The organism is Williamsia serinedens (assembly GCF_024171725.1).
GTDB lineage: Bacteria > Actinomycetota > Actinomycetes > Mycobacteriales > Mycobacteriaceae > Williamsia_A > Williamsia_A serinedens.
Map to the genome: position 1 here is coordinate 514681 of NZ_JAMTCG010000003.1, position 115343 is coordinate 630023.

At 67.4% G+C, this 115343-nt stretch carries 115 protein-coding genes (2 of these 115 only partly in view); 58 read left to right on the top strand and 57 right to left on the bottom strand.

The window, feature by feature from the left end; all coding sequences use genetic code 11:
• Nucleotides 1–753, bottom strand: partial view of an ATP-binding cassette domain-containing protein gene (locus LX12_RS09775; protein WP_253654332.1) — the 5' portion only. 2754 nt of this gene lie to the left of the window's left edge; 753 of the gene's 3507 nt are visible here — the first part of the coding sequence; it begins with the start codon at nt 751–753; its stop codon lies off the left edge, out of view.
• A gap of 203 nt (nt 754–956) precedes the next feature.
• Between LX12_RS09775 and LX12_RS09780 the strand changes: the two genes are divergently transcribed.
• The 3 genes from LX12_RS09780 to LX12_RS09790 all read left to right on the top strand — a co-directional run bounded on the left by LX12_RS09780 (nt 957) and on the right by LX12_RS09790 (nt 4200).
• Nucleotides 957–2135 (top strand): NADH:flavin oxidoreductase/NADH oxidase, encoded by a 1179-nt coding sequence (locus tag LX12_RS09780; RefSeq protein WP_253654333.1) that lies wholly within the window; start codon nt 957–959, stop codon nt 2133–2135.
• Between the two features lie 144 nt (nt 2136–2279).
• Nucleotides 2280–2585 carry a hypothetical protein gene (locus tag LX12_RS09785; RefSeq protein WP_253654334.1) on the top strand — a complete coding sequence of 102 codons (306 nt, stop codon included), beginning with the start codon at nt 2280–2282 and terminating at the stop codon, nt 2583–2585.
• Nucleotides 2586–2607: 22 nt separating this feature from the next.
• Entirely contained in the window at nt 2608–4200 is a 1593-nt protein-coding gene (locus LX12_RS09790; protein WP_253654335.1) for an FMN-binding glutamate synthase family protein, read from the top strand.
• Here LX12_RS09790 and LX12_RS09795 read toward each other — a convergent pair.
• From LX12_RS09795 to LX12_RS09815, 5 genes are all read right to left on the bottom strand, one after another.
• The gene (locus tag LX12_RS09795; protein WP_253654336.1) at nt 4178–4963 is read right to left on the bottom strand and encodes a M23 family metallopeptidase; all 786 of its coding nucleotides are present in this window, start codon (nt 4961–4963) and stop codon (nt 4178–4180) included. The two genes, LX12_RS09790 and LX12_RS09795, sit on opposite strands and share 23 nt — an antisense overlap.
• A 141-nt stretch (nt 4964–5104) precedes the next feature.
• A complete protein-coding gene (locus LX12_RS09800) occupies nt 5105–5848 on the bottom strand; it encodes an SIR2 family NAD-dependent protein deacylase (RefSeq protein WP_253654337.1) in 744 nt (247 codons plus the stop codon).
• Nucleotides 5849–5869: 21 nt separating this feature from the next.
• Nucleotides 5870–6397, bottom strand: coding sequence for a hypothetical protein (locus LX12_RS09805; RefSeq protein WP_253654338.1), 528 nt, complete (start codon nt 6395–6397; stop codon nt 5870–5872).
• Nucleotides 6394–7161 (bottom strand): hypothetical protein, encoded by a 768-nt coding sequence (locus LX12_RS09810; RefSeq protein ID WP_253654339.1) that lies wholly within the window; start codon nt 7159–7161, stop codon nt 6394–6396. Before LX12_RS09810 ends, LX12_RS09805 begins: the two co-directional genes overlap by 4 nt.
• On the bottom strand, nt 7161–8081 hold the full coding sequence (locus LX12_RS09815; protein ID WP_253654340.1) for an Rv0964c family protein: 921 nt from the start codon (nt 8079–8081) through the stop codon (nt 7161–7163). The genes LX12_RS09810 and LX12_RS09815 overlap by 1 nt, the downstream gene beginning before the upstream one ends.
• 39 nt (nt 8082–8120) lie before the next feature.
• Here LX12_RS09815 and LX12_RS09820 point away from each other — a divergent pair, with 39 nt between their 5' ends.
• Nucleotides 8121–8525 carry a WXG100 family type VII secretion target gene (locus LX12_RS09820; protein WP_253654341.1) on the top strand — a complete coding sequence of 135 codons (405 nt, stop codon included), beginning with the start codon at nt 8121–8123 and terminating at the stop codon, nt 8523–8525.
• A gap of 596 nt (nt 8526–9121) precedes the next feature.
• On the opposite strand, the gene LX12_RS09825 is transcribed toward LX12_RS09820, so the two are convergent.
• Together LX12_RS09825 and LX12_RS09830 are read right to left on the bottom strand one after the other, a co-directional pair.
• The gene (locus LX12_RS09825) at nt 9122–9460 is read right to left on the bottom strand and encodes a DUF1801 domain-containing protein (protein WP_253654342.1); all 339 of its coding nucleotides are present in this window, start codon (nt 9458–9460) and stop codon (nt 9122–9124) included.
• A 9-nt stretch (nt 9461–9469) separates the two neighbouring features.
• Complete coding sequence (locus LX12_RS09830) at nt 9470–10840, bottom strand: hypothetical protein (RefSeq protein WP_253654343.1); 1371 nt, start codon at nt 10838–10840, stop codon at nt 9470–9472.
• A gap of 192 nt (nt 10841–11032) precedes the next feature.
• On the opposite strand from LX12_RS09830, the gene LX12_RS09835 reads away from it, so the two are divergent.
• The 5 genes from LX12_RS09835 (at nt 11033) to LX12_RS09855 (ending at nt 14968) form a co-directional block, all read left to right on the top strand.
• On the top strand, nt 11033–11353 hold the full coding sequence (locus LX12_RS09835; protein WP_253654344.1) for a WXG100 family type VII secretion target: 321 nt from the start codon (nt 11033–11035) through the stop codon (nt 11351–11353).
• A gap of 3 nt (nt 11354–11356) precedes the next feature.
• Nucleotides 11357–11647, top strand: coding sequence for a WXG100 family type VII secretion target (locus LX12_RS09840; protein ID WP_253654345.1), 291 nt, complete (start codon nt 11357–11359; stop codon nt 11645–11647).
• On the top strand, nt 11647–13098 hold the full coding sequence (locus tag LX12_RS09845) for a WXG100-like domain-containing protein (RefSeq protein WP_253654346.1): 1452 nt from the start codon (nt 11647–11649) through the stop codon (nt 13096–13098). The genes LX12_RS09840 and LX12_RS09845 overlap by 1 nt, the downstream gene beginning before the upstream one ends.
• Nucleotides 13099–13198: 100 nt before the next feature.
• On the top strand, nt 13199–13801 hold the full coding sequence (locus LX12_RS09850; protein ID WP_253654347.1) for a hypothetical protein: 603 nt from the start codon (nt 13199–13201) through the stop codon (nt 13799–13801).
• Between the two features lie 72 nt (nt 13802–13873).
• The gene (locus LX12_RS09855; protein ID WP_253654348.1) at nt 13874–14968 is read left to right on the top strand and encodes an alkene reductase; all 1095 of its coding nucleotides are present in this window, start codon (nt 13874–13876) and stop codon (nt 14966–14968) included.
• Between the two features lie 82 nt (nt 14969–15050).
• On the opposite strand, the gene LX12_RS09860 is transcribed toward LX12_RS09855, so the two are convergent.
• From LX12_RS09860 to LX12_RS09880, 5 genes are all read right to left on the bottom strand, one after another.
• Entirely contained in the window at nt 15051–15575 is a 525-nt protein-coding gene (locus tag LX12_RS09860) for a hypothetical protein (protein ID WP_253654349.1), read from the bottom strand.
• Between the two features lie 126 nt (nt 15576–15701).
• On the bottom strand, nt 15702–17471 hold the full coding sequence (locus LX12_RS09865) for a hypothetical protein (RefSeq protein ID WP_253654350.1): 1770 nt from the start codon (nt 17469–17471) through the stop codon (nt 15702–15704).
• Between the two features lie 910 nt (nt 17472–18381).
• Complete coding sequence (gene msrA, locus LX12_RS09870) at nt 18382–18930, bottom strand: peptide-methionine (S)-S-oxide reductase MsrA (RefSeq protein ID WP_253654351.1); 549 nt, start codon at nt 18928–18930, stop codon at nt 18382–18384.
• Nucleotides 18927–19397, bottom strand: coding sequence for a peptide-methionine (R)-S-oxide reductase MsrB (gene msrB, locus LX12_RS09875; RefSeq protein WP_253654352.1), 471 nt, complete (start codon nt 19395–19397; stop codon nt 18927–18929). The genes msrA and msrB overlap by 4 nt, the downstream gene beginning before the upstream one ends.
• A gap of 82 nt (nt 19398–19479) precedes the next feature.
• Nucleotides 19480–19947, bottom strand: coding sequence for an HD domain-containing protein (locus LX12_RS09880; protein WP_253654353.1), 468 nt, complete (start codon nt 19945–19947; stop codon nt 19480–19482).
• Between the two features lie 78 nt (nt 19948–20025).
• Between LX12_RS09880 and LX12_RS09885 the strand changes: the two genes are divergently transcribed.
• Together LX12_RS09885 and LX12_RS09890 are read left to right on the top strand one after the other, a co-directional pair.
• Nucleotides 20026–20352: a WXG100 family type VII secretion target gene (locus tag LX12_RS09885; RefSeq protein ID WP_253654600.1), complete on the top strand. Its 327-nt coding sequence runs from the start codon at nt 20026–20028 to the stop codon at nt 20350–20352.
• Nucleotide 20353: 1 nt separating this feature from the next.
• Nucleotides 20354–21763: an Rv0964c family protein gene (locus LX12_RS09890; protein WP_253654354.1), complete on the top strand. Its 1410-nt coding sequence runs from the start codon at nt 20354–20356 to the stop codon at nt 21761–21763.
• A gap of 47 nt (nt 21764–21810) precedes the next feature.
• Here the strand turns inward: LX12_RS09890 and LX12_RS09895 are convergent, their stop codons facing one another.
• Nucleotides 21811–22056 carry a hypothetical protein gene (locus LX12_RS09895; protein WP_253654355.1) on the bottom strand — a complete coding sequence of 82 codons (246 nt, stop codon included), beginning with the start codon at nt 22054–22056 and terminating at the stop codon, nt 21811–21813.
• 69 nt (nt 22057–22125) lie between these two features.
• On the opposite strand from LX12_RS09895, the gene LX12_RS09900 reads away from it, so the two are divergent.
• Nucleotides 22126–23202: an HNH endonuclease gene (locus tag LX12_RS09900; RefSeq protein WP_253654356.1), complete on the top strand. Its 1077-nt coding sequence runs from the start codon at nt 22126–22128 to the stop codon at nt 23200–23202.
• Between the two features lie 64 nt (nt 23203–23266).
• On the opposite strand, the gene LX12_RS09905 is transcribed toward LX12_RS09900, so the two are convergent.
• The 3 genes from LX12_RS09905 to LX12_RS09915 all read right to left on the bottom strand — a co-directional run bounded on the left by LX12_RS09905 (nt 23267) and on the right by LX12_RS09915 (nt 26808).
• Nucleotides 23267–24919, bottom strand: a complete 1653-nt coding sequence (locus LX12_RS09905) for a nuclease-related domain-containing DEAD/DEAH box helicase (RefSeq protein ID WP_253654357.1) — start codon at nt 24917–24919, stop codon at nt 23267–23269.
• Nucleotides 24920–24949: 30 nt separating this feature from the next.
• Nucleotides 24950–25720 carry a hypothetical protein gene (locus LX12_RS09910; protein WP_253654358.1) on the bottom strand — a complete coding sequence of 257 codons (771 nt, stop codon included), beginning with the start codon at nt 25718–25720 and terminating at the stop codon, nt 24950–24952.
• Nucleotides 25721–26376: 656 nt separating this feature from the next.
• Nucleotides 26377–26808: a very short patch repair endonuclease gene (locus LX12_RS09915; protein ID WP_308213993.1), complete on the bottom strand. Its 432-nt coding sequence runs from the start codon at nt 26806–26808 to the stop codon at nt 26377–26379.
• 68 nt (nt 26809–26876) lie between these two features.
• Here LX12_RS09915 and LX12_RS09920 point away from each other — a divergent pair, with 68 nt between their 5' ends.
• Complete coding sequence (locus LX12_RS09920; RefSeq protein ID WP_253654360.1) at nt 26877–28820, top strand: DNA cytosine methyltransferase; 1944 nt, start codon at nt 26877–26879, stop codon at nt 28818–28820.
• A 1-nt stretch (nt 28821) separates the two neighbouring features.
• Here the strand turns inward: LX12_RS09920 and LX12_RS09925 are convergent, their stop codons facing one another.
• The 9 genes from LX12_RS09925 to LX12_RS09965 form a co-directional block, all read right to left on the bottom strand.
• Nucleotides 28822–30102, bottom strand: coding sequence for an ATP-binding protein (locus LX12_RS09925; protein ID WP_253654361.1), 1281 nt, complete (start codon nt 30100–30102; stop codon nt 28822–28824).
• Nucleotides 30103–30231: 129 nt separating this feature from the next.
• A complete protein-coding gene (locus tag LX12_RS09930; RefSeq protein WP_253654362.1) occupies nt 30232–30984 on the bottom strand; it encodes a DUF6339 family protein in 753 nt (250 codons plus the stop codon).
• Nucleotides 30981–31808, bottom strand: coding sequence for a hypothetical protein (locus LX12_RS09935; protein ID WP_253654363.1), 828 nt, complete (start codon nt 31806–31808; stop codon nt 30981–30983). Before LX12_RS09935 ends, LX12_RS09930 begins: the two co-directional genes overlap by 4 nt.
• 64 nt (nt 31809–31872) lie before the next feature.
• On the bottom strand, nt 31873–33666 hold the full coding sequence (locus tag LX12_RS09940; protein WP_253654364.1) for a hypothetical protein: 1794 nt from the start codon (nt 33664–33666) through the stop codon (nt 31873–31875).
• Nucleotides 33667–33746: 80 nt separating this feature from the next.
• Complete coding sequence (locus LX12_RS09945; protein WP_253654365.1) at nt 33747–34736, bottom strand: PD-(D/E)XK motif protein; 990 nt, start codon at nt 34734–34736, stop codon at nt 33747–33749.
• A complete protein-coding gene (locus LX12_RS09950; protein ID WP_253654366.1) occupies nt 34736–37342 on the bottom strand; it encodes a Z1 domain-containing protein in 2607 nt (868 codons plus the stop codon). The genes LX12_RS09945 and LX12_RS09950 overlap by 1 nt, the downstream gene beginning before the upstream one ends.
• Before the next feature lie 1092 nt (nt 37343–38434).
• The gene (locus LX12_RS22215; protein WP_308213994.1) at nt 38435–38914 is read right to left on the bottom strand and encodes a hypothetical protein; all 480 of its coding nucleotides are present in this window, start codon (nt 38912–38914) and stop codon (nt 38435–38437) included.
• Nucleotides 38915–39817: 903 nt separating this feature from the next.
• Nucleotides 39818–40255 (bottom strand): hypothetical protein, encoded by a 438-nt coding sequence (locus tag LX12_RS09960; RefSeq protein WP_253654367.1) that lies wholly within the window; start codon nt 40253–40255, stop codon nt 39818–39820.
• Nucleotides 40256–40334: 79 nt separating this feature from the next.
• Nucleotides 40335–40952: an SOUL family heme-binding protein gene (locus LX12_RS09965; protein ID WP_253654368.1), complete on the bottom strand. Its 618-nt coding sequence runs from the start codon at nt 40950–40952 to the stop codon at nt 40335–40337.
• A gap of 245 nt (nt 40953–41197) precedes the next feature.
• Between LX12_RS09965 and LX12_RS09970 the strand changes: the two genes are divergently transcribed.
• Nucleotides 41198–42400 (top strand): TY-Chap domain-containing protein, encoded by a 1203-nt coding sequence (locus tag LX12_RS09970; protein ID WP_253654369.1) that lies wholly within the window; start codon nt 41198–41200, stop codon nt 42398–42400.
• A 21-nt stretch (nt 42401–42421) separates the two neighbouring features.
• Here the strand turns inward: LX12_RS09970 and LX12_RS09975 are convergent, their stop codons facing one another.
• The gene (locus tag LX12_RS09975) at nt 42422–42769 is read right to left on the bottom strand and encodes a HepT-like ribonuclease domain-containing protein (RefSeq protein WP_253654370.1); all 348 of its coding nucleotides are present in this window, start codon (nt 42767–42769) and stop codon (nt 42422–42424) included.
• Entirely contained in the window at nt 42766–43209 is a 444-nt protein-coding gene (locus LX12_RS09980) for a helix-turn-helix domain-containing protein (RefSeq protein WP_253654371.1), read from the bottom strand. Before LX12_RS09980 ends, LX12_RS09975 begins: the two co-directional genes overlap by 4 nt.
• Nucleotides 43210–43452: 243 nt before the next feature.
• Between LX12_RS09980 and LX12_RS09985 the strand changes: the two genes are divergently transcribed.
• The 8 genes from LX12_RS09985 (at nt 43453) to LX12_RS10020 (ending at nt 48867) form a co-directional block, all read left to right on the top strand.
• The gene (locus tag LX12_RS09985) at nt 43453–43827 is read left to right on the top strand and encodes an SseB family protein (protein WP_253654372.1); all 375 of its coding nucleotides are present in this window, start codon (nt 43453–43455) and stop codon (nt 43825–43827) included.
• On the top strand, nt 43824–44129 hold the full coding sequence (locus LX12_RS09990) for a DUF6317 family protein (RefSeq protein WP_253654373.1): 306 nt from the start codon (nt 43824–43826) through the stop codon (nt 44127–44129). Before LX12_RS09985 ends, LX12_RS09990 begins: the two co-directional genes overlap by 4 nt.
• The gene (locus LX12_RS09995; protein WP_253654374.1) at nt 44126–45427 is read left to right on the top strand and encodes a hypothetical protein; all 1302 of its coding nucleotides are present in this window, start codon (nt 44126–44128) and stop codon (nt 45425–45427) included. Before LX12_RS09990 ends, LX12_RS09995 begins: the two co-directional genes overlap by 4 nt.
• Before the next feature lie 140 nt (nt 45428–45567).
• On the top strand, nt 45568–45972 hold the full coding sequence (locus LX12_RS10000; protein WP_253654375.1) for a hypothetical protein: 405 nt from the start codon (nt 45568–45570) through the stop codon (nt 45970–45972).
• Nucleotides 45969–46523 carry a hypothetical protein gene (locus LX12_RS10005; protein ID WP_253654376.1) on the top strand — a complete coding sequence of 185 codons (555 nt, stop codon included), beginning with the start codon at nt 45969–45971 and terminating at the stop codon, nt 46521–46523. The genes LX12_RS10000 and LX12_RS10005 overlap by 4 nt, the downstream gene beginning before the upstream one ends.
• Nucleotides 46524–46781: 258 nt before the next feature.
• On the top strand, nt 46782–47483 hold the full coding sequence (locus LX12_RS10010; RefSeq protein WP_253654377.1) for a hypothetical protein: 702 nt from the start codon (nt 46782–46784) through the stop codon (nt 47481–47483).
• 46 nt (nt 47484–47529) lie between these two features.
• On the top strand, nt 47530–48489 hold the full coding sequence (locus tag LX12_RS10015) for a hypothetical protein (RefSeq protein ID WP_253654378.1): 960 nt from the start codon (nt 47530–47532) through the stop codon (nt 48487–48489).
• A gap of 69 nt (nt 48490–48558) precedes the next feature.
• Entirely contained in the window at nt 48559–48867 is a 309-nt protein-coding gene (locus LX12_RS10020) for a hypothetical protein (RefSeq protein ID WP_253654379.1), read from the top strand.
• Here LX12_RS10020 and LX12_RS10025 read toward each other — a convergent pair.
• Nucleotides 48857–49573 carry a hypothetical protein gene (locus LX12_RS10025; protein ID WP_253654380.1) on the bottom strand — a complete coding sequence of 239 codons (717 nt, stop codon included), beginning with the start codon at nt 49571–49573 and terminating at the stop codon, nt 48857–48859. The two genes, LX12_RS10020 and LX12_RS10025, sit on opposite strands and share 11 nt — an antisense overlap.
• A gap of 45 nt (nt 49574–49618) precedes the next feature.
• Nucleotides 49619–50002: a VOC family protein gene (locus LX12_RS10030; protein ID WP_253654381.1), complete on the bottom strand. Its 384-nt coding sequence runs from the start codon at nt 50000–50002 to the stop codon at nt 49619–49621.
• A gap of 68 nt (nt 50003–50070) precedes the next feature.
• Between LX12_RS10030 and LX12_RS10035 the strand changes: the two genes are divergently transcribed.
• A complete protein-coding gene (locus LX12_RS10035) occupies nt 50071–50625 on the top strand; it encodes a hypothetical protein (protein WP_253654382.1) in 555 nt (184 codons plus the stop codon).
• Here the strand turns inward: LX12_RS10035 and LX12_RS10040 are convergent.
• The gene (locus LX12_RS10040) at nt 50616–51188 is read right to left on the bottom strand and encodes a GNAT family N-acetyltransferase (RefSeq protein WP_253654383.1); all 573 of its coding nucleotides are present in this window, start codon (nt 51186–51188) and stop codon (nt 50616–50618) included. The genes LX12_RS10035 and LX12_RS10040 overlap by 10 nt on opposite strands.
• A 212-nt stretch (nt 51189–51400) precedes the next feature.
• Between LX12_RS10040 and LX12_RS22220 the strand changes: the two genes are divergently transcribed.
• Both LX12_RS22220 and LX12_RS10050 read left to right on the top strand, forming a co-directional pair.
• The gene (locus LX12_RS22220) at nt 51401–54337 is read left to right on the top strand and encodes a DEAD/DEAH box helicase (RefSeq protein ID WP_253654384.1); all 2937 of its coding nucleotides are present in this window, start codon (nt 51401–51403) and stop codon (nt 54335–54337) included.
• A 36-nt stretch (nt 54338–54373) separates the two neighbouring features.
• Nucleotides 54374–55078 (top strand): alpha/beta hydrolase, encoded by a 705-nt coding sequence (locus tag LX12_RS10050; RefSeq protein ID WP_253654385.1) that lies wholly within the window; start codon nt 54374–54376, stop codon nt 55076–55078.
• Between the two features lie 10 nt (nt 55079–55088).
• Here LX12_RS10050 and LX12_RS10055 read toward each other — a convergent pair whose 3' ends face one another.
• Nucleotides 55089–56294 carry a kynureninase gene (locus LX12_RS10055; protein WP_253654386.1) on the bottom strand — a complete coding sequence of 402 codons (1206 nt, stop codon included), beginning with the start codon at nt 56292–56294 and terminating at the stop codon, nt 55089–55091.
• Between the two features lie 172 nt (nt 56295–56466).
• On the bottom strand, nt 56467–57426 hold the full coding sequence (locus LX12_RS10060; protein WP_253654387.1) for a LysR family transcriptional regulator: 960 nt from the start codon (nt 57424–57426) through the stop codon (nt 56467–56469).
• Between the two features lie 154 nt (nt 57427–57580).
• Between LX12_RS10060 and LX12_RS10065 the strand changes: the two genes are divergently transcribed.
• On the top strand, nt 57581–58990 hold the full coding sequence (locus LX12_RS10065; protein WP_253654388.1) for an SLC13 family permease: 1410 nt from the start codon (nt 57581–57583) through the stop codon (nt 58988–58990).
• 156 nt (nt 58991–59146) lie between these two features.
• The gene (locus tag LX12_RS10070) at nt 59147–60280 is read left to right on the top strand and encodes a PrpF domain-containing protein (RefSeq protein WP_253654389.1); all 1134 of its coding nucleotides are present in this window, start codon (nt 59147–59149) and stop codon (nt 60278–60280) included.
• Between the two features lie 133 nt (nt 60281–60413).
• Here LX12_RS10070 and LX12_RS22225 read toward each other — a convergent pair whose 3' ends face one another.
• Together LX12_RS22225 and LX12_RS10080 are read right to left on the bottom strand one after the other, a co-directional pair.
• Nucleotides 60414–61667 carry an FAD-binding domain-containing protein gene (locus LX12_RS22225; protein WP_253654390.1) on the bottom strand — a complete coding sequence of 418 codons (1254 nt, stop codon included), beginning with the start codon at nt 61665–61667 and terminating at the stop codon, nt 60414–60416.
• Between the two features lie 19 nt (nt 61668–61686).
• Nucleotides 61687–62691 carry an aldo/keto reductase family protein gene (locus tag LX12_RS10080; protein ID WP_253654391.1) on the bottom strand — a complete coding sequence of 335 codons (1005 nt, stop codon included), beginning with the start codon at nt 62689–62691 and terminating at the stop codon, nt 61687–61689.
• A gap of 373 nt (nt 62692–63064) precedes the next feature.
• Here LX12_RS10080 and LX12_RS10085 point away from each other — a divergent pair, with 373 nt between their 5' ends.
• Nucleotides 63065–63802 (top strand): hypothetical protein, encoded by a 738-nt coding sequence (locus tag LX12_RS10085; RefSeq protein WP_253654392.1) that lies wholly within the window; start codon nt 63065–63067, stop codon nt 63800–63802.
• Here the strand turns inward: LX12_RS10085 and LX12_RS10090 are convergent.
• Nucleotides 63790–64479, bottom strand: coding sequence for an HAD-IA family hydrolase (locus LX12_RS10090; protein WP_253654393.1), 690 nt, complete (start codon nt 64477–64479; stop codon nt 63790–63792). The genes LX12_RS10085 and LX12_RS10090 overlap by 13 nt on opposite strands.
• A 99-nt stretch (nt 64480–64578) precedes the next feature.
• On the opposite strand from LX12_RS10090, the gene LX12_RS10095 reads away from it, so the two are divergent.
• Nucleotides 64579–65559: an isopenicillin N synthase family dioxygenase gene (locus tag LX12_RS10095; RefSeq protein ID WP_253654394.1), complete on the top strand. Its 981-nt coding sequence runs from the start codon at nt 64579–64581 to the stop codon at nt 65557–65559.
• Nucleotides 65560–65578: 19 nt separating this feature from the next.
• Here LX12_RS10095 and LX12_RS10100 read toward each other — a convergent pair whose 3' ends face one another.
• The 3 genes from LX12_RS10100 to LX12_RS10110 form a co-directional block, all read right to left on the bottom strand.
• Nucleotides 65579–66892: an esterase/lipase family protein gene (locus tag LX12_RS10100; RefSeq protein WP_253654395.1), complete on the bottom strand. Its 1314-nt coding sequence runs from the start codon at nt 66890–66892 to the stop codon at nt 65579–65581.
• Between the two features lie 40 nt (nt 66893–66932).
• Nucleotides 66933–67382 (bottom strand): DoxX family protein, encoded by a 450-nt coding sequence (locus tag LX12_RS10105; RefSeq protein WP_253654396.1) that lies wholly within the window; start codon nt 67380–67382, stop codon nt 66933–66935.
• Nucleotides 67383–67501: 119 nt separating this feature from the next.
• Nucleotides 67502–68443, bottom strand: coding sequence for a dienelactone hydrolase family protein (locus LX12_RS10110; protein ID WP_253654397.1), 942 nt, complete (start codon nt 68441–68443; stop codon nt 67502–67504).
• A 296-nt stretch (nt 68444–68739) separates the two neighbouring features.
• Between LX12_RS10110 and LX12_RS10115 the strand changes: the two genes are divergently transcribed.
• The gene (locus LX12_RS10115; RefSeq protein WP_253654398.1) at nt 68740–69015 is read left to right on the top strand and encodes a GlsB/YeaQ/YmgE family stress response membrane protein; all 276 of its coding nucleotides are present in this window, start codon (nt 68740–68742) and stop codon (nt 69013–69015) included.
• 44 nt (nt 69016–69059) lie between these two features.
• Nucleotides 69060–70289 carry a TY-Chap domain-containing protein gene (locus LX12_RS10120; protein WP_253654399.1) on the top strand — a complete coding sequence of 410 codons (1230 nt, stop codon included), beginning with the start codon at nt 69060–69062 and terminating at the stop codon, nt 70287–70289.
• Nucleotides 70290–70301: 12 nt separating this feature from the next.
• On the opposite strand, the gene LX12_RS10125 is transcribed toward LX12_RS10120, so the two are convergent.
• The gene (locus LX12_RS10125; RefSeq protein WP_253654400.1) at nt 70302–70754 is read right to left on the bottom strand and encodes a MarR family winged helix-turn-helix transcriptional regulator; all 453 of its coding nucleotides are present in this window, start codon (nt 70752–70754) and stop codon (nt 70302–70304) included.
• A 94-nt stretch (nt 70755–70848) separates the two neighbouring features.
• On the opposite strand from LX12_RS10125, the gene LX12_RS10130 reads away from it, so the two are divergent.
• The 4 genes from LX12_RS10130 (at nt 70849) to LX12_RS10145 (ending at nt 74691) form a co-directional block, all read left to right on the top strand.
• Nucleotides 70849–72159 (top strand): MFS transporter, encoded by a 1311-nt coding sequence (locus LX12_RS10130; protein WP_253654401.1) that lies wholly within the window; start codon nt 70849–70851, stop codon nt 72157–72159.
• A gap of 151 nt (nt 72160–72310) precedes the next feature.
• A complete protein-coding gene (locus LX12_RS10135; protein ID WP_253654402.1) occupies nt 72311–72853 on the top strand; it encodes a hypothetical protein in 543 nt (180 codons plus the stop codon).
• Between the two features lie 11 nt (nt 72854–72864).
• The gene (locus LX12_RS10140) at nt 72865–73302 is read left to right on the top strand and encodes a hypothetical protein (protein WP_253654403.1); all 438 of its coding nucleotides are present in this window, start codon (nt 72865–72867) and stop codon (nt 73300–73302) included.
• Between the two features lie 75 nt (nt 73303–73377).
• Nucleotides 73378–74691, top strand: a complete 1314-nt coding sequence (locus LX12_RS10145; protein ID WP_253654404.1) for a TY-Chap domain-containing protein — start codon at nt 73378–73380, stop codon at nt 74689–74691.
• Here the strand turns inward: LX12_RS10145 and LX12_RS22230 are convergent.
• Nucleotides 74666–76171, bottom strand: coding sequence for an alpha/beta hydrolase (locus LX12_RS22230; protein ID WP_253654405.1), 1506 nt, complete (start codon nt 76169–76171; stop codon nt 74666–74668). The two genes, LX12_RS10145 and LX12_RS22230, sit on opposite strands and share 26 nt — an antisense overlap.
• Complete coding sequence (locus tag LX12_RS10155) at nt 76168–76464, bottom strand: hypothetical protein (RefSeq protein ID WP_253654406.1); 297 nt, start codon at nt 76462–76464, stop codon at nt 76168–76170. Before LX12_RS10155 ends, LX12_RS22230 begins: the two co-directional genes overlap by 4 nt.
• Before the next feature lie 419 nt (nt 76465–76883).
• Here LX12_RS10155 and LX12_RS10160 point away from each other — a divergent pair, with 419 nt between their 5' ends.
• From LX12_RS10160 to LX12_RS10170, 3 genes are read left to right on the top strand one after another with little or no spacing between them, the layout of a single operon-like run.
• Nucleotides 76884–77882 carry a sulfate ABC transporter substrate-binding protein gene (locus LX12_RS10160; protein ID WP_253654601.1) on the top strand — a complete coding sequence of 333 codons (999 nt, stop codon included), beginning with the start codon at nt 76884–76886 and terminating at the stop codon, nt 77880–77882.
• Nucleotides 77882–78742 carry a sulfate ABC transporter permease subunit CysT gene (gene cysT / locus LX12_RS10165; protein ID WP_253654407.1) on the top strand — a complete coding sequence of 287 codons (861 nt, stop codon included), beginning with the start codon at nt 77882–77884 and terminating at the stop codon, nt 78740–78742. Before LX12_RS10160 ends, cysT begins: the two co-directional genes overlap by 1 nt.
• Nucleotides 78729–79532 (top strand): sulfate ABC transporter permease, encoded by an 804-nt coding sequence (locus LX12_RS10170; protein ID WP_253654408.1) that lies wholly within the window; start codon nt 78729–78731, stop codon nt 79530–79532. The genes cysT and LX12_RS10170 overlap by 14 nt, the downstream gene beginning before the upstream one ends.
• A gap of 6 nt (nt 79533–79538) precedes the next feature.
• Here the strand turns inward: LX12_RS10170 and LX12_RS10175 are convergent, their stop codons facing one another.
• Both LX12_RS10175 and LX12_RS10180 read right to left on the bottom strand, forming a co-directional pair.
• Nucleotides 79539–80366, bottom strand: a complete 828-nt coding sequence (locus tag LX12_RS10175; RefSeq protein ID WP_253654409.1) for an acyl-CoA thioesterase domain-containing protein — start codon at nt 80364–80366, stop codon at nt 79539–79541.
• The gene (locus LX12_RS10180; protein ID WP_253654602.1) at nt 80363–81643 is read right to left on the bottom strand and encodes a uracil-xanthine permease family protein; all 1281 of its coding nucleotides are present in this window, start codon (nt 81641–81643) and stop codon (nt 80363–80365) included. The genes LX12_RS10175 and LX12_RS10180 overlap by 4 nt, the downstream gene beginning before the upstream one ends.
• Nucleotides 81644–81797: 154 nt before the next feature.
• On the opposite strand from LX12_RS10180, the gene LX12_RS10185 reads away from it, so the two are divergent.
• Nucleotides 81798–82214: a nitroreductase/quinone reductase family protein gene (locus tag LX12_RS10185; protein WP_253654410.1), complete on the top strand. Its 417-nt coding sequence runs from the start codon at nt 81798–81800 to the stop codon at nt 82212–82214.
• Nucleotides 82215–82220: 6 nt separating this feature from the next.
• Here LX12_RS10185 and LX12_RS10190 read toward each other — a convergent pair whose 3' ends face one another.
• Together LX12_RS10190 and LX12_RS10195 are read right to left on the bottom strand one after the other, a co-directional pair.
• The gene (locus tag LX12_RS10190) at nt 82221–83204 is read right to left on the bottom strand and encodes an NAD-dependent epimerase/dehydratase family protein (protein ID WP_253654411.1); all 984 of its coding nucleotides are present in this window, start codon (nt 83202–83204) and stop codon (nt 82221–82223) included.
• 206 nt (nt 83205–83410) lie between these two features.
• On the bottom strand, nt 83411–84286 hold the full coding sequence (locus tag LX12_RS10195; protein WP_253654412.1) for a ParA family protein: 876 nt from the start codon (nt 84284–84286) through the stop codon (nt 83411–83413).
• 228 nt (nt 84287–84514) lie between these two features.
• On the opposite strand from LX12_RS10195, the gene LX12_RS10200 reads away from it, so the two are divergent.
• Nucleotides 84515–86080 carry a YncE family protein gene (locus tag LX12_RS10200; RefSeq protein WP_253654413.1) on the top strand — a complete coding sequence of 522 codons (1566 nt, stop codon included), beginning with the start codon at nt 84515–84517 and terminating at the stop codon, nt 86078–86080.
• Between the two features lie 7 nt (nt 86081–86087).
• On the opposite strand, the gene LX12_RS10205 is transcribed toward LX12_RS10200, so the two are convergent.
• Nucleotides 86088–88031, bottom strand: a complete 1944-nt coding sequence (locus LX12_RS10205; RefSeq protein ID WP_253654414.1) for an ABC transporter ATP-binding protein — start codon at nt 88029–88031, stop codon at nt 86088–86090.
• A 25-nt stretch (nt 88032–88056) separates the two neighbouring features.
• Nucleotides 88057–89790: an ABC transporter ATP-binding protein gene (locus LX12_RS10210; protein WP_253654415.1), complete on the bottom strand. Its 1734-nt coding sequence runs from the start codon at nt 89788–89790 to the stop codon at nt 88057–88059.
• Nucleotides 89791–89947: 157 nt separating this feature from the next.
• On the opposite strand from LX12_RS10210, the gene LX12_RS10215 reads away from it, so the two are divergent.
• The gene (locus tag LX12_RS10215; RefSeq protein WP_253654416.1) at nt 89948–90529 is read left to right on the top strand and encodes an LGFP repeat-containing protein; all 582 of its coding nucleotides are present in this window, start codon (nt 89948–89950) and stop codon (nt 90527–90529) included.
• Between the two features lie 156 nt (nt 90530–90685).
• Here LX12_RS10215 and LX12_RS10220 read toward each other — a convergent pair whose 3' ends face one another.
• Together LX12_RS10220 and LX12_RS10225 are read right to left on the bottom strand one after the other, a co-directional pair.
• Nucleotides 90686–92158, bottom strand: coding sequence for a carboxyl transferase domain-containing protein (locus LX12_RS10220; RefSeq protein WP_253654417.1), 1473 nt, complete (start codon nt 92156–92158; stop codon nt 90686–90688).
• Nucleotides 92159–92179: 21 nt separating this feature from the next.
• Complete coding sequence (locus tag LX12_RS10225; protein WP_253654418.1) at nt 92180–93862, bottom strand: purine-cytosine permease family protein; 1683 nt, start codon at nt 93860–93862, stop codon at nt 92180–92182.
• A 208-nt stretch (nt 93863–94070) separates the two neighbouring features.
• Between LX12_RS10225 and LX12_RS10230 the strand changes: the two genes are divergently transcribed.
• Complete coding sequence (locus tag LX12_RS10230; protein WP_253654419.1) at nt 94071–94475, top strand: (2Fe-2S) ferredoxin domain-containing protein; 405 nt, start codon at nt 94071–94073, stop codon at nt 94473–94475.
• A 6-nt stretch (nt 94476–94481) separates the two neighbouring features.
• Here LX12_RS10230 and LX12_RS10235 read toward each other — a convergent pair whose 3' ends face one another.
• Together LX12_RS10235 and LX12_RS10240 are read right to left on the bottom strand one after the other, a co-directional pair.
• A complete protein-coding gene (locus LX12_RS10235; protein ID WP_253654420.1) occupies nt 94482–95213 on the bottom strand; it encodes an enoyl-CoA hydratase in 732 nt (243 codons plus the stop codon).
• Nucleotides 95214–95248: 35 nt separating this feature from the next.
• Nucleotides 95249–95713, bottom strand: coding sequence for a GNAT family N-acetyltransferase (locus LX12_RS10240; protein ID WP_253654421.1), 465 nt, complete (start codon nt 95711–95713; stop codon nt 95249–95251).
• Between the two features lie 105 nt (nt 95714–95818).
• Here LX12_RS10240 and LX12_RS10245 point away from each other — a divergent pair, with 105 nt between their 5' ends.
• Together LX12_RS10245 and LX12_RS10250 are read left to right on the top strand one after the other, a co-directional pair.
• Nucleotides 95819–97309 carry an HNH endonuclease signature motif containing protein gene (locus tag LX12_RS10245; protein WP_253654422.1) on the top strand — a complete coding sequence of 497 codons (1491 nt, stop codon included), beginning with the start codon at nt 95819–95821 and terminating at the stop codon, nt 97307–97309.
• Nucleotides 97310–97318: 9 nt separating this feature from the next.
• The gene (locus LX12_RS10250) at nt 97319–98422 is read left to right on the top strand and encodes an NAD(P)-binding domain-containing protein (RefSeq protein WP_253654423.1); all 1104 of its coding nucleotides are present in this window, start codon (nt 97319–97321) and stop codon (nt 98420–98422) included.
• Between the two features lie 10 nt (nt 98423–98432).
• Here LX12_RS10250 and LX12_RS10255 read toward each other — a convergent pair whose 3' ends face one another.
• Together LX12_RS10255 and LX12_RS10260 are read right to left on the bottom strand one after the other, a co-directional pair.
• A complete protein-coding gene (locus LX12_RS10255) occupies nt 98433–99605 on the bottom strand; it encodes an acetyl-CoA C-acyltransferase (RefSeq protein ID WP_253654424.1) in 1173 nt (390 codons plus the stop codon).
• Nucleotides 99606–99729: 124 nt separating this feature from the next.
• On the bottom strand, nt 99730–100209 hold the full coding sequence (locus LX12_RS10260) for a winged helix-turn-helix transcriptional regulator (protein WP_301284467.1): 480 nt from the start codon (nt 100207–100209) through the stop codon (nt 99730–99732).
• Between the two features lie 159 nt (nt 100210–100368).
• On the opposite strand from LX12_RS10260, the gene LX12_RS10265 reads away from it, so the two are divergent.
• From LX12_RS10265 to LX12_RS10300, 8 genes are read left to right on the top strand one after another with little or no spacing between them, the layout of a single operon-like run.
• Nucleotides 100369–100647 carry a helix-turn-helix transcriptional regulator gene (locus LX12_RS10265; RefSeq protein WP_253654426.1) on the top strand — a complete coding sequence of 93 codons (279 nt, stop codon included), beginning with the start codon at nt 100369–100371 and terminating at the stop codon, nt 100645–100647.
• Nucleotides 100644–101345: a hypothetical protein gene (locus LX12_RS10270; protein ID WP_253654427.1), complete on the top strand. Its 702-nt coding sequence runs from the start codon at nt 100644–100646 to the stop codon at nt 101343–101345. Before LX12_RS10265 ends, LX12_RS10270 begins: the two co-directional genes overlap by 4 nt.
• A 34-nt stretch (nt 101346–101379) precedes the next feature.
• Entirely contained in the window at nt 101380–102279 is a 900-nt protein-coding gene (locus LX12_RS10275; protein ID WP_253654428.1) for an ABC transporter ATP-binding protein, read from the top strand.
• Complete coding sequence (locus LX12_RS10280) at nt 102276–103574, top strand: ABC transporter permease (RefSeq protein ID WP_253654429.1); 1299 nt, start codon at nt 102276–102278, stop codon at nt 103572–103574. The genes LX12_RS10275 and LX12_RS10280 overlap by 4 nt, the downstream gene beginning before the upstream one ends.
• 47 nt (nt 103575–103621) lie before the next feature.
• Nucleotides 103622–104470, top strand: coding sequence for an ABC transporter ATP-binding protein (locus tag LX12_RS10285; protein ID WP_253654430.1), 849 nt, complete (start codon nt 103622–103624; stop codon nt 104468–104470).
• Nucleotides 104467–105312: an ABC transporter permease gene (locus LX12_RS10290; protein ID WP_253654431.1), complete on the top strand. Its 846-nt coding sequence runs from the start codon at nt 104467–104469 to the stop codon at nt 105310–105312. The genes LX12_RS10285 and LX12_RS10290 overlap by 4 nt, the downstream gene beginning before the upstream one ends.
• On the top strand, nt 105306–106127 hold the full coding sequence (locus tag LX12_RS10295; protein WP_253654432.1) for an ABC transporter permease: 822 nt from the start codon (nt 105306–105308) through the stop codon (nt 106125–106127). The genes LX12_RS10290 and LX12_RS10295 overlap by 7 nt, the downstream gene beginning before the upstream one ends.
• A gap of 59 nt (nt 106128–106186) precedes the next feature.
• Complete coding sequence (locus LX12_RS10300) at nt 106187–107248, top strand: ABC transporter substrate-binding protein (RefSeq protein ID WP_253654433.1); 1062 nt, start codon at nt 106187–106189, stop codon at nt 107246–107248.
• Nucleotides 107249–107260: 12 nt separating this feature from the next.
• Here the strand turns inward: LX12_RS10300 and LX12_RS10305 are convergent, their stop codons facing one another.
• Both LX12_RS10305 and LX12_RS10310 read right to left on the bottom strand, forming a co-directional pair.
• Complete coding sequence (locus LX12_RS10305) at nt 107261–108529, bottom strand: Nramp family divalent metal transporter (RefSeq protein WP_253654434.1); 1269 nt, start codon at nt 108527–108529, stop codon at nt 107261–107263.
• 78 nt (nt 108530–108607) lie between these two features.
• Entirely contained in the window at nt 108608–110005 is a 1398-nt protein-coding gene (locus LX12_RS10310) for a cryptochrome/photolyase family protein (RefSeq protein WP_253654435.1), read from the bottom strand.
• A 66-nt stretch (nt 110006–110071) separates the two neighbouring features.
• Here LX12_RS10310 and LX12_RS10315 point away from each other — a divergent pair, with 66 nt between their 5' ends.
• From LX12_RS10315 to LX12_RS10325, 3 genes are all read left to right on the top strand, one after another.
• Nucleotides 110072–110806, top strand: coding sequence for a response regulator transcription factor (locus tag LX12_RS10315; RefSeq protein WP_253654436.1), 735 nt, complete (start codon nt 110072–110074; stop codon nt 110804–110806).
• Nucleotides 110803–112173 carry a sensor histidine kinase gene (locus LX12_RS22235; RefSeq protein WP_253654437.1) on the top strand — a complete coding sequence of 457 codons (1371 nt, stop codon included), beginning with the start codon at nt 110803–110805 and terminating at the stop codon, nt 112171–112173. The genes LX12_RS10315 and LX12_RS22235 overlap by 4 nt, the downstream gene beginning before the upstream one ends.
• 102 nt (nt 112174–112275) lie before the next feature.
• Nucleotides 112276–112656, top strand: a complete 381-nt coding sequence (locus LX12_RS10325) for a hemophore-related protein (protein ID WP_253654438.1) — start codon at nt 112276–112278, stop codon at nt 112654–112656.
• A 16-nt stretch (nt 112657–112672) separates the two neighbouring features.
• Here LX12_RS10325 and LX12_RS10330 read toward each other — a convergent pair whose 3' ends face one another.
• A complete protein-coding gene (locus tag LX12_RS10330) occupies nt 112673–113626 on the bottom strand; it encodes an ROK family protein (protein WP_253654439.1) in 954 nt (317 codons plus the stop codon).
• 82 nt (nt 113627–113708) lie between these two features.
• On the opposite strand from LX12_RS10330, the gene LX12_RS10335 reads away from it, so the two are divergent.
• The 3 genes from LX12_RS10335 to LX12_RS10345 form a co-directional block, all read left to right on the top strand.
• Nucleotides 113709–114209 (top strand): CinA family protein, encoded by a 501-nt coding sequence (locus tag LX12_RS10335; RefSeq protein ID WP_253654440.1) that lies wholly within the window; start codon nt 113709–113711, stop codon nt 114207–114209.
• A 257-nt stretch (nt 114210–114466) separates the two neighbouring features.
• Nucleotides 114467–114949 carry a DUF6328 family protein gene (locus LX12_RS10340; protein ID WP_253654441.1) on the top strand — a complete coding sequence of 161 codons (483 nt, stop codon included), beginning with the start codon at nt 114467–114469 and terminating at the stop codon, nt 114947–114949.
• Between the two features lie 107 nt (nt 114950–115056).
• On the top strand, nt 115057–115343 hold the start of the coding sequence (locus LX12_RS10345) for a GAF domain-containing protein (protein ID WP_253654442.1). The gene runs 433 nt beyond the window's last position; only the first 287 of its 720 coding nucleotides appear in the window; the start codon lies at nt 115057–115059; the stop codon falls past the right edge of the window.

Consider the following 115343-nt stretch of genomic DNA (forward strand, 5'->3'; position numbering starts at 1 on the left):
CCGCGCCTGGATCCGCACCACCGTGAGGAAGGCGCGGTGCACTGCCGCGGCCAGCTCGCCGTTGCGTCGCAGGACGAACGCCTGACCGAGGCTGGTCCGCAAGTCGTCGCGGGCGGCGATGCCCTCCTCCAGCGCGGCGGCGTGGTCGGTCCACGCCATCTCCTCGACGACCTTGCGATCGGTGAGGACACCGAGCAGCGGCCGGATCGACAGCAGCACGGCCGACGCGACGATCGGGAACAGCAGCCAGGCGGGCCACCATGTGAGGCCCGCGACGATCCACATCGGGACGACCAGGACGACGGTCCGCAGCGCGTCCCACAGCTGCAGACGCACCAGCGTCCCGACCTCGTGGGTGTCGTCGTCGACGCGGTCGAGGATCTCGCCGACCGCCGTCTCCGACAACACCGCCAACGGCTGCCCGAGCGCGGCCGTCAGGAGGTCCTCCCGCAGCGCACCCTCGGCGCGGTCGGAGACGGTCGCCCACACCGTGCGCCCGAGCGCGTCGAGCACAGCGGACCCGATGAGCGTCACGCCGAGAACGAGGACGAGTGACAGCGTCGGACCGTCGGCCACGCGCCCGACGACGACGGTGCCCACCGCTTCCGACACCGACGCGACGACGAGCAGCACGAGCGCGATCGCCGTCGCCCGGGAGCGCATCCGACGCCAGTCGACGGTGGCCCGGGGATCGTCGGCATGCGCCACCGACGCACGGCTCAGCGTGCGTTCCGGGGCGGGTGCGAGGGACATCGCCACCGACAGTACGCAGGGGCAACGACATCGGGCGACCGGTTTTCCGGGCGCCCTCACCCGACGGTCGGCGGCCCTGTGAGACACCCGTTACGGGGAGCGCCGCCCCACGTAATCGGACTGTCGCGCATGCATGCGGAAATGGGTGCTCGCAGGTGCAGCGGCGCGCCTGGCGACGCACCCCACTGCCCCAGGAGCCTCCCGTGCCCGACCTGTTCTCCCCGTTCACCCTCAAGGGCGTCACGCTGCGCAACCGCATCGCGATGTCGCCGATGACCATGTATCGCTCCACCGACGGGACGATGGACGACTTCCACGTCAGCTACCTCGGCGCCCGCGCCGCCGGGGGATTCGGTCTCGTCTTCCCCGAGCAGATCGCCATCACGCCCGACGGTCGCACGTCGACGTCGTGCGCCGGCATCTGGGACGACAGCCAGATCGAGGGCCACAAGCGCGTCACCGACATCATCAAGAGCTTCGGCGGCGTGCCCGCCATCCAGCTCGGCCACACCGGCCGCAAGGGCAGCGAGGTGCCGAAGTACAAGACGATCGACGGGTACCCCGGTGGTGCCCAATTGCCGCCGGATCACCCGCAGGGGTGGACCTGTCGCGCACCGTCGGCCATCCCGTACGGCGGTGATCACTCGTTCGAGGTGCACGAGCTGACCGTCGAGGAGATCGCCGACCTGATGCAGAGCTACGCCGACGCCGCGCGTCGAGCCGCGGAGGCCGGCTATCAGTGGCTCGAGATGCACTACGCCCACGGCTATCTCGGCGCAAGTTTCTTCTCGCCGTTGGCCAACCAGCGCACCGACCAGTACGGCGGCAGCCTCGAGAACCGTGCGCGGTTCCACCTCGAGGCACTCGACGCGGTCCGCGAGGTGTGGCCGGAGGAGTTCCCGCTGACGATGCGCCTGGGCGCCGACGACCTCCACCCCGACGGCACGCAGTTCGACGACTCCGTCACCGCGATCGGCTGGATGGCCGAGCACGGCCTCGATCTCGCCGACATCTCGCTCGGGTTCAACACCGACGACATGCGCGAGAACGTCATGGACAAGCCCGGTTTCATGCTGTCGCGGGCGACGCGTGTGAAGCGGGAGATCGGCATCCCCGTCGCCACCAGCTGGAACCTCGGCGTGCCGGGGATGGCCGACAAGGTCATCCGCGACGAACTCATCGACCTCGTCCTGCTCGGTCGGCCCGCGCTCGCGAACCCGCACTGGCCCGTCTGGGCCGCCCGCGAACTCGGACACGAGACGCCGTTCGAGCTCGTCTGCGACGACTGGCGCTGGTGGCTGGAGAACTTCCGCGGCCACGACGACAGCATCGGTCTGCCGCCCGCCAAGGTTGTCGCCGACCGTGAGGAGAACGCTGCCTGACACCACCAATGCGGCGAAACAGACACGGCGACAACCGTTCCTGAGCGGTGGACGTGGCCCGCGTCGCGTCGCGCGCGTACCGTTGTCGGTGATGCAGATGACGCGATGACGCCCGCCACGGCGGGTCCGACGAAAGGTTCCGCTGTGAGCACACCCCAGAAGTCGATGTCCGCCCCCACCGTCTGGTTCGGGTACATCTGCATGGTCGTCGGGTTGGCCGCCTTCGGCCTCACCGTCTGGCGGTTCGCCCGCGGCGACGACGTGACCGCGATCGTCTGGCTGGTGGTGATGGTGGCCGGGTTCGCGACGTCGGCGGTCATCCTGCGACGGGCGGTTCTCACCAACGGTTCCATTGCCCCCGCCGCCCGGCCGAACGCCGAGCAGCTCGCCGAGTACGACGCGCGGTGGCACCATCCCGACAGTGCCCCCGCATCCGGCGACGTCCGCTGACGGTCCGCGGTAGCGTCCGACGGTGATCCGTATCGCGCTCGTCGGAGGCCTTGTTCTGCTGGCGGTCGCCGCCGTGGTGGGGGCTGTCCTCGGACCGTGGGGGCTCATCGTCGTGGCAGTGGTGCTCGTCGTCATCGCGGCCGTCGCCGTCCACGACGTCGTCCAGACCCGACATTCCGTGCTGCGGAACTATCCGGTCCTCGGCCACCTGCGCTACCTTCTCGAGGCGCTGCGGCCCGAGCTGCAGCAGTACTTCATCGAGCGGAACTTTGACGGACGCCCCTTCGACCGAGACGTGCGGTCCCTGATCTACGAACGAGCAAAGGGCACCAACGCCGAACAGTCCTTCGGCACCGAACGCGACCTCGACGCCGACGGCTACGAGTACCTCGTCCACTCGGTCGCGCCGGTGGAGCCGCCCTCCACCCCGGCCCGTGTCCGCGTCGGTGGTCCCGACTGCACGCGCCCGTACGAGATGTCGTTGCTGAACGTCTCGTCGATGAGCTTCGGGGCGCTGTCGGGAAATGCATTGAGCGCGTTGAACGCCGGGGCTGCACGCGGTGGGTTCGCGCACGACACCGGCGAGGGTGGGCTGACGCCGTACCACCTCGGCGGAGCCGATGTGATCTGGGAGATCGGGTCCGGCTACTTCGGCTGCCGCACGTCCGACGGTCGCTTCGACCCCGACCAGTTCGCCGAGAAGGCCGCGGACGACGCGGTGAAGTGTGTGTCGCTCAAGCTGAGTCAGGGCGCCAAGCCCGGCATCGGCGGGGTGCTGCCGGCGGCGAAGGTCACCGCCGAGATCGCCCGGTACCGCGGCGTGCCGCAGGGCGAGAAGTGCGTGAGCCCGGCCGGCCACTCGGCGTTCAGCACCCCGCGCGGACTCATCCGGTTCGTCGCGCAGATGCGTGACCTCGCCGGCGGCAAGCCCGTCGGGTTCAAGCTGTGCGTTGGCTCGCGCGTCGAGCTGCTCGCCATCTGCAAAGCCATGCTGGACGAGCAGGTGACACCCGACTTCATCATCGTCGACGGGTCCGAAGGTGGCACCGCCGCAGCGCCGTTGGAGTACGAGGACCACGTCGGGCTCCCGCTGACCGACGGGCTGATGACCGTGCACAACGCCCTCGTCGGCGTCGGATTACGCGACCGGATCCGCGTCGGCGCGAGCGGCAAGGTCGCGACAGGAACCGACATCGTGAAGCGCCTGATCCAGGGTGCCGACTACACCAACTCCGCGCGGGCGATGATGATGGCGATCGGGTGCATCCAGTCGCAGCGGTGCCACACCAACCACTGTCCCGTCGGCGTCGCGACGCAGGATCCGGCACGGGCGCGGGCACTGGACGTCACCGACAAGAGCGCCCGCGTGCAGCGCTACCAGGAGGCGACCGTCGACGAGGCGATGCGCATCATGGCGTCGATGGGCGTCACCGACCCCGCCGACCTCCGGCCGTGGATGCTCCGGAAACGCCTGGGCCCGGTCTCGCAGCAGTCGTACGCGGAGATCTACGAGTGGCTCGAACCCGGCGAGCTCGTCGCCGACACCCCCGCGAGCTGGGCCGAGGACTGGCTCCTCGCCGACCCCGACAGCTTCACCCCCGGCGTCCGCCTCTGACACCCACCACCGCACCCTTGCCGACAGGTCCGCGAATGTCGCTGAATCGCAGTCGTAGTGGCCGGCCATCGCGTTGGGCGTGGATGTGCAGATGCGGCTCAGTGGAATTCCCGCTGTCGCCGACCTCTCCGATCGGGTCGCCCGGCGACACCGTCGTTCCTTCCCTGACGGCGACACTGCCCTGCCGCAGGTGTGCGAGCACCACACGTTCGGCGCCGGTGTCGATCACGACAAGGTTGCCTGCAGGCCGTCGGGTGTCCGGAACCCCGTCCGGCAGGCCGTCGACGGCCCGGACCACCGTCCCTCCGCAGGGTGCGACGACGGGCGACCCGAACGCGTAGAAGGCAACGCCTCTGCGTCGAAACCCCCTTCGCGATCTCGCAATCGAGCCGAGGCGGACCAGATCCCACGCGCCACGCTGGGCGGCGACGGGCCAGTGGTGGTTGAACAATTGGCCGTTACCCTCGACGGCCAGCCATCGACCCTCTCGGAGGGGGAACAGCATGGGTTCGGCTACCGACTCCCGCACCCCGGTGAACGGAGCTGACAGGACCAGTAGGACCGCACCGATGGCGAGCCCCACCCCGATCCACGACGTCGGCGAACGGATCCCGTCGATCACTGTTCCGTCGATCCAGGAGCGGCGGGCGCCGACCACACCCATTGCCAGGATTGCCAACGGAACGGCCGGAGCGGGGGCGAACGCCAGACCCGGAACCAGGAACCGCGCCGCCATCACGGCGAAGGAGAACAGCGTGGCCATCGCCGAGAGCCACGCCCCCGGGCTCGTCGAGGTCACCCCCGTGACAGTGATCGACCCGACGATCACCGACCAAGCGACCGCCCACGACGCGTCTTGTCTCACCCTATGATTATCACCGCTAACGATACGGCTGGAGCGGTTTCAGCGCAGCGCGGACACGATCTCTGGCAGCGCAGTCGCTGCGGTCGCCCGCACTGTGATGTCGCAGGCGTCGGAAAGGTCGGTCTCCTGCGGGTTGATCTCGATGATCGTGGCGCCGGCACCCCGTGCGATGTGCGGCAGGCCCGCCGCGGGATAGACGACACCGGAGGTACCGACGAGGAGGAACACGTCACACGCCTCGGCTCGCGCCGTCGCCTCAGCGAACGCGTTCTGCGGCAACATCTCCCCGAACCACACGACGCCGGGCCGCACGCGCCCGCCGCATTCGCAGGCCGGCGGGTCGACGCGTTCGCCGTCGGGCTCGCGTGCCTCGACCTCGTGGTGCCGCCCGCACGTGTCGCAGCGACAGGCGAACAGGCTGCCGTGGACATTCACCACGTCGGTGCTACCGGCGCGCTCGTGGAGATCGTCGACGTTCTGGGTGACGACGCGGACGTCTGCCGTCGACGCCCACTCTGCGACAGCGCGGTGGCCGTCGTTCGGCTCGACGGCCTGCAGCATTGCGCGGCGCCGCTGGTACCACGCCCAGACGAGCGCGGGGTCGTCCTCCCACGCCTCCGGGGTCGCGAGAGTCATCGGGTCGTACTTGGCCCACAGCCCGGTCTGCACGTCGCGGAAGGTGGGGACGCCGCTCTCCGCCGACATGCCCGCGCCGGTGAGCACCGTGATCGTGGTCGCCGACCGGATCGCCTCGACGGCCTGGGAGATCGCTGCGTTGCTCATGAACCCATGGTCTCGCGACGGTCAGACAGGGCGCAGCCGGACCGCGTCGAGGGTGTCCCCGTGGTGCGGCAGGGCCGTGACCGCGAGTTGCGCCAGGACGTACGAGCCGTCGGGCTGTGTCTGGATCACGGCGTGCGAGTTCGAGACGAGCTGCCCGAACGGCGAGTCGAGCGTTCCGAGGAGCGTCGAGCCGCACGCGTTCACAACGTCCTCGTCGTTTCCCCGCAGCTGCCACCCCGTCACGCCAGAGGTCATAGCCTTCGCGAACTCGAGCAGGTGCTCCGCGGGCACCGGGAGATCAGCCAGACGCCATGCCGTCGCGAGCGCGTTCGACACGAACCGCTCCTCCGGGTCGAGGGCCGCCTGCTGTTCGGCCTCGGCGACGTCGAGCCACAGATCCGACACCGTCACGATCTCTGCGTCCCGCCGCACCTTGCGCCACCCGTCAGGCAGCCCGTCGACGACGAGACCCGTTGTGGCGAAGTCGTCGACGAGCGTCACCGTGGCCATCGGGTGACCGAGAGCGCTCGGATCGATCGGCGCGGTCACGCTGTGCTGGCCTGCGGTTGGGCGACGATCCGCACCTCGATGCTCTCTCCCACCTCGACCTCGCGGTCGGGCGTGAACAGCAACATCTCCCGGATTAGCTCGGGGCTGTAGTTCCGACGCGTCTCCTCGTCGGTCTCCGCCAGGTGCCGGAGGGTCGAGTAAAGCGAGTTTGCCTCGAGGCCATAGTACTTCGTCGGGAAGAACAGCAGCTTGGGCCCGCTCTCAAGCATGACTTCAAGGTGAGGAAACGAGCTTTTCTTCTCCTGGACGAGCGTGAAGTCTGCCCCGGAGTACGGCGACATGCATCGACCAGGAATACCGAACTCGGTCGTCGAAAGACGCAGAGCGCCTCGATAGCGGATCGTCGTGCCTGCCGTGACGAGTACTGCGAGCCAGAACAACACGGTCACGAAAGGCAACCGGACGTCGCCGCCCGTTGGTTCGGTCACCACCCACTGCATGGTGATGAGTACCGCCGCAATAAGGGTGACAGTCGGAAAAACGTAGTGCGTGTTGAGAAGAGCAGCACGCGGACGTGCTACAACGGCATCTTTGGCAACAGTGACGCGACCTCGGGCAGGAGCGATGACGGGTCCGCTCACCAGAGTCATGACTGCCATCGCGGCGGCCAGGAAGAGGTACCCCGTCACTGCGCAGAGAATTGCGATGGCGGTGAACACGACCACCAGGCTCAATCCGAGGCGGACGTCCCGCGTCCGTGCGTCCGCAGTCTTGCGCCACACAAAGGTGGTGTTGTCGATCATCACTCGAGTAACGCCCCGATTCCCTTGGTTGCAGCGATGCTCAGCGCACCGCCGACAGCCGTACCGATGAGCGCTCCGCCTGCAGTTCCGATCCCCGGCACGACGCCGGTGCCGAGAACCCCGCCGATCCAAGCGCCGGCGGTCACCCCGATCGCCGTTCCGCCGACCTCTTTCGTCACCGCCTTCCACGGTTCCTCGCCGCCGCCGACGTCGCTGATGATCGCCGGGATGAGCATGGCGACATTGCCGGCGATACCGATCCTGCTCAGTTTCAGGTTTCCGATGTCCGTCATCCAGGGCAGCAATCGACTGCTCGTGCCGTTGAGCGCAGCCTTGCCCAGATCACCCACCAGGTCGACCTGCATGCCCGTCAGGTAGCCGAAGACATAGGAGTTGATGTCCTTGCTGTCGACTGACCAGACAGACCTTTTCCCGTCTTCAGACACCTTGGCGAGTGCCCGCGCTAGTTCGTCGTCAACTCGATTGGCCTCGTCGACGAGCTTGTCGACGCGCGCTTGCAATTCCCTCTGGTCCGCCTTCAGTTGGGCGAAGTCTTCGTCCGACCAGTGCGCCGTCGAGATGGCGATCTCGACGGTGTTGGCGGCGTCGTTGATCCGCAGCCCGTGCACCGAGGCTGCCATCCGGATGTCGATCAGAGCTCGGACCAAGCCTTCGACCAGACCTTCGGCAGCCGTCGCGGCACCACCGAGCATCTTAGCCGCGCCGACCAGCCGGTCGGCTTTGGTAGCGCTGTCCTTCATGGACCATCGAGCACTACTGGCTCCGTCGCCTGTCCATATCGCGAATACAGGCAAGTTGCGTAACGGGCCGGCTGCGTCGTCGACTGACACGGCCAAGTTCCGCGCCGCACGCGCAACGTCCCCGATCGCCGCGGGATCCCAACGCGCGATGTCGGCCACGCTGAGACCACCCACGATCCACAACCTCCCAACAGCACGATGTCCGTATCGGCGGATGACGCTACCGTACTGACGTACACCCCCAACCTGACCGGAGGCTGCCCTGTGGATGGCGACGGCAAGCTCACCGTGCGATCGTCCGACCTCTTCCATGCGGCGCATCAGGTGACGCAGGCCAGTGAGGCGATCGGTCGTGCAGCGTCGTCCGCCTACGGCGAATGTCGGGCCGACGCCGGACGCTGGGTCGGCGCCTCCAAGAAAGCCCTGGAGCGGGCAGTCGAGCAACTCGAGAAGCATTCGACTGACATGACAAAAGAGCTCACCAACCGCGCGGAGCGAATCAGTTACTCCGGCCGGGAATATGCCGACACCGAGCGACGTAATGCCGAGCGTCAGCGGAAGTCCGGGCAGTCGTCGAACCCCACCCTGAACATGGACCACTGAAGAACCGAACGAATAACGAATTTGGACTCAGGTTGTCGTAACGACCGGCCACACTCCTGCCGTGATTATCGAACTGACGCGGCGGAAAAGCTTTGCTTACGACGTTATGAAGTCTGCCGAGAGCAGCCTCTTTGGGGTGTTCGTCGCGTGGGTCGTGGCATCGATGCTCGTGCCTGTGAACGACCTGACTCAGGCAGTCGTCGTCACGCTGCTCGTCGCGTCGGTAAGTACGCGTCTGGTGTTCGCGCTGGTTGTCGGCTTGCGATCGTTCAATCCGACGTGGCCTGCGACAGGTATTGATGGCGGCCGATCCCAGGACGAGTGCGGAGTCTGGCAGGCATGCGGAAGGGACCTGTCGTGGCAACTTGCCCGGCTGATCGTTGTCTTCATATACGCCCTTGTCGCGACGTCGATGCCGGCCGATGCGCCGCGGCCGGCCGCTGCAGCCTCTACGGGCGCAGTTCTCGCGTTCGTCTCGGCTTTCGGCGAGCGAAGGTTCGGGTTGTCGGTCCGGGAACAGCAGATTGCGCGGGCCGTACCCATGAGTCTGTATCGGTGGCCGCGGCGGCGCACTTTCGCTCCGCAGGGAAAGCGGATCAGCTCCGATTCAGCGCGACCGCGGCCTCGACCAACGCCGCGAAGGCGTTGGGGTTGAGGGTGTCGGTCTGCTTGATGTCGACGGCGCGGCGGGTGCCGGCGTCGAGGCTCGCGTTGAAGACGTTGGTGGGGTCCGGCAGGGATGCCCCTTTGGCGAACGTGACCTTCACCTTGTCCTTGTAGGTCTCGAGCGTGCAGATCAGACCGTCGCACGAGAAGGTGGGCACGCCATCGGGATTCGACGGCTTCTTCCACTTCCGTTCCTCGACGATGCCGTCGTCGACACCCAGGATCAGGCTGCGGATGCTGTCGACGGTGTCCTCACGCCAGTCGCTCATGGGAGAACACTAGCGAGGCGACGAGCTCGGCCGATAGTCCTCTGCGAAGCACAGTGACCTCAGCACGTTGTTGTAGGTCGTGATGCCGTAGGTGTTGGGTGCGTTGATGAGACCCCAGGGCGAGGGCACCAAGTTCCAGACATTCAGCCCGCCCGTCGCCGGTGAGAGAGCAGCACCGATGCCGCTTCCGACGTTGCCGGTGACGAACTTGAGCATCTGGGTCGTCACCGCGTAGCCGTACCCGATGCCCGTCAGCGCATCCGCCACCGGGAGGTCCGCCAGAGGCACCACGTTTCGCCGATCGGCCGGCTCGGCCGCCTTGGCGCCCAGTCCGACAATCGCGTTCGTGATGGGCCCGCCCACACTGGGCACGAACGACAGGATCGTCGACAGAACGGTCTCCACCGTCGTGAACTCGGCCTGGTCGGTCGGGATGATCGCGCGGTTGATTCGCGTGGTGCGCAGCGCCGACTGGATGCGACGCTCGGCGTCTGTGACCCTTGCGGCCGATCGCGGATCCGACCGTCGGAGATTGTCCGAGGTGCGGGCGACGATGCGCGACAACGGCTGGACGCCGATCGACGGGCACTTCTGCTTGTCGGCCAGGCGCACCTGCGCGGCCAGCCCGTCGAGCATCGACGGCACCTGCCTGGTGAACCGCAGGTCGGCGTCCTGGTCGGAATGGACTTCGTCGATCTGACGCTGTGTTTTCCGCGCCAGGCAGGCATTCGCGAGACCGTTGCTGAGGGAACCGAGAACCAGACCCATCCCGGTCGATCCCAGCGACAACGGCAGGCTGATGAGCGTGCCCAGTCCGATCCCGTTCACCGGGAACAGCGGTGGCACCGTCTGCGAGATGATCGACGCCGGGACGATGAAGGTCACGTAGATGTAGAAGTAGGCGGTCTCGACTGCCTGCGACAACGTCATGTGATCGAGGCGAATCCCCCCTGCGGCCTTGCCTTCTCGCGTCCGGATCAGCTGCGTGACGATGAACGTGCTGAGCGGGTTGCGGTACTGCAACATCGGCGAGTCGGCTGTCGCGCCGATTCCGTAGGGGTGGTCGGAGATCGTCGTCGAGGCCACGCCGATCTGGGTGAGCCGCTTCAGCACATCTCGCCGGCTGTCGAGCATCGGCGTGCGCGCGGCGGGCGGCAACGACGGTGCCAGCGACTCGACGATCGCGTCGTACGTCTCCGGCAGGGTCACATCGCTGGAACCGACGCACTTCACACCGGCGTCGCGCGGCGGGGGCGCGGCCTCACCCGTGATCGGGCGGACGAACACCACGACGGACGCGGCGAGGAGAAGGATGGTCAGCACGCGCCCGGCAGGGCTCAGCCGACGGCGCACTGGCCGCGCCGGCCCGTTCGAGGTCACCGCGCAAGTTTGAAGTGGGTAGACCCTGTGAGCAACAGCTAGCAGGTCTCCGACGTGCAACGGTTCGGCACACCGCGACGTCACAGTCGCGATTGTCCGCTTTTGCGCAGGTCAGCAGCCCTCGTTCGCACTGCGTACCGTATCGTCTGATCCGAACTGCACACCTGCCCAGCACGCGGGAAGGGGACGCCGATGCCCGAGCTCCATGTCACGCCGGCCGAGGTCACGTCGGCCTCGCAGGGCATCCGTTCCGCCGCGGACACCCTCGACGACCGTGTGCGTGCTCTGACGTCCCGCGTCGAGGACCTTCTCGGCGGCGGGTGGAAGGGCCAGGCCGCCGACGCGTTCCGTCGCGACTGGGAGCAGTGGCTGCAGGGGGCCAAGGATGTCGTCGGTGGGCTCGACTCGATGGCTGCACTCTTGGCCTCGACCGCACAGACCTACTCCGCGCAGGAGTCCGCCAACGCATCTGCCGTCGGCCAGTCGGGTTCTGGTCTGAACATGGCGGTCTGAGCGGTGGCCCAGAAGTTCACGGTGAACACCGAGCTGTTGGCCGACATCGTCGCCGACATGGCAAAGTTCGACGCCGATGCGGAGTCGGTCTGTCGCGACGCCGAGCAGACGGTCGAGCGGCTGCACGGGTCGTGGACAGGTGAGGCCGCGGAGTCGCAGCGGGCCGCGCACGAGCGGTGGACGAAGGGTGCAGCCGAGATGCGTTCGGCCGTCGCGGATCTGCAGAGGGCCGGCGACACCGCGCACGCGAACTACACCGCCGCAGTGCAGGCCAACCAGGAGATGTGGGGCTGATGCCGACGCTCGTCGTCGACCCCGCGCAGTACGCGCACGCCGCCGCCGGCATGACGTCGGTGGCGAACTCTGCCCACTCCGCGGTCAGCTCGTTGGCCGGCGAGCTCGGCGCGTCGTCGGGGATGGCCGGGTCCGACAACGCCGGGACCACCTGGGCCGACGGTTACGACCAGGGCGCGCGAGCCGCCCTCAGCGCCGCGGCATCGGCGGTCGGGGCCGTCGGCAACATCGCGACGCGACTGCACGCCACCGGCGAGAACCACGCTCAGGCCGACGCGTCGTCGGTGATCGGGGGCGGTGGCGACTCGTCGATCGGGGCGGCCCCCACTGCCCCGACGATGTCGGCGCCGTCTGTTCCGTCGTCGGCCGGTGGCAGCGGTGGCGGTCCGCCAGGGTGGTCGATGGTGGAGGGCCTCGTCGGCTACGTCTGGCCCGACGGCCACCAGGACCGACTTCACGCGGCCGACGCCGCGTGGAAAGCCGCTGCAGCACAATTGCAGGACGCGGCCGGGCCGACGAGCGCTGCCGCGTCGGCCGTCTCCGCGCAACAGAGCCCAGAGGCCGCAGCCGCCGCCCAGGCGTGCACCGACGCCGGGGCGCATCTGCGCGAGTTGTCGTCGGTGTTCACCGAACTCGGCTCGTCGTGCTCGGAGTACGCCGCCCACCTCGACCAGGCGCACCACGAGATCATCCACGAACTCGAAGTGCTCCTGGCCCAGACGGTCGCCATCGAGAGCCTTGGAGCGATCGCCGGCTTCTTCACCGCCGGGATCGGCGAACTCGCGGGCCAGGCTGTCGAGACGGCGCGACTCTCCGCTGCTGCCAACCGCATCCGGGAGATCATCGAGGCGTTGCTCGCGGCCGCGCGCGTGGTTGCGTCCAAGGTGGGCGAGGTCGCCGCCAAGGCCGTGCGCGTCTCAGTTGACGCAGCGAAGGCCGCTCAGTCGCCCGTCACCAGGGCTGCGACGGCAGTGGCGAAGGCTGCTCCGAAGAACTTCGCTGTCGGCTCTGGACTCGAAGCGGCGAAGGAGGGTGTCCTGACCGTCGAGACCGGCCACAACCACTTCGACCCGACGCGGATCGCAGCGCAGGGCGCATCGAGTGTCGTGACAAGTCCGGCAGCGCAGAAGATCGCGAGCTCAGGCCGACTGGGTGCGAAGATCGCCGACATCCCAGGGGGCCAATTCGCCGCGCGCACAGCCGTGAACAGCCAGCTGAGCAATCTGCAACAAGACGCGCAAGCCGCGATCAGCCCAGAGCTGTCGGAGAAGACCGAGTCCACCGGATGGACAGACGTCGCGAAGGCGTTGCCGGGCTCGCTGCCTCCCACTCAGCACTACTCTCCCGACACAGCAGGTCACTCACCTGCGCAGGATGCCCCGGAGACTGGGGCTGCATCCCCACCCGCTTCCGACGCGCCTGGCAAACAGAGTTCCGCAGGAGGCGGATAGATCGTCGTGCGCCGCGCTTACTAACGTTCTCGACGATCAACCGACATGACCTGAACGGATCGGAAGGCGGTCGCCAATGCTCCTGTCCTACGGGGTATCTGTGGATCCGAAAGCCACGACGAATCTGGTGGCCGTGGTTCGCTCCGATGCGAGCGGTGAGGTCGCAGATCTGCGGGTCGCATTCCCGAAAGATCCTGGTCGCGAAGCGGTGCACGTCGTGAATCCGGCTGACAGTGATTCGCCGCTCGCGTCGATATCCGGTCCGCGAGCGAGGCGTGAGATTCGCGGCGGCACCGGCGAGCTGATCGCGCAGGTCTCTGCACAACGCGCGCAGAGCATCCTCCGGACACTGTGGGTCGTGACCGACCCTGGAGGCGACGAGATCTTCCGGATGGTCGAACGGCTGGGGGACGGACTCTGGCGCAGACTGGTTCGCCCGTTTCCAAGGGCATTGAGCGAGGGCGCCACAGACCTGTTCGGAGCCATCCTCCTCGCCCCGCTTCTCATCTTCCTGCGGGCGAAACCCTCCTGTCGTATGACGATCCGCGACACCGATGGACAGGCCGTCGGGTCTGTGGTCTTCGCGTCCAACGCCAGAAGGCCGCGCGAGGATTTTTCGGTTGAGCTCCCCATCGGCGACTCGACGATCGGTGGGGTCGATGCATTCACTGCGGCGCTCGCAGCTGTGACAGTGATGCGGTAGCACGACCGCTGCTGATGCGTGACCTGCATCTCACCCGGGACTGCGGTCCGGTTGTGAAGCGTTGTCTCTCGCATGACCTACCGCCTGGAATCTGATTCACCCCTGCTCCAGCCGTTCACCTCCGGCGTCATCAAGACCCCGCACCGCATCTTCATGGCGCCGCTGACGCGGCTGCGTGCGGAGTCGGACGGGACCCCGACCGACCTGCAGACCGAGTACTACCGGCAGCGCGCCGGTGCCGGTCTGATCATCACGGAGGCCACGCAGTCGAGCGCGAGCGCCGGCGGCGCGTACATGAACACCCCGGGCATCCACAATGACGCCCAGCAGGCCAAGTGGTCGGAGATCGCTGACGCCGTGCACGGCGAGAACGGTCAGATCTTCGTGCAGATCTGGCACGTCGGCCGCGTCGCACACCCCGACCTGCCCGGCGGTGACCCCGTCGCCCCGTCGGCCATCGCCGCCGACGGCAAGGCCCACGGACCCAACGGCAGCGTGCCGCTGGTGACGCCACGCGCGCTCGAGACCGACGAGATCCCCGGCATCGTCGACGCGTTCCGCAGCTCTGCCCGTCGCGCTGTCGACGCCGGCCTCGACGGCGTGGAGATCCACGCCGCCAACGGCTATCTGCTGCACCAGTTCCTGGGCGACGACACCAACCAGCGCACCGACCAGTACGGCGGCTCGCCGGAGAACCGGGCGCGCATCGTCGTGGAGATCGTCAAGGCCGTCGTCGACGAGATCGGCGCCGACCGCACCGGCATCCGCCTCTCGCCCGGCCACAAGGCAAACGGCATGTACGAGGCCGACACCATCCCGGTGCACCAGGCACTGCTGCGGGCCATCGCCGACATCAACCTGGCCTACGTGCACTTCCTCGTCGAGCCGCAGTCGTCCGCACTGGCCGCGCTGCGCCCGGAGATCACGGTGCCGTTCCTGCTCAACACCGGCTTCGCGATCGAGTCCGACTTCGCGCAGCTCGAGAAGCTCGTCGCCGACGGAACCGCCGATGCGGTCGTCGTGGGTCGCTGGTACATCTCCAACCCCGACCTCGTCGAGCGCCTGCAGCAGGGCGCCGAGCTGGCCGAGCCGAACCAGGCGACGTTCTACGCGCCCGGCCCCGAGGGCTACATCGACTACCCGACGCTGGCCACGCAGAACGCCTGACCCTCTCCGACACCGAAGCCGGTGCCGCGCAGCGATGCACGTCGCTGCCGGGCACCGGCTTCGGTGCGTTCGCCGTCAGGCGTCAGATCGCGCTCCACGGCGCGTACGCCCAGCCGACGAAGTTCCAGTTCCCCAGGTTGGGGGCGGGCAGGATCTGGATGTCGGTACCGTCGCCCCACCCCGGCGCGAAGCCCTGGACCCCGCCGCTCTCGTACTGCCCGTTGCCGATCGAGATGTCGACGTGGTCGCCGTCCTCGCCCTGTGAGAACACCAGCGCCCCGGGTGGGGCCGGCAGCGAGGTGTGTCTCTGGCCATTCGCCTCGAGCTGGCGGTAGAACGCAAGTGCGCCGTCGTGCGGGATACCGGTTGCGGTGGTCTTGCCGTAGGCGGCGTCGACGAAGTCTTCGCAGCCGTATTCACCGAAGTCGTTGCTGTGCAGCATGGTCGCGCCACGCGCGAGAGCGATGCCGCCGTTGGCGATCGCCGGGATGTCACTCAGCGACGGAGCAGCCTGCGCCGACGGGACCGTCGCGCACACGACCGCGATCGCCGATCCGACCGTCACCGAGAGCGCCGCAACTCTTTTCGACCACGTGGCAGAAGGCATACGTGCACAGTCCCACCACTTCCGAACCAGAGCACCGCTGAGACGCACACCGACAGACAACTGCCATGGGGCGATCAGGAATCTGGTGCGTCTGCGCGCATTGTCCGTTCGACGGTCGCGGTGACTCTAGGTGCGGTCGGCTGGTTTCGATGACGCGCCGGTGTCGTCGGTGGTGTCGAGGTTCAGCCCACCGAGGACAGAGGGCGCGGTGTCCGGCAGGTCGCCGGCGATCTCCTCACCGTTCTCGACGTGCTTGAGGTACTTGGCGGCGCGGTGCTCCTTGTCGTCCTCGCCCTTCGCACCCGCGCCTCGAGCGCCCATCGGGCCACCCGCAGCCGGCGACGCAGCACGAGAAGCCGTCGCACCCTGCTGACCCGCCAACGCCTTCTCCGCCGCCGACAGCGACGAGCTGTTGCGCGACAACGCACTCTCCGCCGCAGCCGCACCACCCAGACCACCGGCGCCACCGAGATTCCCGGTACCGCCACCCCCGCCGCCGGCACCTTTCATCCCACCGGCCGCAGCCTTCGCGGCGTTCCTCTCCGCCTCGCTCAACGAACCTAGACCGGCAGGACGCGTCATCGACCCAGCGCCCGACCGCGAACCGCCCAAGCTCTTGGCACTGTCCCCGGCCTTCGACACAGCCTGTTGCGCAGCCGCCGCCGGATTCTGACCCGCCTGCGACGACGCATTCTTCGCCGCGTTGCTCACCGGATCACCGGTCCCCTGACGCGCCAGCTGACCCGCTGCGTCGGTGCCGTTTCTGGCTGCCGTCGAACCGCCGCCGCCTCCGCCACCGCCGCCGGAGGTCCTACCGCCCCCACCGCCGCCAGCTGAGGCGGCCGACGTGCCGGCGCCGCTACCCGCTCCCGCGGATCCGCCTGAGCCACTCATGCCAGCAAGCACGAGGGGAACGCCGGTCTGGTTTGCGGACGGATCACTGAGGTTCGACAGACTTGAGGAGATCGCCGTCACGCCGGGGTTGTAGGTGCTCGCCATTTTCAACCGGGCCATCGTGTCGATCTCGTTCTGCACCGTCGCCCGCGACTCCGGCGGCGCAGCCGCCATCGCCGGGCCCTTCGACGCTGCGAGCGAGTCGATATAGCTCTTGGTGTCTCCGAGCGCGCCCGCCCACCCGACAATGGCCGCACCATTCGCATTGGCCTGCGCCGCGATCTCGACCGAGGTGTTCACCAACTTGTGCGCGGCGTCGCCCACGGCCTTGCCCGACGAACCTGTCCACCCGCCAGCTGCCATCTTCGACTGAACGATGTTGTGGAATACCGTGATCGAGCTGGTCAGGTCCGCGCCGAGTTGCTGCCACTGTTGCGCAAGCATTTGGAGCCTTGAGGCCTCGGCGGGGCCTAGGTGCGCAACACAGCTATCTAGAGTCAATCCGCCAATCGCTTCTGGCGAGGCCGCGCATTCGGCCCTGCCTGCCGCGAATGGTTGCCCCGAAGGAAGTGGAGGAAGTCCAGACTGAAGCGAGGAACCAATGATGTCCCCAACGTCCGGACCCGCGGGGATTGCAGTGGGCGCGGGCGTGCCTGAAAGCATTCCGCCCAAAATTCCAGAAGACGAGGCGGTGGAGCCGGCTGCCGCGATGCGGTCCTTATTTTCCGCTTCTTGAGCTGGAATAAGGCGACCTGCTTGAATCACTGATTTGAGATACTCCTCGACCGCCGTTTTCAGTCGATCGGCAAGTTCATTGGCCGCTTCGCCCAAATCGCTCAATATCTGGTCGATAAGGATGCCCGACGGAAATCGACCACTCCCGTTAGCTGCGCGAAGTGAGCCCGCGAGGTCAGCCAGACCCGCGATTCCCCCAACCAAACCTTTACTCGCCCCCGCAACCGCTGCGGCGGTTTCCGGATCGAAGCTGAAGGCCCCCGTCATTCTGCCGCTCGCATCTGAGACGGACTCTTCGGTGCGCTGGAAACGAAGAGTTTGGCGGCCGCCACGGCTTCATTGCAGGAGTCCCTCGGGGGCTCCGCAAAGTAGCGAAAGGAGACAGAAATCGCACCAAAAAATGTTCCCCACGACGCTGAACACGTTTGGAGGGCCGTTAAATCTTCCGAGCTGGCTGGGATCAACCGATTGAGCGTGGCCGATACCGAGGGCGATAATGTCACGTCTCGCCTGAGGATACTTACTCGATCGGTCCGCAAAACTTCGCTTATGTTATTGGTATAAAACCCAATAGTCGCCGAGTAGTCCGGCAATCCGTCCGCTCCCTGATGTTGCAAATTGCAAGCCTGGGCGACGAGCTGGGTGCCTCGAAATCCCCGCCTTTTACCTTCGAATCCGAAGCGGTCCATCAGTGTCTGCGGCACGAAATTGCAGACATCCGGTAAGTGGGCAGCATAGGGGCTCTGCCCGAACGGGACTGTCGTAACAACGCCAGTCATGTCCTTCGTCGAGTTCAAATCGAACACCGAGTCCTTCTGAACCCCCGGCGGCAGCGACTCAACCGGGAACGCAGGCGAGGCAGAAGCGCTCGACGAAGCAGTCTCGACTCCCGCGGTCGAACCCGAACCACAGGCCGATGCTGCGAGGCCCACGCAGACAGCGATCGCCCCGACAGAGAGAACGGCCCGAATCCGAGTCCCCACGAAATGTGCTCCTTGGCGGTCAGAACGACTTGTCCGGGGCGAGGGTATTCGACGTCGACTCCCCCATCACACCCCGTCGTGTCCAAATGTGGAATCTACATCGGTTCGCCGCACAAACGCACAGCAGGCCGCATGCCACGCACACAGCACAACGCCCCCGTTCCGGTCGGAACGGGGGCGCTGCGTCGAACGACTTACTTGGCCGTCGCCTCGTCACGCTTGGGCAGAACCCAGTTCGGACGGACGTAGTGGCAGGTGTAGCCGCCGGGGTTGCGGATCAGGTAGTCCTGGTGCTCCGGCTCGGCCTCCCAGAACGGGCCCGCGGGCTCGATCGTGGTGACCGCCGGCCCGGGCCACAGCCCCGACGCGTTCACGTCGCCGATGGTGTCGCGCGCGACCTTCTCCTGCTCCTCGTTCTGCGGGAAGATCGCCGACCGGTAGCTCGACCCCACGTCGTTGCCCTGACGGTCCTTCGTCGTAGGGTCATGCGCCTGGAAGAAGAACGCCAGGATGTCGCGGTAGGTGGTCTGCGTCGGGTCGAACACGATCTCCACCGCCTCCGCGTGGCCGGGGTGGCGACGGTAGGTGGCGTGGTCGTTGCTGCCGCCGGTGTAGCCGACGCGCGTCGAGATGACGCCGGGCTGGCGACGGATCAGGTCCTCCATGCCCCAGAAGCAGCCGCCCGCGAGGACGGCGGTCTCGGTGCCGGGGCGGGTGGTGACCTGGCCGGTGTCGGTGCTCATCGTGCGTTCTCCTCGGTGGTCGTGGTGGTGAACAGGGCGCGGTACTCGCCGTAGCCCTGTTTCTCGAGCTGGTCGACGGGGACGAACCGCAGCGCAGCACTGTTCATGCAGTATCGCTGCCCGCCCGCCGAGCGGGGGCCGTCGCCGAAGACGTGGCCCAGGTGGCTGTCGGCCGACGCCGAGCGCACCTCGGTCCGCTTCATCAGCAGCTTGCGGTCGGACTTGGTGGTCACCGCGTCATCCTCGATGGGGCGGGTGAAGCTGGGCCAGCCGGTCCCGCTGTCGTACTTGTCGGTCGAGGAGAACAGCGGCTCGCCGGACACCACGTCGACGTAGATGCCGGGCTCGTGGTTGTCCCAGTACTCGTTGTGAAACGCAGGCTCGGTGCCGTCCTTCTGCGTGACCCGGTACTGGTCGGGTGTCAACGCCTTCACGGCCTCGTCGGTCTTGCGGTAGCGCGTGGTCAACAGAACCTCCTCCGACGACGCTGGCTGCGTCGTCCTCCCTCTCAACGAACGAGGGTCCGGTTTTGGTCCCGCACGTACCGAGCTATCGGGCGGCCAGCTCGTCGGCGAGGTCGTCGCGACCCAGCGCCCGGAACGCCTTCGTGTACTTGGTGCGCAGCTTCGCCTGGGTCTCCGCCGGCAGCTGCCCCATCCGGCGGCGGTCGGTGTTCTCGCCGAGGTCGGCGAGCTTCACTGCTTTCGCGTCGGGGTCGCGGCTGATCTCGGCGTAGTAGTCGTCGGGCGACTGATCGCCGCGGCGCGTCACCTTGTGCACGACGTCGATCACCGACTGCGGGATCCCCCGGTCGAGCAGGTCGGCCGCGGTGAACTCCGAGTCCTCGATCACGTCGTGGAGAAGCGCCGCAGCCACGAGATCCGGGCGTTCGGAATCGACCCGACGCGACACAGCTCGGGGGTGCTCGATGTAGTCGACGCCGAGCTTGTCCGTCTGCCCTCGGTGCGCCTCGACGGCAACCGCGTCGGCGAGCTGCACAAGATCAGAGTTCTCCACAGGCGCTCCTATCGGCCGAGCGTTTCGTCGTGTCTGCCCGATAGGATGCCGCACGAACGACCGAGGAGGAAGGTGGCCATGCCCGACGACCTGCACGTCGAACCCGCATCACTTCGCCACGTCGGACGCCAGCTGAACCAGGGCGCCGAAGAAGGCCGCGAAGCGTTCACCAGACAACATGGTCAGCTCACCGCGGCGGCCGCAGGATTGTTCGACCGGTCGCGCTCGGCGCTGGAGTCGAAGGCCGACGCCTGGCGGACCCGCGCCGCCGAGCTGACCGACCGCGTCGACGAGCACGGCACTCATCTGCACACCAGCGCCGCGCTGTACGAGTCGACCGACGGGGAGAATCGCACCGCGATCCATCACGTCGGCGACGCACCGTCGCTGAACCTGAAGGCGTGACGTGGTCGCGTTCGGCGAGATCCTGAAGTTCGACCCCAGCCAGATCCAGGAGATCTTCGGCGCCTGCTCGGGTCAACAACAGACATGCTCTGCCATCGAAGGTCATCTGAAGAACCTGTCCGATCTGCACACCTGGCAGGGCGACGCCTCGCAGGCCGCCAAGGACGGCGCCGGCAAGACCCGCAAGGATCTCGACGCCCATGGCAACGAGGTGTGGAAGGTTGCTGCTGCCGCGCGGGATTGCTTCAACGAGGCCGTCGAGCTGAAGGCGTCGGCTCAGCGCGTGCAGGCCGACGCCGACGCCAAGGGCTGCGTGATCGATCCCAGGACGGGCACCGTCACCCCACCGGCGATGCAGGGCTGGGCCGACGTAGACAAGGCCGCCTACTACGCCGAGGTCGACGCGCTGCAGGCTCGGGTCAACGACGTCATCGCAGCAGCGGAACGCTTCGACGACGACCTCGCCGCAGCCATCAACGCGGCCGACGGGTCGATCCCCCTCACTCCGAAAGGGGAGGGTGCGAACGTCAATCTCGCTGATCGACGCGCGAATCAAGTGGCGGCGTATCGGAAGACGTACGGCAAGGACCCCGCCACAGCCAACGACTGGCGAATGGCGGAAGCTCTGGATCCCCATACCTACGACCCGAAATACCAAGGTGCGCTGTCGAACGTCTCGGTCGCAAGAATCGAACCCAAGCCCGGAGCGGGCGTTGTGCGAACCAACCTCTACATCCCCAGCAAGCAGGTGCAGAACGTCTCTGGCAACCCGCTGGACTGGGTAGCGAAGCAGCAGTTCCCCAACAACTTGGGCGACGATCGTGGGCCCGACGTGAATGCCAGCGCGGAGCATTCGCGCGTGTCGGTATACGTCGACTACGAGCGGGGGATGGTGGTCGCGCGACAGAACCCGACGGTCGTCAAGGGTCCACCCGCGGACCTGGGGACTGATCATTCGCCGCGGGCAGGGGTGCCGGAGGTGTCTGCACTGCAGAGCGCGGATGGCACGGTTCGGATCAAGTATTTCGGTTCCGATGCTTTTCAGCCCGAAGTTGCCACGGCAGGCAAGATCGGCGTCGCGGGCGACCTGACTGTGCGGCCTTCAACTACAGGGTCCGCAGCCATCGACGGAACCGTGACGCCCTATCCCGCAATCGAGTCGTACAACTACAAGGACGACGGAACCGTCCATACGCTGGTGCAACGCGGGGCGACAAACAGCGAACTCGGGCCCGGGCTCGGCCTCCTTCGGGGCCCCAACACTCATATCGGCACTGATCTCCCCGACATCGGTCCGACAACACACGCCTCACCCCAAATGGGTTATCCCGGGACACAGCAAACGTCTGCAGACGATCCCGGGATACCGCTGGGAAGTGCAGATCACCCACCAAAGGTTCCTGTCGAATGAGTGACGATCAACCGATTCACAGAAGCGATCGCGGGATCTACTTCACGTCAGTTCTGTGGGCCATACCGCTCTGCTTTGTTCTCACGCTCCTTGCCACCGCCACGGCTTTGCTCGTAGCGCAGATTGGCGAACCAGATTTCGACGCTCCCGGCGCCGTTTTCTCCGGGATATTCTTCGGCGTCATCATCTTTTTTCCGACGTGTTTCGTGTCGATCCCGGTTGTCGGCCTCGTCATTGCCAGCATCCGGCTCTTCGCGAGGTCGAGGAAGCAACGGTCTGGTCGGTGAAGACACGGCCGAACACGACGCTGCGCTGGCCGGACTCCGCGCACCGTTTCAATGGAACGGCCCTAGTGTCGAGGAATGACGGTCTCGGGTTCTGACCCCCTCGCACTGGGCCAGAAGCTGGTCAGCGTCCTGGACGACGGACTGCGCACGGCAACCTACAAACTCGCGACCTTGATAGCTCTGCTCGACTTTGCCGTCGAGAACGTTCCGCGGAACGCCGACGCGGCAGTCGACGTCGATCTCGACGACCTCGCCGAACGTGTCATCGCGATCTACTGGCGCCCCGTCCGCGACCTCGACGGTCACTATCTGAGGCAGTCGTCGAACCGCGTCGCGCGCATCCCCGATGCCGTGCGCGAACTGAAGTCCCTCGCGACGACCCGGACCGGATCGGACCCGACGCTCGAGTTCGTTCGACGATTCCATCCAGACCCCTATCGCGCCGCTGTCGTCGCGGTCCGCGAGACCCTTGTCACGCAGCCGCTGTACCGACTCCAGCGTGTCCGCGGCGAGCGCAGCCATGAGTGCTTTCTCTACGACGACACCTGGCTGAGTGACAAGGTGTCGGGCAAGCAGCTCGCCGCCCACGACAACAAGATCTCGCTGTTCCCCGGCGTCTGCACCACGCTCGCTCGCCTGTCGTCGTTGCTCCGCCCCGCACTGCAGATCGCCTGGCTCGACGACGTCCGGCGCCACAACCCGTTCCTCCAGCGTGACGTCCCAGACCTCGCGTCACACCACTTCGGCGCCGACCGGATCTCCCTGGAGCGCGCACGCGGGGCACTCGCCGACAACTTCGGGCAGCGGTGCTTCTACTGCGGCGCGGCGACGACGCACCACGTCGACCACGTGCTCCCGTGGTCGCGCGTGGGGCTCGACGGCCTGACCAACCTCGTCTTGTCCTGCAGTGCTTGCAATCTCAACAAGTCTCAGCTCCTCCCCGACCCGCGCATTGTTCTGCGCGCACTCGACCGTGGACAAGAGAGGCTCACCGAGATCGCCGACTCGATCTCCTGGCCGAGCCAATACGAGCGCGTCGAGTCAGCAGCCCGCGGTCTCTACTCGACCCAGCCCGCAGGGACGCCGCTTTGGATCGGCCGGCAGTCCGTCGACGTCATCCGCGCGGACTTCGCGTGGCCAGGCGCAGGCTGATGACCACCGCTGGCCAGGCCTGAACAGGTCGGACGCAGACACCGAAGGCCGGTCCCTCCAGTGGTCAGTTGAGTCCGAGGCGGCGCGCCAACTCCGGCCCACCGACCTCGAGAACGAAAGCAGGATCACCGCAGACGACGAGTTGTTCTCGTGCGCGGGACAAGCCGACGTACAGCCGCTCTTTGGAGCGATCATGTGCCGCAGTCTGATTCATGGCCAGCACGACGACGTTACGCTCGAGACCCTTGAAACCCAGGACGTGCCCGAAAAAGATGTCGTCCCCGTCCCAGAACGTGTCCCAGTAGGCCACGTTGCCCTCGGCCTGCCTCTCGGCCTGAACGGGATGTCGACTGCCCGTGGTGAGGAGCGCGATGTCCTCGTAGCGCCATCCCTCGTCGATCAACAGCTCGACTTGGCCATCGGCTGCCTCGACCGCATCGTGCGGACTGCAAGAGATGAAGCGGACCGCCGGGCCATCACCACCGTGCATGCGCATCCGCTGGCCGACCAGCGGTGTGAACGCCTTCGCGATCTGACGCGTGTTGCGGATGTTCGCGTCGAGGATCAACGGCACCAGCGGAACCGGCGGCGATCCCTGCCGGTCGAAGACGCGCTGGCCCTCATCGCTGAACACGTACACACCGCCATTCTCGGGATCACGCAGGCACGCCAACAACGGGGTCCACCAGTCGTCGGCGAAGTCCTGTGCCTCGTCGACGACGATCGCGTCGAAACGCTTCCCTGGCGGGAGCTCCTCGGCGAGGCCTGCCATGACCGCCGGCAACTCGTGCTCCCAGAACCGAACTGTGCCGGCGTTGCGAACACCCTCGTCCGGTCCGGCCGGCGCACCCCATTGTTTGCCGAGCTCATGAAACTCCCCCACGTACGCGGGTTGCTCACGGCGAGACCAGCGGTCGGTCGTCCGACGCAGGAACGACGCGAGGCCGTGCGAGTAGCAGACCAGCGCGACGCGTTTGCCGTCGCGACCCATCCGCCGCGCCTTCTCCATCGCCAAGAACGTCTTGCCACTACCCGCACCACCGCGGACCTCGACGCGCGGCAGAAGGGACGCGGCATGCAAGATCATGACCTGCTGCTCCGAGAGGATGTCGGCACTGTCCTCGTTCTCCTGCGCACGCGCGACGACGTCGTGTTGCGGGAGGCCACGACCGCCCAGCGCGAGCTGCAGTTCCTCGATCCCCTTCGAGCCGATGAACAGCTCATTGGAGCCGCGATCGATGAGCGCAGCACGCAGCAGCGAGAAGAACTGGTCGAGCTGATCTCGGTCGATCACCTTCCACCGCGGGCAATCGGGCAAAGCGAAGTCCGCCGCGATCGACGTGTGCGGGAAGACCACCATGTGGGTCCAGCGCACACGGCCTTGCGTCCATCGCGGGTCGGCCTCGACGAAACTCCGCAGCGCGTAGCACGCACCGAGAACCTGTGCCACGGGGTCGATCCGATGCCGGCCGTCGTCCCTCCCCTGCCACCAATCGGCACCGTCGTGGGTGATCTCGCCGGCCTTCACCTCGAGACACACGATCCCGACGCCGTCGATTGCGACGACGAAGTCGATCTCGTGATCCTTGTCGTGATCGGTGACCCGCTGCCCGACGACGATCAGGTCATCGCCGACGAACTGGTCGACCAGGCACTGGTAGACCTTCTTCTCTGCGGAGTTCGCAAAACGCGGCTCGGCGGGGATCGTCTGCGCCATCCCACCACCCTGGCACGGCCGTACGGTTTGTCAGGCCACTTCGTCGAGGATTCGACCGGCTGCGATTCGGTCGACGACTCGGTCGTCGGCGAGTTCGTCGCGGAATTCCGGATGCGTCAGATAAAAGTGGATGAGCCAGAACGCTGCGCGGTTGCCCATCGGCCAGTTGATGGACAGCGAAAGGGGTCGCTTGCCTACACCAGAACGAATCAGCCACAAACGGTCCGGAAAGTAGACCTGTTGCCGCTTTTTCCGTTGCTGCGGTGTAAGAGTGAGTTCGTCGATGTCATCCCACGGAATCCGGTGACGAGTCAGACCCAGCTCCATGGAGTCGATACCTGCTGGACTGAGCGCGAGCCATCCGCTCGTACCGCGAACCAGGATCGCAACGACCATCGACACCGCGATCAGGCCGATCACCACGGTCACTGCGGGGATCGCGTGACCCCGCCGACCCGACAGATCGAATACGAGAGTGTCCGTCCAGACCCCGACGGAGAATGCCCAACATCCCACGGTCAACAGCAACAAGAAACCGACTGTCCGGAGCGTGGATCGGAGGTCGCGCTGGATCCGGATCTGCCCACCTCCACGCTCGGCGACGAATTCTCGGAGCGCGCTGCAGTCCCTCTCTCCTCGAGTGAACTGCGCAATTGCGGGAATTGCGAACACAACCGCGCCTGGGACGTACACCAGCAGGTATGGCCAGCGACCTTCCACCACGGCGCGGGCACTCAACAAGGCGAAGAAGATGCCGCAGGCAGCACCCACCGCGAGGGCGGTGATGAGCAACGGCGTCATGGGAGTACGCGCCCCCGCGTATCCGATTGGCTCGGGTAGCCGTTCGCTCACCGGCACAGGACGTCCCCCAGCTTCTCACCCAGTTCGGAGCCGGTCCATCCAAGGACCAAGCTGCCGACCGCCGCACCACCACCCGTCCCCCAAGGGCCGCCTGCTGAACCAGCTAGTGCCCCTAGCTAGCCCCCGCTGCGCCGGCCGCAAGACCAGACACTCCCGCAACCCCCTCGACGCACTTGTCTTCCAAGGTGGGCGCGCAAGTAGACGTCGTCGAGCGCCGTTTGCGATGTCCACGGCGGGACCCGCGTACCCGCGCACCCACCTCGACCCCGCTCGCCGTCGCGGCGGAGACCTTGGGGATGTCGTCCGCCTCGCCTAGACCTTTCTCCAAGCGCTGCTCATGCGATTCGTCTGGGACAGCACCTTCCGAGCGTTCGTCTGCGGCCGTCTGCAGGATACGGTGGCAAAGTCAATCCCGATAACGACGTCGAATCACTCGCAAAGAGGGCCATTTCGAGCATTTCGACCCCCACCGAACTAACCGACGCAGTCTTGATAAACGTCCCGTCGATAGGTCCGAACGGTTGGCCCGATTCAAACCAGTTCGCAAAAGCGATAGATTCCCGATCTCGATTAGTAATCTAGTGGGTCGACGCTTCCTAAGATGAACCTTCCCTGCGCAGATACGGCACGATGGCTCCTACAATTTCATCCGCCGACTCGTGCTCCCAGAAGCGCAACACCGTCCACCCACGCTCCGCAAGGAGCGAATCGACTTTCCGATCCCGCTCTCGATTGGCGTCGAATTTCCTACGCCACCAATCAGAGTTTCGCTTGGGCAAGTTGCCGTGAGACGGACAGCCGTGCCAGAAACAACCGTCCAAGAAGACGACGAGGCGGCGCCCTCGCCAAGACAAATCGCCTCTAAAACGGTGGTCCGACAGCAGCTTCTGGTCGACTCGAAACCGGAAGCCCATCGCGTGTAAGCGCCGCCTAACCTCGACCTCAATCGATGTTCCGGACGTCTTCTGGGAACTCATCTGACGCCGCACCACATCGGTTGGCGGCACAAGTGGCTCGTTAGCACGCATTGATCACCTCTGCACTTCCGGGCGCGCCGGGCGCGGCCATGTCAGACCTCTATCCTAGGCTTGTAAACATGGCTCGCACGGAGACGCCCAACAGCGAACCGCACTACGGCGTGAAGCAGGTCAGAGGCCCTTTTGTCGTCCTGCCGCCGAATTCGATCGCCACCGAGGACGACGCATCCCTCAGCAAGCTTTGCCGGTCGTTGAGGTCCCGGGATACCCCACTCGCCGCCGATCTGTTCGCCGGCGCCGGCGGAATCAGTCTCGGCCTAGAGCGCGTCGGCTACAAGGTCGTGCTCGGCGTAGACCACTACAACTTCGCCGTCGAGACCCATCATCACCACTTCGCGGGTCGGTCCCTTGAGTGGGACCTAGCGGACCCTGACGTGATCGAAGACGTCGCTGCGACAATCCGAAAGAACAAGATCGAGCTGCTTGCGGGCGGCCCACCATGCCAGCCGTTCTCGAAAGCTGGTAGATCGATGATTCGTCACCGCGTCCAGTCTGGTGTTCGCGATCCACATGACGAGCGACGGGACCTGTGGCGCTCATTTCTCGAGGTAGTGCAGCTCTCTAAACCGCCCGCCGTTATCATGGAGAATGTTCCCGATATGGCGCTGGACCGTGAAATGTTCATCTTCAGAAGTATCGTGGAAGAGCTCGAGCAAGAGGGTTACTCGGTAAGCGCCCAAGTCGTGGAGACGTGGCGTTATGGAGTACCTCAGATGCGTCAGCGGCTTATCATCGTCGCCCTCCGCGGAAACAAGCAGTTCAATTGGCCATCTGAATCGCCCCAGCGCGTGACGTTGTGGAATGCGATTGGAGATCTGCCTCCCGTAGAAGGTGGCTGGAGACCGCCGGGCGGCGCAGCTGGATGGACTGAGTACAACGGACCGAGCACTCAATACCAGAGTATGATGCGATGCGGAGTAGATGCCGGCGACTCAGGTAAAGTATTCGATCACATAACGCGCCCCGTGCGGGAAGATGACCGAGCTGCATTCGAGTCAATGACGCATAAGACAAAGTACACGGATCTGGCGCCTGAGCATCAGCGCTACCGCAGGGATATTTTTGACGACAAGTACAAGCGTCTAGACGAGAACGATCTGTGCCGGACGATTACAGCACACATAGCCAAGGACGGCTATTGGTACATTCACCCGCGGCAGCCGCGCACACTAACCGTACGTGAGGCCGCAAGAGTTCAGTCTTTCCCAGACGAGTTCAGGTTCGCAGGGCCCCCATCCGCCGCGTTCAAGCAGATCGGAAACGCGGTACCGCCGATCATTGGAGAGGTTTTCGGGCGCGCTATTCGCTCAGCACTGGCTGACGGCCGCAAAGCAAAACTTTCTACTCGTCTGACTGCAGCGTCGCTAGCCAAGTGGGCTGGTGTTCCACCCACCGAAACTTTGGTGCCGTGGATAGCATGTGGGGACCGATGGAAAATCACGGTTGCGGAGCTTCTCTTAGATCGAGCACCGTCTACGGTCATTAGATCAGTGTGGCCAGTCGTCGAGATGCAACCTACTATCAACAGAGGTGGCTTGCCTACAGATGCAGACACTGCCCTGTTGGTGGATCTGATGTCCGGCGTTGGTCGAACAGCCAGAACAGAGATTCTGAAGAATTTGATCGATCAAATGAAAAAGCATCCAGAAGCCCTCTGGCAGCCAACCATTGATCGCACCGTACTGCCCGCAGTGTCGATAGCTTTAGCCGACTTCTTAGAGCTGGCAGCGCCGACTGCGGAGCGGGACACAAAGAGTGAAGAACCAGTTTTGGTCACAAAAGGCGTCCTTCGCGTCGCGAGTCGCTTCCAGGGAAATGATGTTGACAAGCGAAACCGGCAAACGGACGGGCGATTAGCGGTCGCTAGGATGATCGGCCTCGGACCCGATTCGCGAATAGCGCATCTCAAGCTTGTCCAGTTAGCCGCAGACATCTGCACGGTCGAGACTCCCAGCTGTTCGCGCTGTCCGCTCAGGGCGCGATGTGCGGCCGCTGCCAGTTAAGCTACATAAATCCCAATCCAGCAGCCATTTCTGGGTTTTGCTCACGCATTACTTCGACGATTTTCTTCAGCGTCTCGTAGTGACCGCTCTGGATAGCCGCAGACTTTAGTGCCAACCCAACTTCAGCGTTAGAACTGCTACCGCCCTTCGACTCACTGCGATCTTCGGACGGGTCGTCGTTATGGTCCTGCCGACGATATGTGCGATCGGCAAGTATGCAGAGCTCACTTATAGGTCGCTCCAACATCTGCTTGAGCTGACCAGGAATAGCTACCCGCATTTTAGCTACATTGATATTGAAAATCTCGTCAAGATCGTTATCAAAGTCAATACTGGCACGTGCGAGTTTAGTATGTTCGTCGATACCCCGAGTTCCACCCCAGCTGCCCCACTGCACTAGACGATTTTCCCGATAAATGTACAGGCCCTGCTGGCGATTCCAATTCAACGGCCCCGCGGCATCGTCAAATGCATCCGGACTACTGAAGGTGCGCTTCCCAGGAAGAATGTAACGACCTAGTTGGACCTTCGAAACGCCTGTGTGATGCGAAAGCTCGAACTCTAAGGGATCCAGCTGCTGTGTTGCCGGCTCGTCGCGTACGTAAGGATCCCATGGCATAAGCTTCTCGCCGTTGACCGAGATCGACACTCGGGGCGCGAGATTTTCTCCTGAAAGGAAGCGGTGGAACACCATCGCAAGGTGCTGCCGTGTCTTTACGATAAGAGTTTCGAATCGGCGCTTTGCCCACCCGCCATCCGCACCTGACGCCGGCAGAACGCGATCCAATTTCTGCCAAATTACGACGGTGCCTGCGTCGCCACCGAGCATAGATTCGGCCCGCTCTGAGTGGCGGTCTCGTGGATTCTCCACGATAACCCAGTCGTCCCACCGTCCGATTAGGTCGAGGTCCAACGTCCTTCGTACAACACGCCTACGCTCTGACGACCGCGACACGAGGGTGAGGCACCTGCCCTGCGACAGGGAAGCAGTCTTGAGTCCCAACCCGTACCGGCCCAGATCACCAAGGGCATAGCTCCGCCGAGTCCCAAACCTCAGCGCCTCAGTAGCCTCGACGGCGGTGAGACCACAGCCGTTGTCGACTACGTAGACAGCAGAATCAGTTCCCGCGAACTCGATCTCAACGCTCACCTCGGTCGATGACGCTGCAATGCTGTTATCGATAAGGTCGGCAACCGCGCCAACAAAGTCGTACCCGATGTCGCGCAACGACTGTGTGAGACGTGCTGCTGAAGGCGTGGCGCTGATAATGTTCTGCGGCACTGTTGAGTCCAATCGTCTTCGAATCTGCCTGCGACCAAGTTAAGCACCCCACACCGACAGTCGCCGTGAGCCACACGCCGACCCCCTCGCCGCGCGAACCGCTACCTCCACCACGGTGAAGTTAGGGTCTCAGCCCCCACGGAGGGCGGCGACGCCGGTGGCGACGAGATGGTCGAGCAGTAGGTCCAGTTCGGCGCCATCAAGCACATCGAGTGCCAGATGCGAGCGTTGACCGCGCACGCGTCTTGCCAGCTGCCGCATCAGTTCTGATCGTGCCACGTCTAGACCGTTCAATTCCGCACGCCACAACGCATTCTGAATCGCACGCGCGGTGCGGATATTCCCACCCAAGGTCGTCCGCTCCATAATCTGGACGAACTCGTCTTCACCCAGCGGCGCACATCCATCTGGGGCTGCGTCTAGATCTGGGCCTAAGGCCCAAGCACGCCACCACAAACGCCGAAGCACATTCCTCGGCTTTCCAAGCATTCGGGATTCCGGCGCACCAGGAAAGCGCCAAGACCCGATTTCTGGAACCACTACTAGCGTCAGAAACGACCAGACCCCAACGCTCGCCGCGTCGGCAGGAACAATATTCATTATTCGAAGTAATTCGCTGCCACAAGGGCGGTCAAAAGTTTGCGCCTGTCCCCGAGCGAGCGGCCTCGGGTAACCCGCGTTCTCCGCCGCCTCGCGGATCGCATCTCTGACGCTTGCGAGTTTCCGTTCGGGCACCACTTGGCCGCCGGTTGCGGAAGGAGATGCGCGATTGTGTTTCAATTCCGAAAGCGCAAAAAGCTGGGACGATTCAAGAGGCGCACGCTCGATTAGCAATGCCCGGGCGGCCGCAGGATCAAGCCGCGGGTAGACAAACGAGCTCACTCGCGGCCTACCTTGTAGTGGCTCTGTAACCGGGACTCAATGCGCCCCTTATCCTGAGTTCTCCACCGACGTAGCGATGACATGCTCTCCAATGGCCAGATCGCACCTATTATGTTTCGTAAAACTCCTGCAAGCGAATCGGCAGTACCATCAACGTCTAATGCCTCAACTTCCGCGCTCAGAAGACCAATGTCTACGAGTTGCCTAGATACGTCCCAATCTATCAGCCGAAGCAGCTGCTGCGAACTTGAATCACCTGAACCCGAAATCATTTTCTTTATTGCTGGACTACCCGTGTTCAAAAAAAGTCGGACCGAAGACATGAACGGTGCGTCGAAGTCCGAAGCGTCCACCTCAAGAAGCCACCCAGCATCGGCCACCGAACCTGACAAATTGGCAAAATCCAGCGCTTCAGTCGGAAACTGACTTCCAATTCCCTCCAATAAGTGCTGCGACTTCGAGCGCCAAATTACAGATCCCTTTGCCACCGGAGCAACAGCGCTGGTTGATTTCGCATCCAGAATTGCAATTACGGTCTCCAGCGTTAATCGGCCGCCAATCTCGTCACCACTTAAACGAAACTCAAACTTCTCGTCGCGATGTCCTTCGCTGAGCACTGTCCGAGCAACCACTCTCTCCGTCTTTGTCTGACTGGACTGCGCCAGGACAATCGCAGCGAGGGTCGCGCCTCGGTCGAGTCCACAGTCGCGGGTTAGAGCGTCCTTCTCTAACGAAATAGTGGAACTCAACTTTAGGCTGGTCTGGTAGTCCCAGTGCTCAACATCGGGGGGAAATATTGAATAGCCACTTGCATCCTCGCGCAACCACGGTCCGTGCGCGACTGAACTCGGAGCGAGGGTAAGGAAAGGCGGAACGGAAACCCTCACCTCATAACTCCTGTACCCCGAGATCGAACATCACCGTTGTGTCGTCGGAGCGCGCTACGACCAACTCTATCTCACTAACACCAGATGCTAACTCAACCTCGTACTTCGACCGGTCTAATCGATGCGGTTCTCCTGCAGAATCCGACCGAAATTCGAGTAGCTCGAGAGCCGGATCCAGATCACTATCAATCTCCTTACCGTCGAGGGCGGACCCGATATTCACGGAAAGCAATACCCCTTGGCTTGAACTTGCTGTCGAGACACGCACTCGTGCGGCTGTACCTGCCCGCTCTTCACCGGCCTCGCCTAGCACGATCGGACGAGCCCAAACGATGTCTACACGCGAGCCAGAATGGCCTGACGCGCCACCGCGGGATCCAGCCGATTCCGCTTGCCCCTTTCCGGCAGCCGCCACTGATGAAACTAAATGTCCCAATTCGTCGGCCACTCGCGCGACACCGTCTGTACTTCTTCGCTCGTCAACAGGCGCGCCTCTCCACAACGCGTCGACGATTCTATAGACCTCGCGCAACGACACATTCACCGTGGTCTTGCCTGGGCCCTTCTCGAGCAGTCCTACGTTCCACGCATCATGCGTTGGAGGCTCGGAGTTTGCGAACAGGTGATCATACTTGTCGTTAACCTGAAACACACCACCCCACTCAGTACCTCCTTCGACCGGCGCCGGACCCTCCATGTAGCAAACGACGAGTCGCGGAGAGCGAAGGAGCGCTATGTGGTGGGCCGCCCGCGGAAAGGGTGATGCCGGCAACATGCCATCCGTGTCGGCCGAGTCAGCCCCATCAGACACATCTGCGCGAGGTCGCCACACCGTAGGAACGACAGCGAGATGGCCCACTTCGGCTTTTGGCCGTTTGCAGCGGATCAATTCAACCGTCGCGCCTAGGGGTGGGGTAAATCCCTCTGGGTCGTTTACCGCTCTATAAGCGTCGACGAATGCTTGTAGCGGTGGCCGTTCAGAAGGGCTTGGTATTGCAATATTTAATCCATTGTAGGATACTGAAATTGCCATTCCGCAAGAGTCATTGGGTAACGCCACCATTTTCGGCCATAGATGCCAAAGCGCTGATTCCGCGATAAATTGCATTGCCTCTGAATCAGTCCTACCATCGAAATTTGGGGCGAGTATGAGAATCGACGTGCCGTACTCCTCATAACCAAATTGACGCATCCCGATTCGCGCCGCGAGGCGGTCGGCTTCTCGACCCATCACTGGATGGGGGCTTCCGGCGCTATTCGCGACCTTGTCCCCCCACCAATGACGGCCGGTGTAAAGGTGCCGCGAGTAACTGAACTCGTCGCCGACAGCGCTGGCGATCAAACGCGAAACTGGCCGCCCATTAAACCGCGTCCGTGTGTACACGACGATTGCGTTGACCGACGAAACCAGATATGAAATGGTCTTTCCGAATCCGTAAGTACCCCCAGATAAAGACTGAGTGCTTGAGCGGGCCTTGCCCACGTTCAAAAGAAAATTTACCCAGTCGTAGCAATCGTCAGGTGACTCGGTATCCGCCTCCAAAGGACCGCCTAGCCCTCGTGTACCGCGATCCGTGATATAGATTCCAAAAACTTCGTGGCGACTCAGCAGCTGGTCGATCGAAAGGCCCGATGCCTTGCTGTATTTTGTAAAGACATCTGATCGAAGCGCCGCAATCTCGCCCGCTTCTAGGTCCCAACCTTCGATATCGAATTGCACTTCTCCAACTCCGGGCAGCCGAGCATCCCAACTATTCTGTGCCGTCTCTCTTACCAGCACGGTTAGCGGATCCATCGATGGGCGTCCAAGTAGCTTACGGAATCCTGATCCAGCAAGCGCGCCGGCACTCGGATATCGTTCAGGTACCCATTCCATCATGAATCCTTCGCAAACTCATCGAAGACAGCAGAAATCGAGTTCGCGCTAAGAGCAGTTGGAGGCTCGGTGGCGAGCTCGATATCATAAGACATTCGTACAATCCCGGCCGGTAGTCTTCCTGACTTGAAACTTGACCGGACGATGCGTGGAAAGTTTTGGTCAACCAAGTACAAGTTAGACTCGAGCAACTTGAACCGGTCCTTGTCGTAAATATTGATTTTAGTGCCGTCTAGTCCGAGATTGGACAATTTCCGAGTGAGCGACGCCGTGTCTGCACCTGCGTTCAGAACGCGCTCTAGGTGCTGAGCAAGATTTTCACCTGCGGGGTCCCGCGACATCCTGTGGAAGTTTAGCCACAGGGAAACTTGATCGTCGGAGTCGAGTTGGTCGATGCTTGATATTTGAACACGTCGACCGCTCCGAGACAACGATGCCTTCACTTCTATCGCAAAAAGTTTAGTGCGGAAGTCGTGCTGACTCCCAACGGGCCCAGTCCAATAATCAATTGATCGATGGCCTCCGGCGTTCAAAATTTTCTCAAGAGTCAGTAATTCGCCAATGAGGCCGGCTAGCGCGCCGTCAGAAAGCGGCACACGGCTCATCGCTTCCAAGAACATCGACTTCCATTTGAGAAACACTCGATAAGCGGCACTCGCCGGAGATGTCGACTGCTCGATAGATTCGACAACATCTTGCGAAAATTGCGAAAAGATCGGTCTTAGATTTTCGTCTAAGCAAGCAATCGATAAGTATTCGGCCCCATCGACTTTTATTCTTGAAACTTCCAGTGCCTCACCACGTTCACTTGCAGGACAAGACTCGCCCGGCGCTAAGGGTATGAGCAGATGCCTCGCTCCCGCCGAGTCTAAACCAAGGAGAATAGTCCCCGCGCGGACGCGAAAGCCACTGTCATTCACCGACAAGCCCAAACCAGCAGAGTCGGTCTCTTGGACTTTCCAGATGGATTCGAACGGATCAGACCCCACTACTCGACCCCCAGATCGATGTCATCGCGACTTCCTTCGTTATCGGTGTAGTCCTCGACGAAATCCTCAGTTTCAGTGTCGATCTCGGTGAGATCCACATGCACTGAAGGCTGGTCCTCTGTGGACGGATCAGCCTCTGGAAACGAGAACGCGACTCCCATTAGGTCACGCTTTGCGTCCAACGCGACTCGAAGGCCGGCGTCTGCCTTCGGCTGCGAGTCCTTATCTATGGGGTATATGATCAGCGATGCGCGTTGACTCGCGTTTCTGGCCTTTAGCAGACCACTGTCGCTAATCTCGTCTCTTACCTGCTCTGTCGTCATGATGTCTATTACTCGGTCGGGCCTAGACATCAACGTGCCGATATTCGCGACGCCAGCCTCGCTCCTTTTTAATTTTGACCGAGTCATTAACGGCACTTTTTTGCCGATTCCTAAATCTATTGATCGTTTGGCGCTTTTCCTTCCCATTATCACCACATTCCAAACTAAGAGCGAATTGGCTTTATTTTGTTTTTTGATGTAAGTTGTCAGCTTTTCGGAATTCATCTCACTGGAGGAATGGAAACTATAATGTTCGATAAAACTCAAGATTTGATGATTCGAAACTCCCTCAAATATTGTCAGACTGTCGTTATCAGAGCGCGATATGTCCTGAGCGATTTTGTCCATTATGCTGATAATAAGGTGCTTAACTGCGTTGAGGTTTTGCGACAGGATTGTTTCATCGAGATGCGAAAAGTAAGTAGTCTGGGGGTGTTGCCCACTAAATGAGGTATCACCCGTCACCGCAAACTGCATCTTGACTTTTGCAGTAACATGCATCTTCGGATGGAGCAATATTCTCACGGGAAGATTGGCCGGCGTAGATCCGTCAGTGAGACGGTACCGACTAATTTCAGTTCGTAACCCATCCTCGACGTCAGCTAGGAACTCGAAGTCTTCCGCAAGTTGCGCTGTAGTCCAGATCCGTGGTAAATCGCTGTAGCCGGGTCGATATCCAAACCATCGCCCCATTTGCAGTAGGGAATCGTATGTGTTCGACGACCTCAAAAAGTAGGACGACACTAGACCCTCAAGAGTAAGTCCACGAGACAAGGTGTTTCCCCCGACTGCTATAACAGTCGCGGGGTCATCACCGTAGATAAGACGGTCGGTAGACGCACTATTATCTGCAACGACCTTTACGTTGTTCAGCACGATCGCGAGTTCAGGCTCCAACGCAGTAAAATCGATTGCCGTCAAATTGTGCTTAGACGGAGGTTCCTTGACCATCTCGTGGTCCCAAAGGGTCTTGAGAGCGCCGCGGACTTGCTCGCGCTTTAGGTCTAGAGATCTGATAAATTCTTTAATTGGCGACAGATAGCTTTGTTGAAATTGAACACGCATAGTTGTGTGCACCAACATGCTCGAATGCTTGCTGGTTTGCCCCCTCACACGCCGCGCGGCGGAGGCAAGCACGAACCACCTTATAGCGTCAGCCAATCCGCTCGTGACGACTGCACCTTGCTGTTGCAGTTGTTTAGGTGAATGTTGGGCGGCTTCCTCCGAAGATATGATCCGAATCATATCGTGGGGCGCTTGCTCTGAAGTTTGCTCATCTTCACTTACCAGAGCACCAAAGAGTTCTCGAGCGCCGAAGTAGGTGTCCGGTTTTCTCAAAGAGTAGATGAAAGAACGGGGGTAGATGTCCCCGGCATCATTGGGATTGACGAGCACGTTCGCAAATGGTGTTGCGGTGTATCCCAAGTAGGCGACTCGCGGAAGCCTCAGAAGGTCGACTAGCAATTGGTTAATCCTAGTGCGATCTAGCTCGGCATTCTTGGCCGTATTTATGCTGGCTTGATCTGATTCGTCGTCTATGATTAGAACTGGGCACGTATCCAGGCCGCCATGCTTGTTGGCCTCGTTCAACCAATCCCGCAGCCGCGTCATACGGGAAACATTCTTTTTCACGACGGCGATGAGTCGTAGATCCGTCCCCGCAACCAGCGGAAGCGCCCGGACAGGATTACCGAAGTCTCTGTATTCGTCCGTAAGTTGCAGCCACTGCGTAGGGTGTTGCGCGCTTAGCTGCTGCTCTAACCGAAGCTGCGTCTGTCTCCTCAGAGCATTGTGGACGCCTGAAAGCACTATGAACAGGCGATAGCCGGCATCTGCGGCCTTCGCGATGGTGGCAGTGAAATTCGCAGTTTTTCCCGACTGAACAAACCCAAGCACGAGGCCGCGTGTCTTGATCTGTTCACTGTGGGGATCGGCGAGAAGGCCAACGATATCAGTTGACGCCTCATCTAGATCGGGGACGGCGTTTTTCCAGCTCGAATCCGCGAGCAGCGCAGTCTTCAGCTTTGGCCAGAAAACATCTTCTGCCGATGGTCCAGTGTACCAAGGGTCAGCTCCGTCTTCTGGGTCATACAGGGCCGTGCCCTGAGCAACAACGCGCGTGTGGTCTGAGATCTCTTTCCGTAAGGCGATCACTCCATCGATCAGTGCGTGGTCACCCGCCAAGGTCTTCAACTTGCGGCCCGCTTCGTCGACAGTGTCACCCCTACGAACGAGCAGTTCGAGTTGGTTGAGGATTAGCGCTTGTCGCTCCGAAATATTCAAGTCTCTCCTTGCCCGAAGGTGTTCGCTGCTTTCGCTCGTTATCGTGTCGGTGATTGCCGATCCTAGACTGGGTTCGGTTGTATAGATCGGATCTAAATGCTGGGGCCGACCTTAACTGGCGTGCAGACACGACCGCACGTGTTCGAGCGGCGGTCGGAACAGAATTTGCGGCGCTGATCCCACAAAACGGATTAGGCCTTCCGGTTGCAGTGGGGGCCGACGGACGTCGTTGAGAACAAACACCAGCGGACATGTCCCCACCGCACAAATATTCTCGTGCTGCCATGGGCACACCTAACTGACTAAGCAGCGGACCACCGCCGATTTCGCGGCGATCGGCGACCTGGACTCATTGGTGGGGCGACTCCCCGACCAGATTTTGCACCAACGCGGGTACAAACCGGCGTGGGATGAGCAGCACTCGTGCGGTGCTCGCTCCCCGTTTTGGCCGCCGACCTGCGCGATGCGGGACTCGGCGACGTCGAGACACTTGTTGAGATCCACCCAGCACTGACGTCGCAGTGAGTCGCCGTAGGTCTCGCTGGGATCCACCCGACCGCCGGCGAGGCCCTCCTATGTGGTCGTTGAGTTGGACCAGTGCTCGGAAAGAACCTCATTGGAGAGAAGCCCAGCGCTAGTGTCGGTCCCAGAATGGCTGGTGGTCCCGAACTGCATCCTGCGCTTCCGGTTCGTGGCTACTGCAACTATATGGCCGACTTCGCGCGAGCTCTCAAGGTCAGCCCGACTCGCTCGTAGGCATGGTCCACCTTCACAACGCCACAGACTCCGCTGTAGTCGCTGGCCTGACAGCAGACTCGGTGTCGACGACCGGACGGTTCTTCACTGGGATCACGCGCGGTGCGGTGATCGACTTCCTGCGAACACGTCTGTCACCCCGCCCTGGCCGAGCGGGCACAGACATCTCCCTCAACTCCCCTGTCGCACCTTCGCAGCGGTTGCTGAAGCTCGCTGCCGACGAGGTACGCGGTCGCGAATAGTTTCACCTGCTCGGCAACCAGCAACTCGCAGTCGACCTCGTTATGCACTTCGTCGAACAGGCACGGCGTGCGAATTCGAAGCGCATCGTCGTGGTCACGGGTGCGCTCGGCAGCGGAAAAGCCTGGCCGCCTGTCGCTGCTCGGTGAGCTGTCCCGGCAGGGTCGAACCGTGCTGTACGCCAAGAGCCCCCGCTCGCTCACGCACATCCTGCGCAAAGTTGCGGGCCATCGCGACACGCGAGTGCACTCCATGATCAAGTACTTCGACCAGTTCGTAGACGCCGGCACCGGCGACCTCGACGTCCTGATTCTCGACGAAGCCCACCGCAATCGAGATACTTGGGTGGACCGCTCTACCGAACGGCGCTGCGTACCGGTAGTCGGCAAGTAGACGAGGTGATCTCCGTGGCGCGTCCCAGTCTCCCAGCTTGACCAGCGCTAAAATGTGCGGCCCGGTGAGATGGGGACGCGCGAGCAGATTGAGGCGTACGCCGCACAGGTCGGAGTCGCGACCCATCACGTGGAACTCGGCGAGCAGCTCCGCTGCGGCGGCAGCGAGAAAACTTGCGGTCACGCCGCGGGAACAGCAGGAGTGATCGCCGGATCGGCGATTGTCCGCCGGCGCCGCGGGCGACGGACTATGGCGATTCAGTTTGGTCAGATTTGTGTATACCGCGCAGGGTTTAAGTACGACAGGAAGGGCGCAATTATTGAACCGGACCCCATGTGACGCGGTGACCAGTTCGTCTTTGTCGAGAAGCCAACAAAGATCCCGATTCGAGGAACACGGTCGAGGTTCCAGACAGACGGTTCCATCGCCTCGTCCGCAGCGCTTAGAGGTGTTATTCACGCTCGGAATGGTCGGCACCGTCGTCTACTAGAGTGATCGTGAGACGCGAGACGTTTTACATCGTTGTCTCGCTTAAGACCGTCGAACGGATGGGGCGCGCTCATTGGTAGCTGTACTTACCACGTACAACGCCGTGTCAGCCACGGCAAAGAGAAATCTCGACTGGGGCCTTCGACACGGGATTTGGGGGTTACCTCGCCCCCCTTTGGGACCCGACGATGCAACGGACTTTAGCTGGCATCTGATGGGCACGCGGGCGCAAGGTCTCCCCAACGGGCCGCGCGCTCAGCCGGAGATCTGGATGACGGGAAAGATCGATATTTTTCTGGCAAAAGTCGCCTCCGGCTTGGAGGAGCAGGATAGTCTATTTTGGCCGGACGAAATCCAAGACGGTCGTCTCATCTATCCGTATCGTTTCAAGATCAATCTCGTTGGCTCTGTCAAGGAGGTCCCTTTGGGCTCAACCGGCCCACTCCCTCCGAAGCTCTCGGAGGGAATTCGCATAGGCGCCACAGGTGGACCCAGCGTTGTGTCGATACGGGACGAACAGCTCGAATCATTGATCAGGTACATCTAACCTCTGAATCGAACCTCACGACCCCGGCTGCGGCGTTCATTAGTCACTCATCAGCAAGCAGCAGGTCTGGGAAACTCGTAGCTGCAGCCGAGGTCCTCGGGAGTCGAGACGAAACCACAGTCGCGGAACCACGACGTCACCGCGTCGGCGACGAGGTCCACGTCCTGGGTGAAGAAATAGCCGTCGGTGCAGTCCTCGAAGTGATCCCCATCGAGCCATTCTTCAAGCGGCAGATCGTCGGCGGAGTGGTCGCCGAGGTTCAGGCGGCGCAGCACGGTCCGCGAGCGGCGGAGCATGAAAACGTCGTCCTGGAGAACAACCACCTGCGCGCAGACGGCCTCGAGGCCTTTCTCCTCCTCGGCCGGGCCGTAATCCCGCGGACCGAGGTCGAAGACGAAGCCCACCGGCTTGTCCGACACGGATTCGACGACCCATCCCGTCATATTCGCCCACTCGCGTGTGCCCGCCGGCTCCGTATCTCGCGTCATCGTTCCTCCTCGTCTCGACGACCTGAGGCTATCGCCGAGCACCGACAGTCCATCTGCGCTGAGCGAGGAGGCGGGGCTTCTACGCCGCGATCGGGACAACCACCTCGTTGCGGCGTCGGAAGGGCAGGGTCCACGGCGGGTCGTAAAACCAGCTGACCGGCTCGCCGGCGGTCTCGACACCCTTCGCGGCGAGCGCGTCGAGCAGCTCCTTTGTCTTCGCCGCGACCGCCTCGGGGCTGCGGGAGCCGCTGAACCGCACTGCGGCGACGGACTCCTCCGGCACCTCGACAAGCCGGACGCGATCGTCCTTCGGCGTCGGCAGCGTCGCCATCGTCCACTTCGACGGCATGAAGAACCGGATGACCCAGCCGTTCTCATCGCTCGACGTCGACACCGGCGCGGTCATCGCGATCTTCTCGCCCTTCGCGGCCCCTTGGCTGACCGGCGCGGTCATCGCAACCTGCCGGCTGCCTTGGTTGCCTCCGAAGATGTAACCGGCGAGGCGTCGGAACCCGTCGGACCGCGCCTTCTCCTCGTCGGACCCCTCCACGGTGGTCTCGGCCGCGATCCGCGGCTCGTAACGACGGATCTCGACGGTGTCGGTCAGCTTCTTCGTGGTGTGCGACGGCTCCTCGGTCAGCACGCGCACACCCACGATCCCCAGCGCGGCATCCGCCACCTGCTCGACAACATTCACGACTCTCGACAGCACGTCGCCTCATCTCCTCTGTTCTGTCTCGGATGTCTTTCACTTTCTGAACGACCGCCTGTCCGTGTTCGTTCCCCTGGCTATCGACTGAGCACGCCGGGCTTGTCGGACCTCTCCCTAACCTGCATGTGAACGGTGGTTCTTCCACCGAGTGCGGGCCGGCGATCGCGGGCCCGACGGCCCCGATCCACCCCGCTGACGACCGGGCCGCGTCAGCACCAGAAGAGGTCACCATGACCGACCAACTGACGCTCCCCGACGCCGCGTGGGACACCTACACCGAGGAGCTCGCCGGCCGCCTCGTGCGGAACGACGGTGTGGACTTCGTGTTCATCGCCCTCTTCGAGGGCGACGCGGGCGACGGGCTGCGGATCCACCGGCGCAACGGTCTGCGGCTCGTCGGACCGAGACCGGAGGGCGGCGGTCGGCTCGAGATGGCGCAGATCCGGTCCGACCGGATCACCCAGAGCGGGTACACCCCCTACGACCTCGCCGTGACCGTGGTCGAGATCGCCCGGAAGCACTGGATGCTCGACCATCCCGTGGAGATCGCCGACGTCGGCGAGGAGTTCCTGACCGGCGACGTCGCATCGGGCAGCCGACTCGGTCCCGACGCTCTCCGCGCCCGCGTCCGCGACGACCTCGCACGGTTCGTCGGCGGCAATCCGACCATCGGCCCGGATCTGATCATTCGCATCCCCGGCGCCGACTTCCCGACGTCCGTCGCGGTGTCGATGGAGAAGCCGCAGCTCGACATCTTCGCGTGCGTCATCGCCGACCTCCCGTTCGACGTGTCGGCGGAGACGTTGACGCGCCTGCTCGGATCGGAGTTCGACCACATCACGCTCGTGGTCCGCGACGGTGACCTGTACGCCGCGACGTTCGCACCATCAGACGGGTACAACTTCCTCTACTTTTGCTGGTACCTGAGTCGGTGGTTCGAGTTCCTCGACGAGGGTCTTCCCCTGCTGCGCAACGCTCTCGGCATCGGCGACGAGCCCGACGGGACTCCCACCGCCTGTCGGATCGTGCGGCCGTCGGTGGATCTGATGGTGGCCGAGGCGTGGGAGACCTACGTCGTCGAGCTGGCCGCGGAGATCGCGGCGCTCCAGCCGGGGCAGCGACTGACCGTCGCGCAGTCGTGGGAGTACCCCGAGGGCCCGCACGGCGTGGTCGTGGTGACCGCGTCGGACACCGGCGGGTACACCGCCGCAATCGACGCAACGACCTTGCACCCCGACCAGGAGTGCTGGAACGAGCAGTCGGAGTTGCTGTTCGAAGCCGGCTGGTCGGACGACGGGGCGTGGCTGACCATCAGCGGACCGGATGCTGAGGCTCTCGCCAGACACATCGTCGACGACGCCCTTCTCGCGACCTGGGATTGCGTGCACCCGTCGTTCCTGGCGGACACGACGATCTCGGAGCAAAAGCCGTGATCCTCTCCGTGGCGTCGCTCGTCAGTGAAGGCCCGGCAGAACCGTGTCGGCGAGATAGGCACGCAGCGTGGGCACGTCGAGGGTGGCGGTCCGCCACACCCGCCGCGGATCGAGGTCGTCGTACTGGTGGGCGGCGAAGTTCCGCATGCCCACGATCTCCCGCCACGGCTGGCCGTCGAACCGCGAGAGAATCTCGTCGGGGACTCGGTTGATCCCCTCGCCGATGCGGATGAGCCCCATCTCGATGGCCCACTGACTGCGGGTGTCCTGCCGGAAGGTCTCGAATCCGACGTCAGTGAGCTCGACGACCCTGTCGCACACAGCGATCACACCACGCACCGCGTCGCGGGCCTTGGAGTTGTCGCTCACACATCCACCGCTTCGGTCAGCAGGCGCTCGCGGATCTCACCGCGCAGCGAGTCCGACGCGATGACGTCGACCTTCACGCGTAACAGGTCGGTGAGCGCGAGGCGCATCCCGACCTCGTCGAGCAGAGTCGCTTCGTCGGTGAAGTCGACGAGGATGTCGACATCGGACCCTGGACGATCCTCCCCCCGAGCAACCGAACCGACGATCCGCGGACGCCGGCCATGGAACCTCTCGACGGTGGCACGGATGTCGTCACGATGACGCTCGACCCGCGCGGACGGTCGGCCCGCCAGCGCGGCTGCGATTCGCGAGAGAACTTCCGGACTGGGGACTCGCCGGCCGTTCTCGTACGCCGAGAGATTGGGTTGCGACACGTTCGCGGCATGGGCCAACTGCGACTGGCTCAGTCCAGCCGCCAGTCGTTCCGCGCGGACGTCCATGCCGCCAGCGTATCGGAGTGTTATCGCACGCGATATATGTACAACCGGCGCCTGTGCACAACCCTGACCCACAGCACGACGGGCGCGGTTCGCACCGCTAAGTTGTCCTCGAGCAGAACTTTCGTACGACACAGGGGTGAACGGGTGCGGTGGCAGCCAGGTGACCTGACGGCAGCGCAGCTTCAGGACGAATGGGTCGAGGAGCACGGGTGGGCCGTCGACCCGCCGGAGTCGATCGTCGCCATGTGGCGCGAGGTCGCCGCCGCTGAGGCAGCCCATGCGACCACGGACCGCTCGGCGGACGCGGCCGGGACAGCATCCGTCGGTGCTCAGCTCCCGCAGGTCGTCGTGGTGCCTGCTCATCCGCGACCCGATGGTTCGAGAGGCTTCGACATCGAACTGGCGGTGTCGAACGGGCGGCCACTGATACCTGCGTTCTCGTCCGTCGACGGACTGGTCGAAACGCTCGGTGAGCATCAACCGTGGTTGGGCCTGACTCCTGACCAGATCGGCGCCGTGTACTCCGGCATCTCCATCGTTCTCGACCCCGTTCCCGGGGTCGTGCAGAAGTTGTGGAGCGCCGACCGCCTGGCCGCTCTGGGAGAGGTGATCCGATGAGCACGTTCTCCGTCGTCCTGCAGGATCTCGACGCACTGTCGGGGCGATTCGCCGGTGCAGCCGGCGACTACCGCACCGCTGCCGCCAGTGTCACCCCGCCTGTCGTCGACAGCGGAGACGGGAGTTGCAACAGCGCGATGACTGCCGTCATGGAGATGCTCGACGTGTTGCACAAGTCCATGGCCGCCTCCATCGAGGACCACTCCTCCAAGCTGCACGATGCCCGCGACGAGTACGACCGCACGGAGGACGTGAACAAGAACCGCTTCCTTTGGGACAACCTGAACAAGGACTTCCGATGAGCTGGATCGGTGGCGACATCGCCGGTCTGCAGTCCATGGGCAGCACGCTGCAGCGCGCACCCGGGTTGATCGAACCGATCGTGGCAAAACTGACCGATGGCGTCGACAAGCTGGGCGACGACGCGAGCTGGTCGGGTGAGGCCGCGCAGGCGTTCCGCAAGCTGTGGACCTCCGACGCGGTCCGCGCGGGAGGCATCGGCGCGATGGCAGGCAAGGCAGGCGACATCATCGCCGGACTGGGAGACCACCTTGCCTCGCTGGAGTCCGCTCTCTACAACAGCGCCCACGACGCCCAGTCCCGCGGCGCGCAGATTGGCGCCGACGGGCAGCCACTACCGCTCGTCATCACGGGCGACCCGACGACGCCGGCAGCAGCGGCAGCCCTGCAGGCGCAGGAGGATTACCAAGCCGCCTATGCAGAGGCCAAGCAGTTGGCGCAGGGATTCCGCCTCGACGCGGCGTCCGACCTGGCCGGCCTTGCCGAACCGATCGTCTCCGAGGGCGGGAAGGGCTTGACCCTAGACGGCGCCATCACGATCGGCGACTACCTGAAGGCCTTCTACGTCGTACCGAACGACAGGAACGCCCGGGTCAAACAGACGCTGCCACAGGAGATTGCGAAATCGAGGGAGAACTTTCGCGAGCTCCGGTGGAAGTTGAAGGCCGAGCAGGCCGCGTACAAGCAACGCGGATTGGCGGTTCCCGAGGGTTCTCAGGCTCGCCTGGACCACCTTGCCGGGTCGAAGGCGTTGGACGACCTCAAGATGCAGCTCGCGGATGCGCAAGCCGGCAAGGGCGAGCTACCTATGTCTCAGATCCTCAATACGAAGATGTCCGACCTCAAGGGCATCGCCGGCCTGTCGGAGAAGCTGCCCGGCAAGCTGAAGTTTCTCAGCGACATTCCTGTGATCGACGTCGCCGCAACCGGCGTCGTCGCCGAGCTGCAAGCCATCGACGACCACCAGAAGGGGTGGAGCGAGACCACCGCTCATGTCAACGATTACGCGGCCGGCGCAGTTGGGCTCGCCGGGGGCGCCTTGGTCGCGGCGGCCCTGCCGCTCGAGGCTCCAGTTGTTGCTGTGAGCGCTGCGGCGGGTTTCGCCGGGGTGGCGATCGGAGGTGTCGGTTACAACGCCTTTCACGAGCATTGGTCCGAAGACATCCACGACCACGGCGTGGTCGCAGGCATACTCCACGGATCAGGGAACACGTTGTCGAACACAGGCGAAGACATCGCCGACATGGGAAGAGGCGTCGCCAACACGACGAAGTCTCTGTGGAAGTCGGTCTTTGGATGAGGAGTACCGAGACTCAGCCAGCACCTGTTCCCGTTCGCTTCCTGGGAACCACCTGGCGGCGGCGCGGGGTCCGTTACTGGGTGCGGCGTGCATCGTTACTGATCTTGTGGACTCTGGTGTTAGCGCTGTCCGTGTGGGGTGTGTCGATCCTGTTCTCCGTCGTCGCAACAACTGCGGCGGGAACCGCACGCATCGTCGCGCTGACCCTCATGTCGCTCGCAGTCATCGGAAGCTTTGTCTGGGGCTTCTCACTCATGCGTCGGTCGGAAGAGGAAAAGAAGCTCGGCGTACCGATGATCATGCGTGCCGGCACAACAGTTGAGCAACGACGCGACGCGGCCTGGCGAGGCTACGGACTGGGGCTGGTGGCCGGGCCGCTCGTGCTGGTGAGCCAGATGTTCGTGGTCGGCGTTCTTGCGGCCGTTGTCCTTTCGCTGATGCAGAAATACATCTCGATCGAGGAGTTCGAGGCCGCAACGGGCCGTAAGGCGCCACTTCGAATCAAGCGTCCGAGCGTCTGGTCTCAGATGAGGCGTCGAGGGTGAGAGTCGAACGGATCATTGCGTCGCTGGGCTTTGCGGCGATGGTCGCCGCCGCGTCCGCGTGCGCAGACGGAGGCGGCGCGGGCTCGCCGGACGCGGCCTCAGAGTCTTTGTGCCGAAGCCTCCCGGCGACAGAGGTCGTCAAGCTCTTCGACCTGCAGCCCGGCTCCGGCGGCCAGTCCGGGGACGCACAAGTGAGAACCGAAGCCGACACATCGACGTCGGGCAGCGCGCCCGGGTGCAGATGGTCGACCGGAGGGAACACTGTGGGGACCAACATCGTCCAGGTCAAGGGCGGCCGGGAACGTTTGGCGTCGATCTCGACGGGTCCGGTCGACGTGGGTGACGGAGTCGAGCTCTTTCCACCGAGGCAGACCGACGCGATGTGCCAGGCGGAGTTCACCGCGAGTAGCGGGCCAGTCGACCAAGCAATCACGGTCATCGTTCTCCCCGACCTGCAACTCACTCGTGCGTCGAACCCACCCGTGGATTGGTGCCAGCGAGCGGCGCCGCTGGCGAAGTCGGTCATGAGGGGCCTCGGCTGGCTCAGATGATCCCCGCGTGTCCGAGGCAAGTGCTTCACTGGCCGCGTGAATGCGCGGAGTCGCAGGCGGTGGGCAAACCGACAGCGGAAAACTGCTGGATCTCAGCCGAGCGCGCCACAACCTCCACTGGTCCGGCTCGCAACCGACCTCAAGGCCGCCAACGCCGAGCGGACGACGTGGTGCGAGTCGGCGCGGAACTCGGCCCGGCGGTCGTTTCCGAAGGAGCGCCGTCCCGAGGACGGTCAGATCCTCGGGTACGAAGCGATTGTGCTCGACGTCTGGTGCGGGCGAGAGTTCACCGATCGCAACAGGTCTCGCAGCTGGAGCTGGGTTCCGTTCTACACCGGCGAGCTCGACGCGACGCCGGACACGGACGAGACCGTCGCTGCGCGGATCGCCCGCAGCTACACACTCAGCGGCAGCGAGAAGGCCGAGCACGCGGACATGCTCGCAGACCCCGTCGGCACCATCGCCGCAACGGCGGGCACACTCGCGTCCCGCATCAATGCGTACAGCGTGTGGCGGCTCGAATTCTTCGACGAGCATTCCGTCCGTGTCGACTTGACCGACGAGGTCACCCAGGTGACGCAACGCGCTCGACGCCTCCGTCACCAGCAGAAGGTGCTCGGCCCGCAGCCGCAGGGCGAGCTGCGCAGCGACGACGCGGTGGTCCGGTTGTACGTCGAGAAAGCGACGGCGATCGAGCGGGCCGTCGGTGCGCTGAACGAACGGCTGACCGCCCTCGACAGCTACTGCGACGTCGTCGCCAGCATCCAGCGCCGAAAGAACAAGTACGACTATCTGGCGCGCCTCAACGGCATCGACGACCTCGAGCTGCTCATCGACGACAGCACGGACCGCCACGAGACGGCCCAGATCCGTGAGGCCGGGTCGATCTCCGATGCGTTGGCTGCGGTGTATCTGGACTCGCTTGCGCCGTTGACCGCCACGCTTGCATCACGCGGCTGAGGACGCTCACGCTCGGAGCGACTTCTTGTCGGAGGCTGTCGCTAGCGTGACGGCAGCAGACAAGGAGTTGAGCCACATGCCCGTCACCGCCACCCACACATCACTGGTTTTCGAGTTCCCGCAGATCGCCGAGGACGCCGGCCTCAGCGTCACGTTTCATCGGACACTTCGCGTGCCCGACGACGAGACCACTTACGGTCTCCCGCCGTCGCTCGGGGCGTTCAGCCTGTCGAACGAGCGCGAGGGCGCCGGGATTCTCATGCCGATGTGGCAGTCGGAGGCGTGCTGGTTGAGCTTCTCGACGTCGAGGCCGTTCGACTCGATGCCGTTCTTGGTGAAGGTGGGCGCCGGCTCCGTCAACGCGGTGACCGGAGGCCGGTGGACGCCCGAGCCCGACTTCGAGGCCGAGGACTACTTCGAGGTGCCCGAACAGCCCTGGCTCGACGGGTTCTGTACCGGGCACAACGTCGTTCGGCAGTTCGTGGCGATGCCGCTGGGTGGCGGCTACACCGTCGAGGAGCAGCTCGTCGACGCGCCGGCGACCGGCGGGATCCATCTGTCGGTGTACCCGCTCAAGAAGTCGGTGTGGGAGCAGCGCAGCCGCGGCGACGTCGACCACGGGATGGTCTTCAACTGCTGCGGCGTGCCCGGCGACATGGGGCTCGGCGCCGGCGGATCGATCACGCAGTCGATCGCCACTCCGGTCGAACCGCACGACAACTGGGATCTGACCGCCGGCCTCTCGACGTTCGTGCGGACCGTCAACACACAGCAGTGGCAGGCGATCACGGGCGAACCGCCTCACACTTCCCCGCTCACCATCGAGGAGTACCGCGCCTACGGTTTCCCGTGGTTCGAGAGGTACGACGACACCCTGGCCCGCCAGGGCTCGGAGTCCCTTGCAGCCGTGTCGACCGTCCGCCAGGTCGGCGCCAAGACGGGCCATGACCCTCTGCCCGACAACGGTGGCTTCGACCCGCCCAAGCCGATCGTCGTCGGACCCTGATCGGACCGACGCGATCGATTGAGTAGTTCTGCGCTGTCGGCCGGATGGGCCGACGGGTCTGATGACTACATGACCGAATCGCTTCGACCGCGGCAACGCCTTGGAACCGCGTGCTCACTGCTGTCCGTCCTGTGCGCGGTGTTCGCGCCGTTGCCGCTCCTCGGGTTGCTTAGCAGCACGGAATTCGCGTCCGACTTCGAGAACGGAACGCATCTCGCGGACTACAACGGGGTTCCCATCGCAGAGGGCCTCGCCGTCGCTGCGATCGTGTTCGCCGCCGTCGGGGTAGTGATCGGTACCGCGAGGGCGCGCGTCGTCGGCGCACTCGTCCTCATCGCGCCGGCATTACTGGTGCTCGACGCAGCCGTCAGCCGCTGATCTTCTTCGCCGCCGCGGTGACGACCTGGCGGAAGACGGACTCGTCGGGCTGGCCGGCAAGGTTGTTGAGACTGACGAGGACGGCGCCGTCGGGGATGGGGAGAATCGCGACGAGCTGCTCGGTGGTCCGTTCCGACGAACCCGGGATCTGAGCGACCGTCTCGAGGCGGGCGGCGACGGCACCGCTGACGCCCGGGGTGTCGACGGTCAGCTGCATCGCCTTTTGGGTGGCGGTCACGGTCGACCCTCCGACCGAGGTGGTGATTTGATGGGTCGCGCAGTCGCCGAGGTTGTAGCGGCGGAAGCCCTCGACCGAGCCGTTTGTGCCGGATGACTTCGTGCTCACCGCCGTCACGATCGCGGCGCCGGTTGCACCGTTGGCGAAGATGGCCTTCGGGGCCGACAGGGCCTGCTGCGCATCGAAACCCGAGAGATCCGGCTGACAGGACGCCGGGGTGACCTTGGCGTCCTTCGTCGCGGCGGTGATGGAGCCGACCGCGTCGGCGGCACCCGGCGGGAGTTGCTGCTGCTCGTAACCGCTCGGCACATCGGACTGCTGGACGAGGTAGGCGGACAGCGGCTTCGACGGCGCCTGGGACGAGCTCGCGACAGCCCCGCCCTGGGTCGTCGACGTCGTGGTCCCGGAACTGCACGCCGCCGCGACGACAGACAGCGCGATGACCCCTGACAGCGTGACCCTCTTCACGGCACCCTCCACTCGTTCGCTCGGCGTACGGATACTAGACGAGCGTCAGGGGCCGATCTGCACCAACTGCAGGACGTTGCCCTCGGGGTCGATGACGTCGTGATGGGTCATCCCGCGGAACGTCCACGCGCGGTCGGCAGGGTCGATACGACCACCGAGAGCGGCGATGTTCCGGGTGGCGTCGTCGATGTTGTCGACCTCGACGACCAGCTTGATTGCGGTCGCTGACCGGCGCGGAGCCGGGTTGGTGGTCACCCGCGCGTCAGCCGTCTCGACGAAGGTGACCAGGCCGGCCCTCGATCGCATCCCGCAGTAGCGGTGCCCCTCGTCGACGACGGACCACCCGAAGCATCGCTCGTAGAAGCGGCACATTCGCGCACGATCGCCGACGTAGATGACCGCGAGCGTCGGAACTGATTCGAGATCCACGAGATCGGATGGAACCAGATCGCGCCCACGCCCATCTAACGGACGTGAAGGTTGATGAGAGGCATGACGTGGTCGCGGAGATCGGGGCCGACGGCATCCGGCTGACGCTCGACGACGCGGGACTCGAGGGGTGTCTCGTGATCGGGGTGCGTCGGACACTCGTCGCGCCGGAGCGGTTCGGGCTCCTCCCCGACTTCGGCGCGCTGGAGCTGCGGATGGCCGACGAGGTCGGCCAGCTCGGCGGCGCGGAGTTCTTGGTGCCGGTGTGGCGAGGCGATGCCGTCTGGCTCGACTTCACCTCGACGGTGCGGGCGTCGCTGCCGGTGCGGGTGTCGCGGGACGGGGGTCCGGAGACGCTGTGCCTCGCGCCGCACGACCCATGGATCGACCGCTGTCGACGGCTCGACGGATCACGCGTGCAGCTCACTGCTCCGCCTGAGGGGGCGACACGGATCGACGTCCGTGTCGGAGGAGCCGACATGTTCGGCGGCGAACTGGTGTCGCTGCATCTCGTCGACGCCATGCTGCTCGCGCAGGCCGGCCTCGAGCTGCCGGCGCACGATCCGCTCGAACCGATCGACTACGCCCAGCACAACGAGCGTTGGCCGTTCGATCAGAGGTAGCGACGCATGATCAGTCGCGGCATTTTCGACGCGACAGCGTCGGTCTGACCGACCACCTCGAACCCGACCGCCTCGAACATCTTTCGTGTTCCGACGAACGCCATGGTGAGATCCATGCGTCCTGGTGGGTCGACGGGATAGGCCTCTACGGCGGGCGCGCCGTTGGCGGCGGCGTAGTCGACGGCGCCCTGGATCACCCGGCCGGCGACGCCCTGCTTGCGGTGGCCAGCGCGGACGACGACGCAGATGATGCTCCATACTGGCAGGTCATCGAGGGGTCGGATGAGCTTGCTGCGCGCCAGCCGCGGGGTGTCGACTCGAGGGTTGATGCTGCACCAGCCAACGGGTGTGCCGTCGCGGTAGGCGACGACGCCGGGCGGGTGTTTGCGCTCGCAGAGCGCGCGGGCGGCCTGTTCGCGCGAACCCCGTCCCAGTTCCTCGATCTGCTTCGCCTGCAGTCGGTGCGACAGACACCAGCAATGCGTCGTGCGCCGATTGGGGTTGATGACGTCAGCGAAGTCGTCGAAGCGGTCGGGTGTGACCGGATGGGTCTCCCAGGTCATGGGGTCAGCATCGCGGGTACGGCGATGCTCGGCAAGCGGTTGGGGAGACCGGGCGATCTGTGGACAACATCGAGCGAGCCCGCGGCGTGACGGCGGTTCTGTCGGGACCGAGCAGCACCGTCGTCGGCATGTTCCCCGAGATCATCGAGCCTGCTGCACAGCATGACTGGCGCAGACGCCTCACACATCAGGATGCACCGGCTTACCGCCCCGTGACCCTCGTGGTCGACGCCGTCCAGGATGCGACGGGCCTGTGCGACCTGGCGCTGCGCATCACCGTCCCGAGTGAGTTCGGTCTTCGCGGCCGGCGCGAGATCGACTGGGACGAGGTCTGGTCGGTCGGCGGACCACACGACCTGTGGTCGATGGACGTCGACCCGATCGACCCCGCTCACCTGGCGGCGGTACGCGCACTCGCCGCCGTGATGGCGTCGGGGCGGGGTGGCCGCCGGTCGTCGACCGCGAGTCTCAACGACGCGTCGGCGCCGGTGTGGGAGTTCCTGCGTCGGGCTGTCGACGCGGGGGTGGGTCTCGAGCCAGAGCGGGCGCTCGGGGTCCACGGCGTCGAGGTGGTCGAGCCGATCGAACCCGGGCTGCAGGTCGTCGCTGATCACGACGGCGGGGTCACCGTCGCGCCGGCGGCCACCCTCCGGGTGCCGCACCGCGGGGCGTCGTCGACATTGACCTTCGGCGCGCCACCGCACGGGGTGGCGGTCATCGGCGTGACGACCCTGTACCTCGCCGGGTTCGCATCAGCCCATCCTCTCGTGCTCGACCTCATCTCGGGGCCACCCCTACGCATCCCCCGTCGCGACCTCGACGAGTTCACGGCGTCGTTCCTGCCTGCCATCCATGCCCGGGTGCACGTGCGCATCGACGACGATGTCCACGAGGGACAGGTCATCTCGCCACCCACCCCCGCGCTCGTCGTCCACGTCGCGGCGGACGGCACGGCGCGCATCGACTGGACCGTCCGCTACCGCGTCGACGACACCTGGCGGGAGTTCGACCCGAGGCACGAGATCGACCAGGACCCGTTGCGCGACATCGCCGCTGAACTGACGATGTGGGACGGGATCCGCGACGCGCTCGAACGGACGGTCGCACTGTCCGCACGATGGTGGGATCAGGCGATTCGCCACGAACAGCAGGGCATCCGAGCGTCGGGGACGTGGATGGAGCGGCTCGACCCTCTGCCCCGCGCCGTCGCCCAGGCACCGACATCGGTGCTGTCCCGCGTGTACACATTGGCACCCGTCGAAGCGGCCGTGCTGATCGGCGAGGTGCTGCCGGAACTGCGCGCACGTGGCGACATCGTCGTCGAGGTACACGGCGACGTGGGTCGTCTCCGTCCTGCCCGACGGCCGGCCGCGGTGACCTTCGGGCTCGGCGAGGACGACACCCGCACCGACTGGCTGGACCTCACGATCGACGTCGACATCGACGGGGAGCGGGTGTCGCTGGCCGAGGTGATGGCGGAGCTGGCGCGCGGGGCGACGCACATGCTGCTGCCGTCGGGCGTCTTCTTCCGACTGGACACCCCGGAGCTGCGGCGACTGTCCGCGCTGCTCGCCGAGGCGCGAGCGCTCGGTGAGCTGACTGACGGCCGCGTCCGTCGGGACTCGATGAACGCCACGCTGTGGGACGAGGTGCTGGGGCTCGGTGTCGTCGAGGCGCAGTTGGCCGAGTGGCAGGAGCGCACAGCGGGTCTCGCCGCTGCGAGCCCGCCGGTGCCGGTGGCGGTCCCGTCGACCATCCACGCGGAACTGCGTGACTACCAACGACGCGGACTCGACTGGCTGACGTTCCTGTGGGAGAACGGGATCGGTGGGATCCTCGCCGACGACATGGGTCTCGGAAAGACCCTGCAGACGCTCGCGTTCATCGCGCACGTCGACTACACGGCGCCGTTCCTGGTCGTGGCGCCGACGAGTGTCGTCGGGAACTGGCTGTCAGAGGCGGGGCGGTTCGTGCCCGATCTGCCGGCGGTCGGGATCACCGAGACCGAGAAGAAGTCCGGGCGCAGCGTCATCGAGTCGGTGTCCGGTGCGCGGATCGTCGTGACGTCCTACGCGCTGTTCCGTTTGCAGTTCGAGCAGCTGTCGCGAATCGGCTGGGCCGGGGCGGTGTTCGACGAGGCGCAGTTCGTGAAGAACCCCGCGAGCAAGACGCACCTCCTGGCCCGACGCCTCGATGCGCCCTTCACCCTCGCGATCACCGGGACGCCGATGGAGAACAACCTGTCCGAGCTGTGGGCGTTGCTGTCCCTGACCGTCCCGGGCCTGTTCCCGTCGTCGGACACCTTCACGCAGTATTTCCGGCGGCCGATCGAGACCCGGGGTGACTTGACGAGGTTGTCGGTGCTGCAGCGACGCATCAAGCCGGTGGTGTTGCGGCGCACCAAGGCCGAGGTGGCGACGGACCTGCCGCCGAAGCAGGAGCAGACCATCGCGCTCGCGCTGCATCCCGAGCACGAGCGCATCTATCGCACCCGACTGAACCGGGAACGCCAGCGGCTGCTCGGCCTGCTCGACGACTTCGAGCGCAACCGCATCGCCATCCTCACCTCGTTGACGATGCTGCGTCAGCTCAGCCTGCACGCCGGCCTCGTCGACGACGCCCATGCCGAGGTGGCGTCGGCGAAGGTGGACCACCTGGCGCGGGTGGTGCCGGAACTGATCGCCGGGGGCCACAGCGCGCTCGTCTTCAGCCAGTTCACCGGGTTCCTGCGGATCATCCGCGATCGGCTGGCCGCGGAGGGGGTGCGCATCCGCTACATCGACGGGTCGATGTCGGCGCACGCGCGGGCGTCGGAGGTGGAGCAGTTCCGGTCGGGCGGGCCGTCGGTGTTCCTGATCAGCCTCAAGGCCGGCGGCTTCGGCATGAACCTCACCGAGGCCGACTACTGCTTCGTCTGCGACCCGTGGTGGAACCCGGCCGCGGAGGCCCAAGCGGTGGACCGCGCGCACCGGATCGGGCAGACCAGGCCGGTGACCGTGTTCCGACTGGTCTCCGCCGACACCGTCGAGGAGAAGGTGGTCGCCCTGCAGGAGCGCAAACGCGCACTGTTCGACGCGGTGATCGGCGACGGCGACGTCTTCGGGTCGACCATCACCGGCGACGACATCGCCCAGATGCTCGGTGGCTGAGGTTTGGCCGCCAGTCGATGCGCGCACACTGGTGGCATGGCGCAGGACACGGTTCGCTACGGCTCGCATCCCGACCAGTACATCGACGTCACCCGCCCCGACGGGGACGCCCGCTGGACTGCCGTGCTGGTCCACGGCGGCTACTGGCGATCGAAGTACAAGGCCGACCTCATGGAGCCGATGGCCGAGGCCCTAGCGTCGTCGGGCGTCGCGGCGTGGAACGTCGAGTACCGACGACCCGACGAGCACGGTTGGGCAGCAACGACATCAGACCTCGCCGATGCTCTCGTCGCGGTCGAGACGGAGCTGCCCGTCGTGGTCATCGGACACTCTGCGGGCGGGCAGCTCGCGTTGCGGGTCGCCGCCGATGCGTCCACCCCACCGGCGCTCGCGGTGTCGCTCGCCGGCGTCATCGACCTCGAGAAGGCGCACGAGCTCCGGCTCGGCGACGGGGCGGTCGAGAACGCACTGGGGCATCCGTGGTCGGCGGACAACTCCGACGATGTCGCGTCGTCGCCGCGGCATCGCCTGCCGTTGCGCGTTCCGCAGGTGATCGCGTGCGGGCACGACGACGACCCGCACCTTCTCGCCATCAGCCGCGACTATGCCCGCGCCGCGGGAGAGGCCGGCGACGAGATCGTGGAGGTGACCGCCCCCGGCGACCACTTCGACATCATCGCGCCGCAGCATCGCCTGTGGGCACAGGTCCTGGCGACGATCGAGCACCGAATCGCGGGGTAGGTGTCGGCGGTCAGCCGAGGGCGAGGGCCAGGGCCTCGATGCCACGCTCGACCTCGTCGAAGCTGGTGGTGAGGGGGCTAAAACCGAGGCGCACGCCGGCGGGCGTCCGAAAGTCGGGGATGACGCCCTGCCGCCACAGTCGCGCGACCGCGTCGCGGGATCGCGGGTGGTCGACGGTGATGTGGCCACCGCGTCGTCCGGGGTCACGTGGTGAGGCGAGCGTCGCGCCGAGCGGGCGAAGAACGCTGTCAGACAATGAGACCGCGAGTTCGGTCAACGCGACCGACTTGGACCGGATCGCGTCGATCCCGGCCCGCTCGATCAGCTCGAGCATGTCGGCGACCGGCAGCATCCCCAGGATCGGAGGGGTACCGCTGAGCAGACGGCGGATGCCCGGTCCCGGGGCGTACCCCTGCTCCATCTGGAACGGGTCCGCAGCACCGATCCACCCCCAGATCGGTTGCGCGACCTGTTCGACGAGCTCGCGCCGCACGTAGGCGAACGCTGGCGCCCCCGGCCCTGCGTTGAGGTACTTGTAGGTGCATCCGGCAGCGAGGTCGACGCCCCAGTCGTCGAGCTGCATCGGAACCGACCCGACCGAATGGGAGACGTCCAGCAGCAGAAGCGCGCCGCGGTCGTGGATGAGCCGGGTGACCGCGGGCGCGTCGACGAGAAACCCCGAGCGGTAGGCGACGTGGCTGACGAGGACCAGCGCGGTGCGGTCGGTGACGGCTGCGTCGAGCAGCTCAGTCGTGACACCGCTGTCGTGCTCGGTGTCGATCCAGCGGATCGTCGTGCCGGTCTCTGCGGCGATCCCCTCGACGAGGTAGCGGTCGGTCGGGAAGTTGTCGCGGTCGATGACGATCTCGGTGCGGCCGGGGCGCATCGCGACGGCCGATCGGGCCAGCTTGTAGAGCAGGACGCTCGTCGAGTCGCCGATGATCGTCTGACCCGGCGCGGCGCCGAGCACGGCCGCGCCGATGCGGTCGCCGAGGGCCGCCGGAAGGTCGAGCCACCGCTCATCCCACCCGCGGATCAGCCGACCGCCCCACTCGTGCTCGATGAACTCGCGCATGTGGTCGGCGGTGACCGTGAGCGGGCGGCCGAGGGAGTTGCCGTCGAGGTAGGCATGCACTCCCCCGCCGTCGACGAACAGCGCGCGGTACTCGGAGAGAGCGTCGGCGGCGTCCAGGTCCTCCGCGCTGGGACGGGTCATGGCGGACAGTGTCGCACCGATGCGTCACGCATGGTGGAAACATCCGCACGGTCGGCGAGATCTGGTGCCCGCTGGGCGGGATCTACCGCACGGTCGGCGGGATCTGGTGCACGCTGGACGGGATCTACCGCACGGTCGGCGAGGAGTTCCTGGCCCGGTCGGGGACTTGCGGTCAGGCGCGGACGGGTGATCGGGACTCGGCGGACCAGGTCTCCTGGATGGTGTCGGCCGCGGTACGCAGGGCCTCGGCGACGGCGTTCATCGCCGGGCTGTAGGCGCGACGGGCCAGGGTCGCGACGTAGATCGAGCGCGTCGGGACCTCGTCGACTGCGCTGAACGGGACCGCCTTCACATCCGGCCGGTGGGAGGCGACCGCGAGCCGCGGGACCATCGCGATGCCCAGCCCGGCCGCGACCATCGCCTCGATCTCCTGATAGTCGTGCGCCTCGTAGACGACGTTCGGTTCGAAGCCGGCGTTCTGGCAGCTTCGATAGAGCACCTCGGCCGCGGGATGGTCGGAGTTGCGGATGATCCAGCGCTGCGAGCGCAACGACGACAGGACCGCTCCCCCCGCCGGCATGTCGCGGTCGGCGGGGATGAGCAGCATCGTCGGATCGCTCATCAGCGGATGCAGCGTGAGCGACCGCTCCGTCTCAGCGGTCCACCGGTAGCTCCACAGCAGGGCCATCTCGACCTCGCCTGCGTCGAGCATGTCGAGCAGTTGCGGGCGGGTGGCCGAGGTGACGGAGATGTCGACGTCGGGCCAGCGGGAGCGGTAGACCTTCAGCGCGTCGGACAGGATCGACGCGCTGACCGTCGGGAACGACCCCAACCGAACGGTCCCGCGCTGCAGTCCGCGGAGCGCGTCGAGATCGCCCTGCGCCGACCGCATCTCGCGTCGGAACAGGCGGGCACGCGCCACCAGCACCTCGCCGGCGTCGGTGAGCGACACCCCGCGCGGCAGCCGCACCACGACCGGCTGCTTGATGGACTTCTCGAGCTTGGTGATCCGCTGCGACGCCGCCGACGCCGTCATGTTCGCCTGCTCCGCACCGGCGGTCAGCGATCCCGCCTCGGCGATGTCCAACAACAGGAACAGCGTGACGACGTCGAAGTAGCCCGTCTGCGACACGAGGACCTCCCAGATCTGCGTTCAGCTCAGCTTACAGCGGGGCGCAAAACGCGTAATTGTCCTGAAGTGATGCCGATCATAGTGTGACCCGCATAACGTCGTCGTCGAGAAACCACTGCGTGGTGATCGGCCCGGAAAGGTCAAGGACCAGATCATGAGTTCCATCGAGATACTGCCGCTCGTCGCGCTCGTCGCGATGTTCGTGGTGGCCAGCATCCTCCCGATCAACATCGGGATCCTCGGGTTCGTCGGCGCCTTCGTCGTCGGCTACTTCGCCCTCGGCTACGACGACAAGGAGATCCTCGGGGAGTTCCCGGCGTCGATCGTGCTGACCATCGTCGGCGTCACCTACTTCTTCGGCATGGCCAAGAAGAACGGCACAATCGACCTGCTGGTGAACGCGTGCATCCGGGCGGTGAAGGGCCGCGTCACCGTGGTGCCGTGGGTGTTCTTCTTCGTCGCGTCCGCGCTGACGGCGCTGGGCACGTTCAGCCCGGCGGCGGTCGCCCTCATCGCGCCGGCCGCGCTGACCTTCGCCGCGACCGTGCGCATGAGCCCGCTGGTCATGGGCATCCTCGTCATCAACGGAGCCCACGCCGGAGCCTTCTCGCCCATCTCGGTATCGGGCGTCCTGGTCCGCGGAATCGTCAACGACAACGGCCTGTCCATCGGCCCGTGGTCGCTGTTCTTCTCCAGCTACGGCATCAACCTGTTGCTCGCCGTCATCACCGTCGTCACGTACTCGGTCCTTGCCCGCACCCGCAATCTCGCCTACACCGCGACAGGTTCGACGCTCGCCGCGACCACCGACTGGTCGTCGGCACCCGGCGACGGCGGCGCCCTGACCGGCCCGACGGGCGGCAGCGCCCCCACCGGCGGGACCCCGACCGGCGGGTCCGGTGGCACGAAGGTCCTCACCCGCACCGAGCCCGTCGAGGCCACCCTGACGCTCCCCCAGGTCGCGGTCACCCGTGTGCACAAGCTGACCCTCGCCCTCATCGCCACCGTGTTGGTGCTGGTCCTCGTGTTCCACATGCCGATCAGCTTCGTGGCGATCGCCGCCGGCGTGATCCTCGCCTTCACCGACCTCAAGGGACAGAACGACGCGATCATGGGCATCAGCTGGCCGACGGTGCTGCTGGTCTCGGGGATGATCACCTACATCTCCGTGCTCGAGAAGGTCGGCACGATCGACCACCTCGCGCACCTGGCGGTCGGCCTCGGCGCCCCACTGATCGTCGCGGCCGTCCTCTGCTACGTCATCGGCATCACCTCGGCCTTCGCGTCGTCGACGGCGCTGATGGCCGCGATCATCCCGATGGCCCTGCCGCTGCTGCACACCGGCGCACTGCCCGTCGTCGGCGTCGTCGCGGCACTGGCCATCGCGGCCACCGTCGTCGACGTGTCGCCCTTCTCCACCAACGGCGCGCTCATCCTGGCCAACGCCCAGGGCATCGACCGTCGCGTCTTCTACCGCCAGCTGCTGGCCTACTCGGGCATCATCGTCGCACTCGCGCCGGCCCTGTGCTGGATCGTCCTGGTGGTGACTCCCTCCCTGTTCTGAGCCCCCGGGCGCGGAACGCCACCCTCGGTGCAACCCCGGGCGTTAAGCACAGCGAAAGCGATAGCCAGAGATCGCACATTGTGCTTCACCCTGGGTTGTCCCATTCTCGAATCAGAACGTCGCCACACCCTCGGCGACATGTGGAAAGGCACGCAGATGTTCACAGTGCGCGGAACCTGGATGCGGGGCGGCACCAGCAAGTGCTGGCTGTTCACCGGCGTCGACATCGACCCGCTCGTGTCGTCGGAGATGACCCTCGACGACATCCTCGTCGCAGCGTTCGGGTCGGGCGATCCCCGGCAGATCGACGGCATCGGCGGCGGGAGCTCCACCACATCGAAGGCGGCGATCGTCCGTCGGTCCGCGCTGACGGGCGTCGACGTCGACTACCTCTTCGCCCAGGTCGCGATCGCAGACTGTCGCGTCGAGTGGTCGAGCAACTGCGGCAACTGCGCGACCGCCATCGGCCTGTACGCGCTGCAGACCGGGATGGTCGCCGTGCAGAGCCCGGTGACGCGGGTGCGGATGCGCAACGAGAACACCGGTGACATCCTCACCGCCGAGATCGCCACGCCGGGCGGCCGGATCCCCTTCGACGGCGACGCGACCGTTCCCGGTGCCACCGCGCCGGGGGTGCCGGTGGTCCTCACGTTCGAGAAGCCGGCCGTCGCACCGTGGCCGACGGGCAACGCCGTGGACGATCTCGTCGTCGACGGGGTCACCTACCGGGCGACGATGGTGCAGGCGGGTGCGCCCGCCGTCCTCGTCGACTGGCGGTCGTTCGGACTCGACGAAGGTGGCGTGCTCGACACCGCGCGGGTCACCGCACTGATGCCGACCCTGATCCGGATCCGCCGCGCGGCGGCCCTCCGGATGGGGTTGTGCGGGCCCGACGATCCGATTTCCCACGCGACCCCCAAGGTCGGGATCGTCGGGCCTGCTGCCACTTTCGTGACGCCGACCGGCGAAGAGCTGACAGCCGACGACCACGACGTCATGGTTCGGATGGTGTCGATGATGGCACCGCACCCGGCGATCGGGCTCACCTCTGCGGTCGCCGTGGCAGTCGCGGCGTCGCGGCCGGATTCAGTTGTCGCACAGCTGTCGTCGTCGACTGATCCGTCACAGCTGCGGATCGGGACGGCAGCGGGCGTCGTGGTCGCCGAGGTGACGACGGATTCCGACGGATGCGTCGCCGGCGTCGGGCTGCACCGCGCAGCCCGACGGATCGCGACGGCGGAACTGTTCGTCGCGGCAGCCGGTTCCGCCGCACCGGCGCTCGTCGCCTGATCGTCGGCGGGATCTACTGCACGGTCGGCGGGATCTACCGCACGCTCGGCGAGATCTGGTGCACGCTCGGCGGCCCGGATTGGCACGGTCGGCGAGCTAGGTGCGCGACGCGAGCTAGGCACGGCGCGTCAGGTCAGCGGGGGTTGCCGACGGCCTTGCGCCAGGCGGTGAACGACCTCACCGGAGCACGCTTTGGATGGACCAACCAGGGCCAGGGGTGCACCTCGGCGGGGCGCACCTGCCCGGCGATGCGCTTGTACCCCGGCACCGGGGCCCAGGTGGACGCCAGCGACCGGCCGTCGAGTTCGTCGGCGACGACACCGCGACGCACCTCGACCTCACGGCGCTGCGCAAGGTCACCGAGGCACTCCGCGAGGAACACCAACCGCTTGCCCGACAGGCGGAGTCGACGCAGCAGCGGCTCGTCGAAGACGAACACCGCGGGGCGCGATTCGTCCACCGCCAGAGCGGGATCCGCGTCGCCGAGGGACTCCGCGGTCAGCCACACGGCGTCGGCCTCACCAGTGTTCTCGGCAGAGTCCGGGCCCGACGGGATGTCCTCGGGGCCCAGGTAGGGGCCGTCGACGGGTGCGCCGTGGTCGTCCGACGGCCAGTCCTGGATGGGGCAGTTCGAGTTCAACGAGCACTCACCGCACAGCTTCGGCGACCGCTTCTTCACCTGCCACCGGCTGAACCCATAGGGCTTACCCGACCCGGTGCCCACGGTCCACTGCCAGCCGAGGCGGTTCGCGGCGCGCGAGCCGTCGACCAGGTGCGCGAACATCTCGTCCTCGCCGTCGGGCCACGTCGCGCCGACGCGCACGGTCCACTGCGACGCCGCCCACATGCGTGTCTGGTTGACCAGCCAGCCGTTCTCGTGGAGTTCGTCGACGACGAGCTCCATGCACTTCATCTCGCGCGGCCACGGGTCTCCGCCGAACGGGCGATCACCCGCGGGGAGGTCGCGGCGCGGCTGCTCGTAGCGCAGGGCCTGGCCGAGGTCCGTCCTGACGCGCGAGTACAGGTGCCGCGCGTACTCCTGCCACAGCAGCTCGTCGCGGTACTTGGTGCGGTCGCGGCCGGGCGCGTCGGACACCGCGTCCCACACCTCGGGCAGCGGTGTCAGGCCGTGACGGATGTAGGGCGACATGCGGCTGGCGCCGCGACGGGCCACGGGCAACACCTCGTTGCGACGCGCGGCGTAGCCGGTGATATCGAGCGCGCCGAAGGCGATGTCTGCTGCGGTCTGCCCGCCGGTGAACGCCCCGGCGGCGATGTCCGACGGTTCCTCGCGGGCGAGATCTCCGAGGTGTTCGGCGACCCACGCGACGGACTCGGCGTGGTCGCCGTCGGGGCTGGGCGGCGGTGGCGTCGGGAGGGCGGTCACCCTCCCGACAACGCCGTCGTCAGCTCAAACGCTTCCCCGGGCTGCGGGTCAGGTCGGGGTCGGTGATGATCGCGTCGCCGAGCGCGGCGTCGATCCGCGACAGCACGTCGGCCTCCAGCGTCACCTCGGACGCCTTCACGTTCTCGGTGATCTGCTCGGGCCGCGATGCACCGACCAGCGCGGCGGACACGTTGTCGTTGGCGAGAACCCACGCGACGGCCAGCTGCGCCATCGTGATCCCGAGGTCGTCGGCGATGGGCTGCAGATCCTGCACGCGGGTGAGGACGTCGTCGGTGAGGTAGCGCTTGATCATCTCGTCGCCACCCTTCTCGTCGGTGGCGCGCGACCCGGCCGGCGGCGCCTCACCCGGCTTGTACTTGCCGGTCAGCACACCCTGGGCGATCGGCGACCAGACGATCTGACCGATCCCGAGCTCGCGCGACGTCGGGATCACGCGCTCCTCGATCACCCGCCACAGCGCCGAGTACTGAGGCTGGTTGGAGACGATGGAGAAGCCGGCCTGCCGTGCGAGGGTCTGACCCGCGCGGAGCTGGTCGGCGGTCCACTCGGAGACACCGATGTAGAGCGCCTTGCCCGAGCGGACGACGTCGGCGAACGCGGCGATGGTCTCCTCGAGCGGCGTCTCGTGGTCGTAGCGGTGCGCCTGGTAGAGGTCGACGTAGTCGACGCCGAGTCGCCGCAGCGAGTTGTCGATGCCCTCGCGGATGTGCTTGCGCGACAACCCCGTGTCGTTCGGACCACGCTCCCCGACCGGGAAGTAGACCTTGGTGAAGATCTCGAGGCCCTCGCGGCGCTGCCCCTTCAGGGCCTTCCCGAGAACCTCCTCCGCGGCACCGTTGGCGTAGACGTCGGCCGTGTCGAAGGTGGTGATGCCCGCATCGAGTGCGGCGTGCACACACTTCTCGGCGACGTCGTTCTCCACCTGGGAGCCGTGCGTGAGCCAGTTGCCGTAGGTGATCTCCGAGACCTTGAGACCACTGCTGCCGAGATACCGATACGCCATCGTCCACCGCTTCCGTTCGCTGCTCGCCCGACCGCGGCCGGGCCCGTGCACTGCCCGAGGGTAGGCGCGCGGACCCATGTATCGATCAGGTCGGGCGAAACGGGCACCGGGTTCGCCTCCGCGAACGTGAGCGTGGCTATCATGATCGGGCCGCGACCGCGTGACACCACGCCGGGAGCGGTGAAGAAATCTGTCGGACCTCGTCCGTACGGTCCTGTCACGAGAGGGCACCGATGAACGCAGCCACATCGCGAGCGGAGTCGAGATGTGCTGCACACCCGCGGTTCTCCCCTCTCGTCAGGCGGTCCGTGCCCGGATCGCCCCTTCCCTGACGAGATCGGAACGGCGCATGGAGTCCACCGGCGACAATTGGATGCCGCGCACCCACATCCTCGTCCGCGAACCCGACGACGACGGCTACGACCTGCCCGGGTGGGTCGAGGTCGGCGAACGGGTGGTCGGCCTGGTCGCGACCGGACTGTGGGCCGTCGACGGTGTCTACGACGTGGTGGACGGCGATCGTCGGCGAGACGGACCGAACCTGAGTCCCACCGACCCGTTCGTCGACCACTGCGGGGTGTCGTTGTTCGCGGTGGAGGCGCGAGTACGCCGGGCGCTACCCCGCACCATCACGACCCTCGAGGTCGGTCTCGCCGACCTGACGATCGCGGCGATTCGTGCCGAGACCATCTCTCCGACGCGGTGGTATCGCGTCGACCACAGCTGCGCGAGCGAAGGCGTGACCGCTTATGACGCCGCGATCGCGCGTACGTGGGGGTGCAACACGTGCGGTCGCGACCCGCGTACCGAGTTCACTCCGCGATTCGAGGCCCACCGCATCGGCCTGCGTATCGACGCACGCATCGATCTCGACATCAGCATCGCGGTGTGCCCGTCGTGTCACGAGATCCTGCATCAGCCGCTCGCGCCGACCGCGGCTGAGCTCATGTACGGCCTCCGCCCGTCGTGCCCCGGGTGCGGGGCTCGCCATGCCGACATCGTCACCGTGAACCACTCCGACGCACCCCTGCCGATCGGAGTCACGACGTCATCGGCCCCGCCCGGCGAGATGCCTGACTTCGTCTGCGGCTCATGCGGTCACGAGTGGTGACTGTCGATCTCCGGTCCGAGGTCGGTGAACGACGCCACGGTGTGGTCGGGTGAGGCGAAGGCGTCGGGGTAGTCCGCGCCGTCGCGGTTGATCCAGGCGGTCTGCAGTCCGACGCGGCGCGCACCCTCGAGATCCCAGGGGTGCACCGCGACCATGAGCGCCTCGGGGGCGTCGACGCCCGCGACCTGCAGTCCGTGTCGGTACGACGCGGGCGCGGGTTTCCAGGCACCACCGTCGGCCGCCGCCAGGTAGTCCGTGATCGCGGGGCCGGCGTCGGTGGACCCGAGCAGTCGGCGGGCGACGTCCGCGGAGCCGTTGCTCAGCGTGTAGACACGCAGCCCGGCGCCGGCGAGTGCGGTGATACCCGGCACGACGTCGAGGTGCGGAGCAGCGTCGATGAAACTGCGCATCAGACCGGAGGCGACCACGTCGGCCGACTTCACGTCGCGCGATCGGTCGGCCAGGCGCAGCATCGACCGCAACTGTGACTGCCCGAGCTCGGCGAAGTCCGCTGCGTCGCCGAGCACCGTCAGCGCGAACCCGTCCCGCAGCACCGACAGGTACCAGATACGGACGTCCTCGGCACGCAGTCCGGCGTCGACGAACGCCGGTTCGACGGACGCCAAGTCCGAGAGGGTGTCGTTCACGTCGAGGAACGCGACGGTCGGGCGGGCCATGGGCTCTCCTTGTGGGTGGGTTCCCTCCGGTCTACCCGTTCCCGATCACCGCGACGCCAACCCCGGCGCGTCGGCAGACGTCGACCTACCCTCGAGGACGTGTTGCCGCTGATCTCCCTGGCCGACCTGGAGACGCCCGACGAGCGTGAACGTCTGGCAGAGGTGTCGCGCACCGTCGGCTTCTTCTACCTCACCGACCACGACGTCCCGGCCGACCTGCAGCAGCGGATGGCCGACGTCGCCCGCCGGTTCTTCGCGCTGCCGCAGGCCGACAAGGACGCCGTCGCGATGGTCAACAGCCCACACTTCCGTGGCTACAACCGGCTCGGCGGGGAACTGACGAACGGGCGCGTCGACCGGCGCGAGCAGATCGACATCGCCCCCGACCGCGACCCGATCCCCAACGCCGTCGGACCGATGCGGCTGCAGGGCCACAACCAGTGGCCGTCCGCGCTGCCCGAGCTGCGGACGGTCGTCGGGAAGTACCAGGCCGAACTCGAACGGGTCTCGCGGACACTGCTCGGTCGGTGGGCGCAGGCGCTCGGAGCGACGACGGACTTCTTCGACGACGCGTTCGCGCTGCCGGCGACGCTGATGAAACTGGTGCGATATCCCGCGCGGCCCGCCGTCGAGGACGGTTTCACCGACCAGGGTGTGGGCGCGCACAAGGACTCCGGCGTCCTCACGGTCCTACTGGCGCAGGAGGGTTCGTCGGGACTCCAGGTCGAGCGCACCGACGGCGTGTGGATCGAGGCGCCGCCACAGCCGGGGACGTTCATCGTGAACATCGGCGAGATGCTCGAGATCGCCACCGACGGGCGACTCGTCGCGACGCGGCACCGCGTCGTCACGCCGCCCGGAGCGCCCGAGCGACTGTCGATCCCGTACTTCTACGCACCGTCGCTGGACGCGGTGATGCCGCGGATACCTGCGCAGGACGGTGGGCCGTCGAGGATCACCGACGACCCCGACAACCCGCTGTTCGACACCTACGGACAGAACACGTGGAAGAGCCGGACGCGCGCGCACCCGGACGTCGTCGCACGCTGGTATCCCGACGAGACCGGCGCCCGGGTCTGAGCGACCCGGGACGCCCGCCTCAGCACCGTCCGATGTCGGTGCCGGGCGGGCGCACGGGGTCTCCCCCGACGAGCATGCGTTCCTCGTCCGCGCCGACCCCTCGCAGGCGCGGCAGGAGCCACTCGTAGACCGTGTCGTCGTTCAGCAGGGTGAAGTGATTGGCCGAGCTGATCGCGAAGCCGTCCTCGTCGCGGAAGCCTATGTGGCGCTTCTTGTTCCGTCCGATCGCACTCGGGACCAGCACGAGACCGTCGCCGACGACACGGCCGACCGGGTGCCGGGCGTCGCGGGTGATGGTGGCGGAGACGAACAGGTGCGTCGCGTGCTCGAGCAGCGGCACCTCCTCCACGGCGGCGACACGCAAGGCGTCGAGATCCCGGCCGGACCAGTCCTCGTCGACGAGCGACCCGTGGAACAGGTCGCGGACGCCGGCGCTGCGTCGACGGAGCAGTCGCGCGAACGGCCGCGACTCGGGCACGAGATGCAGTGCGGCGGCGAGGTAGTGAACCGACTGCGCCAGCGGCGCGCCGAGGTGCGGCGACCCCAGCGAGACGACGGTCTCGACCGAACGGACCCAGTCGGCGCCCTCGAGTCCGGCACGGTGGCAGGCCGAGCGGGCGACGAGCCCACCCATCGAGTGGCCCACGAGGGTGACGCGGCGGACCGGGACGGGCCAGGCGTCGACGAGGGTCGTCAGCAGGCGGTCGAGTTCGCGGCCGTTCTGGGAGATGTGTCGGCCGGTGTTGTAGCGGATCTGGATCTCGGTCGCGCCCAGGTCGTCGGAGAGCCGGGCGCCGTAGGTCGGTCGCCCACCGATGCGCCAGGCCGACTCGGTCTCCATCAGTCCGTGGAGGAAGACGACGAGATGGTTCGTCGCGCTGGGGAAGGCGTGACGCAGGGCGTCGGGCATGGGCTGGACGATCGCACCGTCGACCCGGACCGCCATCGGCTCGGCCAACGGACTTCGCGCGGCGTGGAGTTCGTCGCCGATGAGTCCGTTGATGGCTGCGATGAGGCCGCTGCCCTTCACGGTCTGCGACGGCGGACGTCCCCACCCGTCGGCGGACTGGCTCGCCACCTCGGAGGCGGTGTCACACATTGCGGCGATCGTCGAGTAGGTGCCGCCCGCGATCGCGTCGTGGACGAGCTTGGCCGGGGCCACGAAGTCGGCGAGGCCGATGGGCCGGAGTCCGAGCCGGAACCCGGTGAACAGATGTTCGCTGACCGCGGAGTGCACCTTGGCGATGCCGGTGGTGGCGTCACCGAGTTCGGCAAACGCCAGACGTCCCATCTCGCGCACTTCCGCCCGGCGCTGCCGCTCCAGCGTGTCCATGCGGCTGAGTGTACAGCTGTTCACTCAGCCTGGTCGAGAGTCAGGCTGACCGGCGGAGCTCCGACCACGCACCGGTGGACCACAGAGCCCAGGCGACGAGGACCGGTTGGAACACGAGACGAATCGTTCGGGCGCGATCGGAGTTCAGCCCGAACCCGTCGCGGTGGTGACGCCACTGCGCGAGGTTGCCCGGCAGGATCGCGACGAAGAACAGGGCGAGGAACAGCCCGACCGCGGCACGGCGGCTGCGCAGCAGGATGAGCGACCCGCCCAGCGCGATCTCCACGACGCCCGACGCCACCACGATGTCGTCGACCGACCGTCTCGTGACGCGCGGGACGAAGCGCGGCACCTGCGCACGGAACTCCTGCCGGGCGAAGGTGAGGTGGCCGATGCCGGCGAACACCATGGCCGAGCCGAGCGCTACCCGTCCGATCTGTTGGGCACCCGACTCGGGCGCAGTGGTCGACTGCAGGAGGGTCGTCGTCATCGCTCCGGTCTACCCGACCGCACGCTCGGCGGGGTGTTTCGGCACGGTCGGTGGCGGGTTTCGGCACGGTCGGCGGCGGGTTTCGGCACGGTCGGCGGGATCTGCCGCACGGTCGGCGGTCAGCCGAGGTACTTGCCGAACCAGTCGAGCGCTCGACCCCAGATCTCGGTCGCCGCGGCCTCGTTGTAGCGACCGCCGGTGTCGTTGAAGAAGGCGTGGTCGACGTTCGGCACCGTGAGGATCTCGTGGGTCAGACCCGCCTGGGTCAGCGCCGTCTCCGCCTCCGCGCGCCCGGCGTTCACCCGGTTGTCGAGTCCGGCGTAGACAGCGAGCACCGCGGCGTTCTTGGACCCCGCGAAGTCGTGGTCCTGCGGTAGCGGACCGTACAGCGGGATCGCCGCGCTGAGCTGCGGCTCGCCCGAGGCGAGCAGCGACCACACCTGGCCGCCGCCGAAGCAGAATCCGATGACGCCGACCTTCTTCCCGGGCACACGACGTTGCAGCTCGGCGATGGCCGACTTCTCGTCGGAGACGAACCGCTCGTTCGGGATGGTGCCGAGCGCCGCGGTGGCCCGCGCGGTGTCCCCGAACGTCGAGGTCCCGCCCTCCTCCGACAGCAGGTCGACGGCGAGCGCGGAGTAGCCGACGCCGGCGAGCCGGCCTGCGATCGACGCGATGTGCGGGGTCAACCCCTTGTTCTCGTGGATGACGAGGACGACGCCCTTCGGGTTCGCGGCGGCGGCGTAGGCACCCCGCAACTCGCCGCGCTGTCCGGGGAAGGTGATGGTGCGCGTCGGCAGCGCGGTCGCCGCGCCGGGGGCCTCGGGTGACCCCGACGACGTCGTCGTGACCGCCGACCCCGACGATCCCCCGGGTGCCGCGGACGACGACGTCGCGCTCGCCGACTCCCCACCGCTGCTGCACGCCGCGAGGACGCTCGACGCGGCTGCCGCCGACAGTCCGAGCAGACCGAGACGTCGGATCGCCTCCCGGCGGCCGAACATCCCGTCGGCGTGGTCGAGCGCGATCTCCTCGGCGATGTACTGGGTGAACTCGGCCATGCTGCACTCGCTTTCGCCGCCCCGAGAGTGTCTGCACGGGTGGGGCGTCACCCGCACCCACCACGGTGCCAGAGCACCGGCCGCGCGGGGTGCCGTTGCCGTTTCGTGACCTGATCCGGCACGGCGACACGATCTGATGGCGTTCGGCGCGCGGGGGTTCCACCGGCACGACGCCACGACGAGACTTCTCCCTGCACGGCCGTCATCGGAGACGACCAGACCCGTCGTCCCCTGTGAGCCCGGTCGAGCCCATCAGCCCGGTCGAGCGACCGGGCGCCCTGCGAAGGAGCGTCATCATGATCGGCACCATCATCAGCGCGATCGTCGTCGGTTTGATCGTGGGCGCGCTCGCCCGCCTCGTCCTGCCGGGGAAGCAGAACATCGGGGTGATCATGACGATCATCCTCGGCGCGCTCGGCTCGTTCATCGGTTCCTGGCTGACCTACAAGCTCGGCTACAACAACAGCAACGGCGGCTGGGAGGTCATCCCGTTCGTCGTCGGCATCGTCGTCGCCGCCGTGCTCATCCTCGGCTTCGTCGCCGCCACCGGTCGCCGCACCGTCAAGCGCTGACGACCCGTCCCGACACCGCCCGTCCACGACCAGGAAGCCCCGCCATGACCACGAGCACACGGTTCGACACCGCGCTCGAGTCCGCGTGGCTCGAGTTCCGGACGGGCCTGGCCGACCTCCTCGTCGACGTCGCCGTCGACGAGGAGGTCGTCGTCCGGCGGTCCTACGACGCGACCGACCCCTGGGCCCCCCTCCTGTCGTTCGTGACCACCGGCGCCCGACGCGTGCGGTGCACCGTCCTGCGCGCGGACCTGTCGGACGATCAGATCGCCGTCCTGTCCGGCGACGGCTGGCGACGGCTGCGCGACGGGCGGCTCATCATCGAGTTCGGTCGTCGGCGCGTCGACGAGATCTGCGCCGCCGCCACCGACGTGCTGCGCGAGGTCAGCGGGGTGCTGCACCCGACGTTCCTCGCGCCGTTCGACTCCGACACCGCGGCGCACACGGCGATGCTCATCTCGTTGCGTCGCGAACCCGTGACGGCGGCGACCGCGTCGGCGGCACATCCCGTCACCGACACCGAGCACCTGCAGGAGCTCCTGCTCGACACCCTGGCCGCGCACGCCGACGACGCATTCGTCGACGCCGACGGCGACATCCGCGTGCAGATGGGCACGCAGACCATCCAATTGCGCGTGCACCCGTCGCGACCGGTCGTCGAGTTCATCGCGTGCGTCGCCGCGGTCTGCGTCGACGACCGCACGGTCAACGAGATCGTGGTGGCCGAGGGCGTGCGCTGGACCGGCGTCGCCGTCCACGTGCTCGACGGACACGTCTGGGCCACACAGCGTCTCGTCGTCCCGACGTTCGTCTCCGCCAACGTGATCGCGGCCGTCGAGTCGTGGCGGGACTTCCTGCGTGACGGAGCGCCCGCCATCACCGCCCGGATCGCCGACGCCGCCGAGCCGATGGCCGCGCGGCGCAACCGCGAACCGACCCCGGACCACGTCGAGCGGCTGCTCGACACCCTCACCGCGCTCACGACGCTCGGCACCCCCCTGCCCGCCGAGGGCGTGGCACGGATCTGCGACGACAACGCCGTGGTCGCCCGTCGGTGCCTCATCACCGGGGCCCGTCGCCTGCTGGCGATCGGTTCCGCCAAACGCCACGCCGCCGACACCGGCGACGTCATCGCGGCCGACTCGCTGGAACGGAACAGACAGGTCTGCCGGACCATGCTGATGTCGGTCAGCGGCGCGGTCGACCTCTTACGCGAACGGGACGCGCACGCCGCGCCCGGGCACTCCCGGAACACCGGCGGCACCGCACGGTGATCCGCCTCGCCGTCAGCGCCTCGCGGTGACGGCGTCCTCCCGATGCGCGGCGCGGATCTCCCGCACGCGGCGCAACGCCCCGACGGCGTCGGCGAGCGCCGACCGCTCATCGTCCGACAGCTCGTCCAACGTCGACGTCACGAGTTCGGCCCCAAGTCGTCGACGTCGTGCGACCAGATCCCGGCCGGCGTCGGTCACGGTCACCAGGGCCGCCCTCTTGTCCCGCGGGTCGGCGTGACGACTGACGAGGCCGTCACGCTCCAGCGCGGTGACGAGCGCCGTCATCGAGGGCTGCGCGACGCCCTCCGACGCCGCCAGCTCGGTGACCCGACGTGGGCCGTTCCGGACGAGCGTCGACAGCGTCGCGACCGAGGTCAGACTCATGTCGCGCGGCATCTGCCGCACGAGCTCGGTCGCGAGCGCGTAGACGGCCTCGCCGATCCCGTCGATCTGCACCTCGGTCATGACGGCCACGATAGAACCCCTCCACGTTGTTGCATAGACGATTTATATAGAGTACCTATGGATTGGTCAGAGTCGTCGAGTCAGGGGTGTCACCGTGTCGCACTCGTCCGGATCGTTCACCGACGCGTTCCGCCAGCCGAAGGCCGTCTGGGCCGTCGCGTTCGCCTGCGTCATCTCGTTCATGGGGATCGGCCTCGTCGACCCGATCCTGCCGTCGCTGTCGTCGCAGTTGAATGCGTCGCCGTCGCAGGTGACGCTGCTGTTCACCAGCTATCTGGTGGTCACCGCGGTCGCGATGCTGGTGACCGGCTGGGTGTCGAGTCGCATCGGCGCCAAGCGCACCCTCATCGCCGGTCTCGTGCTCATCGTGGCCTTCGCGGCCCTCGCCGGGTTCTCGGGGAGCATCGCCGAGATCGTCGGGTTCCGCGCCGGATGGGGCCTGGGCAACGCGCTCTTCATCGCGACGTCGCTGGCGGTCATCGTCGGCTCGGCGTCCGGCGGGTTCGGCGGCGCCATCATCCTGTACGAGGCGGCCCTCGGAGTGGGCATCGCGTCGGGCCCGTTGCTCGGCGGACTGCTCGGCAACATCTCGTGGCGGGGGCCGTTCTTCGGTGTCGCCGTCCTGATGCTCATCGCCCTCGTCGCGACCATCGTCCTCGTGCCCGCGACGCCTGCGCCGCAGACGAAGTCGTCGATCCGCGAGCCCATCACCGCCCTGCGGCACCGCAGCCTGGCCACCACCAGCGTCACCGGCCTGCTCTACAACTGGGCCTTCTTCACCATCCTGGGCTACGCACCGTTCCTGATGGGCTTGTCGGCGCTGAAGCTCGGCGCGGTGTTCTTCGCGTGGGGCATCCTCGTCGCGATCTTCGCGGTGTTCGGTGCACCGATGCTCAAGGCGCGCTTCGGGACCACGCACACCCTCTACGGGGCACTCAGCGGTATGGCCATCACGTGCCTGCTGATCGGGATCTTCTCCGACAACCAGGCCGTGGTCATCGGCGCAACGATCGCGTCGGGGATCGTCGTCGGGCTGAACAACACCCTCGTCACCACCGCCGTCATGAGCATCGCGCCCGTCGAGCGGTCGGTGGCATCGGCGACGTACGGTTTCGTCCGCTTCATCGGCGGTGGGCTGGCCCCGTTCGCGGCCGGGAAACTGGTGGAGCACTTCAACGCGCACGTGCCGTTCGTCCTCGGGGCGGTCACCGCCCTCCTGGCCGCCGCGGTGCTGTTCACGGTCCGTCGTGACATCGACGCCGCCGACGTCGAGGAGACGCAGCCGCAGTCGCACGAGCGGGCCGATGCCGAGCGCGCCGTCACCGACGTCCCGGCCGACGAGTCGGAGGCGGTCCTCGCCCATGAGGCGCTCGTCGAGGATCGGCGGTACGCGTCGCGCCGCTGAGCCGTCCGAATTCCGCGCCCACACCGATCGCCGTGGTCACCATGACCGCGGCGATCGCTGTCGGTGCGGATTCTCGACCGCATGTCGTGCGATCGCGTGAACATTTGCGGCGCGAAGTAACGGCAGCCGTGCCGCCTCCGACAATCGGGGCATGATCCGTACATCCGTCTCGCCGGAGAGCTCACGTCGCCGCCTCACCACGGTGCTGATGTGGGCTGTGATCGCCGGGTGGTCCGTCGTCGCCATCGCCGGCCTCGCTGCGTGTTCGAGCGATGGATCCGACGGTTCCACCGCATCCTCGAGCTCGTCGGTGCCTCTCAGTTCACCGGTGACCTCCACCGCGTCCGAGTCGTCGTCGGCGGTTCCGACGACCGACACCCCGGTGACCACGACGACCGCTCCGGCCGTCGTCCCCACCGGCGCTGCCCCGAACGGCGTGGACCTGTCCCGCTGCACGAACCAGACGAACTACGCCGGCGACCCGCGGTCCAACGCGGAGATCAACTCCATCGGCGAACGCACCGGCACCTGCCCGCCGGTGATCACCCCGGGCGGGCAGCCGGGTGTCGACTACTCGCGCTGCACGAACCAGACGAACTACGCCGGCGATCCGCGGTCCAACGCGGAGATCAACTCCATCGGCGAACGCACCGGCACCTGTCCGCCCGTCCTGACCGCCTCGTCCACCCGCTGAGAGGAACGCCCATGTCACGCATCCGAAGCCTTCTCGCCGCATCGGCAGTCGTCCTCACCCTCGGCGCCGGACTCGTGGGCGCCGGGACCGCCGCGGCCGCACCCGCGCCGCAGGTGATCACCCTGCACCCGGGCGGCAATCCCGGCCAGCGGGTCGACGCCGTCATCGACCACGGCCGGGGCACGGTCACCGTGCTGCAGCGCTTCCTGCTCGAGCCGTCCCGGTTGACGGTGGCGTGGGTGAACCTGCGCACGGGTGCCTCGGGCACCACCGGACTCCCCGACCGTGTGGCCCCGGCGAACCCCCTCGACTACCCCGACCGCGGCGTCGTCCTGCGCACCGGCGCCGGTCCCGTGGCGCTGGTCGTGTTCGGACCGTTCCCGCCGCAGACCGGCCTCATCCCGACGCCGAGCTACATCCTCCCGGTCCCCCATCTGCTGACCGTCTGAGCCGGACAGGACTGTCGGACCCGGCCGCTACCTTCTCCCCATCACCACGACGGTGGCACGGGAAGGAGGGCGGTCATGGAGTGCTTCGACGGCGCGGTCGAGGCGGGGTGGCGACGGTTCACCGTCGACCTCGGCGACCGCCTCGCGAGCATCGATCCCGGTGACTCGCACGTGATCCGGCTCGATGTCCTGTGCGACGACGAGCTGTCGCGGGAACACACCCCGTTCGTCGTGATCACCACCCACGGCACGACGCGTGTCCGCGTCACCGTCTGCAACGCGACGCCCGACGAGGACGCGATGCTCGTCGATGCGGGATGGCGGCCGCGCGGCACCTTCCCGCACACGATGGAGGTCACCCGCCGCCGCGCCGACCGGCTCGCCCGGTGCACCGTCGCGGTGCTCCGCGACGTGTTCGCGGTGCCGGACGCCAGTTTCGTCGACGGCACCCCCGCTGCGGCCCCCGCACCGGCGATCGGGGGGAGCCCCGACAGCCCGGAGGCGTTGCAGCACATGGTCGACACGACCATCGCCGAGATCTCCGGTCGGCCGGTGCACAAGGACGCCGACGGCGACATCCCTATGCCCACGGCTCTCCCGTCGTGGCTGCGGGTCCGCGACGACGAGGCGGCGATCGAGGTGTTCTGCACCCGCATCTGTGCCGCTGAGGCGGTCACCGCCGAGATGCTGTTCGTCGTCGCGGATCGATGGCCGGGTGTCGCGGTCACGGTCCGCTCCGGAGCGCTGGTCGCGCGGATGCGGATCGAGGCCGCCGACTTCTCGCCGGCGAACCTGCGCTCGGAACTCGCCCGGTGGTTCGCCTTCCTCGACGAGGGGGTGCAGGAGATCCGCGACGCCCTCCCCGAGCACGACAGCGCGACCGACGACGCCGGTGTGGCTGTCACACAGCCGGATCCGACGGCCACGGTCATCCGCACCACCGACGTCACGACGACGGCCGGCCGGACGGTGACGCTGCCGGCCCCGCTCGAGGCGCTGCTCCTCGTCGCCACCACCCAGGCCGCGGCCCTGCGACCTGACGAGGTCGCCGCGGTCATGGAGCGCGACCGTGACGTCATCCTGCGGTGCCACCGTGCGTGCGTCGGGCAGCGTGACGAGTGGGAGACCGCTGCCGACGCGGCGGCCGACCGCGACGACGTCGAGGAGGCCCATGCGTGTCTCGTCGAGTCGTGGAGATGGGAGGACGTGGCCCGCTCGCTGCGGGGCGCCCTGCGGGCGGTCCTCATCGACCGCCGTCGGGCCCCGGCGTCGCGAGCGACGGATGCGCGCCGCCGGGAGGAGCACGGGCACGATCAGCGCCCCCGCGACCAGCGGCCGCCCCGCGACCAGCGTCCGCCGCACCTCACCGATCCCCGCGACCGGCGATGACGGCGCCCATCGCCGCCAGCGTCGGTGAGCCCGGTTCCCAGTAGCTGGAGTGGTTCTCGATCCCATACCGGCTGTGTGGAGCCCAGGGCGGGTCGCCGGGCGACGACGGCAGTTCCCGAGCGCCGAACAGCGGTGAGGTCGGGTCCCGACCGAGCACGTACGGCGACGCCAGCCGGATCGGGTCCCGGTCTGCCGTGACCGCCCACACGTGGTCAGACACCTCACCGGGTTCGACGCCGGTCAGGTGCAGCCCGGACGCGGTGAGCACACCCCCGGCTCCCGGACTCGCGACCAGGATCACGTCGGCGGCGTCGAGGCCCTCCGGCCGGGAGGCGGTCACCCCGACGACGGTGCTGCCGTAGCTGTGCCCGATCACCGTCTGATGCGCCGGCGGACCGAGGTGGGTCGCGCGCAGATCGGCGGTGAGCCCACCGAGACCGGCGGCCGCGGCCCGCGCCGCCGACGGGCTCGCCGCGGCAGTGAGATCGGCCGGTGCGGCGTAGTCCTGCCACACCACCACGCTCGTCGACGAGCCGTCGCCCGCCGCACCACGCAACCGGTCCGCGCGGTCGAGGTTGGTCGTCAGAGACGCCAACGTCGTGCCGGTTCCCGGTACCATCACGGCGACGTCGCGGGCGACGTCCGGATCGCCGACGGCCACGACCGCCCGTCCGTCGTCGCGGAGGGTGAGCAGGAACCGGTCCGGCCGTGCCAACCGCCGTCGGAGCGCCCGCTGGTCGGCGGTGGCCGCGCGCATCCCCGACAGCCGCACCCGGTTGAGTCGGTCGCGGTCGGCGACAGGGATGCCCGCTCGGTTACCCAGGTCGGGATCGGCTGCTGCCCAGGCCATCCGTTGTCCGACCGAGGCGCCGCGCCACACGCGCGCCACCTCGGCGGGCGGGCCCAGCGGGAGCAGCGTGCCCGGCGTCGCGGCGGCCTCGGCGTGGACACCCGGCGTGGCCGCGTCGAGAGCGGCGGCGAGCACCGCGTCGGCGTCCCGCGCCGCCGCCACCAACCGTCGCAGCGTGTCGGTGTGTCCGGCGGCGTTCACCGTCGCGATCGACAGCGCGAGTGCAGAACTCGCGTCGCGCGGAACGTCGGCCTGTGGCCGTCCGGGTACGGGCTGGACGCGACCATCGGCATCCGCGCGATACCCGTCGGTCGCGAGCGCGCGCAGGAACGCATCGGCCGCGGCGACGGTGTGCACCAGGTCGGGGCCGGCACCCCGCAACGCGGTGATCACCGCCTGCGCGGCGAGCGCGACACGTGCGGCCTCCGTGCGCCGAGCCTGCAGTGCGGCGTCGTGCGCGGCCGCCGCGGTGCCCGTCCAGTGCTCGGCCACATCCTGCGACCCGCGCACGACCGCAGCGATCTGCTCGTCGCACCGGTCGACGAGGGTGTCGAGGTCGACGGCCACCTCGTCGAGCCGGTGGCTGTCGCGACTCCACCCGGCGACCACGTCGGCCGACGGCTCGCTCACCCGCCACCCCGCCGCAGACCCTCCGCCGCTGCCTCGTCGGCGTCGTCGAGGGCCGTTGCGCCCCAGGCGGTCCGCCTGCCCAGGTCCTCGACCCCCTCCGCGACGCGGGCCAGCGCCTGCGCGATGGCGTCGACGCTGCGGCGCAGCGCCACCGCGGTCGACGACCCCGCGAGTTCCCCCGTGGCCAGCCCGACGCGCCGGGGATCGATCGCGCCGAGGTCCGCGCCCGCCGCCCGTTGCAGGGCGGCGAACCGGGCCACCGCCCCGACGTCCGCCCTCATCCCGTCTGCCATGGCACGACCGTAGGATCGTCAACCGACTCGTCCGACGTCTCGCACCGGTCCCGCCGACGCATCTGTGAACGGTGAGCGATCGGTGCACGAGTCGGACATTGCGATCACCGGGATCGAAAAGCTTGTCCGACACCGCGACCACGGTCTGCCCATGCGAACACCCGCCACCAGCCCTGTCGTGAACTGCGACTATCCGGCGACCGCACCGACCCGTCGGTCGACGGCACCAGAAGTTCGCTCGGCACAGTACTTTTCGGCACCGAGCCGGGGCGAACCCCTCTGCTAGCGTCCCTGCTCGAATCGGCGGGCCTCCGCCGGGTCGCCCGCGTCGGTCCCGGCGCCTCCCCTGCCCGACGGATCCTTCATCGGACCCGACGACGAAAGGTGTTCGCGTGACGCGGTCACGGATCCTCGCCCCCATGGTCGTCGCGCTGGCGGCCGCGGTGGGCCTCACCGCCTGCGGTGGCGGTACCAGCGACAGCGCGGACGGCGGGGCCAGTCAGGCCGCCACGACCACGACGCTGTCGCTCGTCGGCTACGCCGTCCCCCAGCCCGGGTTCGAGAAGGTCATCCCCGGTTTCCAGGCGACCGCCGCCGGCAAGGGCGTCGGCTTCAACCAGAGCTACGGCGCCTCGGGTGACCAGTCGCGCAAGGTGGTCCAGGGTCTCGCCGCCGACGTCGTGGCGTTCTCCGTCGAGCCCGACGTGACCCGCCTGGTGACCGCGGGCAAGGTCGACCCGTCGTGGGACGCCGGCCAGTACAAGGGCATCGGGTTCGGGTCGGTGGTGTCCCTCGTCGTCCGCAAGGGCAACCCCAAGAACATCCGCACCTGGGACGACCTGCTGCGGCCGGGCATCACGGTCGTGAGCCCCGATCCGCGGTCGTCGGGGTCGGCGAAGTGGAACCTGCTCGCGCCGTACGCCGCCGCGAGCCAGGGCGGCAAGGACAAGCAGGCCGGGATCGACTTCGTCAGCAAGCTGGTCACCGACCACATCAAGGCCCGTCCCGGGTCGGGTCGCGACGCCTCGGACCTGTTCCTGCAGGGCTCCGGTGACGTCCTCATCTCCTACGAGAACGAGGCCATCAACCTGCAGCGCCAGGGCAAGGACGTCGACTTCATCGATCCCCCGACCACGTTCAAGATCGAGAACCCCGTCGCCGTCGTGAAGGGCAGCCACGAGACGCAGGCGAAGGCCTTCGTCGACTACATCACCTCGGCCGACGGTCAGAAGCTGTGGGCGCAGGCCGGGTTCCGGCCCGTCGACCCGCAGGTCGCGAGCCAGACCGCGAGCCAGTTCCCGACACTGGGCACCGTCTACACCATCAGCGACCTCGGCGGATGGAAGACCGTCGACAAGGAGCTGTTCGACAAGCAGAACGGTCTGCTCACCCAGGTGTACGCCAAGGCGACCGGATAGTGGCGGTCCCCGCCTCGCTCGTCGCGCCGCCCACACCCCCGCCGGGGCGTGGGCGGCGCGCCGGTGTCGGCACCGCCCTCGGGATCGGGGCCGGCACACTGTGGTTGAGCCTCATCGTGCTCATCCCGATCGCCGCCATCGTCGCGCGATCGGTCGACGGCGGCTGGTCGGCCTTCGTCGACGCCGTCTCCTCCGACGCGGCGGTCGCCGCGTTCGAGGTGACGGTGGGGACGTCGGTGGTGGTCACCGTGATCAACGCGATCGTCGGCGTACAGATCGCGTGGGTGCTGACACGGGACTCGTTCCCCGGCAAGCGGATCGTCGACGCCCTCATCGACCTGCCGTTCGCGCTGCCGACGATCGTCGCGAGCATCGTGCTGCTCTCGCTGTACGGCCCCGACAGCCCCGTCGGGATCCACGTGCAGCAGACGAAGATCGGACTGGGGATCGCGCTGCTGTTCGTCACGTTGCCGTTCGTCGTGCGCACCGTGCAGCCGGTCATCCTCGAACTCGACCGGGAAGCGGAACAGGCCGCCGCCACGCTCGGCGCCCGCACGTCGACGACGCTGCGCCGCGTCGTGTTCCCCGCGCTGGCGCCGGCGTTGCTGTCGGGCGCGGGTCTCGCGTTCTCACGCGCCATCGGTGAGTTCGGGTCCGTCGTCCTCATCGGCGGCGGCATCCCGAAACAGACCGAGGTCTCGTCGCAGTACATCCGGTCGCTGATCGAACAGGACAGTCCGCAGGCCGCCGCCGCGGTGTCGGTGGTGCTGCTGGCGATCTCGTTCGTCGTGCTGCTGGTGCTGCGCCTGACCGCGGACCGCCTCTCCCGGAAGGAGACCCCGACCCGTGCAGCACGGTAGGGCCGCGCGCTACGCGAACCGGACGTTCACGCTCGTCTACCTGACGATCCTGCTGCTGGTGCCGCTCGGGCTGATCCTGTACCGGACGTTCTCGCCGGGCGTGGGGGCGTTCCTCGACTCGATGTCGTCGCCGGCGGCAATCTCGGCGATCAACCTGTCGCTGCTCATCGTCGCCATCGTGGTGCCCCTCAACGTCGTCTTCGGCGTCGTGATCGCGCTCGCCCTGGCCCGCGGGACCTGGCGCGGCCGGGCGATCGTGCAGGCCGTCGTCGACCTGCCGTTCGCCATCTCACCGGTCATCGTCGGCGTCTCGCTGATCCTGGTGTGGGGCGTCGACGGCTGGTTCGGGTTCCTCGCCGACTGGGGGATCCAGATCATCTTCGCCGTGCCCGGCATGGTGCTCGCGACCATCTTCGTGACCCTGCCGTTCGTCGTGCGTGAGGTGGAGCCGGTCCTGCGCGAGATCGGTGTGGAGCAGGAGGAGGCCGCGGCGACGCTCGGCGCCTCGGCCTGGCAGACCTTCCTGCGCATCACGCTTCCCGCCATCCGATGGGGTCTCGGCTACGGCGTGATCCTCACCGTCGCACGCAGTCTGGGCGAGTTCGGCGCGGTGATCATGGTGTCGTCGAACCAGCCCGGCGTCTCCCAGTCGCTGACGCTGCTCGTCTACGGACGTCATCAGCAGGGCAACGAGTACGGCGCCTACACCGCGTCGACGATGCTCATGCTGATCGCGCTCGTCGCGCTGGTGTTCATGACCGTCCTGGCCCGTCGCAAGGACGCCGCCTGAGGTCCGTCAGCGATCGCTGCCCGACGGGGTGGAGGACTTGTCGACCGACGGGTGCGCGTTCGCGATCGCGGTGACGGTGCCCGAACCGATGGCACCGTCGCGGTCGGTGATCACCGACGTGCCGACCGCGATCCCGTCGGCGTCGAGGTGCGACAGCGCCTGCACGCCCACCCATTCCGACGACGGGACCCGCGACAGCGCGACGGTCAGGTCACCGTTGATGTAGCCGACCCAGTCGGTGCCGATGTTCGTGACCAGGCTGGTCCACTCCGACACCATCACCGCCCGCGCGTACGGGCTGGGTTCACGACCGGCGGTCACCTGCGGCGGCTTCCACCACGCGGTGAAGCGGTCGGCATTCAGGTGGTCGGAGAGCTCGGTCGTCCACCCCGACGACGCCGAGTGGTACCAGGCCGCGGCCTCCGACGACGGATCGTCGAGGGCGGGTGGGGCCGGCACGGTCAGGTCCGGCAGCCACCTCTCACCCGGCGCGTTCTCGGTCCGCTTGTACTGCACGAACGTGGCGATCGCGACGACGTGGTCGTTCTGGACCGCCTCGGCGCGGGCGACCACGATCCGGCGGCCGGTGCGCACGATCTCGGTGTGCACCGTCGTCGGCGCCGTGCGGAAGGTGCGCAACAGCTCGACGGTGAGCCGGGCGGGTACGAAGCCGTCGACGCCGTGCGCGTCCTCGAGGACCTGGGCGAGCAGCCCGACGACCGCAGGCCCGGCGACGTGGTCGGGTCCCCATCCGGCCAGGGCGATCTCGGTCGCACGGTAGCGCGGCTCGCCGCCGGGTGTGGCGGGCTCGTCGACGTCGAAGAAGCGGATCACGACCTCACGTTCTCACGCGACGGTTCGACGACCGTCCCCCGCCACCCTCCGACGATGCGCATCGCGTGATAGATGACCAGCGCGGCGACGGCGCCGAGTGCGATGCCACCGAACGCGAGGTCGCCGATGGTCCAGGCGAAGTCGGCGATCCCGATGACCAGCGGGATGGCCGCGGTGAACTGGTTGATCGGACGGGTGAAGTCGACGCGTGCCGACACCCAGATGTTGACGCCGAGCACCGCGACCAGACCGTAGAGGGCCGTGGTCACGCCGCCGAGGACACCCGCGGGGATCGATGCGATCACCGCACCGACCTTGGGCGACAGCCCCAACAGGACCGCGCCGACGCCGGCCACCCAGTACGCGGCCGTCGAGTACACGCGGGTGGCCGCCATGACGCCGATGTTCTCGGCGTACGTCGTCGTGGCCGACCCGCCCCCGGAGCCCGCGATGACGGTGGCCAGGCCGTCGGCGGCCAGCGCGCGCCCGATCTGCCTGTCGTGGTCGACGCCGGTCATCGTCGTGATGGAGCGGACGTGCCCGATGTTCTCGACCACCAGCACCAGCACGACCGGGATGAACAACGGCAGCACCGAGAGGTGGAACGACGGCGCGGTGAGATCGGGCAGGCCCACCCACGACGCGGCACCGATCGCGTCGGTCTCGACCTTGCCGCGGGCCAGGGCGACGAGGTAGCCGATGACCACGCACACCACGATCGCCAGCCGTCCGAACAGTCCGCGGAAGAAGATCAGCACCGCGACGAGCAGCACCAGCACGATCGTCGCGGTGACCGCGTCCTTGGTGAAGTTGGTCTTCGCGGTCGGGGCCAGGTTGAGGCCGATGATCGCGACGATGGTGCCGGTGACGATCGGCGGCATCAGCGCCTCGATCCACCCCGTCCCGGCGAGATGCACGATCAGCCCGATGACGACGAGCAGCGCACCCACCACGACGAGACCGCCGAGGGCCGAACTCTGCCCGTGCGACGCCGACGCCGCGGTGACCGGCGCGATGATGGCGAAGCTCGAGCCGAGGTAGCTGGGCAGCCGGTTGCGGGTGATCAGCAGGAACAGGATCGTCCCGATGCCGGAGAACAACAGCGTCGTCGCCGGCGGGAAACCCGTCAGGACGGGCACCAGGAACGTGGCCCCGAACATCGCGACGATGTGCTGCAGACCGATCCCGACGGTGCGCGGCCAGCTCAGCCGGTCACCGGGGGCGACGACACCACCGTCGGCGAGGTCGTCGGCGCCGACCCGACGCCACCGGAACATGTCGCCGACCGCGGGTTCGACGACGGGCGGGGGCGTGGCGGGGCTCTGTGGCATGCGGGACAGTCTGACGGACGCCGCCGTCCGTCTCTCGCCGAGTGCGTCACGGGGGCGCGAACACCTGTCGCTTCCCCGGGCGCGGGAGCAAGATCACCTCATGACCGATTTCAACGCCACCATCATCGACGAGTTCCGCAGCAACGGCGGTCACGTGGAGACCGCCGGGTTCGGCGACAACCTGCTCATCCTGCACACCGTCGGCGCGAAGTCCGGCAAGGTCCGCGAGGTGCCGCTCTTCGCACTGCCCGACGGCGACGCCTGGCTCGTCGTCGGCTCGGCGGCCGGGTCACCGAAGGACCCGGCCTGGGTGCACAACCTGCGCGCGCACCCGCGGATCGACGTCGAGAAGCCCGGCGACGGGGGTGTCGAGACCGTGTCGGTGGCCGTCAGCGAGGTCGGCGCCGACGAGTGGGCACAGACCTGGGAGCAGTTCACCACCGCGTCGTCCGGCTTCAAGGAGTACGAGAAGACCGCCGAGGGCCGCCGTTTCCCGATCTTCCGCCTGGTGCCCTGAGCAGGGTCAGGCGCGGGAGGCGGCCAGATCGTCGAGCGTCTCCCGCGCCGAGTGGCGCGGTGTCCAGCCCAGGTCGTCCCGGGCGTGCGACGTGTCCATGACGACGGACGTCCGGCCGATGTGGATCCACTCGGCGAACGACGGCAGGAACGGCATGCGCTTGACCACCTCGGCGGCCGCCTTCACCCCGATCGCAGGGAACGGGACCGGCTGACCGCCGAGCGCCTCGACGATCTCGCCGAGGCTGACGGTGCCGTCGCCCGCGATGTTGTACGCACCCGGCGGCGCGTCGGCGACGGCGCAGATCGCGATCGCCTCGGCGACGTCGTCGTGGTGGACCAGCTGCACGGGGACGCCGTGGTCCGGGAAGGGCATCTTGAGGCCTGGGACGGCGTTGAGCAGCGCTTTCGCCGGGCCGGGGAGCATGTTCCACGGCATCGACTCGGCCAGCGCCGGCGACTTGGGGCCGGCGACGATGCACGGACGCAGCGTGTAGACGTCGAGGTCGCTGCCCTCGACGAGGTCGGCGATGGCGAGCTCGCACTCGGCCTTCTGCGCCGAGTAGTAGTGCTCTGCCGACCCCCGGATGGGGGTGTCCTCGGTCAGCGGCAGCGGGTTGTCGTCGTGGTAGCCGTACGCGGCGACCGACGACGTGTAGACGATGCGGGTCGGTCGCTCGGCGGCGATCGTGGCCTCGAAGACGGTGGTGGTCCCCGCGAGGTTCACGCGGGCGGCCTCGTCGCGCGATCCCAGGACGATGAACGCCAGGTGCACCACGACGTCGGCGTCACGCACGAGCCCGTCGACGGCCTCGCGGTCGAGGATGTCGCCCTGCCGGTACTCGGTCTTCGTCCACCCGTGCGCGGAGGGGTCGAACGGCCTGCGGGCCATGCCGATGATCCGATCGACTCGGTCATCGGCCTCGAGTGCCGTCACCGCGGAGATGCCGATCTCGCCGGTGGGGCCCGTGATGGCCACCGTCACTCCCACTCCGCACTCCTCACGTCCCACGTCATCGGCCGATCGTCGCACGGCCGGGTCACGGGCTCGGGGGTTTCCGCGTGACGAAATCGCCACGATCGCGTATCGCACCGGTGGGGCCTCGTTCCTGACGTCACCCGGACGGACGAACGGCAGAACCGGTCACATACGTTGTGCGCCAACGGTTTCTGCCCCAACACGCCCTCGTCGGACAGTCAGGGTCGCGGGGTCGCCTCGGGCAGTTTGTGTTCGGCCTCGACGAGAACGGTCCGGGCGAGCTCGCGGAACTGGTCGAACTGCCCCCGGGCGCCGTACCGGGCCCGCAGCGACGGCCAGTGGTCGAAGCGCGCCGCGGCGGCGATCGCGTTCGACTCCCCCAGATACCCGGGGAGCACATGGGCGATGGTCGGGTCGCGGCGGAGGCGCAACACGGTCTCGCGGTGCACGGTCGCGTTCGCCCGGTACTTGCTCACCACGACGCCGAGTTCGACGATCGGCCTCCCCAGCTCCGCGGCGAATCGGGCGATCTGTGTCTGCACCTGCCCGATCCCGTAGGTGGACAACACATCGGGGATCGTCGGGACGAGATAGCCGTGCGCCATGGCCAATCCGTTGAGGGTGAGCGGGCCCATCGAGGGCGGGCAGTCGAGCAGCACGACGTCGTAGTCGCCGAGGACCGGGGCGAGCGCGTCACCGAGGATCCCGACGGCAGCGAGGGTGTCGTCGCGGCGCACCCGCAGCGCGCTGAGTTCCTCGGTCAGCTCGATGAGGTCGAGCGAGGACGGGACGAGATCGACGCCGGCCACCCCGTCCACCGTCGACACGTCACGCTGCAGCGCCTCGGCCAGGCGGAACGTCCGCGTCCCGTCGACGGCGTCGGCGAACAGGGCCGCGAGCGTCGCACCCCGGGTGTTCAGGTCGACCCAGCGATCGGGTCCGATCATCATCGCGGTGAGGTTCATCTGACTGTCGAGGTCCACCAGCAGCACCCGGCGTCCGAACTCGCCCGCGAGGAACTCGCCGAGGCCGGCGGTCACGGTCGTCTTCCCGACCCCGCCTTTGAGGTTCAGCGTCGCGATGACGGCGGGCACCCGACGAGCGTAAGAGGCCTGTCCAGCAGTTCACTACGACAAAGACCGAATTCGTTTCCTATCGCACTATTTACACCCGCGAAATGTTCACGGACTCAACAATTTAGGACTTGTCCCCACGATGTGAACTCCGTGCCGAAACCCGGTGAATTCTGTGTTTTGATGTGACCTGACAGATGAACGGCGCGGTTCGCTCACCTGACGCGTTCGAGCCGGAAGGCGAGCCCTATGCACGACGAGGTGGTCACCGTCGGTGACCTGCACCCCTCCCCCATCACCCCATCGACGTATGCGCTGGTCAGCGCGTCCGTCGTGACACCGCCGCGCGCAGCGTCGGCCCCTGCGCGGGCCCGCTGGGGCGGTCTGCGCCGCCACCGGGACCCGGTTCCCACGGCCCGTCGCGCGCCGGCGAACGGCGGGGTGCACGGCCGCATCACCACCGGTTCGGAGGCGCGCGACGCGTTGACGGTGACGTCCCCGCCTCATCACGGGTCGGTCACCGTCGCGGCGGACGGCACCTTCACCTACCTCCCGCGCACCGCCGACCGCCACCGGGCCTCCGCCCGCACGCCGGTCGTCGACACCTTCCGCGCGGTCGTGAGCGACGACCGCGGACGCCGTTCCGCCGTCGCGATCGCCCCGATCGTCACCGCGATCGGCCACTCGTGGCCCGTCGCCTACACCGCGAACTCGATGGGGTCGACGAGTGTGACCGTCGACGAGCACCCCTGCGGGCTCGCGCTCTCCGCCGACGGCCGACGCCTGTTCACCGTGAGTGCGACCGCGTCGAGCGTCGTCGCCGTCGACACCGAGACCATGACCGTGCTCGGAAGTGTCGCCCTCATCGGCCGACCCTCCGATCTCGCCCTCGACCGCGCGACGGGCCGTCTCTACGTCACGCTGCCCGAACTGCACATCGTCGAGGTCGTCGACGTCGCCACCCTCGAGGTCGTCGACGCGATCGGCCTGACCGGTCCCCGCGCCGTCGCCGTCGTCGACGGGCGAGCCGTGGTCGTCGCGACGGATGCCGGCGAGATCGTCACCGTCGACGTCACCGATCACGCGATCCTCGCCCGTGTCGGCGGGTGCGGGCGACCCCGCGCGCTGGTGCTCACCGCCGACGCCCGCACCGCCCTCGTTGTCGACGAGTCGACCACCGACGCCCGTCTGCACCTGGTGGGCTCACCGCTGCGCGATCCGCGGCCCGCGGGCACGTTCCGCGCGGACGGGTTCGTCTTCGACGTCGCGGTGTCCCCCGACGGCACCCGCGCGCACTTCGTCGAGGACGGGACACGCTCGCTGATGACCGTCGACCTGACGACCATGGCCGTCGTCGCGACGACCCCGCTCGAGACGTTCCACACCGGCGTCGCCGTCACCGCCGACGGCCGGTGGGTCATCGTCGCCGCCGCCTTCGACGACTGCGTCCGCGTGGTCGACACCGAGACCGGCGCGGTCACGTCGGCCGCCGTCACCGGCGAGTTCGCCCGCCACGTCCTCACCGGCCCCGACGGCCGCGGCTACGTGACCACCGCCGCCGGCGTCACCGCGATCGGCGGTCCGATCCACGGGTCCGTCGTCGCCGACGACGCCGCGCCCTGCCGCTTCACCCTCGCCGCGGCCCCCGCGCGGGGAACGGTGACCGTGTCCGAGGACGGCGCCTTCGTCTACGTGCCCGGCGCGCCGCTCGTCGACGGGGACTCGTTCACGGTGACCGTCGAGGACGGACGCCACGCACCGGTGCAGGCGGTGGTCCCCGTGATCGCGGGTCTGCCCGGCTCCGTGCACGCCTGAGCGCTCGTCAGCGCCCCGCGGCCACCGCGTCGACGTCGTCGACCGGACCGGTGAACTGGCTGGTGTAGAGCCGGTGGTAGGCGCCTCGCGCGTCGAGGAGCTCGTCGTGGGTGCCCTGTTCGACGATCCGCCCGGACTCCATGACGAGGATGAGGTCGGCGTCGCGCACCGTCGAGAGGCGGTGTGCGATCACGAAACTCGTGCGGTCGGCCCGGAGCGCCACCATCGCCTTCTGGATGAGCAGCTCGGTGCGGGTGTCCACGGAGCTCGTCGCCTCGTCGAGGATGAGCAGCTGCGGACGGGCGAGGAACGCCCGCGCGATGGTGATGAGCTGCTTCTCGCCGGCGCTGACGCCGCCGCCCTCCTCGTCGATGACGGTGTCGTACCCGTCAGGAAGCGTGGCGACGAGTCCGTCGACGTGGGCCGCGCGGGCGGCCTCGAGCACGGCCTCCCTGCTCGCGGTGGGGTCGCCGTAGGCGATGTTGTCCCAGATGGTCCCGCCGAAGAGCCACGAGTCCTGCAGCACCATGCCTGTGCGCGACCGGAGGTCGGCCCGCGTCATCGACCGCGTCTCGACCCCGTCGAGCTCGATGCTGCCGGAGTGGATGTCGTAGAAGCGCATCAGCAGGTTGACCACCGTGGTCTTGCCCGCGCCCGTCGGCCCGACGATCGCGACCATGTTCCCCGGCCGGGCGGCCAGCGACAGCTGCGTGATGAGCGGCTGGTCGTCGCGGTAGCGGAAGTCGACGTCTGCGAAGGTGACCGCGCCGCGGCCGTCGGACGGCGGTGTGGCTGGCTTCAGCGGGTCGGGGGTCTCGACCTCCTCGTCGAGGATGTCGAAGATGCGCTCGGCCGACGCCACACCGCTCTGCATGAGGTTGAACATCGACCCGATCTGGGTCAGCGGCTGGGTGAACTGCCGCGAGTACTGGACGAAGGCCTGGACCTCGCCGAGGCTGAGCGATCCCGACGCCACCCGCAGTCCGCCGACGACGGCGATCGCGACGTAGTTGAGGTTCCCCAGGAACATGATCGCGGGCATGATGATCCCGCTGATGAACTGGGCCTTCCAGCTCGCCGCGTAGAGGGTCTCGTTGCGCTCGTCGAACCGCTCCTGCACCTCGTCGCGACGACCGAACAGCGCTATCACCTCGTGCCCGGTGAAGGCCTCCTCCACCTGCGCGTTGAGTCGGCCGGTGTTCTTCCACTGCGCGAGGAAGTGCGGTTTGGACCGCTTCGCGACGAGCGCCGTCGCGAGGACCGCGAGCGGGACGGTCGCGAGCGCGATCAGGGACAGCAGCGGCGAGATGACCACCATGACGACGAGGACGGCGATCACCGTCAGCACCGAGTTGAGCAGCTGGGTGATGGTCTGCTGCATCGACTGCGCGAGGTTGTCGATGTCGTTGGTGACCCGCGACAGCAGCTCGCCGCGCGGGGTGCGGTCGAAGTAGGACAGCGGGAGTCGGTGGATCTTGTCCTCGACGTCGGCGCGGAGCTCGCGGACCGTCTGTTGCACGGTCACGTTGAGCAGCAGGCCCATCGCCCAGGCGAGGATCGACGAGACGACGTACAGCGCCAGCACGATGGTCAGCGTGCGGCCGAGAGCGGTGAAGTCGACGCCGACTCCGGGGGTGAGGTCCGTCGACGCGACGAGGTCGGCGAAGGTGCCCTGGCCGCGCTCGCGAAGTCCCTGCACCGCCTGCGCCTTGGTGATCCCCGACGGCAGCTGCGCCCCGATCACGCCCGCGAAGATGATGTCGGTGGCGTGACCCAGGATCCGTGGGGAGATCGCCGTGAGCACCACCGAGCCGACGGTGCACGCGACCACGACGAGCAGCGACAGGCGGCGGCGCGCGAGGAGCCCGAGGAGTCGTCGCACCGACGGCCGGAACGAGCGCGCCTTCTCCCCCGGCATGCCGCCGGCCATCGGGCCTCCCGGGCGGCTCATCCCGCCCGCCTGACGTCCGGGCGGCTCATCGGGCGCCCTGCGCGGCGAGCTGGGAGTCGACGATCTCGGCGTAAGTCGGACAGGAGGCGAGCAGCTCGTCGTGGGTGCCGATGCCGACTGTCCTCCCGTGCTCGAGGACGACGATCTGGTCGGCGTCGACGACGGTCGAGACCCGCTGCGCGACCACGATGACGCAGGCCTCGCGCGTGACCGGCTTCAGCGCGGCGCGCACGCGGGCATCGGTGGCGAGGTCGAGGGCGGAGAACGAGTCGTCGAAGAGCAGGATCGACGGTCGTCGGATGACAGCGCGGGCGATGGCCAGGCGTTGTCGCTGCCCGCCGGACACGGTGGTGCCGCCCTGCGCGACGGCGGTGTCGAGGCCGTCGGGCATATCGCGGACGAACCCGTCCGCCTGGGCGATGCGCAGCGCCTCCCAGATCTCGTCGTCGGTGGCGTCGGCCTTGCCGTACCGCAGGTTGGACGCGATGGTGCCGGAGAACAGGTAGGGCTTCTGCGGGACGACGCCGATCGCCGCCCGCAGGACCTCGGGGTCGAGGTCGCGGACGTCGGTGCCGCCGACGAGGACCGCGCCGGCGGTGACGTCGATGAGGCGCGGGATGAGCGAGAGCATCGTCGTCTTCCCTGCGCCCGTGGACCCGACGATGGCGGTCGTGGTGCCCGGGCGGGCGGTCAGCGTGAGGTCGCACAGGACCGGGGCGTCGGCGCCCGGGTAGCGGAACTGCGCGTCGCGGAACTCGACGCGGCCCGGATCGCCGGCGAAGCCGATCGGGGTCGGGGTGGGGACGACGGAGCTGTCGGTGGCCAGCACCTCGGTGATGCGTTCGGCGCAGACCGACGCACGCGGCGCCATCATCGCCAGGAACGAGGCCATCATGACCGCCATGAGGATCTGCATGACGTAGCTGATCATCGCGGTGAGCGCACCGATCTCGACGGCGCCGTCGGAGATGCGGTAGCCGCCGACCCAGACGATCGCGACCATGGTCACGTTGGTGATCAGCAGGACGGTCGGGAACATGAGGGCGACGAGGCGGCCGACGCGCAGCGACGCCGCGGTGAGGTCGTCGTTGGCGTCGCCGAACCGGCGACGTTCGTGGTCCTCCCGGACGAACGCGCGCACCACGCGGATACCGGTGATCTGTTCGCGCAGAACGCGGTTCACGGCGTCGATGCGCACCTGCATGGCCCGGAACTGCGGGATCATCCGCGCGATGATCAGTGCCATCGCGCCGCCGAGGACGGGGACCGCGATCACCAGCACCCACGCCAGGGAGGCGCCGACGCGGACACCCATGACGATGCCGCCGATGCACATGATGGGTGCGGTGACGAGGATCGTCGCGGCCATCACGCCGAGCAGCTGCACCTGCTGGACGTCGTTGGTGGTGCGGGTGATGAGCGACGGCGCACCGAACGTGCCCACCTCGCGGGCGGAGAACGACCCGACGCGGCGCATGAGGTCGCGGCGCAGGTCGCGACCGGCTCCGAGTGACGCCCGCGCGCCGAAGAAGCTCGACGCGATGCTCCCGATGACCTGGACGACGGAGAACAGGAGCATCCACCCGCCCATGCGGAGGATGTAGTCGGTGTCGCCGCGGGCGATGCCGTTGTCGATGATGTCGGCGTTGAGCGTGGGCAGGTAGAGCATCGCGATCGTGGCGATGATCTGGACGACGACGACCGCCCCCAGCTCACGGCGGTAGGGGGCGAGGTAGGTCCGCAGCAGACGGATCAGCACGGCCGGTTCTCCGGCGTCGGGAGAGGTGGAGGCAGCACCTCCAGAACGCTACCGCTGCCCACCGTCAGCTGCCTCGTTCTTTTCGCCGCGGAAACGATCTGCGGTTCGGGTGGTGACGCGTCACCGCGACGGGGATGTGACCATAGGCGTCATGTACATGGCTCTTCCCACCCTCCGCGCCCGTGTCCTCGGCGTCGTCCTCGCCGGTGCGGCGGCCGCGACCGTCTGCACCGCCGCCCCCGCGTCCGCCGACACCGTCTACGGCGAGTTCACCGTCGGCGGCAAGATCGAGGAGGCGTTCGACGCCACCGGCGGCGTCGACACGTGGGGCAACCCGATCACCGGCGAGCGCGTCGCATACCGCAACGGGCGTTTCCAGGTGTTCGAGAAGAACGTGTCGTTCTACTGGAACGCCGGCGTCGACTCGGGGAACGCCCACTTCGTCGGCGGGGCCATCCGCACCAAGTGGGGCCAGCTCGGTTACGAGCGCAAGGCCCTCGGTTACCCGGTCACCGACGAGCAGGACGTACCCGGTCGCGGCAAGCGCCAGGACTTCCAGGGCGGGAACATCTACTGGTCGTCCTCGGCCGGCGCCCACCAGGTGTGGGGGAAGATCTTGGGTCGCTGGGCCGCGATGGGCGGTTCTCGCGGCTACTACGGGATGCCGCAGACCGACGAGTACCGCGTCGGCAACCGCTTCGCCCAGGACTTCGCCGGCGGGACCATCTTCTGGCCCTGAGTTCCCGTCGTCCGTCGCACCCCTGGCTCGAAACGCGTCGAGTGGGCGGTTCCCGACGTCGAGTGGGCGGTTCCAGACGTCGAGTGGGCGTTTCCAGACGGTCTGTGTCGTGAGCCGCCCAACCGACGTCCGGTAACGCCCACTCGACGGGGTGGGTCAGCCCGCGAAGCGGGCCGCGCGATCGGCCGCGCGACGGTCTTCCGGGATCGCCCGGGCCTCGGCGATCGCCGCCGTGACCGCGGCTCCGATCGCCCGTGCGAAGCCCTCGGGATCGCGGGCCGGGTCGCCCTCGTCGACGACCGTGTCGACGAGTCCCCGCTCGGCCAGCGTGGCCGCGCCGATGTCCTGACGACGGGCCATGACGTCGGCGTGGTCGGTGTCGCGGAAGACGATGAGGCTCGCACCCTCCGGAGGGAGCGGCGCCAGCCACGCGTGTGAGGCGGCGACGATCCGATCGGCGGGCAGCAGCGCCAACGCCCCTCCTCCGGCGCCCTCGCCGAGCAGCACCGACACCGTCGGGACAGGCAGCGCGACGAGATCGGCCAGGCAGCGCGCGATCTCACCGGCCAGACCGCCCTGCTCGGCATCCACCGACAGGTCGGCGCCGGGGGTGTCGATGATCGTCACCAGCGGCAGACGCAGATCGGCTGCCACCTGCATCCCGCGTCGGGCCACACGCAACGCGGCCGGGCCGAGCCGGGAGCCGGGGCGCTGCAGCCGACGATCCTGGGCGACGACGACCACGCCGTCGCCATGGATGCGGGTCAGCATGACGATCAGCCCGTGATCGTTCTCGCCCTCACCGGTACCGCTGAGGTCGACGACGTCGGAGGCGATGCGCGACAGCAGTTCTCGCGCACCCGGCCTGTCACCACGCCGAGACGCGACGACGCAGTCCCACGCGTCGACCTGCGGTGGGCGCCCGTCGACGCCCGTCGACGACGCATCACCGGCGCCGTCCGAGTCGATGATCCGCAGCACGGCGTCGACGATGACGGCGAGTTCGTCGACGCCGCAGATGATGTCGACGATGCCGTGGCGACGGAGGTTCTCCGAGCGCTGCACCTCGGCGGGGAACGGCTCGCCGTACAGGCCCTCGTAGACGCGGGGGCCCAGGAAGCCCACCAGCGCAGAGGGTTCCGCGATGGTCACGTGGCCGAGTGATGCCCACGACGCGAACACGCCACCCGTGGTCGGGTGACGGAGACACACCAGATACGGCAGGTGTGCGGCCTTGTGGTCGACGACCGCCGCGGTGATGGTGACCATCTGCAGGAAGGCCGGTGTGCCCTCCTGCATCCGGGTGCCGCCGGAGGCAGGGAGCACCAGCACCGGCAGGCGTTCCGCGGTGGCCCGACGGAGGGCAGCGGTCACACGTGCGCCGGCGTCGCGTCCGATCGACCCGGCGAGGAAACCGAATTCGCTGACCACGACGGCGATCGAGCGCCCCCGGACGCGCAGACGACCGGTGAGGACGGATTCGTTCTCACCGGTCGTCTGTCGGGCGCTGTTCAGATCGTCGGCGTACCCGGGGTCGTCCGTGTCGACGACGACGGGGGTGTCCCAGCTCTGCCAGGTGCCGTCGTCGGCCAGGACGTCGATCACCTCGCGGGCGCTGCGTCGTGTCACACCCCCATCATCGTCGGGCGATCACTTCTGGGCGGGCAGAACGTGCTCGCCTGTCTTGTCGCACGACAAGGCGAGCGAGGAGATGTACTGCTTCTCCCCGTTCGGACCCGGCTTGGCCGAGGCGATCATGTCGGGGCGCTCGAACTCGACCCCGGTGACGCAGCACATCAGCTTCACGTCGGTGGGGTTGCCGTCGGCGTCGAGCATCGGGATGTCGATGCCGTCGTCGGTGCGCCGCAGGTAGAACCTGCCCTGGGTGGCCAGCGCGATGATCGGCGGGAGCACCAGCGCGAGCACCAGAGCGACGATCGGAGAGTAGGGCTGGATGGCGTCGCCGAACACGTGGAAGTACACCAGGATCGACGCACCGGCGGCCACGATCACCGACACGAACCCGACGGGGTTGACGTTGTAGAGCATCCCGCGGCGGAACTCCGGCTGCTTCGGGGAGATCTTCAGCAGGTACTTGTTGATGGCGATGTCCGAGGCGACGGCGACGATCCACGCGATGCCGCAGTTGGCGTAGAAGTTCAGCAGGTTGTTGAGGAAGCTGAACATGTCCGCCTCCATCAGCACGATGGCGATGGCGACGTTGAACACCAGGAACACGATGCGACCCGGGTAGGTCTTGGTGACGCGGGTGAAGCTGTTGGTCCACGCGAGCGAACCCGAGTAGGCGTTGGTGACGTTGATCTTGATCTGGCTGATCACCACGAGGATGACGGCCAGGGTCAGCGCCAGCCAGTGCGGCATGAAGTCCTCGTAGATGGCGAGGAACTGCTCGACGGGCTGGTTGGCGACGCCGGCCTGCTCGGTGAAGTTCAGGATCAGGTAGACCGCGAGGAAGAGCCCGACGACCTGCTTGATGGCGCCGAAGAAGACCCAGCCCGGGCCGGCGGTGATGACCGCGGTCCACCACTTGCGGCTGTTCTCCGCCGTGCGCGGCGGCATGAAGCGCAGGTAGTCGATCTGCTCGGCGATCTGGGCGATGAGCGACAGACACACACCAGCGGCCAGCATCGTGCCCGCGAAGGAGACACCCTGTCCGCCCTTCGCGTCGGTGCCGCCGCTGTAGGCGAGGAAGTCACCGATCGCGTCGGGGTGCGTGATGAGCAGGTAGAGGAACGGCAGCACCATCATGACCAGCCACAGCGGGGTGGTCCACACCTGCAGCTTGGCCAGCGTGTTCATCCCGTAGATCACCAGCGGGATGATGAGCACCGACGAGAGCAGGTAACCCAGCCACAGCGGGATGTGCAGGCCGAGTTTGAGGCCCTGCGCCATGATCGAGCCCTCGAGGGCGAAGAAGATGAACGTGAACGACGCGAAGATGACGTTGGTGACGACGGACCCGTAATAGCCGAAACCGCTTCCGCGCGTGATCAGGTCGAGGTCGATGTTGTACCGCGCCGCGTAGTAGGCGAGCGGGTAGCCGGTCAGCACGACGACGATCGCGAAGAACAGGATGCCCCACAGCGCGTTGCCGGTGCCGTTGGCGATCCCGATGTTCGCGCCGATCGCGAAGTCCGCGAGGTAGGCGATGCCACCCAGCGCGGAGATCGCGACGACCCCCGGGCCCCACTTGCGGTAGCTGCGGGGTGCGAACCGGAGGGTGTAGTCCTCCAGGGTCTCGCGGGTCGCCGCGGCCGCCGGTCCGGTCGCGAGGGTCGTGGTGTTCGGCGGTTCCGCCACGGTGTCCGTCATGAGCTCTCCTGTTCGCCGGGCATGGGTGCCCCCTGTTCTCGCAGTGAGGATCTCGCCCCCTACTGGGCAATAGCGCGAAAGTAGGGACGCGGTGTGTCGAATGCGGTGCCGCCATGTTTCCGGCGCGAAAACTCGCAGCTCTTAGCCTTGCGTATCACTCGCTGGTGCCGTAGAGCATCCTTCGACGTCTCCCGTACCGTGGCGGGCGATGAGTGCGACGATGCCGACGGTGACCGTGTGTCGCGGATGCTGCTGCGGCACCCGCAAGAAGCATCCCGACGTCGACCACGACGCCCAGCTCGACGTGCTGCGGGAGTCGGTGCGCGATGTCGCACGGGTGCGCACCAGCGACTGCCTCGACGACTGCAAGCGCTCAAACGTGGTCGTCGTGTCGCCGTCGCGAGCCGGTCGCGCCGAGGGTGGTCGGCCGGTGTGGCTGCAGAAGGTGCTGACGGCGTCCGCGATCGATGCGATCGGCGAATGGATCCGGGCCGGCGGACCTGGTGTCGTCACCACGCCGCCCGATGTCGGGCGTCACGTCTATCGGCCCGGCGCCTCGACGAAGAAGGCCGCCGCGAAGGCCGAGAAGAAAGCGAAGAAAACGAAGCGCTGACGCCGATCAGCGGCCCAGGAATCGGGGCGCGCGCTTCTCCGCCCGCGCGGCGCGGCCCTCGGCGAGATCCTCGCTCTCCCATGCCCGCATCATCGCGGCCTGCCGGTCGGCCGGCGCATCGTCGCGAGCACCGTCCCCGGTGAACACCGCCTTGTAGTGGGCGAGCGTCAGTGGCGCGAGCTCGGCGATGGTCGCCGCCCACTCCTGCGCGGACGCGAGGTCGCCGAGACGGTTGGCGAAACCCGTTGCCAGAGCGTGGTCCGCGGTCAGTGGGTCGCAGCCGATGAGCATCCCCCGCGCGGTCCCGGCGCCCACCAGCGAGATGAGTCGCCGGATCGTCCACTCGTCCACCGCCACACCGATCTTGGCGGCCGGGATGCCCGCGATCGCACCCGGCGCCATCACCCGCAGGTCGGCGATCATCGCGAGCTGCAGCCCCGCACCGAGCGCACTCCCGTTCAGCGCGGCGATCACTGGAACCTGAACGGACTCCAGGCGCGTGAGGGTCGCGACGAGCGAGCCGAGGAAATCGGGGTCGTACACCGGGCCCGACAGGTCCGCACCCGCGCAGAACACGTCTCCCGCGCCGGTGAGCACGATCGCTCGCGCACCGGACGACACGGCGTCGTCGAAGGCCGAGGCCAGGTCGGCGACCATCGCGTGGTCGAGAGCGTTGCGCTTCTCCGGCCGCTGCAACTCGATGGTCGTGACGGCGCCGTCCGACGTGCTCCCGATCATGGGGGCAGCGTATCGCCCGTGCGGCACGCTCGATGTCAGACGTCGTAGCGGTGCGGTACGACGGCGCTTCCGGGCTCCTGCCGGTAGGGGACGAAGCCGAGCGACGAGTAATAGGCGAGAGCAGGTGCGTTGTCCGCGCGGATGGTCGCATCGATGTGCCGGAGTCCGGCCGCCTCCGCAGCAGCGTGGGCGACGACGAACAGCCGACGGCCGATTCCGCGACGGCCCACGTCGGGATGGATGTGGGTTCCGATGATCCCCCACCCGACCGGGACGCCGTACGGGTTGTCGATCCAGGCCCGCTTGAGGGACTGGAATCCCACGACCCGCCCATCGTCCACCGCGACGGTGCATGCGATCGAATGCACCTCGTCCAGATGCCGTTCGCGAACGCCGTCGGTGTCGACCGGAGTCGCCCGCAGCCCCGCACGGTGGATGGCGTTCTGCACCGTGGCCATCGCTTCCGCATCCGGCGGCCACGCGGGTCGGACCTCGATCACGCAGCGACCGTAGACCTTCGGTGCCGGATTCATCTGTTCGAACTAGACCGCGAGTCGAACACATGTTCTATGATGTGTGTACAGCGTTGCCAGGGGAGGTGCACCGTGAGCGACAGTCTCGTCGACGACTACGCCGAGTTGCACGCCGTGCTGGATCGGATCGTAGAGCGCACCTCGGACGCATGCCCGGAGCTGGAGGTCGCCGAGTTGGCGATCACCCATGAGCACGCGGTGCGGCGGATGGGTTCGATTGGGCTGCAGCGCATTCTGGACGTCTCCGATCGTGAGGCGTATCGGTCGGTGCAGTGCGCGAAGCTCGACGAGTTCGTCGGGCAACGCCTGCGGATCCCGAACCCGCGCAGACGGCTGCGTCAGGTCACGCAATTGACCGAGATGCACGCGATGACCGGGGAGAAGCTTCCGGCGAAATGCCCGGAGACCGCGGACGCGATGGCCGACGGAGCACTCGGCCACGAACACGTCGACGCTGTGCTGGACGTGATGGCCAAGGTGCCGTCGGCGACACCACCGGAGATGTGGGACCTGGCCGAGGAACAACTCGCCGAGATCGCCCGGCACCATTCGCCGCGGGAGATCACCCGCGCGGGTGCGCGAATCCTGGCGCACCTCGACCCCGATGGGGACCTCCCGGACGAGCGGGATCGCGCTCGGAACCGGTCGTTGTCGCTGGGTGCGCAGGACACGCTCAGCATGTCGAAACTGATGGGGACGCTGGATCCCACGACGCGCGCGTTGTTCGAGGTTCTGCTGGCGGCCTGGGCCAAACCAGGCATGAACAATCCCGACGACGACCAGTCACCCAAAGGTGGCGCCGACGATGAGGGCATCGACCAGGCCCAGTTGCGCGACGCCGCGTCACGCGATTGCCGGACTCAAGCGCAACGCAATCACGACGCCTTCCACGCCCTGCTGCAGGCCGCCGCCGACGGCGGGCTCTACGGCGCCGCGCATCGCGGGTTGCCGCCACACGTGATCGTGTCGATCACCGAATCCCAGCTTCGTGAGCGGGCCGGGATCGGGCACACCACGACGGGCACAGATCTCCCGATGGGCGAGATCGTGAAGCTCGCCGCGCAGGCGCAGATGTATCTGACGGTGTTCGACGACCACACCGGCGAACCGCTCTACTTCGGGCGGGCGAAGCGGCTCGCGTCGGAAGCCCAGCGGTTCGTGACGTTCGCCGAGTACGGCGGCTGCTCCAAGCCCGGTTGCCCGCGCCCGTTCTCCCACACCGAAGCCCACCACGCCGAACAGGACTGGGCACACGGCGGAAAGACCGACATCACCGACCTCGCCCCGGCCTGCGGACCGCACAACCGCGCCGTGCACGACGGGCCCGGCGGCTGGCGAACCGAGAAGATCCTCGACGGACCCGACCGCGGGAAGTACGGGTGGGTCGCCAACGGCACCACCGACCCACCCCGCACCAACCACCTCCACCGGCCCGACCGGATCCTCGACGACACCGCACCACCCGACCCCGAATGGTCGGAGATCGAACACGCGCTGGAACTGATCCTCGCCGACCGACGGCGGCGGGCCGACATCCGTTGGGGCCCGGACCACGCTGCGTAGAGTTCGGGTGTGTCCACGGCCGACGAGTACGACTGCGTCGTCATCGGCGGCGGGCAGGCCGGGTTGTCGGCGGGGTATTTCCTCCAGCGGTTCGGCCTCGAGGACCGGTTCGTCATCCTCGACCACGCCCCCGCATCCGGCGGCGCATGGCAGTTCCGGTGGCCCACTCTCACCCTGGCGGGCGCGAACCACGTCCACGACCTCCCCGGCTGGGGCCTCACCGAGGCACTCGGTGTCGAATGCGACGCCTGGCCCGCCTCGAGCGCGGTCGCCGACTACTTCGGCCGATACGAGGAGCGGTTCGCCCTCCCCGTCCGACGGCCGGTCCACGTCCGCGCGGTCCGTCGCGATGGACCCGACCACTTCACCATCGCCGCCGTGTCTGCCGACGGGCCGTGCACCATCCGGACGCGGACCGTCGTCAATGCGACCGGGACGTGGGATCGACCCTTCATCCCCCACGTGCCCGGCATCGACACGTTCACCGGCCGCCAGCTGCACACCCACGACTACGCCAGCCCCCATGACTTCGACGGTGAGCGAGTACTGGTCGTCGGTGCGGGCATCTCCGCGGTCCAGCTGCTGATCGAGATCGCCCGTTCTGCAACCGATGTGACGACGTTCTGGTGCAGCCGGCGGGAGCCGGTCTTCTCCGACGCGCCTTTCAGCCCGGAGGCCGGCCGCGAAGCCGTCGCCCGGGTCGAGCGACGGGTCCGCGCCGGGCTCCCACCGACCTCGGTCGTCTCGGTGACCGGCCTGCGTCGGACGCCCGCCATCGCCGCCGCGGAGGCCGACGGGATCCTCGCCTGGATGCCGATCTTCGACGAGATCACCCCCGACGGGGTGCGGTGGCGCGACGGCTCTCGCCCCGACCTGCCGCTCGACAGCATCTTCTGGAACACCGGGTTCCGCAGCGCGCTGGACCATCTCGCGCCGCTACGACTCCGCGGACCCGGTGGCGGCATCACCATGACCGGCCGCCTCGCGACCGTCGTCGCCGACGAACCACGGGTGCAACTCCTCGGTTACGGACCGTCCGCGTCGACCATCGGGGCGAACCGGGCCGGCCGCGAGGCGGCCCGCGTCGTGGCGGACCTCCTCGCGAGCCGATGACCCGAGCGGGTCAGACGATCCGCTCGTAGATGGTGGCGTTCGCGAGTCCGCCCGCCTCACACATCGTCTGCAGCAGGTAGCGACCGCCCTGCTGCTCGAGCGCGGCCAACCCCGTGGTGGCCAGTCGAGCGCCGCTGGCGCCCAACGGGTGGCCGAGTGCGATCGCGCCTCCGTGCACGTTGACCTTGTCGAGGTCCACGCCGAGCTCCTGCTGCCACGCCAGGACGACGGGCGCGAACGCCTCGTTGACCTCGAACAGGTCGATGTCCGACAGCGACAGCCCCGACTTGGCCAACGCTTTGCGCGTGGCGGGCATGATCGCCGTCAACATCAGCAGCGGATCGTCACCCGCGACGACCGCCGTGTGCACGCGAGCCCGCGGCCGCAGACCCAGCCGGGCCGCCGCCTCCTCGCTCGTCACCAGCAGCGCGGCCGAGCCGTCGCTGATCTGGCTCGCACCGGCCGCCGTGATGCGCCAGTCGATCTCGGGGAACCTCCGCGCGATCGACTCGTCGAAGTAGGCCGGGCGCAGACCGGTGAGCTGATCGAGCGTGCTCCCGGTGCGGATCCCCTCGTCCGCCGTGAGCCCTGCGATCGGGGCGAGTTCGCCGTCGAAGAGGCCGTTCTTCGTCGCCGTCGCGGCCAACTCGTGCGACCGCAACGCGAACTCGTCGATCGCCGTGCGGGAGATGCCGTACCGCGCCGCGATCAGCTCCGCGGAGATCCCCTGACCGACGAGACCGTCGGGGTAGCGCTCCTCGAACGCCTGGCCGTTCAGGTTCTCGGTGCCGAACGCGGCCGAGCCCATCGGGACCCGCGACATCGACTCCACACCCGCCGCGACGACCACGTCGGCGGCGCCGGACGCGACCGCCTGCGCCGCGAAGGCGATCGCCTGCTGCCCGCTCCCACACTGACGGTCGACGCTGACGCCGGGGACCGACTCGGGATAGCCGGCGGCCAGCAGACCGCGGCGGGCGATGTTCAGACTCTGCTCCCCGCTCTGCGTGACGACGCCCGTGATCACGTCGTCGATCTCCGCCGGATCGATCCCGGTGCGCTCGACGACGGCACGGAGACTGTGCGCGAGGAGGTCGACGGGGTGCACGTCGTGCAGGGCGCCACTCGGCTTGCCCTTCCCGATCGGAGTGCGGACCGCGTCGACGATGACGGCTGTGGCCATGGCGTCCTTCTTCCCGAGACACCCAGGACATCTGGGTGATGTTGTCGTTACTCAGGAGACAACGCGGTGCCGCTGGAAAACGCTAGCGTTATCCAGCCGATTGTGACGCACCAGACAGCGCAGCTCAGCGACGGGCGCCCGGACCGGGCTCGACGAGGATCGCGTCGGCCGGGAGCGCGGCGTCGACCGCATCCGCGGTCACCACGGCTCGCACCGAACGTCCCGATGTGGCGTCGAGATACGACAGCGGACCCCGACCGCCTTTCAGGTGCGCGTCGCCCCACTGTGCGAGGGCGACGACCAGCGGCAGCAACTCCTCGCCCGCGGGCGTGAGCACGTACTCGGTGCGGGTGCGCGCGCCGGGTTCGCGGTAGGGGGTGCCGACGACGACGTCGGCCTCCTCGAGCCGCTTCAGGGCGCGCGACACCGCCGGGGCCGACATGCCCACGCGGTCGACGAAGTCGTCGAAGCGGCGGGTGCCGTAGAAGCACTCCCGGATCACCAGGAACGCCGCCCGCGTGTTCAGCACGTCGAGAACGGCTGCGATCGAACACCTCTCGGTCGTCCATCGGCTCCGATCGGCCAGCGCCGGCCCGAGCGTCATCGTCGGAGGGTGCTCGTCGTGGGACGTGTCCCGGGTGGTCTGCACACCGCCGAGCCTACATAACGACAGCTTTATGCAGGCCGACGATCGGCGACGTTCCGAACGCTTGTCCGTCGTAAACTCTTGACAGGATGTTGTGTTTTCCTAACACTGTGTTGCGTGAGTCCAGTCCGACGGGGAGCGCAGCTCCCCATCTACAACCGCATCGGCGTCCTGCGCGCCGAGCGTCGGATGTCGCGCGCGGAACTCGCCGAGGCCGTCGGGATCAACGTCCAGTCGGTCGGCGCGCTCGAACGCGGCGACAACTACCCGAGCCTCGACCTCGCGTTCCGGATCTGCGCCGTCTTCGACCTCCCCGTCGAGGCCGTGTTCAGCCGGACCGAGTTCACGGCGATGTCGACCGAGCTGTACGCCAACCGCAACGGGAGCACCTCATGACCGACCCGAATTCCGCGATCCCGGACCACCTCAAGCCCGCTCCGTGGGTGCGGTACGAGGGGTGGCGCGTCCGCCTGTACGAGAAGAACCAGGCGAAGAACGCACACCGGCTCGTCGGCATGCGCAACCGTCGGGGCGCACGCATCCTCGCCTGCGGCGTGCTCGCGTCGCTCGCGGTACTGGTGGTCGCGTCGGTGATGTCCTTCGTGACCCACGTGTGGTTCTTCATCCCGTTCGTCGTCGGGCTGATCGGGGTGTTCGTCTTCCTCAAGCTGCTCGGGATCGTCACCGGCAACATCGCCGAAGCGCCGGTCGCATCACTCGACGAACTCCAACTCGCCAAGCGGAACTCGGCACGGTCCATCGGGTATCTCGCGGTGTTCAGCCTGATGTTCATCCCCTACCTGGCTCTCGTCCTCGTCGGCTCGTCGGTGGAGTCCGTCAGCGGGCACACCGTCTACGGCTTCGGGGTCCTGTTGATCACGCTGATGCTCGTCGGCACCTGCAGTCCGACACTGCTTCTCGCCTGGTGGACCGAGGACCCCGACCCCGAGGACTTCGCGGACACCGTCGACACCGCGACAGACGAGGCCACCGTCGAGTCCACCGAGCCGCCGCGCGTCACCGCAGACGCGAGCCCGTCGCGACCCCGCGACGACGACACACACTTCGATCCCCCGGCTCCTGGCCGGTGGTGACCGGACCCCAGAACCCACCACAGAGAGGACGATCGTGAGCGACCCCCTGATCATCGACCGTCTCACCAAGAGATACGGCGACCTGACCGCGTTGCGGGACATGACCTTCACCGTCCACCCGGGCGAGATCTTCGGCTTCGTCGGCAGCAACGGCGCCGGCAAGTCGACGACGATGCGCATCGTGCTCGGTGTGCTCGCCGCCGATTCCGGGACGGTCTCCCTCGGGAACCGTCCGATCGATCTGGCGCTGCGCCGGCGCATCGGGTACATGCCCGAGGAGCGTGGCCTCTACCCGAAGATGAAGGTCGGCGAGCAGCTGCAGTACCTGGCCGAGCTGCACGGCCTCTCGCGCGCCGACGCCGCGTCGACGGTGCGGGACTGGCTGACCCGGCTGGGCATCGCCGACCGGATCGACGACACCGTCGACGACCTCAGCCTGGGCAACCAGCAGCGCGCCCAGCTCGCCGCGGCACTCGTGCACGATCCCGCGGTGCTCGTCCTCGACGAGCCGTTCTCCGGACTCGATCCCGTCGCGGTCGACGTGATGAGCGACGTGCTCAAAGAAAAAGCGGCGCAGGGTGTCCCGGTCATCTTCTCCAGCCACCAGCTCGATCTGGTACAACGCCTGTGCGACCGCGTCGGCATCATCGCGAAGGGCGAGATGCGGGCACTCGGAACCGTCGACGAGCTCCGCGCGCACGGCGGGGTCGAGATCGAGATCGTCGGCCCGTCCACCGTCGACAACTGGGCCGACGGACTGCCCGGTGTCACGTCGGTACGGGTGGCCGGCCCCGACACCACCGTCGTCGGGGTGGCACCCGACGCCGACGACCAGCAGATCCTGCGCGCCGCGCTCGACCACGGCCCCGTGCGTCGCTTCACCCCGCGTACACCCGACCTGACCGAACTGTTCCGAGAGGTGGTGTCGGCATGACCAGCACCCTGACCCCCGAGCCGATCCGAGGCGCGTCGACGCACGGCACGGACACCGGCGCCGCCCGGGCGATCGCGTTGGTCGCCCGACGCGAGATCACCACGCGCGTCTCGACCAAGTCCTTCCGCATCATCAACGTGCTGCTGCTGGTCCTCATCGTCGGCGGCCTGATCGTCGCCGCGCAGTTCGTCGGGAAGGGTGGCGACGACGCCCCGAAGATCGGCCTGGTCGCCGCGGCCGGCAGCCCCGTGTCCGAGGCGCTCACCCAGGCCGGTCGGCTCACCGGCAGCGGTGTCGACATCCGCCCGTTCGCGACGCCCGAAGAAGCCCGGTCGCAGGTCGAGTCCGGCGACGTCGCCGCGGCTCTGGTCGCGAACGGCCCGGGATCGTCGACGGCGTTCACGGCCATCACGAAGGACGGCTTGTCGGGCTCGGCCGAGACGCTCATCCGCACCGCCGTCTCCCAATCCGGCCTCCGCACGGCGATCAGCTCGGCCGGCGCGAACCCGGCCGCGGTCACCTCGGCGGCCGCCGCGTCGTCGACGCTGTCGGTCGCCGAGACGAAGGTGACGAAACCCGATGAGGGACAGCGCATCGCGATCGCCTACATCGGGGTGATCCTGCTGCTCATCGTAATCATGCAGGGCGGCGGCATGATCTCCGTCGGCGTGGTCGAGGAGAAGTCGTCGCGGATCGTCGAGATCCTGCTCGCGACGATCAAGCCGCTGCACCTGCTGTGGGGGAAGATCCTCGGCATCGGCACCATCCTGCTGGGGCAGCTGGTCGTCCTCGCCGGGGCGGGGTTGATCACCGGCTCGGCGACAGGACTGCTGACGGTCCCCACGACCGCGGTGTCGATGTTCGTCGCGGTGATCGTGTGGTTCCTGCTCGGGTTCCTGTTCTTCGCCACGCTCTACGCCGCGGCCGGCTCGATGGTGTCGCGACAGGAGGAGGCCGGCTCGACGACGCTGCCGCTGACCTTCCTCGCGCTCGGCGTCCTGTACGCCGGGATCTTCGGGATCAACGCCATCACCTCGACGCCGATGACCATCCTGTCCTGGATCCCGCCGTTCTCCGCCTCTCTGATGCCGATGCGCATTGCGACCGGTGACGCGAGCGTCGGTCAGATCATCGGGACCGTCGTCCTCATGATCGCGGCGTGCGCGGCGACGACGTGGATCGCCTCGCGGATCTACCAGCGGTCGATCCTGCGGACCGGCTCGCGGGTGAAGTGGTCCGAGGCGGTGCTGGGTCGGTCGCACGACGCACAGCGGACACCGGTCGAGACGGCGTAATCGCGGGGTAACACCCCAGCAACAGGCGGCTCCTACCGTCACCCCTCATGACGCAGGAGCCGACCACCCCGGCACCGGTGCCGGCACGGACACCTCCGGCCGGCACCGGTGTCGACATCTCCGGGCTCACCAAGACTTTCGGCTCGCGAAAGACCTCGGTGACGGCACTCGAGGACGTGACCCTGAAGACCCCCGAGGGGTCGTTCCTCTCCCTGCTCGGCCCGTCGGGCTGCGGCAAGTCCACCGTCTTGCGGATCCTCGCCGGCCTCGAGTCTCCGAGTTCGGGGACCGCGCTCATGAACGGGAAGTCCCCGCGCGATCTCCAGCGCGACCACGGCCTCGGGATCGCGTTCCAAGACTCGGCCCTCCTGCCGTGGCGCAGCGTCGAGGCGAACATCAAGCTCCCCCTGCAGGTCGCGCGCATGCCCGCCGACGACGACCTCGTCGCCGAGCTCATCGAGCTCGTCGGCCTCTCCGGATTCGAGAAGGCCAAGCCGGCCACGCTGTCCGGCGGCATGCGGCAGCGGGTGTCGATCGCCCGGGCGCTCGTCGTGCGACCGACCGCCCTGCTGCTCGACGAGCCCTTCGGCGCCCTCGACGACATGACCCGGCAGCGCCTCAACGACGAACTGCTCCGCATCTGGACCGAGAAGCCGGCCACCACCCTCATGGTCACCCACGGCATCGCCGAGGCGGTGTTCCTCTCCGACGAGGTCGCCGTGATGAGCCCGCGCCCGGGACGCGTCGTCGAGGTGCTGCCCATCGACCTCCCCCGGCCGCGCGTGCCCGAGATGCTGCGCACACCGGAGTTCCACGCCCTGCACGACCACCTGAGCGGCGTGCTGTTCGGTCGCCGCACCGACGCGGCCGCGGCATCGACCGGGGCCGCGGGATGACCGCGGTCGTCGAGCCCACCACGGCCGACATCGCCGCCGAACCCGGTCCCCTGCCCGGTACACGGTGGGCGGGTGCACGATCCGCCGGGTCCCGCTGGGGTGCAGGCGCACTCGGGATCGTCGCGGTCATCGCGCTGTGGACCGTGGCCGGCGTGTTCGAGTGGTTCCGCGGCACCATCCCGACACCCGTCGCCGTGCTGCGTGCCATCGGCGATCAGGGCGGCGACTTCTACGCCACCAACGTGACCCCCACCGTCGAGCTCGCGCTGCGGGGATTCCTGTGGGGCAACGGGCTCGCCATCGTCATCGCCCTGATCGTCGTCATCGTGCCGGCGGTCGAGGGTCTCGCCACCCAGCTCGCGATCATCAGCTACTGCACCCCGCTGATCGCCGTCGCCCCGATCATCCAGGTCGCCTTCGCCGAGGTGCAGACGATGATCGTCTTCCTCGCCGCGATCTCGGTGTTCTTCACGACGATGATCGGCGCGCTGTCGGGTCTGCGGTCGCCGAAACCCGCCGAGCTCGACCTCGTGCGGGTCTACGGTGGCGGCCCCTTCGCCCAGCTGCTCCGGGTCCGTGTCGTCGCCGCACTGCCGAACACGCTGGCAGCACTCAAGATCTCGGCCCCGGCCGCCGTGCTCGGCGCCGTGCTCGGCGAGTTCCTGTCCGCACCCGAGCAGGGCATCGGACCGGCCATGATCCTGGCGCAGCAGGCCGCCGAGATCCCGCAGGTCTGGGCGATCGCGTTGATCGCCGGGGTGATCGCCGGCGTCGGGTACGCCGTCATCGCCGTCGTGGCGCGCTTCGTCGAGCGGTGGGCCCGGGGGGAGCGGGCATGGTGAGCACGACGTACCGCCCGACCCTGGTCGGACGCGTGGGACCGACCGCGCGCCTGCTGCTGTCGCTGCTGGGATCCCTCGTCCTCATCGTCGTCATCTGGATCCTGTTCCTGCTGGCCTTCCCCGACGTCGGCCCGATCATCGGCCGCACGCCCATCGACGTGTTCCAGTACCTGTTCACCGCACCCGACGCCGCGTCGGACCGTGCCGACCTGCTCGACCGGCTGTGGATCACGCTCGGTGACACCGGGATCGGGTTCGTGACCGGGATGGTCGCGGCGATCGTCGTCGCCGCGGTGTTCACGCTGTCACGTCCCGCCGCGCAGACCTTCATGCCGATCGCGATGCTCATGCGGTCTGTGCCGCTGGTCGCGATCACACCGCTCATCACGATGATCGTCGGCCGCGGACCCGCCTGCGTCGCGGTGATGGGCGGGATCATCGTGTTCTTCCCGGCGCTGGTCATGATCATGACCGGACTCGCCGGGGCTCCCCGCCAGATCTCCGACGTCATCAGTGCCTACGGCGGCTCCCGCACCACCACGCTGCGCATGGCGGCGCTGCCCGCGGCGGTCCCGTCGCTGTTCGCCGCCGCGAAGATCTCCGTGCCCGGCGCCATGATCGGCGCGACCGTCAGCGAATGGCTCGGCACGAACAAGGGTCTCGGCGCGAGCCTGCAGCAGGCACTGCCCGCGGCGGCCTACGACGAGCTGTGGGCGTCGGTCGTCGTCATCACCGTCAGCTCCATCGTGCTGTACGCGATCGTCGGGGTGCTCGAGGCCGTCGTGCTGTCCCGCATGGGCACCGCACCCTCCTGAACATTCCCGACCGTCATCCGACCATCACCACCGATCCACCCCTTCCGAACGGAGATCCCATGTCCCTCAGCGTCGACCGTCGTTCCTTCCTCCGGTACTCCATGCTCGCCGGCGGCGCGGCCGGCGCCCTCGGCGCGTCGGGTGTCCTCGCGGCCTGCAGCAGCGGCTCGTCGTCCTCGTCGTCGGGGGGCGCCAAGAAGGTCCAGCTGTCGTGGATCAAGAACATCGAGTTCGCGGGTGAGTACCACGCGCTGAGCAAGGGCTACTACAAAGCGGCCGGCTTCACCCCGGATCCGGACCTCGTCACCGGCGGCGGTGCCGGCACGGGTGTGGAGACGGGGTTGACGTCGAACAAGGTGTGGATCGGGATGACCGCCCCGCAGCTCACCGCGCCGGTGATCCTGCAGGGCGCCAAGCTCAAGACCGTCGCCGCGACCTACCAGAAGAACCCCTTCTGCATCATGTCCTCCGCCAAGTCCCCCATCACCACCCCGGCGGAGATGAAGGGCAAGAAGATCGGCGTGCAGGCGTCGAACGAGAACGTCTTCAAAGCGCTGCTCACCGCGAACAACCTGTCCGAGAGCGACGTCGACAAGATCACCGTCCAGTACGACCCCACCCCGCTCACCAAGGGCGAGGTCGACGGCTGGGTGGCCTACAGCACCAACGAGCCGATCACCCTGGCCGCGCAGGGCTTCCCGACGGCGACACTGCTGTTCGCCGACCACAACCTCCCGCTCGTCGCCGAGACGCTGGTGGTGCGCCAGGAGACCATCGACTCCGAACGCGACCTCCTCAAGAAGTTCCTGAAGGCGGAGATCCAGGGGTGGAACGACGCCGTCGCCGACCCCCGCGGGTCCGCGGAACTCGCGGTGAACGTCTACGGCAAGAACCTGGGACTCAAGGTCGACGACCAGACGAAGGAGGCGACCGCACAGAACGATCTCGTCGTCTCCGCCGACACGAAGGCCAACGGCCTCCTGACGATGACCGACGCATTGATCGCCGAGAACATCGAGGCGCTCGCGAAGGCCGGCTACACCATCAAGGCCGCCGACATCTTCGACATGTCGCTCATCAGCGAGGTCTACCAGGAGAACCCGGACCTGAAGAAGGCCTGACCCCCGCCGGGGTCAGCCCTTGCCGGTGACGGTGAGCAGGATGAGCGCGACGTTGAGGGTGACGACCACGACGGCGATCGCGATCGCGACGACGCGCAGGACCCCGGAGTCGGCGAACGCCCCCATCAGGGCACGGTCTCGGGTGTAGCGGCCGAGCGGGATGATCGCGAACGGGATGCCGAAGCTGAGCACCACCTGGCTGATCACCAGCGCCCAGGTCGGGTCGACGCCGCTGCCCAGGACGACGAGTGCGGGCACGAGGGTGACGATGCGGCGGATCCACACCGGGACGCGAACCTGCAACAGTCCCTGCATGATCGACGCGCCGGCGTAGCAACCGACCGAGGTCGAGGCGAGACCCGATGCGAGCAGGCCGACGGCGAACACGACCGCCATCACCGGCCCCATCGCGTCGCCGACGGCCCGCTGCGCGCCCTCGATCGTGTCGGTGCCCTGGCGCCCCTGGAGGTTCTGCGCGGCCAGCAACAACAGGGCGATGTTCACCGCGCCGGCGATCACGAGCGCGACGGTCACGTCCCATCGCGTCGCGCGGACGAGTCGTCGGCGTCGGGTGTCGTCGGTGCTCGGTCCGTGCCGGTCGATGACGAGGCTGGAGTGCAGGTAGATGGCGTGCGGCATCACCGTCGCGCCGAGCATGCTCGCGGCGAGCAACACCGTGTCGGTGCCCTGCAACCGCGGGACCAGGCCACCGAGGACGTCCCCGGGCGACGGCGGGCCGACGACGAGCCCGGCGAGGAACCCGACGACGATGATCAGCAGCAGGGCACCGATCGCCGACTCGAACATGCGTTGGCGGCTCCGGGACTGAAAACCCAACAGCGCCATCGAGATCGCGCCGACGATCAGCCCGCCCACGACGAGCGGGAGGTCGAACAAGAGGTGCAGGGCGATCGCGCCGCCCACCACCTCGGCGATGTCGGTGGCCGCGGCCACCACCTCGGCCTGCGCCCAGAACCCGAGTCGACGACGCCGCGGCAGGCGCTCACCGAGCAGACCGGGCAGCGTCTTGCCGGTGACGATGCCGAGCTTGGCGGACTGGTACTGGATGACCACGGCCATCGCGCACGCCATCACCAGCACCCACACCAACAGGAAGCCGTACCGGGCTCCGGCGGTCACGTTGGCCGCGACGTTGCCCGGGTCGACGTAGGCGATGGCCGCGACGAACGCGGGGCCCAGCAGGGCGAGGCCGGCGAACCGCCCCCGCCGAGAGCGCGGCGGGACGGGCTCGGTCACCTGCGGATCGGTCCCCAACGCCATCGGCCCAGCGTGACACACCCGCGAAGCGGTTTCAAACCGGGTCGAAGAAAAAAGTTAGGACGTCCGAACTCGGCCGTGTCAGCCCTTGACCTTCTGGTATCGGGCCAGAGCCTCCTCACGTTCGGCCTTGTGGTCGACCATGGGCTCGGGATAGTCCTCGGGGCGGTCGTCGCCGGGCTGGTGGACGGCCTTGCCGGAGATGTCGGCGAGCTCGGGCACCCACCGGCGGACGAAATCGCCGTCGGGGTCGAACTTCTCGCCCTGCGTCGTCGGGTTGAACACCCGGAAGTAGGGCGATGCGTCGGTGCCGCAGCCCGCCGTCCACTGCCACCCGTGCTGGTTGTTCGACATGTCACCGTCGGTGAGCTGCTCGAGGAAGTACTTCGCGCCCCACTGCCACGGCAGGTGCAGGTCCTTCACGAGGAACGACGCGACGATCATCCGCAGCCGGTTGTGCATCCACCCGGACTCGTTGAGCTGTCGCATCGCCGCGTCGACGATCGGGAACCCGGTCTTCCCCGCCTTCCACTGCTCGAACGCCTTCTCCGCGTCGGCGTCGGTGTCGACCTCGATGTCGTCGAACTGCGAGTTCCAGTTCCACCAGGAGCTGCGCGGCCAGTGATGCATGATCGTCGCGTAGAAGTCGCGGAAACAGATCTCCCGGATGTAGCCGGTGGCACCGTCTTTCGTCGCCGCCTTCTTCTCCAGGTCGACGAGGTCGGCGAGCATCGTGCGCGGGTGGATGTTGCCGAACTTCAGGTGCGCCGACATCCGGCTCGTCGCGTCGAGATCCGGCCGATTGCGCACGTCGTCGTAGTCGGCGACCGAGTGCTCCGCGAAGTCCTTGGTCCCGTCGACGAACTGCTTCCACCGTTTCAGAGCCGCGGTCTCCCCCGCCGGCTGTGGGAGGTCGACGCCCGGGTCCGGGATGTCGGCGGCCTTCGACTTCGAGGTGGTGACGTCCTTCGGGTCGACCCATGTCGCGGACTTCGGACCGGTGTCGGCCGGCGAGTGCCAGCCGTGATCGCGCCAGGCGCGCAGGAATGGTGTGTAGACCTTGTACGGCTCGCCGTCGTTCTTGGCCAGACGACCCGGCGTGACCGCGTAGGGCGACCCCTGCGCGGCGAGCTCGACGTCCCCGAGCGCCTCGGCGACCCGTTTGTCCCGCGCGACGCCGTAGGGCGTGTGGTCGCTGGAGATGTGCACGCTCGTCGCGTCGACGGCCTTGACCAGTTCGGGGATGCGGTTCTCCGGCTTGCCCCGCACCACCAGCAGCCGTCCGTCGAGCTGCTCGGACAGGTCGCGCAGCGAGTCGCCCAGGAACTGCACGCGACGCTCGCCGGACGAGGAAAGCAAGGTCGTGTCGAGGACGAAGCACGCCAGCACCCGGTCCGCCGCCTCGACCGCGTCGAGCAGCGACGGCAGGTCCGACAGACGCAGGTCGCGGCGGAACCAGAGCAACGCGGTGGTCGTCATCACCCCATCCTGCCGGAGGCGTGGCGTCACAGGCCCCGACCAGGGGTCTTCGGCACAATGGCCGCCATGACGCCCCCCGACGGTCCCGACGACACCGCGGCCGACGTCCTCGTCGTCGACGACGACCCCGACGTCCTGCACTCGCTCGAGCGGGGACTGCGGATGGCCGGGTTCCGTGTCCACACCGCGACCGGTGGCGCCCAGGCGCTACGCAGCATCACCGAGCAGCGCCCGTCACTGTTGGTCCTCGACATCAACATGCCCGACCTCGACGGTGTCGCGGTGGTGACCGCGCTGCGCGCGCTCGGTGACGACATCCCCGTCTGCGTGCTGTCGGCCCGGACCACCGTCGACGACCGGATCACCGGTCTCGAGGCCGGGGCCGACGACTACCTGACCAAGCCCTTCGACCTCGGCGAGCTCGTCGCCCGGCTGCGCGCACTGCTGCGACGACGACCGGCGACACCCGCCGCGGAGACGGCCTCGGCCGCACCTCACCGGACGCTCGTCGTCGAGCACGTCACCGTCGACGTCGACGCGCGGCAGGTCACCAGCGACGGCCATCCCGTCGACCTGACGCGCCGCGAGTTCGAGCTGCTGGTCGCCCTGGCCGAACACCCCGGCATGGTGCTCAGCCGGACACAGTTGCTCAGCCAGGTGTGGGGCTACGACTTCGCCGCCGACACCAACGTCGTCGACGTGTTCATCGGCTACCTGCGGCGCAAGCTGGAGGCACAGGGTCAACCCCGGGTGGTCCAGACCGTGCGGGGCGTCGGGTTCGTCCTGCGGGCCCACCCGTGACGCCGGCGCGTCGGCGTCGGTCGCCCTCCCTGCGGACCCGCGTCACCGCGGCCGCGGCACTGGTGACCGTCCTCATCGTGCTGGCGATCGGGACCGTCGCCTGGGTGCAGGTCCGCGACAGCGCCTTCCGCGAGCTCGACGCCCGCGTCGACACCCTGTCGGCGGCGTTCCAGCCGAGCCTGTCGACGTCGAACACCACGACCATCACCTCCGGCGTCTCCGACGGCGCGCTCGCGACCGCCCGTCTCGGTGGGATCGTCGTGCAGAGCACGAACAGGCAGATCCCGGCACGCGGCGTCGGCCAGGGCGACACCACGATCGACGGCACCCCCTACCGGGTGCGGACGACGAGCGCGGCGAACTCGGGCCTGCTGAACGGACTGGTCACGTCGTCGGTGGCCGTACCGCTGCAACCCACCTACGACCGAGTCGCGTCGCAGCGTCGGGCCCTGCTGTACATCGGCCTCTCGGCCGTCGCCGCGTCGGCGTTGCTGGCGTGGTTGCTCGGTGGCCTGGCGATCCGACCGCTGCGCCGACTCGCGCGGCAGACCGAGACCATCCCCGTCGACGCCGGGCCCGATGCGCCGGAACGCGCTGCGCTGGAACAGGTCCGGGGCGCCCGGGAGGCCGAGGAGCTCGCGATGGCCATGCAGTCGCTGCTGCGCCGCGTCGACACCGAACGCGCGCGCACCCAGGAGGCACTGGTGACCGCCCGCGACTTCGCGTCGGTCTCGGCCCACGAGCTGCGGACCCCACTGACCGCGATGCGGACCGACCTGGAGGTGCTGGAGTCGTTCGCGCCGGACGCCGCCGCACGCGCCGAGATCGTCGCCGACCTCCGGCGCTCGCACGCCCGCGTGCAGGAGACGCTCGCCGCGTTGGAGAGCCTCGCCCAGGGCGATCTCGGCGGCCGTCACAGGACACCGGTCGACCTCGCCGACATCCTCGACCGCGTCGTCACCGAGGCCCGCGCACACCACCGGGGCGTCGAGATCGACCTCGCATCACCGCAATCAGTGCCCGTGTACGCCGTCGAGACCGGCGTCCGGATGGCTGTCGGGAACGCGATCACCAACGCCGTCCGACACGGCGAGGCGAGACGGGTGCGGGTCGGTGTGGAGCCGCGGGGAGACGCCGTGGCGATCGTCGTCGACGACGACGGCCACGGGATCCCGCCCGCGGACCGGGAGCGCGTGTTCCGCCGGTTCGAGCGTGGGACGAGCCGGCAGTCGGGGTCCGGGCTGGGCCTGGCGCTCATCGCCCAGCAGGCCCGGCTGCACGGCGGGGGCGCCGAGCTCTCCGACAGTCCCTGGGGCGGAACGCGGCTCACCGTCGTCATCGGCGGCCCGCCCGCGCCGTCGGTCTGACGGACTCGGACACATCGGGTACGCCGGTACAGTTGTCGACGCACGCGCCGCTGCAGAATCCCGGCTCCGACGAGCGCGTCATCCGCCGCGAAGGGTTCCACCATGACCACTCGACGTCCCCGCGCCCGCGTCACCCGGGCTCTCGCACTGGCCGCCGCCGGACTCGGCACCGCCGCCGCACTGTCCCTCCCCGCCGCGACCGCGTCCGCCGCACCCCAGGACCGTGTCCCGGGCACCGACTGCACCACCGCGCAGGTCGAACGCGCCGTGACCGCCACCTCGCCGGAGGTCGCGGGCTACTTGGACAACCCGCGCGTGCGCGGCGAGTTCGAGCGCATCGTCCTCCTGCCCGAGCCGCAGCGGACCGAGGAGGTCGACCGACTCCTCCAGCGCAACCCGCGCATCGCCGCGCTCGTGCAGCAGTACCGGCCGATCGTCGATCAGCGTGTGGCCCTGATCTACGCCACCTGCGACCGCTACTGACGCGCGGACGCCGGGATCAGTCGAGGCCGTCGCGGGCCAGCGACGCGGCACCGACGATCCCGGCGTCGTCGCCGAGCTCCGACACCACGAAGCGGCGGTCGGGGTCGGATTGCAACACCCACGGCGCGGTGGCCGTCGCGACGCGGTCGGCGAGATCCTGTCCTAGCTTCTCAGCGAGTCCGCCGCCGATGACGACCAGACCGACGTCGAGCACGTTCAGCGTCGAACCGAGTGCCACGCCCAGCGCGTCGAGCGCCGTCGCGAACAGCTCGACCGCGACCGGATCGTTCTCGTCGAGCGCCTTCTTCCACACCTTCGACGTCACCGACGGCTTGCCGACCTCGTCGCGGATGGCGAAGAGGCGGGTCTCACGGCCGGCCGCCTGCAGCGCGGTCGCGGTGACCTCCATCTGCCGCCGCCCGGCGTAGGCCTCGACGCATCCCCGGCGCCCGCAGCCGCACAGCGCGCCGCGTTCCTGGACGACGACGTGCCCGATCTCGCCTGCGGCACCGCGAGTCCCGCCGTAGAGGTGTCCTCCGAGCACGAGGGCCCCGCCGATGCCCGTGCCCATCCACACCCCGAGGACGTCGTCGACGCCACGGGCCGCACCGGCGAGGTGCTCGCCGAGCAGTCCGACGTTCGCGTCGTTGCCGAGTGCGATGGGCAGATCCAGCCGGTCGCCGAGTTCGGCGCCGATCTCGACGGTGCTGGTCCAGTTGGCCAGGTTCGGGACGGTGAGCACGTCGCCGCGGTGCACGACGCCGGGGATCCCGACCCCGACCGCGACCGGCCGGTCGTCGAGCGAACCGACGAGGTCGGCGATCGTGTCGAGCACGGCGTCGGGTCCGTCGGTGGGGGTGTGCGCCTTCGCGCGGTCGACCACCGTGTGATCGGCGTCGACCAGTCCCACCTCGATGTTCGTCCCGCCGACGTCGACCCCCGCCACCAGGCGGGACGCGTGCTTGCTCATCCCCGCAGTCTGTCACGGGTGCTCCGTCCCACCCGGATCGCGCGATGTTTGAGACCGCGCCGTCGTGGCCATCCGCCACGTCATGACCGTCGAACCCGAACAACACCTGCCCGTCGACGAGGAGACCACCGAGCTGTGGGAGCGGCTCGCCGACTTGGCGCAACGCGGCGGACGCTCGATCGCGACCTGCGAGTCGCTGACGGCGGGCAACCTCGCGGCGCAACTCGGCCGGGCCCCGTCGTCGGGTGAGTGGTACGCGGGCGGGATCGTCGCCTACCGGTCGTCGGTGAAGCACTCGCTGCTGCACGTCCCCGACGGTCCTGTCGTGAGCGAGGAGTCCGCCCGCACGATGGCGCACAGCACGGCGACGATGTTCGGCGCGGACCTCACCATCGCGCTGACCGGCGAGGCCGGCCCGGAGACCGACGAGGACGTGCCGCCGGGGACCGTGTGGGTCGGCGTCGTCGACCGCGGTCAGGCGAGCACCGAGCGCGTCGAGTTCGACGGCGATCCCGCCGACGTCCTCGCCGCGACCGTGCACTCCGCGGTCCGCATCCTGCTGGAGCACGCCGAGAAGTCCTGACCCGCTGACCAGCCGACCCCCGCCGCCGAGCGTGCCGACACCGCCCGCCCAGCGTGCACTCGATCGCCGCGACCGTGCAGTGGCTCCTGGCGATCGTGCACATGCGCGATCCTCGACGGGATCGTCTGCACGCTCGACGGGATCTGCCGCACGCTCGGCGGGATCTGCCGCACGCTCGACGGGATCTGCCGCACGCTCGGCGAGGTGAACCGACGCTCTCGCGGCCGATCCGGTGTGCGTTGTGCTGAGATCGAGACATGAACGACGACGAGTGGAACGAGCGCGCGCGGGGCGAGACCCCCACCGAGCGCCTCGACCGCAACTGGGCGTCGTTGCTGCAGGAGCTCCGCGTCATGCAGACCGGGATCCAACTGCTCACCGGCTTCCTGCTGACGCTGCCGTTCCAGGCGCGGTTCGCGCAGATCTCCGACCGCGACGTCGCCATCTACCTGGTCACGACCACCGCGTCCGTCGCCGCGACGATGCTCGTGGTGGCGCCGGTCGCGATGCACCGGATCCTGTTCCGCCGCCACGCCGTCGCCATCCTGGTCCGGTGGGCCAACCGGCTGGCGATCGCCGGGTTGGGACTGCTCGCCGTGGCCGTCATCGGTGTCATCACGCTCATCTTCGACGTCGTCGTCGACCGCGGGACCGGACTCGTCGTCGGCGCCGTGATCGCCGTCGTCGCGATCACCCTCTGGATCGCGCTGCCGCTCGTCCTCCGCCGTCGGACGACATGAGCTCGCCCTCCCACGACCCGGACCGACGGTTTGACGCCCGCCGTCGGTGGGAATCGATCACGGGTGACCTCCGAGACGACCCCGCGCGCGTGGGGCGTCCCCGTCCGGTGAGCGCACCGGACCGTGGGGGCGCGCACCACGTGTTGTTCCGCGGCATCGACGACCTGTGCCGGACGGCGGTGCGCCTGACCGGCGTCGACGGCGCGGCGATCGCGGTGTTCGAATCGGCGGGCGACGCCCGAGATCTCGTCTTCGCCACCGACGCCACCGCCACCCACCTCGACGACCTGCAGTTCACACTGGGCGAGGGCCCGTGCATCGACGCCTTCGCCACACAGGAGCCCGTCATCATCGGCACGCTCGCCGACGACTCCGCGACCGACCGATGGCCCGT

Coding starts and splice junctions, on each gene's coding strand:
- LX12_RS09990 (WP_253654373.1), top strand. CDS start 43,824: ATGAGCACGTTCTCCGTCGTCCTGCAGGATCTCGACGCACTGTCGGGG.
- LX12_RS10205 (WP_253654414.1), bottom strand. CDS start 88,031: ATGAGCCGCCCGGGAGGCCCGATGGCCGGCGGCATGCCGGGGGAGAAG.
- LX12_RS10315 (WP_253654436.1), top strand. CDS start 110,072: ATGACGCCCCCCGACGGTCCCGACGACACCGCGGCCGACGTCCTCGTC.
- LX12_RS09835 (WP_253654344.1), top strand. CDS start 11,033: ATGCCCGAGCTCCATGTCACGCCGGCCGAGGTCACGTCGGCCTCGCAG.
- LX12_RS10160 (WP_253654601.1), top strand. CDS start 76,884: ATGGTCGTCGCGCTGGCGGCCGCGGTGGGCCTCACCGCCTGCGGTGGC.
- LX12_RS10085 (WP_253654392.1), top strand. CDS start 63,065: ATGCCGCGCACCCACATCCTCGTCCGCGAACCCGACGACGACGGCTAC.
- LX12_RS10255 (WP_253654424.1), bottom strand. CDS start 99,605: ATGGCCACAGCCGTCATCGTCGACGCGGTCCGCACTCCGATCGGGAAG.
- LX12_RS09845 (WP_253654346.1), top strand. CDS start 11,647: ATGCCGACGCTCGTCGTCGACCCCGCGCAGTACGCGCACGCCGCCGCC.
- LX12_RS10285 (WP_253654430.1), top strand. CDS start 103,622: ATGACGCAGGAGCCGACCACCCCGGCACCGGTGCCGGCACGGACACCT.
- LX12_RS09800 (WP_253654337.1), bottom strand. CDS start 5,848: ATGAGCAACGCAGCGATCTCCCAGGCCGTCGAGGCGATCCGGTCGGCG.
- LX12_RS10115 (WP_253654398.1), top strand. CDS start 68,740: ATGATCGGCACCATCATCAGCGCGATCGTCGTCGGTTTGATCGTGGGC.
- LX12_RS10040 (WP_253654383.1), bottom strand. CDS start 51,188: ATGACCTGGGAGACCCATCCGGTCACACCCGACCGCTTCGACGACTTC.
- LX12_RS10070 (WP_253654389.1), top strand. CDS start 59,147: ATGTTCACAGTGCGCGGAACCTGGATGCGGGGCGGCACCAGCAAGTGC.
- LX12_RS10300 (WP_253654433.1), top strand. CDS start 106,187: ATGTCCCTCAGCGTCGACCGTCGTTCCTTCCTCCGGTACTCCATGCTC.
- LX12_RS10335 (WP_253654440.1), top strand. CDS start 113,709: ATGACCGTCGAACCCGAACAACACCTGCCCGTCGACGAGGAGACCACC.
- LX12_RS10295 (WP_253654432.1), top strand. CDS start 105,306: ATGGTGAGCACGACGTACCGCCCGACCCTGGTCGGACGCGTGGGACCG.
- LX12_RS10270 (WP_253654427.1), top strand. CDS start 100,644: ATGACCGACCCGAATTCCGCGATCCCGGACCACCTCAAGCCCGCTCCG.
- LX12_RS09860 (WP_253654349.1), bottom strand. CDS start 15,575: ATGCCTTCTGCCACGTGGTCGAAAAGAGTTGCGGCGCTCTCGGTGACG.
- LX12_RS10135 (WP_253654402.1), top strand. CDS start 72,311: ATGATCCGTACATCCGTCTCGCCGGAGAGCTCACGTCGCCGCCTCACC.
- LX12_RS10090 (WP_253654393.1), bottom strand. CDS start 64,479: ATGGCCCGCCCGACCGTCGCGTTCCTCGACGTGAACGACACCCTCTCG.
- LX12_RS10065 (WP_253654388.1), top strand. CDS start 57,581: ATGAGTTCCATCGAGATACTGCCGCTCGTCGCGCTCGTCGCGATGTTC.
- msrA (WP_253654351.1), bottom strand. CDS start 18,930: ATGAGCACCGACACCGGCCAGGTCACCACCCGCCCCGGCACCGAGACC.
- LX12_RS09940 (WP_253654364.1), bottom strand. CDS start 33,666: ATGGATCCGCTAACCGTGCTGGTAAGAGAGACGGCACAGAATAGTTGG.
- LX12_RS09820 (WP_253654341.1), top strand. CDS start 8,121: ATGTCCGTATCGGCGGATGACGCTACCGTACTGACGTACACCCCCAAC.
- LX12_RS09995 (WP_253654374.1), top strand. CDS start 44,126: ATGAGCTGGATCGGTGGCGACATCGCCGGTCTGCAGTCCATGGGCAGC.
- LX12_RS10055 (WP_253654386.1), bottom strand. CDS start 56,294: ATGACCCGTCCCAGCGCGGAGGACCTGGACGCCGCCGACGCTCTCTCC.
- LX12_RS10200 (WP_253654413.1), top strand. CDS start 84,515: ATGCACGACGAGGTGGTCACCGTCGGTGACCTGCACCCCTCCCCCATC.
- LX12_RS09905 (WP_253654357.1), bottom strand. CDS start 24,919: ATGGCGCAGACGATCCCCGCCGAGCCGCGTTTTGCGAACTCCGCAGAG.
- LX12_RS10080 (WP_253654391.1), bottom strand. CDS start 62,691: ATGGCGTATCGGTATCTCGGCAGCAGTGGTCTCAAGGTCTCGGAGATC.
- LX12_RS09900 (WP_253654356.1), top strand. CDS start 22,126: ATGACGGTCTCGGGTTCTGACCCCCTCGCACTGGGCCAGAAGCTGGTC.
- LX12_RS10145 (WP_253654404.1), top strand. CDS start 73,378: ATGGAGTGCTTCGACGGCGCGGTCGAGGCGGGGTGGCGACGGTTCACC.
- LX12_RS10110 (WP_253654397.1), bottom strand. CDS start 68,443: ATGGCCGAGTTCACCCAGTACATCGCCGAGGAGATCGCGCTCGACCAC.
- LX12_RS09970 (WP_253654369.1), top strand. CDS start 41,198: ATGACCGACCAACTGACGCTCCCCGACGCCGCGTGGGACACCTACACC.
- LX12_RS10230 (WP_253654419.1), top strand. CDS start 94,071: ATGAGTGCGACGATGCCGACGGTGACCGTGTGTCGCGGATGCTGCTGC.
- LX12_RS10280 (WP_253654429.1), top strand. CDS start 102,276: ATGACCAGCACCCTGACCCCCGAGCCGATCCGAGGCGCGTCGACGCAC.
- LX12_RS09795 (WP_253654336.1), bottom strand. CDS start 4,963: ATGGCCACGCTGTTCTCCTTCGCCGTGATGGCGGCGCGGTTCCTGGTT.
- LX12_RS09825 (WP_253654342.1), bottom strand. CDS start 9,460: ATGAGCGACTGGCGTGAGGACACCGTCGACAGCATCCGCAGCCTGATC.
- LX12_RS09865 (WP_253654350.1), bottom strand. CDS start 17,471: ATGACGGGGGCCTTCAGCTTCGATCCGGAAACCGCCGCAGCGGTTGCG.
- LX12_RS10215 (WP_253654416.1), top strand. CDS start 89,948: ATGGCTCTTCCCACCCTCCGCGCCCGTGTCCTCGGCGTCGTCCTCGCC.
- LX12_RS09980 (WP_253654371.1), bottom strand. CDS start 43,209: ATGGACGTCCGCGCGGAACGACTGGCGGCTGGACTGAGCCAGTCGCAG.
- LX12_RS10020 (WP_253654379.1), top strand. CDS start 48,559: ATGACCGAATCGCTTCGACCGCGGCAACGCCTTGGAACCGCGTGCTCA.
- LX12_RS10125 (WP_253654400.1), bottom strand. CDS start 70,754: ATGACCGAGGTGCAGATCGACGGGATCGGCGAGGCCGTCTACGCGCTC.
- LX12_RS10305 (WP_253654434.1), bottom strand. CDS start 108,529: ATGGCGTTGGGGACCGATCCGCAGGTGACCGAGCCCGTCCCGCCGCGC.
- LX12_RS10140 (WP_253654403.1), top strand. CDS start 72,865: ATGTCACGCATCCGAAGCCTTCTCGCCGCATCGGCAGTCGTCCTCACC.
- LX12_RS09885 (WP_253654600.1), top strand. CDS start 20,026: ATGCCCGACGACCTGCACGTCGAACCCGCATCACTTCGCCACGTCGGA.
- LX12_RS10105 (WP_253654396.1), bottom strand. CDS start 67,382: ATGACGACGACCCTCCTGCAGTCGACCACTGCGCCCGAGTCGGGTGCC.
- LX12_RS09855 (WP_253654348.1), top strand. CDS start 13,874: ATGACCTACCGCCTGGAATCTGATTCACCCCTGCTCCAGCCGTTCACC.
- LX12_RS09915 (WP_308213993.1), bottom strand. CDS start 26,808: ATGCGTGCTAACGAGCCACTTGTGCCGCCAACCGATGTGGTGCGGCGT.
- LX12_RS10340 (WP_253654441.1), top strand. CDS start 114,467: ATGAACGACGACGAGTGGAACGAGCGCGCGCGGGGCGAGACCCCCACC.
- LX12_RS10120 (WP_253654399.1), top strand. CDS start 69,060: ATGACCACGAGCACACGGTTCGACACCGCGCTCGAGTCCGCGTGGCTC.
- LX12_RS10050 (WP_253654385.1), top strand. CDS start 54,374: ATGGCGCAGGACACGGTTCGCTACGGCTCGCATCCCGACCAGTACATC.
- LX12_RS10330 (WP_253654439.1), bottom strand. CDS start 113,626: ATGAGCAAGCACGCGTCCCGCCTGGTGGCGGGGGTCGACGTCGGCGGG.
- LX12_RS10225 (WP_253654418.1), bottom strand. CDS start 93,862: ATGACGGACACCGTGGCGGAACCGCCGAACACCACGACCCTCGCGACC.
- LX12_RS09985 (WP_253654372.1), top strand. CDS start 43,453: ATGTGGCGCGAGGTCGCCGCCGCTGAGGCAGCCCATGCGACCACGGAC.
- LX12_RS09810 (WP_253654339.1), bottom strand. CDS start 7,161: ATGATCGACAACACCACCTTTGTGTGGCGCAAGACTGCGGACGCACGG.
- LX12_RS10235 (WP_253654420.1), bottom strand. CDS start 95,213: ATGATCGGGAGCACGTCGGACGGCGCCGTCACGACCATCGAGTTGCAG.
- LX12_RS09920 (WP_253654360.1), top strand. CDS start 26,877: ATGGCTCGCACGGAGACGCCCAACAGCGAACCGCACTACGGCGTGAAG.
- LX12_RS10185 (WP_253654410.1), top strand. CDS start 81,798: ATGACCGATTTCAACGCCACCATCATCGACGAGTTCCGCAGCAACGGC.
- LX12_RS09960 (WP_253654367.1), bottom strand. CDS start 40,255: ATGACGCGAGATACGGAGCCGGCGGGCACACGCGAGTGGGCGAATATG.
- LX12_RS09910 (WP_253654358.1), bottom strand. CDS start 25,720: ATGACGCCGTTGCTCATCACCGCCCTCGCGGTGGGTGCTGCCTGCGGC.
- LX12_RS10100 (WP_253654395.1), bottom strand. CDS start 66,892: ATGGACACGCTGGAGCGGCAGCGCCGGGCGGAAGTGCGCGAGATGGGA.
- LX12_RS10155 (WP_253654406.1), bottom strand. CDS start 76,464: ATGGCAGACGGGATGAGGGCGGACGTCGGGGCGGTGGCCCGGTTCGCC.
- LX12_RS10260 (WP_301284467.1), bottom strand. CDS start 100,209: ATGACGCTCGGGCCGGCGCTGGCCGATCGGAGCCGATGGACGACCGAG.
- LX12_RS10180 (WP_253654602.1), bottom strand. CDS start 81,643: ATGTTCCGGTGGCGTCGGGTCGGCGCCGACGACCTCGCCGACGGTGGT.
- LX12_RS10290 (WP_253654431.1), top strand. CDS start 104,467: ATGACCGCGGTCGTCGAGCCCACCACGGCCGACATCGCCGCCGAACCC.
- LX12_RS10310 (WP_253654435.1), bottom strand. CDS start 110,005: ATGACGACCACCGCGTTGCTCTGGTTCCGCCGCGACCTGCGTCTGTCG.
- LX12_RS10325 (WP_253654438.1), top strand. CDS start 112,276: ATGACCACTCGACGTCCCCGCGCCCGCGTCACCCGGGCTCTCGCACTG.